Annotated in this window: 95 protein-coding genes, 3 tRNA genes, 1 other RNA gene and 2 pseudogenes; 84 read left to right on the forward strand and 17 right to left on the reverse strand. The window is 42.7% G+C overall.

Annotated elements, in window-relative coordinates; genetic code table 11:
- Positions 1 to 208 precede the first annotated feature (208 nt).
- The 5 genes from I4V44_RS07435 to I4V44_RS07450 all read left to right on the forward strand — a co-directional run bounded on the left by I4V44_RS07435 (position 209) and on the right by I4V44_RS07450 (position 3,456).
- Positions 209 to 279 (forward strand) — tRNA-Trp (locus I4V44_RS07435).
- A 249-nt stretch (positions 280 to 528) separates the two neighbouring features.
- On the forward strand, positions 529 to 1,020 hold the full coding sequence (locus tag I4V44_RS07440) for an RNA polymerase sigma factor (protein ID WP_118585873.1): 492 nt from the start codon (positions 529 to 531) through the stop codon (positions 1,018 to 1,020).
- A 5-nt stretch (positions 1,021 to 1,025) separates the two neighbouring features.
- Positions 1,026 to 2,882 carry a hypothetical protein gene (locus I4V44_RS07445; protein WP_243100764.1) on the forward strand — a complete coding sequence of 619 codons (1,857 nt, stop codon included), beginning with the start codon at positions 1,026 to 1,028 and terminating at the stop codon, positions 2,880 to 2,882.
- 95 nt (positions 2,883 to 2,977) lie between these two features.
- Entirely contained in the window at positions 2,978 to 3,112 is a 135-nt protein-coding gene (locus I4V44_RS17885; protein ID WP_330610604.1) for a hypothetical protein, read from the forward strand.
- Complete coding sequence (locus I4V44_RS07450) at positions 3,109 to 3,456, forward strand: cation:proton antiporter domain-containing protein (RefSeq protein WP_330610605.1); 348 nt, start codon at positions 3,109 to 3,111, stop codon at positions 3,454 to 3,456. The genes I4V44_RS17885 and I4V44_RS07450 overlap by 4 nt, the downstream gene beginning before the upstream one ends.
- A gap of 260 nt (positions 3,457 to 3,716) precedes the next feature.
- Here I4V44_RS07450 and I4V44_RS07455 read toward each other — a convergent pair whose 3' ends face one another.
- Positions 3,717 to 5,987: a glycoside hydrolase family 3 C-terminal domain-containing protein gene (locus I4V44_RS07455; protein WP_196002543.1), complete on the reverse strand. Its 2,271-nt coding sequence runs from the start codon at positions 5,985 to 5,987 to the stop codon at positions 3,717 to 3,719.
- A 144-nt stretch (positions 5,988 to 6,131) separates the two neighbouring features.
- Between I4V44_RS07455 and I4V44_RS07460 the strand changes: the two genes are divergently transcribed.
- The 8 genes from I4V44_RS07460 to I4V44_RS07495 all read left to right on the forward strand — a co-directional run bounded on the left by I4V44_RS07460 (position 6,132) and on the right by I4V44_RS07495 (position 12,831).
- Complete coding sequence (locus tag I4V44_RS07460) at positions 6,132 to 6,893, forward strand: helix-turn-helix domain-containing protein (RefSeq protein ID WP_196002544.1); 762 nt, start codon at positions 6,132 to 6,134, stop codon at positions 6,891 to 6,893.
- A gap of 307 nt (positions 6,894 to 7,200) precedes the next feature.
- Positions 7,201 to 7,965, forward strand: coding sequence for a threonine/serine exporter family protein (locus I4V44_RS07465; RefSeq protein ID WP_118585864.1), 765 nt, complete (start codon positions 7,201 to 7,203; stop codon positions 7,963 to 7,965).
- Positions 7,962 to 8,408, forward strand: a complete 447-nt coding sequence (locus tag I4V44_RS07470) for a threonine/serine exporter family protein (protein WP_118585861.1) — start codon at positions 7,962 to 7,964, stop codon at positions 8,406 to 8,408. Before I4V44_RS07465 ends, I4V44_RS07470 begins: the two co-directional genes overlap by 4 nt.
- A gap of 401 nt (positions 8,409 to 8,809) precedes the next feature.
- A complete protein-coding gene (locus tag I4V44_RS07475; RefSeq protein ID WP_008708211.1) occupies positions 8,810 to 9,430 on the forward strand; it encodes a GDSL-type esterase/lipase family protein in 621 nt (206 codons plus the stop codon).
- Positions 9,431 to 9,608: 178 nt separating this feature from the next.
- Positions 9,609 to 10,268, forward strand: a complete 660-nt coding sequence (locus I4V44_RS07480; RefSeq protein ID WP_118585855.1) for an amino acid ABC transporter permease — start codon at positions 9,609 to 9,611, stop codon at positions 10,266 to 10,268.
- A complete protein-coding gene (locus I4V44_RS07485) occupies positions 10,249 to 10,926 on the forward strand; it encodes an amino acid ABC transporter permease (RefSeq protein WP_008708209.1) in 678 nt (225 codons plus the stop codon). The genes I4V44_RS07480 and I4V44_RS07485 overlap by 20 nt, the downstream gene beginning before the upstream one ends.
- Positions 10,927 to 10,947: 21 nt before the next feature.
- Positions 10,948 to 11,703: an amino acid ABC transporter ATP-binding protein gene (locus I4V44_RS07490; protein WP_118585852.1), complete on the forward strand. Its 756-nt coding sequence runs from the start codon at positions 10,948 to 10,950 to the stop codon at positions 11,701 to 11,703.
- A gap of 132 nt (positions 11,704 to 11,835) precedes the next feature.
- Entirely contained in the window at positions 11,836 to 12,831 is a 996-nt protein-coding gene (locus I4V44_RS07495) for a cysteine ABC transporter substrate-binding protein (protein WP_118585849.1), read from the forward strand.
- A gap of 207 nt (positions 12,832 to 13,038) precedes the next feature.
- Here I4V44_RS07495 and I4V44_RS07500 read toward each other — a convergent pair whose 3' ends face one another.
- On the reverse strand, positions 13,039 to 13,878 hold the full coding sequence (locus I4V44_RS07500) for a polysaccharide deacetylase family protein (RefSeq protein ID WP_196002545.1): 840 nt from the start codon (positions 13,876 to 13,878) through the stop codon (positions 13,039 to 13,041).
- A 999-nt stretch (positions 13,879 to 14,877) separates the two neighbouring features.
- On the opposite strand from I4V44_RS07500, the gene eno reads away from it, so the two are divergent.
- The 17 genes from eno to I4V44_RS18185 all read left to right on the forward strand — a co-directional run bounded on the left by eno (position 14,878) and on the right by I4V44_RS18185 (position 31,435).
- Positions 14,878 to 16,215, forward strand: coding sequence for a phosphopyruvate hydratase (gene eno / locus I4V44_RS07505; protein ID WP_025580319.1), 1,338 nt, complete (start codon positions 14,878 to 14,880; stop codon positions 16,213 to 16,215).
- A gap of 87 nt (positions 16,216 to 16,302) precedes the next feature.
- Positions 16,303 to 16,539, forward strand: coding sequence for a preprotein translocase subunit SecG (gene secG / locus I4V44_RS07510; protein ID WP_008707669.1), 237 nt, complete (start codon positions 16,303 to 16,305; stop codon positions 16,537 to 16,539).
- A gap of 104 nt (positions 16,540 to 16,643) precedes the next feature.
- Entirely contained in the window at positions 16,644 to 18,926 is a 2,283-nt protein-coding gene (gene rnr / locus I4V44_RS07515) for a ribonuclease R (RefSeq protein ID WP_196002546.1), read from the forward strand.
- A 75-nt stretch (positions 18,927 to 19,001) separates the two neighbouring features.
- A complete protein-coding gene (gene smpB, locus I4V44_RS07520; RefSeq protein WP_196002547.1) occupies positions 19,002 to 19,472 on the forward strand; it encodes an SsrA-binding protein SmpB in 471 nt (156 codons plus the stop codon).
- A 462-nt stretch (positions 19,473 to 19,934) separates the two neighbouring features.
- Entirely contained in the window at positions 19,935 to 21,014 is a 1,080-nt protein-coding gene (locus tag I4V44_RS07525) for a hypothetical protein (RefSeq protein WP_196002548.1), read from the forward strand.
- A gap of 80 nt (positions 21,015 to 21,094) precedes the next feature.
- A complete protein-coding gene (gene pyrH, locus I4V44_RS07530) occupies positions 21,095 to 21,790 on the forward strand; it encodes a UMP kinase (protein ID WP_008707658.1) in 696 nt (231 codons plus the stop codon).
- Positions 21,791 to 21,859: 69 nt separating this feature from the next.
- Positions 21,860 to 22,411, forward strand: coding sequence for a ribosome recycling factor (gene frr / locus I4V44_RS07535; protein WP_008707656.1), 552 nt, complete (start codon positions 21,860 to 21,862; stop codon positions 22,409 to 22,411).
- A 114-nt stretch (positions 22,412 to 22,525) separates the two neighbouring features.
- Positions 22,526 to 23,254: an isoprenyl transferase gene (locus I4V44_RS07540; protein WP_330610608.1), complete on the forward strand. Its 729-nt coding sequence runs from the start codon at positions 22,526 to 22,528 to the stop codon at positions 23,252 to 23,254.
- Positions 23,255 to 23,257: 3 nt separating this feature from the next.
- A complete protein-coding gene (locus tag I4V44_RS07545; RefSeq protein ID WP_196002550.1) occupies positions 23,258 to 24,052 on the forward strand; it encodes a phosphatidate cytidylyltransferase in 795 nt (264 codons plus the stop codon).
- Positions 24,053 to 24,069: 17 nt separating this feature from the next.
- Positions 24,070 to 24,204: a DUF6783 domain-containing protein gene (locus tag I4V44_RS18500; RefSeq protein WP_420314075.1), complete on the forward strand. Its 135-nt coding sequence runs from the start codon at positions 24,070 to 24,072 to the stop codon at positions 24,202 to 24,204.
- A 33-nt stretch (positions 24,205 to 24,237) separates the two neighbouring features.
- The gene (gene dxr / locus I4V44_RS07550; protein ID WP_008707653.1) at positions 24,238 to 25,380 is read left to right on the forward strand and encodes a 1-deoxy-D-xylulose-5-phosphate reductoisomerase; all 1,143 of its coding nucleotides are present in this window, start codon (positions 24,238 to 24,240) and stop codon (positions 25,378 to 25,380) included.
- Position 25,381: 1 nt separating this feature from the next.
- Positions 25,382 to 26,677 carry an RIP metalloprotease RseP gene (gene rseP / locus I4V44_RS07555; RefSeq protein ID WP_196002551.1) on the forward strand — a complete coding sequence of 432 codons (1,296 nt, stop codon included), beginning with the start codon at positions 25,382 to 25,384 and terminating at the stop codon, positions 26,675 to 26,677.
- Positions 26,678 to 27,075: 398 nt separating this feature from the next.
- Complete coding sequence (locus I4V44_RS07560) at positions 27,076 to 27,807, forward strand: DUF554 domain-containing protein (RefSeq protein ID WP_025580331.1); 732 nt, start codon at positions 27,076 to 27,078, stop codon at positions 27,805 to 27,807.
- 249 nt (positions 27,808 to 28,056) lie between these two features.
- A complete protein-coding gene (locus tag I4V44_RS07565) occupies positions 28,057 to 28,749 on the forward strand; it encodes a hypothetical protein (protein ID WP_118330316.1) in 693 nt (230 codons plus the stop codon).
- 337 nt (positions 28,750 to 29,086) lie between these two features.
- Positions 29,087 to 30,793 carry an AAA family ATPase gene (locus I4V44_RS07570; protein ID WP_196002552.1) on the forward strand — a complete coding sequence of 569 codons (1,707 nt, stop codon included), beginning with the start codon at positions 29,087 to 29,089 and terminating at the stop codon, positions 30,791 to 30,793.
- Between the two features lie 303 nt (positions 30,794 to 31,096).
- Positions 31,097 to 31,273 carry a flavoprotein gene (locus tag I4V44_RS07575; RefSeq protein WP_118521251.1) on the forward strand — a complete coding sequence of 59 codons (177 nt, stop codon included), beginning with the start codon at positions 31,097 to 31,099 and terminating at the stop codon, positions 31,271 to 31,273.
- A 24-nt stretch (positions 31,274 to 31,297) separates the two neighbouring features.
- On the forward strand, positions 31,298 to 31,435 hold the full coding sequence (locus I4V44_RS18185) for an SMI1/KNR4 family protein (RefSeq protein WP_081703293.1): 138 nt from the start codon (positions 31,298 to 31,300) through the stop codon (positions 31,433 to 31,435).
- 102 nt (positions 31,436 to 31,537) lie between these two features.
- Here the strand turns inward: I4V44_RS18185 and I4V44_RS07585 are convergent, their stop codons facing one another.
- Complete coding sequence (locus I4V44_RS07585) at positions 31,538 to 32,806, reverse strand: peptidoglycan-binding protein (RefSeq protein WP_118759483.1); 1,269 nt, start codon at positions 32,804 to 32,806, stop codon at positions 31,538 to 31,540.
- A 137-nt stretch (positions 32,807 to 32,943) separates the two neighbouring features.
- A tRNA-Leu gene (locus I4V44_RS07590) sits at positions 32,944 to 33,028 on the reverse strand.
- Positions 33,029 to 33,225: 197 nt separating this feature from the next.
- On the opposite strand from I4V44_RS07590, the gene I4V44_RS07595 reads away from it, so the two are divergent.
- From I4V44_RS07595 to rnpB, 7 genes are all read left to right on the forward strand, one after another.
- Positions 33,226 to 34,233 (forward strand): deoxyguanosinetriphosphate triphosphohydrolase, encoded by a 1,008-nt coding sequence (locus I4V44_RS07595; protein WP_022380713.1) that lies wholly within the window; start codon positions 33,226 to 33,228, stop codon positions 34,231 to 34,233.
- A 22-nt stretch (positions 34,234 to 34,255) separates the two neighbouring features.
- A complete protein-coding gene (dnaG, locus tag I4V44_RS07600) occupies positions 34,256 to 36,052 on the forward strand; it encodes a DNA primase (RefSeq protein WP_026648543.1) in 1,797 nt (598 codons plus the stop codon).
- A gap of 39 nt (positions 36,053 to 36,091) precedes the next feature.
- The gene (gene rpoD, locus I4V44_RS07605) at positions 36,092 to 37,219 is read left to right on the forward strand and encodes an RNA polymerase sigma factor RpoD (RefSeq protein WP_008707631.1); all 1,128 of its coding nucleotides are present in this window, start codon (positions 36,092 to 36,094) and stop codon (positions 37,217 to 37,219) included.
- A 10-nt stretch (positions 37,220 to 37,229) separates the two neighbouring features.
- Positions 37,230 to 37,937 (forward strand): tRNA (adenine(22)-N(1))-methyltransferase, encoded by a 708-nt coding sequence (locus I4V44_RS07610; protein ID WP_008707630.1) that lies wholly within the window; start codon positions 37,230 to 37,232, stop codon positions 37,935 to 37,937.
- On the forward strand, positions 37,924 to 38,706 hold the full coding sequence (locus tag I4V44_RS07615) for a Nif3-like dinuclear metal center hexameric protein (RefSeq protein ID WP_118521232.1): 783 nt from the start codon (positions 37,924 to 37,926) through the stop codon (positions 38,704 to 38,706). The genes I4V44_RS07610 and I4V44_RS07615 overlap by 14 nt, the downstream gene beginning before the upstream one ends.
- Before the next feature lie 118 nt (positions 38,707 to 38,824).
- On the forward strand, positions 38,825 to 40,492 hold the full coding sequence (locus I4V44_RS07620) for a nucleoside kinase (protein ID WP_196002553.1): 1,668 nt from the start codon (positions 38,825 to 38,827) through the stop codon (positions 40,490 to 40,492).
- A 58-nt stretch (positions 40,493 to 40,550) separates the two neighbouring features.
- Positions 40,551 to 40,901, forward strand: an RNA gene (rnpB, locus tag I4V44_RS07625) — RNase P RNA component class A.
- Between the two features lie 51 nt (positions 40,902 to 40,952).
- Here rnpB and I4V44_RS07630 read toward each other — a convergent pair.
- From I4V44_RS07630 to I4V44_RS07640, 3 genes are all read right to left on the reverse strand, one after another.
- The gene (locus I4V44_RS07630) at positions 40,953 to 41,390 is read right to left on the reverse strand and encodes an aspartate carbamoyltransferase regulatory subunit (protein ID WP_008707627.1); all 438 of its coding nucleotides are present in this window, start codon (positions 41,388 to 41,390) and stop codon (positions 40,953 to 40,955) included.
- Positions 41,384 to 42,307 carry an aspartate carbamoyltransferase gene (gene pyrB / locus I4V44_RS07635; protein ID WP_118585825.1) on the reverse strand — a complete coding sequence of 308 codons (924 nt, stop codon included), beginning with the start codon at positions 42,305 to 42,307 and terminating at the stop codon, positions 41,384 to 41,386. The genes I4V44_RS07630 and pyrB overlap by 7 nt, the downstream gene beginning before the upstream one ends.
- A 78-nt stretch (positions 42,308 to 42,385) precedes the next feature.
- Positions 42,386 to 42,772 (reverse strand): putative ABC transporter permease, encoded by a 387-nt coding sequence (locus tag I4V44_RS07640; protein WP_008707623.1) that lies wholly within the window; start codon positions 42,770 to 42,772, stop codon positions 42,386 to 42,388.
- Positions 42,773 to 42,937: 165 nt separating this feature from the next.
- Between I4V44_RS07640 and I4V44_RS07645 the strand changes: the two genes are divergently transcribed.
- Positions 42,938 to 44,221 carry a bifunctional folylpolyglutamate synthase/dihydrofolate synthase gene (locus tag I4V44_RS07645; RefSeq protein WP_118611363.1) on the forward strand — a complete coding sequence of 428 codons (1,284 nt, stop codon included), beginning with the start codon at positions 42,938 to 42,940 and terminating at the stop codon, positions 44,219 to 44,221.
- 21 nt (positions 44,222 to 44,242) lie between these two features.
- Positions 44,243 to 45,373: a prephenate dehydratase gene (gene pheA / locus I4V44_RS07650; protein WP_008707620.1), complete on the forward strand. Its 1,131-nt coding sequence runs from the start codon at positions 44,243 to 44,245 to the stop codon at positions 45,371 to 45,373.
- A gap of 19 nt (positions 45,374 to 45,392) precedes the next feature.
- Here pheA and I4V44_RS18505 read toward each other — a convergent pair.
- Positions 45,393 to 45,461, reverse strand: a pseudogene (locus I4V44_RS18505) (DUF6783 domain-containing protein); the annotation flags it as partial.
- Between the two features lie 97 nt (positions 45,462 to 45,558).
- Between I4V44_RS18505 and I4V44_RS07655 the strand changes: the two are divergent.
- From I4V44_RS07655 to fabV, 20 genes are all read left to right on the forward strand, one after another.
- Complete coding sequence (locus tag I4V44_RS07655; protein ID WP_055058716.1) at positions 45,559 to 46,866, forward strand: ATP-binding protein; 1,308 nt, start codon at positions 45,559 to 45,561, stop codon at positions 46,864 to 46,866.
- A gap of 36 nt (positions 46,867 to 46,902) precedes the next feature.
- Positions 46,903 to 48,441 carry a Ppx/GppA phosphatase family protein gene (locus tag I4V44_RS07660; protein ID WP_196002554.1) on the forward strand — a complete coding sequence of 513 codons (1,539 nt, stop codon included), beginning with the start codon at positions 46,903 to 46,905 and terminating at the stop codon, positions 48,439 to 48,441.
- A gap of 14 nt (positions 48,442 to 48,455) precedes the next feature.
- A complete protein-coding gene (locus I4V44_RS07665; protein WP_196002555.1) occupies positions 48,456 to 50,624 on the forward strand; it encodes an RNA degradosome polyphosphate kinase in 2,169 nt (722 codons plus the stop codon).
- A 255-nt stretch (positions 50,625 to 50,879) separates the two neighbouring features.
- Positions 50,880 to 50,951: transfer RNA gene (locus tag I4V44_RS07670), tRNA-Glu, on the forward strand.
- 347 nt (positions 50,952 to 51,298) lie between these two features.
- Positions 51,299 to 53,224, forward strand: coding sequence for a DNA gyrase/topoisomerase IV subunit B (locus tag I4V44_RS07675; protein WP_044952445.1), 1,926 nt, complete (start codon positions 51,299 to 51,301; stop codon positions 53,222 to 53,224).
- A 72-nt stretch (positions 53,225 to 53,296) separates the two neighbouring features.
- Positions 53,297 to 55,543, forward strand: coding sequence for a DNA gyrase/topoisomerase IV subunit A (locus I4V44_RS07680; protein WP_119241278.1), 2,247 nt, complete (start codon positions 53,297 to 53,299; stop codon positions 55,541 to 55,543).
- A gap of 151 nt (positions 55,544 to 55,694) precedes the next feature.
- A complete protein-coding gene (rimP, locus tag I4V44_RS07685) occupies positions 55,695 to 56,159 on the forward strand; it encodes a ribosome maturation factor RimP (protein WP_008707593.1) in 465 nt (154 codons plus the stop codon).
- A 24-nt stretch (positions 56,160 to 56,183) separates the two neighbouring features.
- Positions 56,184 to 57,404 (forward strand): transcription termination factor NusA, encoded by a 1,221-nt coding sequence (gene nusA, locus I4V44_RS07690; RefSeq protein ID WP_022380143.1) that lies wholly within the window; start codon positions 56,184 to 56,186, stop codon positions 57,402 to 57,404.
- Complete coding sequence (rnpM, locus tag I4V44_RS07695) at positions 57,388 to 57,663, forward strand: RNase P modulator RnpM (protein ID WP_008707588.1); 276 nt, start codon at positions 57,388 to 57,390, stop codon at positions 57,661 to 57,663. Before nusA ends, rnpM begins: the two co-directional genes overlap by 17 nt.
- Entirely contained in the window at positions 57,614 to 57,952 is a 339-nt protein-coding gene (locus I4V44_RS07700; protein WP_008707587.1) for a L7Ae/L30e/S12e/Gadd45 family ribosomal protein, read from the forward strand. The genes rnpM and I4V44_RS07700 overlap by 50 nt, the downstream gene beginning before the upstream one ends.
- Before the next feature lie 3 nt (positions 57,953 to 57,955).
- Positions 57,956 to 60,781: a translation initiation factor IF-2 gene (gene infB / locus I4V44_RS07705; protein WP_196002556.1), complete on the forward strand. Its 2,826-nt coding sequence runs from the start codon at positions 57,956 to 57,958 to the stop codon at positions 60,779 to 60,781.
- A 168-nt stretch (positions 60,782 to 60,949) separates the two neighbouring features.
- A complete protein-coding gene (rbfA, locus tag I4V44_RS07710) occupies positions 60,950 to 61,345 on the forward strand; it encodes a 30S ribosome-binding factor RbfA (protein WP_008707585.1) in 396 nt (131 codons plus the stop codon).
- 14 nt (positions 61,346 to 61,359) lie between these two features.
- A complete protein-coding gene (locus I4V44_RS07715; RefSeq protein WP_196002557.1) occupies positions 61,360 to 62,322 on the forward strand; it encodes a DHH family phosphoesterase in 963 nt (320 codons plus the stop codon).
- A complete protein-coding gene (gene truB, locus I4V44_RS07720) occupies positions 62,319 to 63,206 on the forward strand; it encodes a tRNA pseudouridine(55) synthase TruB (protein ID WP_334297960.1) in 888 nt (295 codons plus the stop codon). Before I4V44_RS07715 ends, truB begins: the two co-directional genes overlap by 4 nt.
- Positions 63,207 to 63,214: 8 nt before the next feature.
- A complete protein-coding gene (locus I4V44_RS07725) occupies positions 63,215 to 64,111 on the forward strand; it encodes a bifunctional riboflavin kinase/FAD synthetase (RefSeq protein WP_025577184.1) in 897 nt (298 codons plus the stop codon).
- Positions 64,112 to 64,252: 141 nt separating this feature from the next.
- Positions 64,253 to 64,519, forward strand: a complete 267-nt coding sequence (gene rpsO, locus I4V44_RS07730) for a 30S ribosomal protein S15 (RefSeq protein ID WP_008707580.1) — start codon at positions 64,253 to 64,255, stop codon at positions 64,517 to 64,519.
- Between the two features lie 338 nt (positions 64,520 to 64,857).
- Complete coding sequence (locus tag I4V44_RS07735) at positions 64,858 to 66,951, forward strand: polyribonucleotide nucleotidyltransferase (RefSeq protein ID WP_196002559.1); 2,094 nt, start codon at positions 64,858 to 64,860, stop codon at positions 66,949 to 66,951.
- 6 nt (positions 66,952 to 66,957) lie between these two features.
- Positions 66,958 to 67,446 (forward strand): anaerobic ribonucleoside-triphosphate reductase activating protein, encoded by a 489-nt coding sequence (gene nrdG, locus I4V44_RS07740; protein ID WP_196002560.1) that lies wholly within the window; start codon positions 66,958 to 66,960, stop codon positions 67,444 to 67,446.
- A gap of 298 nt (positions 67,447 to 67,744) precedes the next feature.
- Positions 67,745 to 68,257 (forward strand): deoxyuridine 5'-triphosphate nucleotidohydrolase, encoded by a 513-nt coding sequence (locus I4V44_RS07745; RefSeq protein ID WP_118571652.1) that lies wholly within the window; start codon positions 67,745 to 67,747, stop codon positions 68,255 to 68,257.
- A gap of 291 nt (positions 68,258 to 68,548) precedes the next feature.
- A complete protein-coding gene (gene fabV / locus I4V44_RS07750) occupies positions 68,549 to 69,733 on the forward strand; it encodes an enoyl-ACP reductase FabV (protein WP_196002561.1) in 1,185 nt (394 codons plus the stop codon).
- A gap of 66 nt (positions 69,734 to 69,799) precedes the next feature.
- On the opposite strand, the gene I4V44_RS07755 is transcribed toward fabV, so the two are convergent.
- Positions 69,800 to 70,564 (reverse strand): DUF6062 family protein, encoded by a 765-nt coding sequence (locus I4V44_RS07755; protein ID WP_118575626.1) that lies wholly within the window; start codon positions 70,562 to 70,564, stop codon positions 69,800 to 69,802.
- A gap of 222 nt (positions 70,565 to 70,786) precedes the next feature.
- Here I4V44_RS07755 and I4V44_RS07760 point away from each other — a divergent pair, with 222 nt between their 5' ends.
- The gene (locus I4V44_RS07760) at positions 70,787 to 73,252 is read left to right on the forward strand and encodes a beta-mannosidase (protein WP_196002562.1); all 2,466 of its coding nucleotides are present in this window, start codon (positions 70,787 to 70,789) and stop codon (positions 73,250 to 73,252) included.
- A 290-nt stretch (positions 73,253 to 73,542) separates the two neighbouring features.
- Here I4V44_RS07760 and I4V44_RS07765 read toward each other — a convergent pair whose 3' ends face one another.
- Positions 73,543 to 73,920, reverse strand: coding sequence for a DUF1292 domain-containing protein (locus I4V44_RS07765; RefSeq protein ID WP_118575630.1), 378 nt, complete (start codon positions 73,918 to 73,920; stop codon positions 73,543 to 73,545).
- Between the two features lie 218 nt (positions 73,921 to 74,138).
- On the opposite strand from I4V44_RS07765, the gene I4V44_RS07770 reads away from it, so the two are divergent.
- The 3 genes from I4V44_RS07770 (at position 74,139) to I4V44_RS07780 (ending at position 77,385) form a co-directional block, all read left to right on the forward strand.
- A complete protein-coding gene (locus I4V44_RS07770; protein ID WP_055053692.1) occupies positions 74,139 to 74,894 on the forward strand; it encodes an exodeoxyribonuclease III in 756 nt (251 codons plus the stop codon).
- 63 nt (positions 74,895 to 74,957) lie between these two features.
- Positions 74,958 to 76,853: a Type II secretory pathway, pullulanase PulA and related glycosidase gene (locus tag I4V44_RS07775; RefSeq protein ID WP_243280230.1), complete on the forward strand. Its 1,896-nt coding sequence runs from the start codon at positions 74,958 to 74,960 to the stop codon at positions 76,851 to 76,853.
- Positions 76,831 to 77,385 carry a DUF5662 family protein gene (locus I4V44_RS07780; RefSeq protein WP_025577200.1) on the forward strand — a complete coding sequence of 185 codons (555 nt, stop codon included), beginning with the start codon at positions 76,831 to 76,833 and terminating at the stop codon, positions 77,383 to 77,385. The genes I4V44_RS07775 and I4V44_RS07780 overlap by 23 nt, the downstream gene beginning before the upstream one ends.
- Here I4V44_RS07780 and I4V44_RS18510 read toward each other — a convergent pair.
- Positions 77,349 to 77,465 (reverse strand): annotated as a pseudogene (locus I4V44_RS18510) (DUF6783 domain-containing protein); the annotation flags it as partial. The gene I4V44_RS07780 and the pseudogene I4V44_RS18510 sit on opposite strands and share 37 nt — an antisense overlap.
- On the opposite strand from I4V44_RS18510, the gene I4V44_RS18515 reads away from it, so the two are divergent.
- The 14 genes from I4V44_RS18515 (at position 77,424) to I4V44_RS07845 (ending at position 93,723) form a co-directional block, all read left to right on the forward strand.
- Positions 77,424 to 77,513, forward strand: coding sequence for a DUF6783 domain-containing protein (locus tag I4V44_RS18515; RefSeq protein WP_329288283.1), 90 nt, complete (start codon positions 77,424 to 77,426; stop codon positions 77,511 to 77,513). The pseudogene I4V44_RS18510 and the gene I4V44_RS18515 sit on opposite strands and share 42 nt — an antisense overlap.
- 387 nt (positions 77,514 to 77,900) lie before the next feature.
- A complete protein-coding gene (putP, locus tag I4V44_RS07785; RefSeq protein ID WP_008707564.1) occupies positions 77,901 to 79,436 on the forward strand; it encodes a sodium/proline symporter PutP in 1,536 nt (511 codons plus the stop codon).
- Between the two features lie 173 nt (positions 79,437 to 79,609).
- Positions 79,610 to 80,725 (forward strand): UDP-galactopyranose mutase, encoded by a 1,116-nt coding sequence (gene glf, locus I4V44_RS07790; protein WP_008707561.1) that lies wholly within the window; start codon positions 79,610 to 79,612, stop codon positions 80,723 to 80,725.
- Positions 80,726 to 80,808: 83 nt separating this feature from the next.
- The gene (locus I4V44_RS07795; RefSeq protein WP_055053695.1) at positions 80,809 to 81,393 is read left to right on the forward strand and encodes a DUF6553 family protein; all 585 of its coding nucleotides are present in this window, start codon (positions 80,809 to 80,811) and stop codon (positions 81,391 to 81,393) included.
- Positions 81,394 to 81,426: 33 nt separating this feature from the next.
- Positions 81,427 to 84,351, forward strand: a complete 2,925-nt coding sequence (locus I4V44_RS07800; RefSeq protein ID WP_173698378.1) for an insulinase family protein — start codon at positions 81,427 to 81,429, stop codon at positions 84,349 to 84,351.
- A 16-nt stretch (positions 84,352 to 84,367) separates the two neighbouring features.
- Entirely contained in the window at positions 84,368 to 85,276 is a 909-nt protein-coding gene (era, locus tag I4V44_RS07805) for a GTPase Era (RefSeq protein WP_008707556.1), read from the forward strand.
- Between the two features lie 28 nt (positions 85,277 to 85,304).
- Positions 85,305 to 86,057 carry a DNA repair protein RecO gene (recO, locus tag I4V44_RS07810; RefSeq protein ID WP_025577211.1) on the forward strand — a complete coding sequence of 251 codons (753 nt, stop codon included), beginning with the start codon at positions 85,305 to 85,307 and terminating at the stop codon, positions 86,055 to 86,057.
- Positions 86,058 to 86,209: 152 nt separating this feature from the next.
- The gene (locus tag I4V44_RS07815; protein ID WP_026649282.1) at positions 86,210 to 87,604 is read left to right on the forward strand and encodes a glycine--tRNA ligase; all 1,395 of its coding nucleotides are present in this window, start codon (positions 86,210 to 86,212) and stop codon (positions 87,602 to 87,604) included.
- Between the two features lie 386 nt (positions 87,605 to 87,990).
- Positions 87,991 to 89,193: an NRAMP family divalent metal transporter gene (locus I4V44_RS07820; protein WP_008707553.1), complete on the forward strand. Its 1,203-nt coding sequence runs from the start codon at positions 87,991 to 87,993 to the stop codon at positions 89,191 to 89,193.
- Between the two features lie 153 nt (positions 89,194 to 89,346).
- On the forward strand, positions 89,347 to 90,072 hold the full coding sequence (gene pxpB, locus I4V44_RS07825) for a 5-oxoprolinase subunit PxpB (RefSeq protein ID WP_020993687.1): 726 nt from the start codon (positions 89,347 to 89,349) through the stop codon (positions 90,070 to 90,072).
- A 1-nt stretch (position 90,073) separates the two neighbouring features.
- Positions 90,074 to 91,081, forward strand: coding sequence for a biotin-dependent carboxyltransferase family protein (locus tag I4V44_RS07830; protein WP_020993688.1), 1,008 nt, complete (start codon positions 90,074 to 90,076; stop codon positions 91,079 to 91,081).
- 42 nt (positions 91,082 to 91,123) lie between these two features.
- On the forward strand, positions 91,124 to 91,561 hold the full coding sequence (gene accB, locus I4V44_RS07835) for an acetyl-CoA carboxylase biotin carboxyl carrier protein (RefSeq protein WP_008707550.1): 438 nt from the start codon (positions 91,124 to 91,126) through the stop codon (positions 91,559 to 91,561).
- Between the two features lie 18 nt (positions 91,562 to 91,579).
- Positions 91,580 to 92,929 carry an acetyl-CoA carboxylase biotin carboxylase subunit gene (gene accC / locus I4V44_RS07840; protein WP_117676265.1) on the forward strand — a complete coding sequence of 450 codons (1,350 nt, stop codon included), beginning with the start codon at positions 91,580 to 91,582 and terminating at the stop codon, positions 92,927 to 92,929.
- A 23-nt stretch (positions 92,930 to 92,952) separates the two neighbouring features.
- Positions 92,953 to 93,723 (forward strand): LamB/YcsF family protein, encoded by a 771-nt coding sequence (locus I4V44_RS07845; RefSeq protein WP_118575604.1) that lies wholly within the window; start codon positions 92,953 to 92,955, stop codon positions 93,721 to 93,723.
- A gap of 106 nt (positions 93,724 to 93,829) precedes the next feature.
- On the opposite strand, the gene I4V44_RS07850 is transcribed toward I4V44_RS07845, so the two are convergent.
- Complete coding sequence (locus tag I4V44_RS07850; protein WP_008707544.1) at positions 93,830 to 94,456, reverse strand: cytidylate kinase-like family protein; 627 nt, start codon at positions 94,454 to 94,456, stop codon at positions 93,830 to 93,832.
- Between the two features lie 151 nt (positions 94,457 to 94,607).
- On the opposite strand from I4V44_RS07850, the gene I4V44_RS07855 reads away from it, so the two are divergent.
- From I4V44_RS07855 to I4V44_RS07865, 3 genes are all read left to right on the forward strand, one after another.
- Positions 94,608 to 95,609 carry a TAXI family TRAP transporter solute-binding subunit gene (locus I4V44_RS07855; RefSeq protein WP_118521215.1) on the forward strand — a complete coding sequence of 334 codons (1,002 nt, stop codon included), beginning with the start codon at positions 94,608 to 94,610 and terminating at the stop codon, positions 95,607 to 95,609.
- Between the two features lie 5 nt (positions 95,610 to 95,614).
- Positions 95,615 to 97,582, forward strand: coding sequence for a TRAP transporter permease (locus tag I4V44_RS07860; RefSeq protein WP_196002564.1), 1,968 nt, complete (start codon positions 95,615 to 95,617; stop codon positions 97,580 to 97,582).
- 68 nt (positions 97,583 to 97,650) lie between these two features.
- Positions 97,651 to 99,330 (forward strand): dicarboxylate/amino acid:cation symporter, encoded by a 1,680-nt coding sequence (locus I4V44_RS07865; RefSeq protein WP_196002565.1) that lies wholly within the window; start codon positions 97,651 to 97,653, stop codon positions 99,328 to 99,330.
- Between the two features lie 105 nt (positions 99,331 to 99,435).
- Here the strand turns inward: I4V44_RS07865 and rfbD are convergent, their stop codons facing one another.
- From rfbD to I4V44_RS07885, 4 genes are all read right to left on the reverse strand, one after another.
- On the reverse strand, positions 99,436 to 100,377 hold the full coding sequence (gene rfbD / locus I4V44_RS07870; RefSeq protein WP_196002566.1) for a dTDP-4-dehydrorhamnose reductase: 942 nt from the start codon (positions 100,375 to 100,377) through the stop codon (positions 99,436 to 99,438).
- 4 nt (positions 100,378 to 100,381) lie between these two features.
- Entirely contained in the window at positions 100,382 to 101,410 is a 1,029-nt protein-coding gene (gene rfbB / locus I4V44_RS07875) for a dTDP-glucose 4,6-dehydratase (protein ID WP_118508597.1), read from the reverse strand.
- A 176-nt stretch (positions 101,411 to 101,586) separates the two neighbouring features.
- Positions 101,587 to 102,483, reverse strand: coding sequence for a glucose-1-phosphate thymidylyltransferase RfbA (gene rfbA / locus I4V44_RS07880; protein WP_022380581.1), 897 nt, complete (start codon positions 102,481 to 102,483; stop codon positions 101,587 to 101,589).
- A gap of 219 nt (positions 102,484 to 102,702) precedes the next feature.
- Positions 102,703 to 103,884 carry a MerR family transcriptional regulator gene (locus I4V44_RS07885; RefSeq protein ID WP_008707529.1) on the reverse strand — a complete coding sequence of 394 codons (1,182 nt, stop codon included), beginning with the start codon at positions 103,882 to 103,884 and terminating at the stop codon, positions 102,703 to 102,705.
- A gap of 510 nt (positions 103,885 to 104,394) precedes the next feature.
- On the opposite strand from I4V44_RS07885, the gene I4V44_RS07890 reads away from it, so the two are divergent.
- The 4 genes from I4V44_RS07890 (at position 104,395) to I4V44_RS07905 (ending at position 108,835) form a co-directional block, all read left to right on the forward strand.
- Positions 104,395 to 105,150: a DUF3825 domain-containing protein gene (locus I4V44_RS07890; RefSeq protein ID WP_020993689.1), complete on the forward strand. Its 756-nt coding sequence runs from the start codon at positions 104,395 to 104,397 to the stop codon at positions 105,148 to 105,150.
- 147 nt (positions 105,151 to 105,297) lie between these two features.
- Positions 105,298 to 106,299 carry an acyltransferase gene (locus I4V44_RS07895; protein WP_196002567.1) on the forward strand — a complete coding sequence of 334 codons (1,002 nt, stop codon included), beginning with the start codon at positions 105,298 to 105,300 and terminating at the stop codon, positions 106,297 to 106,299.
- 307 nt (positions 106,300 to 106,606) lie between these two features.
- Positions 106,607 to 107,347, forward strand: a complete 741-nt coding sequence (locus I4V44_RS07900; protein WP_008707524.1) for a hypothetical protein — start codon at positions 106,607 to 106,609, stop codon at positions 107,345 to 107,347.
- Between the two features lie 150 nt (positions 107,348 to 107,497).
- Entirely contained in the window at positions 107,498 to 108,835 is a 1,338-nt protein-coding gene (locus tag I4V44_RS07905; RefSeq protein ID WP_196002568.1) for an MATE family efflux transporter, read from the forward strand.
- A gap of 23 nt (positions 108,836 to 108,858) precedes the next feature.
- On the opposite strand, the gene I4V44_RS07910 is transcribed toward I4V44_RS07905, so the two are convergent.
- The gene (locus I4V44_RS07910; protein WP_196002569.1) at positions 108,859 to 110,559 is read right to left on the reverse strand and encodes a hypothetical protein; all 1,701 of its coding nucleotides are present in this window, start codon (positions 110,557 to 110,559) and stop codon (positions 108,859 to 108,861) included.
- Positions 110,560 to 110,891: the final 332 nt, after the last annotated feature.

Here is a 110,891-nt window from a genome sequence, read left to right on the forward strand (position 1 = left end):
CGAGGTAGATAGGGCAGAGGTGGAAGTGCAGCAATGCATGGAGCTGACTGTTACTAATCGGGTGAGGGCTTGACCAAAAAAGCTGAGAGGCGAAGTCACGAAGTGACCACCGCGGAGTAGATCATTCACTCAGCAACGCAGGAAGTAATGAATCTCAGGGAAATGTCAGCATGTATGTAGTTTTGAGAGTATATAAAATATACTTTGTAGGGGATTGGTCAAATGGTATGATAGGGGTCTCCAAAACCTTTGGTGGGAGTTCGATTCTCTCATCCCCTGCTTCTAACGAGTCAGAAAGTCAGTGAAATCAAGGCTTTCTGGCTTTTTTGTTTTGTTAAAAATGGAAAGGAACCAGATAAGTACCTTTTTTCAACCATAAATGAGCAAATTTGAAAATTGAGAATAAAAAGACATTGACGATCCATCTTCGATTGCCTGTGTCTTTTTTTGTATAAAATAAAAAATTTTTGAAAGGAACTGCCCATATTTCAAGTCTAATAGTTATAAAAATGAAAAGGGGGTATAAAAATGGATGCTTTGGTAACAGCAGCTAAAAACGGAGATAAAGAAGCGTTTGTTCAATTGATCCGGATGAATAAGCAGAGCTTATATAAAGCAGCCTGGGTTTATCTTCGGAACGAGCAAGACATTGCAGATGCACTGCAAAATGCAATCCTGTCCTGTTATGAAAATATACAGGGGCTGAGAGAAGTGAAATATTTTAAGACTTGGCTGATTCGGATTCTGATAAACGAATGTAAAGACATTCTCCGTCAAAAGAACCGTGACACAGAACTGGAAAATTTTGAAGAAGGTATACATTGTGAAGACCTGGATCTTTGTGAATGGAAGCAATTGCTTTTATGTCTTGATGAAGAAAGTAGGAAAATTGTAGAACTCTATTATTTTGATGAATTTTCTGTAAAGGAAATAGGTGTTCTTCTTGAAATGAACAGCAATACCGTATCAACTAAACTTTCCAGGGCAAGAGCAAAATTAAAAAGGGTGATCAGGAGGTGATGGATATGAATGAAAAAGAAATCAGAAAAATTTTAAAAGAAGAAACTGAGATACCCGATAATATTGATAAAGCTATGGAAGATGTTCTGAAGGGAATTTTAGATTCTCCAGATGAGAGAATTGGTAACACGAATAATTTAGTCATAAAACCAGATGAAAGAAGAAAGAAAAGTTCAGGGAATAAGAAAAAAATAATTCGGATTCTTCTTCCGGTGGCTGCTGTATTAGGCATTAGCACCGGTGTACTTGCAACAAAACTTGGATGGCTTCATAAAGAACTGGAGCAGCAGGGTGTTACTGGACAGGAAACTGCCCAAATGATTGTTACAGAACCTGATTCAAATGCAGAAAATGTAGAAGATATGACTTCTTATCATATAACTCCTGAGGAGATGGATTGGAGACAGTCTATGCTTTCTATTACAGAAGCTTATTTTGATGGCAGTAGTTTAAGCTTTCTGGGCGAACCTTCAAACGAGGCGAGGAACTATATGATCAGTTGCAGGGACCATGCGACAGTGAATGGAGAAGATGCACTTGCATCTTTGAATAAGATAGACGGGGAAAATCTCTATTATGGGCATATTACCCTGTATGATGATGCATTGACAGAAAAAATATTAAAAGAAGATTCCAAGGTAGAGCTTTCCATGACCATTCAGGCATATCCGGATTATAACGGTAAGATTTATTACACCTGGAAAGATTATAAAGTTTACGAAAAAATTTTTAAAACTGGTTCTTTTACAGATTCAGAAGGAATGCTCTCTTATGCACTGCCTGCGGAGGATGTTTACAGAGGATATACGCCTCAGACTCTTACGTTAACCCTTCCATTAAATAATGAAGTACGGGATATCATAGAAAAATACAGGAAAGAAGGAAAGCTGCTAGCTGAAGATACTGGAGTAGAACCCACTTCGGATTCCTTGGATGAGAATACACAGGAAACAACAAGTTCAGAAAGTTCTTTAGATTCTACGGAAGTAAATGAGAAATATGATTCAGAAACAACAGTGTTACAGGTAAAGGAAAGTCATGTAACAGCTTCTTTGCCGGGAAAATCAGGAACGCTTACGATAGAGGCCGATATTATCGGAAGTACCTCCGATGTTTCGAAAGGAATCCTGGAAAAATGTAACGTATCAGAGGAAGAAATCCGCTCCTGGTTTGGTGGGAAAGATGGCTGGGAAAAATCTGTGACAGATGAAATGGTCTGGGAAAATAAAGAAAAAGGACTGCAGTTATTCGTTTCAGACGGAATGATACAGTGTGATGGATTAAGTGAAAAAGACCTGGGATCTTTAGGAAAAAGTACGGAAGATGAGGAATTAAATATTATAAATCAGCTGCTTTCCAGAGCTAATTTAACTGGAACTTCTGTAAGAAAATCAATCAGCGACATGGAAGTAGGATATGATTATTACGACACGGAAATTCTGCTGAATGGAGTATTGGTGGGTGGACTTTCCCAGCATTATTATCGGGGAAATACAGGTTTTGGCCCTGAACTTGAAGATTGCTATTTTAATATGCCGATTCCACTTCAAGTGAAAGAGGAAGAATCAGTTACTATGCTTCCTATGGAAGAAATTCTAAAATCAGTGGAACAATATGTAAAAGACGGGAAAATCGGTTTTTTTACAGAACAGAATGATACAGGGGAAACGGAATCAACCACGATTCCAGTTACAAAAATCTGTCTGGAATATTATATTGATGAAACTGCAGAGGGAATCGTTTACAGGCCTGTCTGGAGTTTCCGCTGCCCTTACCAGTGGAAAGATTCTCCGGACGAACAGGAATTATTTTACATAGATGGAGAAACTGGGGCATTGATTCGGGATGCGTTTGGCTGGTAGGTATAAAAAAGAACGGTGTTGTAATAACCGCGGATATCAAAGCATTTGCTAATATTCCGGTTTCCATTATTCTGGGAATTATTCTTGGAGCGAGTGTGGGCTATCTGCTGTATCTGTTTTTTGAGACTGCATATGCGAAGAAACATTATGTCAGAAACAGTATGAAAGTAATCATTGTTCTGGGATGTTCTTTTCTCCTGATTGCGATTGAAGGCTGGCTGCGGAAGTGATTCTTTTCGTTCTGGTGGGTGCTGCTGTGGATATCCGCTATACACTGGAAGCCGGACTTGCCGCAGTTGCTATGATTTTCGTTGCACTGATCTTCCGGTCTTTCGGCGTACTGCTCTGCACAGTGAAAACAAATCTATCTGCAAAAGAAAGGGCTTTTTGTGTTATTGCATACCTTCCGAAAGCAACGGTACAGGCAGCAATTGGCTCTGTTCCCTTTGCAGCAGGATTGCCGTGCGGAAAAATTGTACTTTCCGTAGCTGTTATGGCAATTATTATCACAGCTCCACTGGGGGCTTTTGGCATGGATCTTACTTATAAAAAAATTCTGACAAGAGAAAAATAAAGGTGCAGTTAACAGAGTGCAAGATAATATAAAATATACAAGGAATAGCTATTTGACAAATACAATAATCTTTGAGATTCACCATAATTAAAGTAAAGGATATACATATTAATAAAAAAGCTACTGCACAATCTGGAATATTTTTCCGGATGTATATGCAGTAGCTTTTACTTATATGGAGTAATATATCATGCAAAATTATTCTAAAGTAATATTCCACATGAAATAAGATAAATAGCAGAGTAAATACTTTAAGGTTATTAACATAATGCCTGCAGTTTATCAATGATCTCCTGGATTTCAGCACGTGAGAATCCGCCAAAGCTGCACAGAGAACGAAGCGGCATGGAATCAGTCATTGCTTCTACCATTTCCTCGGAGATGGCTTCTGCAGCAGATTCAGAAGCAGTTTCGCTTCCGCCGTTCATTGCAGAGAGATATTTAGATGTTAACTCTTTTGCAGTTTCTTTTGTTTTAGGATAGCGGAGCAGTTCTCCAAGTGTGGTATTCATGTGAACATGCATCGGAATCACCTGGCTGCTAGAGAGTTTGATGGTTTCAGAGAGACGGATATCTCTGGAAGATGCACCGACCAGGATCTCATATTTGCCGCTTGCTGCATACCAGTCATGTAATTCAGTATTGTACCATGCAAAGCTGCGCTTATCCAGTTTCATGGTAACTGTTTTGGTTTCACCAGAAGTAAGTTGAACTTTCTCAAAGCCTTTCAGTTCTTTTTCGGGACGGATTGCAGAGGAAGTCATATCTTTGACATAGAGCTGGACAACTTCTTTTCCTGCAACGCTGCCTGTATTTGTCACATCTACAGAAATAGAGATGGTATCTTTTTCTGTCGGAGTTGTGTTTGAAATCTGCAGATTGCTGTATGTAAATGTAGTATAGGAAAGTCCGTATCCAAATGGATAGGCAACTTCCATCTGCTTGGTATCATAATAACGATATCCTACAAACACACCTTCACGATATTCCACTTTATCGCCACCGCCGAAGTTCAGGTAGGATGGATTGTCAGCCAGTTTCACCGGGATTGTTTCAGCCAGTTTACCGCTTGGATTCACAATACCATAGAGGATATTTGCAACAGCAGCACCACCTGCCTGTCCGCCAAGGTAAGCTTCCAGAATACCTTTCACATCATTGATCCATGGCATTTCCACAGGAGAACCATTGTGAAGAACGACCACAGTATTTGGCTGAACTTCAAGGATCTCACCAATAAGACGGTTCTGGCATTCAGGCAGTCTCATATGAGAACGGTCATATCCTTCAGACTCAAAACTGTCCGGAAGTCCGGCGAAGATCACAACCTTATCAGCAGTTTTTGCGGCCTGAACTGCTTCAGCAGCCAGCTTTTCATCATATAAATCTTTATCAGCAGGAAATCCTTCTGCGTAAGTAACCTGTGCATCAGCAGGAACAGATTCCAGTGCATTGGTAATTTTAAAACAGTTAATATGAGAACTTCCGCCGCCCTGGAAACGAGGTTTTTTGGCAAAACCACCTATAAAAGCTACTTTTTCAGAGGCTTTCAGAGGCAGAATCTGGTCTGTGTTTTGCAGAAGAACCATAGATTCTTCTGCAATACGGCGTGCCTCTTCATGGTCTTTTTCCATAGTAAATTCCTGTGGTGTGCGGTGGTCGGCATATTTGTAAATAATATTCAGGATACGTTCTACAGCCTGATCCAGAACTTCTTCTTTCAGGGCTCCGTTCTTTACAGCTTCAATGATCAGAGCATCGTTTGTTCCGTTGGAACCTGGCATCTCCAGTTCCAGGCCGGATTCCAGACCTTTCACACGGTCATTGACAGCACCCCAGTCAGACATAACATATCCTTCAAATCCCCAGTCATTGCGGAGAACATCGGTAAGAAGCCATTTGTTCTCGGAAGCAAAAGTACCGTTAATCTGATTGTAGGAGCACATAAAGGTATATGGCTGAGCCTTTTTTACTGCAGTTTCAAATGCAGGAAAATAAATTTCGCGGAGTGTTCTTTCATCTGCTTCAGAAGAATTGCTCATGCGGTGATATTCCTGATTGTTAGCTGCAAAATGTTTGATGGAAGTTCCTACATGCTGGGACTGCACACCATTGATAAATGCAGCAGCAATTTCACCTGCAAGGTATGGATCTTCTGAATAGTATTCGAAGTTTCTTCCGCAGAGCGGAGAACGTTTAATATTGACAGCAGGTCCTAAAACAACAGATACGTCATTTGCCTGAGCTTCTCTGCCAATAGTCTCGCCCATGGATTCCATTAAGTTGCGGTCAAAAGAGCAGGCACTTAAAGCAGCAGGAGGGAAGCAGACAGCTTTGATACTGTCGTTCATTCCAAGATGATCGCCCTTGTCATCCTGCTTACGAAGCCCGTGAGGACCATCGCTTACCATTACCTCCGGGATTCCAAGTCTTTCCACGCTCTTCAGATGCCAGAAATCAAGACCTGAGCACATACCTGCTTTTTCTTCCAGAGTCATCTGGCTGATGATTTTTTTTAAATCACGATTCATAATAAATTCCTCCATAAGTTGAATATATGTTGAACAGATTGTTTGTGTTGCCTTTATCTGGACTATATCACCTGTAAATGATAAAATATAGTAAAATATTGCTATAAATAACAAAATATTGCTGTATATGTGAGAGGAATAAAGATGCAGGAGAAAAATAAGAAATATAACGAAAAAGAACAACAGATCGCAGAGAACCGAAGCAGGAATACTCTATTTGAGAGACGTGAGAATTTACAGAAACATGAATCTTATGCAAGTGAGCGTCGGCAGTATGATGCTATCAGGAATGGTCAGACAGACAGAATACAGTCCGTTTTTCAGATCACACCGGATGGAACTCCTGGAATCTTGTCCAGAAATGAACTGCGAAACAGTAAAAATATGTTTATCGCAGGAATTACGCTGTTTACCAGAGCTGCGATTGAAGGTGGCGTACCTGAAGAAACTGCTTATGCATTAAGCGACGGTTATATTCAGACAGTAGAAGAGTGCACCAGTAAATCTTCTATAGAAAAGTTATTACAAAAAGCAGCCCTGAGATTTGCCCAGGAAGTGCAAAAGTCCGGAATGAGACATTACAGCAGAGAAATTGAAGCGGCAGTAAAATATATTCATCTTCATCTGCATGCTTCTATCACACTGAAAGAAACTGCAGAGGCAGCAGGGATCAGTGCCAGTTATCTTTCCAGATCGTTTAAAAAAGAAACAGGAATGCTTTTTGTCGACTATATTCAGAAAGAACGGATAGAAGCTGCCTGTAATATGCTGACCTATTCAGATTATACAGCAGCACAGATCAGTGAATATCTCTGCTTTTCCACACAGAGCTATTTTATAAAAATTTTCAGAAAATACACAGGGACCACACCTGCGAAATATAAAAAATATAAAATTCAGGACTAATATTTTATGAAAGCACTAGAAAAATAGAAGTTGTATTAGCGGCAGTTAAGCTTTATACTTATAGCAATTCCATAAAATAATGCAATCAAGACAGTTCAGCAGAGTGCGAAGGACAAGGAAGATACCTGCAGGCGTGCTGACGCATGGCAAAGATATCTGACGCAGAACTTCACGCTATGATGGACTGGATTGTTTGCAGTAATTTATGGAATTGCTATAAGCTATCATCAGAATACAAAAGTGCAGAAATGAGATGCTGGCGTATATTATGCCGGACTCTTTTCTATAAAATTAAAGGAGTATTCCTATGCAGACGTCCAAAGATTTTTTACACATTTTTCTTGATATGGGTGACGCATTGTTAAACAGCGGTGCAGAGATTTTTCGGGTGGAGGATACGCTGAACCGAATGGGTTATGCCTGTGGTGCTGCGCAGATGAATGTTTTTGTGATCACATCCAGTATCGTTATTACCATGGAATTTCCGGGAGAAGGAGCGCGGACACAGACCCGACGGATCAGGGAGTGCGGAGGAAATGATTTTACCAAACTGGAGCAGTTGAATGACCTGAGCCGTCGTTTCTGTAATCATCCTGTTCCGGCAGCAGAGCTTCGGAAGGAATTTGATAAAATTAATATAAATAAAACAAAACCGCTATGGAAACTTCTTGGAAGCCTTCTGGCTGCATGCAGTTTTGCTTTTTTTTATGGTGGAAGTATTCCGGATGCTGTTGCAGCAGGGCTTGGGGCTGTTCTGATCTGGGGATTACAGCAATATCTTCGTCCGGTATGCATGAATGAAGTGACTTTTCAGTTTGTGGCGTCTTTTCTTACAGGCTGTGCAATCTGTGGATTAACCTTGCTGTACCCATTCCTTCGCATGGATAAGATTATGATCGGTGATATTATGCTTTTGATTCCGGGATTGATGTCGACAAATGCAATCCGGGATGTACTTATTGGCGATACACTCTCCGGAATCATCCGTCTGATCGCTGCTTTACTACTTGCTGCGGCACTGGCACTTGGATTTATGGGAGCAATTATTTTATTTGGGAGGTTTAGACTTTGACTGCAGCAATCATGATACAATTAATTACCGGAGCCATTGGCTCTGTGGGATTTGGAATTCTTTTTCATATAAAAAAGAAATATTTGCCTTTGGCAGCAGTTGGCGGTTTCCTTAGCTGGCTGGTATTCCTTCTGGGAAAAGAATTCTGGGGAAATGTTTTTCTTCCGACGCTGATGGCTGGCTTTGTTACAGATGTGTATGCAGAAATTCTTGCAAGAATCTGTAAAGAAACATCTACATCTTTTTTTGTTACTTCCGTAATCCCTCTGATTCCCGGAAGTACTCTTTATTATTGTATGAACAGCATTGTGGAAGGAAATACTGTTCGGGCATTGGAATATGGACGGGACACTTTTCTTTTTGCGTTTGGAATTGCGGCGGGAATGAGTATTGCGTGGTCGATTTGCTATTTTCTGAGAAGTGTGAGGAAAAAACAGAATTGACCTGGAAAGAAATTCCAGGTGAAATGACATACATCCGTTTTGTTCCGTAGATACAACCGGAAAAATGCGGTAGAACAGGTATTGAATAAATGAAAATAACAGTGTTATAATTCATAACAGAATATCGCACGAAGGAGAGCAGATATTACATCTTATATCAGGTGTAGTAGCTGCTCTTTTTGTGTTAATAAAGGGACGCTCAGAAAACAAGCACTCTTTCCAGGCGTCCCCCTTTAATACTTAATATTTAATTAACCATACACAAATATATTTTTTCAAAAGAAAATAAAAAAGGGCTTGACAAACAAAAATAAAGATTGTATAGTATTCCTATCAAATAAATATGAAAACAAGGAAAACAAAAATCCCATTAAAAATATCAGATAAGAAGGTGACAAGACATGAAACAAATCTTATGTTTCGGTGATTCCAATACATACGGTTTAATCCCGGGAACTACTAATCAGAGATACGGATGGGGTACCCGCTGGACCAGCATCCTGGATGACAAAGTAAGAACAAAAGGCTACAGAGTAATCGAAGAAGGACTCTGCGGAAGAACCACCGTATTCGATGATCCATTCCGTACAGAAAGAAGAGGAACAGAAATGCTTCCGGCAATCCTTGAGAGCCACAGACCAGTAGACACTATCGTTCTCATGCTTGGCACGAACGATTGTAAAAGCGTATACAGCGCAACCCCGGAAGTGATCGGACAGGGGATTGAACAGCTCCTTGATCAGATCAACACTGTAAACCCGGATGCCAAAATATTACTGGTATCTCCAATCTACCTTGGGGAGAGAATCTGGGAAGAGGATTTTGATCCGGAATTCGATAAGAATTCTATCGAAGTATCATGGAATCTGCCCCGGGTGTATGAGAAAATCGCCAGAAGAAGAAATATTTCTTATCTTCCGGCTTCAGAATTTGCCCGACCGGGAGAAGCTGATCAGGAGCATCTGGATGAACTGGGACATAGCAGACTTGCAGATGCAATTTATGAAAAGCTTGCAGGATGAAGCCTGAAATGTTATGATAGTTCACAGATGTGCAGATGTAACGCTTTAACTAAATCAAGTAAACTACCTGCTTTAACCGAAATAGCAGTGGATTGAAAAGTAATAAGCGGCACAGGCACACCAGAGCGTTCTTCAAATATGCTCTAAATCATAATAATAGAAGGAGAATAAAGTAACCATGGATTTTGAGTTTATCCGCGAGCAGACACCTCTTTATATTGAGGCAGCAAAGCTTACACTTCACATGGCGGTGATTGGTGTGCTGCTTGCCATTGTGGTTGGGCTTGTCTGTAGCATGATTAAGTATTTCAGGATTCCTGTACTTCGTCAGATAGTGGAATGTTACATTGAACTGTCCAGAAATACACCATTGTTGATCCAGTTGTTTTTTCTGTATTTCGGTCTTCCGAAAATAGGGATTGTCCTCAGCTCAGAACAGTGTGCGATCACAGGACTGACCTTTCTCGGAGGCAGTTATATGGCAGAAGCCTTCCGAAGCGGCCTGGACAATGTTCCACCGATTCAGATAGAATCCGCATTAAGCCTTGGAATGAGTAAGAGTCAGGTATTTACAAACATTATCCTGCCCCAGGCGGTATCCAATTCTATTCCGGCATTCTGTGCAAATGCGATCTTTCTTATTAAGGAAACCTCCGTATTCAGCGCAGTAGCACTTGCAGACCTGATGTTTGTGACAAAAGACCTGATCGGAATTTATTACAAAACAGATGAAGCCCTGTTTATGTTGGTAATCGCATATCTGATCATACTTTTACCAATCTCACTTATCTGTTCATTTGTAGAAAGGAGAGTCCGCTATGCAGAATATGGGGATTGAGGTTCTTTTTAAGGGAATCAACTCATTAAGACTCTGGCAGGGCTTGTGGGTAACAATAAGAATTGCACTGATTTCCATGGTATTTTCCATAATCCTTGGATTTCTTCTTGGGATGGTAATGAATATCCCAAATAAAATCATTAAGTTTATCTGCCGCATTTACCTTGAAATCGTAAGAATCATGCCGCAGCTGGTGCTTTTGTTCCTGGTATATTTCGGAGCGGCCAAGCATCTGGGGATGAACCTTTCCGGTGAGACAGCGGCGGTCATTGTATTTACATTCTGGGGAACTGCTGAAATGGGTGATCTGGTGCGAAGTGCGCTGATCTCCATTCCTAAACACCAGTATGACAGCGGATACGGTCTTGGATTAAACAAATGGCAGGTCTATCTTTATATTATTCTTCCACAGACTATAAGAAGACTTCTTCCATCCGCAGTGAATCTTCTTACCCGAATGATCAAGACCACATCGCTGGTAGCTCTTATCGGAGTTGTAGAGGTATTGAAAGTTGGAAAACAGATCATAGATGCATCACGTTATACAAATCCGACAGCGGCCCTCTGGGTATACGGTGCAGTATTCTTTATGTATTTTATCATATGTTTTCCCTTCTCCAGACTCTCCAGAGTACTGGAAAAGAAGTTTGCTGATTAATAGAGAAATGAGGATAAATGAATGGGACAGCCGATTTTAGAAGTAGAACATTTAAAGAAATCATATGTAAACAATGTTCCTATTCTGGATGATGTTTCCTTCTCCCTGCAAAAGGGAGAAGTGGTAGTGATCGTAGGACCTTCCGGATGTGGAAAAAGTACTTTTCTGCGATGTGTCAACAGACTGGAAGAGATTGACAGCGGCGTACTGAAGCTTAACGGTGTAAGCTATGAGAAAGAAAAAAAGAATATAAGCAAAGTCAGAGAGAAGATAGGAATGGTTTTCCAGAGCTATGATCTTTTCCCGAATATGACAATTTTAAATAATCTTCTTCTGGCACCGATGAAAGTGCAGAAGAGAAACAAAGAAGAAGTGAAAAAGGAAGCGGAGCAGCTTCTTGACCGGGTTGGTCTTCTGGATAAGAAAGATAATTATCCAAGACAGCTCTCCGGTGGTCAGAAACAGCGAGTTGCCATTGTACGTGCCATGCTGATGCATCCGGAGATCATGCTTCTGGATGAGATTACAGCAGCACTTGATCCTGAGATGGTAAGAGAAGTACTTCAGGTAGTACTGGAACTTGCAAAGACAGGAATGACCATGCTGATCGTCACTCATGAGATGGAATTTGCCCGTTCCGTAGCAGACAGAGTGATTTTTATGGATAAGGGAAATATTGTAGAAGAGAACACTCCGGAACAGTTCTTTGATGATCCGAAGACTGACAGGGCAAAACAGTTCCTGAACAGTTTCCATTATGAAACAGTGAAAAAATAGAATAGAGGAAAACAGAATATTGTATAAATCCTAAAATGGGTGATAATAACCATGAAATAGCAGGATATTACGAGAGCTGGTTATAAAAATTATAATAAAATTAAAATTTTTTAAAACATGGAGGAAAAGAACATGAAGAAAAAAATATTAGCAGTTTTATTAGCAACAGGTGTGGCAGCAACAACACTTCTTGGCGGAAGTATTCTTGTAAGTGCGGCAGATGACGGAGGAAACACTGCACAGGCCCGTACTCTGGATGAGATCAAAGAAGACGGCAAGATTAAGATCGGTGTATTCAGTGACAAGAACCCATTTGGATATGTAGACGAAAACGGTGATGTTCAGGGCTATGATGTTTACTTTGGAAAGAGACTTGCAAAAGACCTCCTCGGAAGTGAAGATGATGTAGAATTTACTTATGTAGAAGCAGCAAGCCGTGTAGAATACCTGCAGTCTGCAAAAGTTGATGTGATCCTTGCAAACTTCACAGTAACAGATGAAAGAGCAGAGAAAGTAGACTTCGCACTTCCATACATGAAAGTAGCTCTTGGTGTTGTTTCTCCTGATGATGCGCTGATCACAGATGTAAAAGATCTGGAAGGTAAGAAGCTGATCGTTGTAAAAGGAACTACAGCAGAAACATATTTCACAGAAAACTATCCGGACATTGAACTTGTAAAATTTGATGAATATCAGGAAGCATATGATGCACTTCTGGATGGAAGAGGAGATGCATTCTCCACAGATAACACAGAGGTTCTTGCATGGGCTCAGCAGAATGAAGGTTTCTCTGTAGGAATCGAATCCCTTGGTGATATCGATACAATTGCACCGGCAGTACAGAAAGGTAATACAGATCTTCTCAATGCAATCAATGACGAAATCAAATCTCTTGCAGACGAACAGTTCTTCCACAAAGACTTTGAAGAAACTCTGAAACCTGTTTATGGCGACAACATTGATCCGGAAGATCTGGTAGTTGAAGGTGGAGTTGTAGACAGTGAAGAAACAACAGAAGATGCTGACAAAGAAGATGCAGCAGACACAGATGAAGCATCTGATGATACAAAAGACGCAGAAACAACAGAAGAGCCAGAAGAAACTGAAGCAGCAGAAGACGCTGAATAATTATTTGTAAAAACGAACCGTAACTGTAAAAATGCAGGACGGTTACAAAATCACATAACGTAACATAAATTGATATTCTCATAAGTATTGATTTATAAACAAAAGGAGAGGTACTCTGAAGGATAAAGATCCTGCTGAGTGCCTCTCCTTTTTGGGTAGAGTTAACTTTTGCTTCAATTATGAAAATCTTGCATACGGGGAACGGGATCAGGAATGTTCAATCAGCTCATTTAAGGAATGGAACGAATATCCCATATCTTCCCACTTGTTCAAGAGTTCATCCAGAATCTGCGCGTTAGTAGAAGATGTGCTATGCAGCAGAACAATAGCACCGGGATGAATTCGTCTGGTCAGCTTTTCGATAGCCTCCTGCGGATCTGGCTGATTATCCTGATACCAGTCCACATAAGCAAGACTCCAGAAGAAGGTATAATATCCCATTTCTTTGGCCATAGACAGATTCAGGGTACTGTAAATTCCCTGCGGCGGCCGGTAGAATTTGGTCATTTCCTTACCGGTAATTTCTTTATAAATATCTTCTACACCAGACAGTTCTTTTTGAAAAGATTCCTGCGTGGAAATCTTTGACATATCAGGATGTGTCATCGTATGGTTTCCAACAATATGTCCTTCGGCTTCCATCCTTTTTATCAGCTCCTGATTTTCAGAAATAAAATTTCCCACCACAAAAAATGTAGCAGGTGCCTGATGTTTTTTCAGTGCATCCAAAATAGCAGGAGTATTTCCATTTTCAAAGCCTGCGTCAAAGGTGAGATAGATTTTCTTTTCTTCGGTATCTTCAGCAAAAAAGGCATTGTACTGAGCCAGTTCTTCTATCGTTGCATTTCCAACAGGACGTTTGCCTTCTTCCTGAAAACTGAGTCCCCAGTTGGAACTTTGGGCAGAAGCAGCAGTCTGTCTGGCAGTGTTGTGCGATACGATTTTTCCTATAGAGGAACCTATAAATGCACAAGCACAGAAAAGAAGAAAAATCTTGGTAAATCTGGAAGAGAAAATCCGAGTGGAAGATATGTATTTGAGATGCATAGAGAGTATTAACCTCAGAACGGAATGATATTAGTTTAATATATGAGAAAGAGGGGAACTATAGAAGCTGAATGACAAATAAAAGAGCCACAGATTTATATTTCATCGTGGCTCCTGTTAAAATTCTGTATCCAAGGGATGATACCTCACTTTCTGTAAAATAAATTATGAAATTGTATGAATTTGAATTATGAAATTAACGGTTCAACTTACTGTCCCATTGGTCTGTACCTTCCTTTTATAGTTTCATAGGGTAAATCGTTAAGTTTTCATTGGACTGTACCTTCTTCATGTAAATGAACGGTTACGTTTTATAATAGGGTAAATCGTTAACGTTTCATTGGACTGTACCTTCCTTATTTTGATTGAATGTCACTTTAAAAATAAGGTAAATCATTAAATTTCCATTGGACCGTACCTTCTTTAGAATGTTTAACTGTTACGTTCAAAATAAGATAAATCGTTAGGTTTCCATTGGACTGTACCTTCCTTGTTTGATAGGAACTACTTATAAAACTTAGTTGGATTTAAAAGCTTAAGTTCTTGGTGGTCCGTACCTGCCTTTCTTATAAGTCATGAATTTGAAACTTTGCTATTCTGGTGGTCTGTACCTCGCTTTCTTAAATTATGAAGAAAAGATTATGTTTTCGGTGGTCTCACTCCTTTACTTTTTTGTTTTTCGTAATCCCTTTTGTTTTATGAACTTAATATAACAGATAAAGAATGAAATGTCAAGAATAAAAATAGAAAATTTACAAAAATATTTAAAAGATAATATTAAAATTATTTGTATTGATAAAATATTCTGAAAATAATAATGAATATAGACAATGCATAGCCGGAAGCATATTGGGTAAAAATATGGTTGTAAAGATATACAAGTCAAATTACGTTACTGTTCACGCCGTTCTCAGTGACGTATTTTGACTTGAGGTTTAACTGTAACTGTGAAAATATGGAACAGTTACCGGTTTATTAAAATGATCAGGAGGTTCTAATATGTTACGTTATCTGCCTGTAAGAAGGGTTCATGCAAGACAGGTACTTGATTCCAGAGGAAATCCTACAGTGGAAGTAGAAGTAACAGTAGGAGAAGGTGTGATCGGGATAAATGGATATACGGGAAGGGCAATCGTCCCTTCGGGAGCTTCCACAGGAAAGTTCGAGGCAGTGGAGCTTCGTGACGGAGAAAAAGGCTGCTACACCGGACTTGGTGTCCGCAAAGCAGTGGAGAATGTAAATACAAAGCTGGCAGAAGCAATTCTTGGAGAAAATGCTCTGGATCAGTCCTATATTGATAAAAAAATCATAGAAACAGACGGCACAGACAATAAAAGTAATGTAGGGGCAAATGCGGCACTGGGAGTATCCCTGGCAGTAGCAAGGGCGGCAGCAGCAGCTCTTCGTGTTCCTTTATATCAGTATCTTGGCGGCTGCCATACCAGACAGATGCCTGTACCGATGATGAATATCTTAAATGGGGGACGTCACGCTGACAATACGGTGGATTTACAGGAATTCATGATCATGCCGACGGGAGCGGAAAATATGGAGCAGGCGATCCGAATGTGTGCGGAAGTATACCAGTTTCTCAGAATTATCCTGAAACAAAAAGGTCTGTCAACTGCAGTCGGGGATGAGGGAGGTTTTGCACCGGATCTTTCCGATTCAGAAAGCGTCCTGGAAGTGATTCTGGAAGCAGTAAAAAAGGCAGGGTATGAACCCGGAAAGGATATCAGCATTGCAATTGATGCTGCGGCAAGTGAACTGTACGATGAAGAAAGAGGCGTTTATGTTTTCCCCGGAGAAGGAAAAATGAAAGGGGAAGAAGTTCTCAGGGATTCCGGCGAGATGATAGAATATTATGAAAAACTTGCAGAGAAGTTCCCGATTGTTTCCATTGAAGATGGACTTGAGGAAGATGACTGGGAAGGCTGGAAACAGATGACAAAAAGACTGGGAGATAAAATACAGCTCGTAGGTGATGATCTGTTTGTCACGAATATCAAACGTCTTGCATGTGGTATCAAACTGGGAGCGGCAAATGCCATTCTGATAAAATTAAACCAGATAGGAACACTTTCAGAAGCATTGGATGCAGTGGAAATGGCACAGAAAGCGGGATACAGGGCAGTAATTTCTCACAGATCAGGAGAATCGGAAGATTCATTTATCGCAGATCTGGCAGTTGCCACAGGTGCCGGCCAGATTAAGACAGGTGCACCCTGCCGTTCGGACCGAAATGCCAAATATAACCAGCTTCTTCGTATCCATGAGGCCTTGGGAGAACTGGCAGTGTATGAAAATCCTTTTAAAGAAAATGAAAAAAATTGTTAAGAAACCTGACAAAAACTCTGAATTGTGGTTGAAATCCCCATCCGGCTATGTTACAATGAAACTCAGTTGATTAGGAGGTGTAACGAAGTGCAGATTATTAAGATCATTCTGAGTGTCATTTTCATAATAGATTGCATCGCTCTTACAGTAGTAGTTCTTATGCAGGAAGGTAAGCAGCAGGGACTTGGTGCTATCGCCGGAGCAGCAGAAACATACTGGGGTAAGAACAAAGGTCGTTCCATGGAGGGCGGACTTGTTAAGGCAACCACTATTATGGGAATTTTATTTTTTGTAATTTCTGTAGCATTAAATATGCTTGGTTAATCAGAAAAGAAATTTGAAACACTCTTGTTATGTGCAAGAGTGTTTTTTGTGTCATAAAGAGCTGAATCAGATAAAAGTCCTCTGCGGAGGCTGTGAGGAGTAATATGAGTAAAAAAGATATGGACAGAAGAAAAAAGTTTATCCTGGAACTGATGGGAGATCCTATTTATCAGCCAATGAGACTCCGCGAGATTTCTTCTCTTCTGAGACTTTCAAAAGAAGAGAAAAGAGAGCTGTATGATGTTCTGGACGAACTTTGCGAGGAAGGAAAGGTATCTGTAGACCGCAAGGGCAGATATGAAAAGGTCAAAGGAAAATGGAAAAAGAAAAAAGATGACCGTTATTACGATGACCGAAGAGAAGAATACGGATCAGAGTATGGCAGAAAGAAGAAAGATAAAAATAAAAAAGATAAAAATAAAAAAGAGCAGCCGGAGGGAATCCAGGCTGAGGGAACATTCATCGGACATCCCAAAGGTTTCGGCTTCGTAGAAATCGAAGGACAGGATGAGGATATCTTTATTCCTGAAAGTGATACAGGAACAGCCATGCATCAGGATAAAGTAAGGATCATCATCAGAGATGACAAAAAAGAGGGAAAACGCCAGGAAGGTGTAGTTGTGAAGGTTCTGGAACGTGGTATGCCTGAAATTGTAGGAACTTACCAGTTAAATCGGGATTTCGGTTTTGTGATCAGTGATAATCCGAAATTTTCCAAAGATATCTTCATTCCGAGAAAAGAAGCAGCAGGAATTAAAAATGGTGATAAAGTAATCGCGGTGATCACAGATTACGGCTCCGGAAATAAGAATCCTGAAGGAAAAATTAAGGAGAATCTGGGAAATATCCGAACACCGGGTACAGATATCCTGGCAATCGTCAAGAGCTTCGGAATCCCAAGTGAATTTCCTGAGAAAGTAATGAAGCAGGCTCAGCGTGTTCCGGATCATGTGCTGGATGCAGACAGAGATGGAAGACTGGATCTGAGACATCTGCAGACAGTCACTATTGACGGCGAAGATGCCAAAGACCTGGATGATGCGATTTCCCTGACAAAAGAGGGGGACATCTACCATCTGGGAGTCCATATCGCAGATGTAAGCAACTATGTACAGTACAACAGTGCTTTGGACAGGGAAGCACTGAAACGTGGAACCAGTGTTTATCTGGCAGACCGCGTTGTGCCAATGCTGCCGGAACGTCTTTCAAATGGAATCTGTTCCCTGAATCAGGGAGAAGACAGACTGGCATTGAGCTGCCTGATGGACATTAATGAAAAGGGGAAGGTAGTTTCCCACCAGATCGCAGAAACAGTGATTAACGTAAATGAGAGAATGTGCTATACTGATGTAAAGAACATTCTTGAGGACACAGACGAAGAAGCAAAGAAACGGTATGATGCACTTATCCCGATGTTCTTTATGATGAAAGAACTGTCCGGAATCTTACGAAACAGCCGCCATCACAGAGGTTCCATTGACTTTGATTTCCCGGAGAGCAAGATTATTCTCAATGCAGCAGGAAAAGCAATCGATGTTAAGCCATATGAAGCAAATGTGGCAACCAAAATCATTGAAGATTTCATGCTGATGGCAAATGAGACTGTGGCACAGGAATACTGCACAGAAGAGATTCCGTTTGTATACAGAACCCATGATAACCCGGATCCGGAGAAAGTGGAGAGTCTTCTGACATTACTTCACAATCAGGGTGTGAAGATTCAGAAAGCAAAAGAAGAAATCACGCCAAAAGAAATCCAGCAGATCATCGAAAGTATCGAAGGGCTTCCGAATGAAGCAATGATCAGTCGTCTGGTGCTGCGTTCCATGAAACAGGCGAAATATACAACAGAATGCAGCGGTCACTTTGGACTGGCAGCAAAATATTACTGCCATTTCACATCTCCGATCAGAAGATATCCTGATCTGCAGATCCACAGGATCATTAAGGATAACTTACGAGGCAGACTGATGCGTGAAGGCAGAACCGAACACTATGCTGAAATCCTTGATGAAGTTGCGAGGCAGTCCAGTGTATGCGAACGCCGCGCAGATGAGGCAGAGCGTGAATCAGACAAGCTGAAGAAAGCAGAATACATGTCCTACCATCTGGGAGAAGAGTTCGAGGGAATTATCTCAGGTGTTACCGGATGGGGGCTTTATGTGGAACTTCCGAATACTGTAGAGGGACTGGTTCATGTCAACACGCTGCGTGATGACTACTATGTTTTTGACCAGGAGAGCTATGAACTTCGCGGTGAGATGACAAAGAAAGTGTACAAGCTGGGAGATAAGGTTCGTGTCCGCGTGGCAGATGCAGATAAGATGCTCAAGACTGTAGACTTTGAGCTGGTTTCTGATATCCGGGACGATGAAGAAGAGAATTAAATAAAAATGTATGGATACACTTCTGGTATTTGATGATGAAGAAGAGAGTTAAATAAAAATGGCTTGGAGGATATTATGGCAAAGAAAAAAGGAATGAAGCTGATTGCCAATAATAAAAAGGCATTTCATGATTATTTTATAGAAGATACTTATGAAGCCGGCATTGCCCTTGCAGGAACAGAGGTAAAATCCCTGCGCATGGGTAAGTGTAGTATTAAGGAATCCTTTATACGTGTGGAAAACGGAGAGGTTTACATCTACGGAATGCATATCAGCCCTTATGAAAAAGGAAATATTTTCAACAAAGACCCGCTGAGAATCCGTAAGCTTCTGCTTCACAGATATGAGATCAATAAGATTGAAGCAAAGCTCAAAGAAAAAGGGTTAACTTTAGTACCTCTGAAAGTTTACTTCAAAGATAGCCTGGTAAAGATAGAAATCGGTATGGCCCGAGGCAAGAAACTCTACGATAAGAGACAGGATATTGCAAAGAAAGACCAGAGAAGAGAAGCAGAGCGTGACTTTAAGGTTAAGAATCTATATTGATAATGCAGTTTTGCTTTCAGAAAAAATGGAAAACTATGATATCTGTCTGAATATGTCGGTTTTATCATAGGAAGGATGTGTGGAACTTCTGATGAAGCTTGCAGAATAAAAATATGTTAAATATGATCCGAAAGAGATAAGAAAGGACTGCCAGAGTAACATGGCAGTCCTTTCTGGTGAGTATCTGCTGATTACAGTGCGTGTTTCCTTGTGTGCAATAATATGATATCAGGGTCAGATACTTTTTAATCCTGACATCATAATATGAAGTAGGAAAAATGTGATTTTTTCATAAGAATGCGTCTGCAGACAGAGACTTTAAAAATCTGAAAGTCTTAAAATTGTATGAAATCGGCAGAGGCTTAGTTGACAAGTTTTCGATACTCTGCAATAATAGGAAATTGAAAAAATGACATTGTTAAAAAGAAAAAAGATATTCCATATAGCAGGAGGGAATATATTATGAAGAAACGTTATTTAATACTGGCAGGTCTTCTGGTAATGACAGTGGCAGCTGCCGGATGTGGTAAGAAAAAGACAACAGAGACAGCACCTGTAGAGGTAACAGCTACCCCGACTCCTGAGGTAACCAAGGCAGTCGATATGGTGGATATGCAGCAGACAGCAGATGAAGACATAAAGAATGTAATGGGGGAGAAAACTTCCACAGCATCTAAGATTGTGTTTGTAAATAATACAGGGGATGACATCCAGTCACTCTATATCCGCACTCATGTGGATGAAGACAGTGAGGATTATGATGCAGACGAGGATGGAGGATGGGGAGATGATCTCATCAATGGAATGTTTACCCTGACAGATAAGGACAAGGCACTATATTATATGCAGACTGCAAATACACAGACATCAGGTACACAGACATCAGATACACAGACAACATCCAACAAGAGTACAGCTTCCTATGATATCCGTATTGCATATGCTGATGAGGACAAGAATGAATGCTTTTTCCGCGATATTCCGCTTGGAACAATTTCGCAGATTACGTTATGTATGGATGGCACAGATGATGATGCGATCCCATATGCAAAATATCTGACAGGTACATCAACAAAAGAAGTATCCACGCTTGATGCGGTAAAGGAACGTCTTGGCATTACAGATGACAGTAAGTCAGAATCAGATTCCACAGACGACAGTGATAAGAATTCTACAGATAATTCTGATTCAGCAGATAATAATAACAGCGGTGACCAGAATACAGATGACAATGGAAATGGAAATGGCAGTAATAATGGTTCTGATGATGGAAATGGTGGAAGCACAGATAATGGAAATGGTGGAAACGGCGGTGGTGGAAACACAGATCAGGATAACAATGGCGGCGATATGATTTCCACAGCAGAACAGTATATCGGTCAGTCTCTGGATGCACTGGAAGGCGCATGCGGTTCTCCACAGGGCAGCAGCTATGAGGATGATCCTGAGACAGGTAAAACAGGATTCCATTATTACAGCAATTTCACAGTTTCTACAACAGTTGATGAAAATGGTAATGAAATTGTTGCCGGAATATGGTAGAATAGAACTACGAATGTAACAGAGGAGGTATTCCGATCCTCTGTTACCTGCGATAAAATTAATTTCAGGAGACAGTTACTATGAAACGTGTATTATTAAAATTAAGCGGTGAAGCCCTTGCCGGTGAGAAGAAGACCGGATTTGACGAGGCGACTGTTATTGAAGTTGCAAAGCAGATCAGGACAATTGCTGAGGAAGGACTGGAAATCGGCATCGTGATCGGCGGAGGTAATTTCTGGAGAGGACGCACCAGTGAGACTATCGACAGGAATAAGGCTGATCAGATTGGTATGCTTGCAACAGTTATGAACTGTATTTATGTATCTGATATCTGCAGATACCTTGGATTAAAGACAGAAATCTTTACACCATTTGTATGCGGTGCATTTACAAGCCTTTACTCTAAGGATGCAGTGGAAGCAAGCTTTGCACAGGGCAAGATCGTATTTTTTGCAGGCGGTACAGGACATCCTTACTTCTCCACAGATACAGCCACTGTACTTCGCGCAGTAGAGATCGAAGCAGAAGCAATCCTTCTTGCAAAAGCTGTTGACGGAATTTATGACAGTGATCCGAAGACAAACCCGAATGCAGTAAAATATGATGAAATTTCCATTGAAGAAGTAGTTGCAAAGAAACTGGCAGCTATGGATCTGACAGCATCGATCATGTGTATGGAACAGAAGATGCCGATGCTGGTATTTGCACTGGATGAAAAAGACAGCATCATCAATGCAGTACATGGCAAATTTGTCGGAACTAAGGTTACTGTATAAGTAAGGCTTATAAGTCAGTTTACAGAGAAAGTGTAATATAAAAACTATAAAAAGAGGGAGACGAACCTAATGGATGAGAGAATTCAGAAATATGAAGAGAAGATGAAAAAGACACTGGCAAGCCTTGAGAGCGAACTGGTTACAATTCGTGCAGGACGTGCGAACCCGCATATCCTTGACAAACTCGCCGTAGATTATTACGGAGCTCCGACACCTCTTCAGCAGGTGGCAAATATCACTGTCCCGGAAGCTCGTATGATCCAGATCCAGCCATGGGAAAGCAGCCTGATCAAAGGAATTGAGAAAGCAATCCTTACCTCTGACCTTGGATTAAATCCAAGCAACGATGGTAAAGTAATCCGCCTTGTATTCCCGGAACTTACAGAGGAACGCCGTAAGGAACTGGTTAAAGATGTCAAGAAAAAAGGCGAAGCAGCCAAAGTAGCAGTCCGCAACATTCGTCGTGATGCAAATGATGCATTTAAGAAACTTGCAAAACAGGATGTATCTGAGGATGAGATCAAAGAACTTGAGGAGAAAATCCAGAAGAGCACAGATAAATATATCAAAGAAGTTGATGCGGCAGTGGATGCAAAGAGCAAAGAAATCATGACCGTATAAGGGAAACGAAAAGGAGAGCTCCATGAATGCGGGCTCTCTTTTTATCTGAATGAGATAATGGACCGGAAACTGTGGTTCATTATGATGAGACAGTAAGGTTAAAGGAATAACAGGATAAGAAAAGGAAACAAGAGTATGAATGTACCAAATCATATTGCCATTATTCTGGATGGTAATGGACGCTGGGCGAAGGCAAAGGGAATGCCCAGAAGCTACGGACATGTGCAGGGCTGTGCAAATCTGGAAACAGTCTGTGACTATATGAAGGAGCTGGGAGTCAAATATGTGACTGTATATGCTTTTTCCACAGAGAACTGGAAACGTTCCAAAGATGAGGTGGACGGTCTGATGAAACTGTTCCGAAGTTATCTGAAAAAATGTATTAAACTGGCAGATAAGAACAAAATGCGTGTCCGGGTGATCGGAGAGGTTTCGGCATTTGATCAGGATATTCAGGAAAGTATTGCACGTCTGGAACAATATTCTCAGAAATATGATGAAATCTATTTCCAAATCGCATTGAACTACGGCAGCAGAGATGAGATCATAAGAGGTATCCGCAAACTTGCTCAGGATGCTGCAGATGGAAAAGTAAAGCCGGAAGAAATTGATGAGCATGTTTTTGACAATTACCTGGATACGGCAGGAATCCCTGATCCGGATCTGATGATCCGCACAAGCGGTGAATTGAGACTTTCCAATTTTCTGTTATGGCAGATGGCTTATACAGAATTTTATTTCACAGATGTGGCATGGCCGGATTTTAATAAAGCAGAGCTGATTAAGGCTATTGAGAAATATAATCAGAGAGACAGAAGATACGGCGGAGTTAAGGAGGAGTAAAGAATGTTTAAGACAAGACTCTTAAGCGGAATCCTGCTTGTGATTATTGCGCTTGCCACTATTATCAGCGGTGATTATGTGCTGTTTTTCACACTTCTTGCGGTTTCTCTCATTGGAATGAGAGAATTGTACAGAGCAATGAAGGTGCAGGATGAGAAGATAAATCTGCTGGCAGCAGCAGGCTATTTAGGCGTAGTATTATATTATCTGGCAGTACTGCTTGATTTTGAGAGGTATGGAGTGCTGGCAATCATTTTCGGACTTGTGCTGCTCATGTTTGTATACGTGTTCACTTATCCAACCTATGAGGCAGGGCAGGTAATGCCTGCACTGTTTGGTATTGTGTATGTGGCAGTTATGTTGTCGTTTATTTATCTTACCAGAGAGCTTCCCGGTGGAAAGTTCCACGTATGGCTGATCTTTCTGTGCTCATGGGGATGTGATACCTGCGCATATTGTGTGGGAATGCTGATCGGTAAACATAAAATGGCACCTGTCCTCAGCCCTAAGAAATCTGTGGAGGGAGCTGTGGGTGGTGTGGCAGGAGCTGCACTTCTTGGTGTGATCTATGCAGCAGCCACTCAGGGACCGATGCTGGAATATGCTGTGATCTGTGCAATCGGAGCGTTGATTTCCATGGTAGGCGATCTGGCTGCATCTGCGATCAAGAGAAATCAGGGGATTAAAGATTATGGAAAATTAATTCCGGGACATGGAGGAATCCTTGACAGATTTGACAGTGTGATTTTCACAGCACCGGTTATTTATTTCCTCTCTCTTGTGATGATTGAGATCTAGAGCGTGTCTGAAAAATCATTCCCACAAATTGTGACGCACATCTTGCAGAAAGCCTTTTTCAGACGCGCTCTAACGGAGCATATATTCTTCTGATATACATGTTTACAGTATTTTCTGATATGAGAACTGTCAGGTCAGAAGTAATTTTATAAAATTGTTGTATAAGTATTGAAATGAGGTACAATATGAAAAAAGTAGCAGTCTTAGGTTCTACAGGTTCGATCGGAACACAGACACTGGATGTGGTACGTGCAAATGATGACCTGGAAGTAGTTGGGCTTGCAGCAGGCAGCAATGTAGAAATGCTGGAGAAGCAGATACGTGAATTTCATCCCAGACTTGTTGCAGTCTGGAAAGAAGAGGCAGCCAGAGATCTGGCAGTACGTGTGCAGGATCTGGATGTAAAAATCGTAAGCCAGATGGGTGGTCTTATCGAACTTGCCAGAATGGAGGAATCAGACATTCTGGTGACCGCTATCGTAGGAATGATAGGAATCAGACCAACTATGGAAGCAATCCTTGCAGGTAAGGATATTGCTCTGGCAAATAAGGAAACACTGGTAACAGCCGGACATCTGATCATGCCGCTGGCAAAGCAGTTCGGTGTGCAGATCCTGCCTGTAGACAGCGAGCACAGTGCTATTTTCCAGGCACTTCATGGAGAGAAAAGAGAGCAGATACATAAACTGCTCATCACTGCATCCGGCGGTCCTTTCCGCGGAAAGAAAACAGCAGATCTGGAGAAGGTGACTCTGGAGGATACGCTGAAGCATCCGAACTGGGTAATGGGACAGAAGATTACAGTGGATTCTGCAACTCTGGTAAATAAAGGTCTGGAAGTTATGGAAGCCAGATGGCTTTTTGATGTAGATCTGGATCATATTCAGGTTGTGGTTCAGCCGCAGAGTATTATCCACTCTATGGTGGAATTCGAGGACGGTGCAGTGATGGCACAGCTTGGAACACCGGATATGAGACTTCCGATACAGTATGCATTATGCTACCCGGACAGAAGATTTTTAAAAGGCGACAGACTGGATTTTCATATGTTGAAGCAGATCACCTTTGAGGAGCCGGACAGGAAAACTTTTAAAGGTCTTCCAATGGCGGTGGAAGCGGCAAGGGCAGGCGGCAGTATGCCAACCGTTTTTAATGCTGCAAATGAGCTGGCAGTCCGCAAATTCCTTCAGAAAAAAATCAGCTTTCTGGATATTTACGAGATTATCGGGCAGTCTATGAGCAGACATACAGCAGTAAAGGATCCGGACCTGGATCAGATTCTGGAGATTGAGAAAGAAACTTATCGTTGGATTGAAAGCAGGTGGTAGATTGAAAATTATTATTGCAATTGTCATATTCAGTGCAATCATTCTCTTTCATGAGCTGGGACATTTTCTTTTTGCAAAGCTGAATAAGATCGTGGTCACAGAATTCTCTCTGGGAATGGGACCAAGACTTTTCAGTTTTGAGAAAGGAGATACCAGATATTCACTGAAACTTCTTCCTATCGGTGGCTCCTGTGCCATGCTGGGGGAGGATACGGACATAGAGAATGAACCGGGAACTTTTAACAGTGCGTCTGTGTGGGGCAGGATTTCCGTAGTTGCCGCAGGACCGGTATTTAACTTTATCATGGCATTTGTATTGTCTGTGATCATTGTAGGTGCTGTAGGATATGAACCATCCAGAGTTCTTTCCGTAAAGGAAGGTTCTGCGGCTGAGGCTGCAGGACTGAAAGAGGGAGATATTATTACCGGTTATCAGGGATATCACATTGATCTGGGAAAAGATCTCTATGTATATTCCTATCTGAACCAGCTGAAAGAGGGAGATACCATTAACCTGACTGTTAAGCGTGACGGAAAGAAGATGGATATTTCCTATAAGTCGGATACAAATGTGAGATACCTTCTGGGCTGCAATTTCAACGGGGATGATACTTCTGCCATGACAGTAGAATCTGTAATGGATGGAATGCCGTTGCAGGAAGCAGGGATTCGGCAGGGAGATGTGATCACATCCATTAATGGAGTGAAGATTACAAATGCAGCAGATTACCAGAAATATATTCAGGAGAATCCGCTGACAGAAAAGTCTGTAAGGCTTACCTATTCCAGGGACGGACAGGAATATGATATTACGGTTACACCAAAAGAATACCGTACGGCAGAATCAGGATTTACCTACAATATGTATTCTGAAAAAGCAAAAGGGCTGAATGTAGTCAAATATGGTGCCGTAGAAGTAAAATATATGGTACGTACAACGATTCTCAGCCTGAAAGAGCTGGTCAGCGGAAAGCTTGGAATGAAAGATCTGAGTGGTCCGGTCGGAGTTGTGGATGCAATCGGAACTACGTATGAGGAAAGCAAAAGCGAAGGAACCATGATCCTGTGGATGAATATGCTTAATATGGCAGTTCTGCTCTCTGCAAACCTTGGAGTTATGAACCTCCTTCCGTTTCCGGCACTGGACGGTGGACGGCTGGTATTTCTTGTCATAGAGGCAATCCGCAGAAAACCGATTAACAGACAGGTGGAGGGCGGCATCCATTTCGCAGGGCTGATGCTGTTGATGGCGTTGATGGTATTTGTCATGTACAATGATATTGTCAAACTGATCTGAGATAAATGATAGACAGAATATTTTTATAGATAGTTAGCTCGGGCAGAGCGTGAAAAAAGTGAATAATGTAAAAATATTTGCAAAAAAGACAGATTTTTAAAAAAGAGAAATCTGTCTTTTTTGTAGAATTGTTATAGTTGACGGATGAACGTAGCCCAAATTCATTCCAGATTGCCTGCGGCAATGGAATTTTGGCTTGTATGTCTCGGGATTTTGGCATATTCATGCCAAAACACCTCGCGGGATAGTGGTGTGTGAACAGTAACGTCGGATTCTTTTATAATAAAGGTAAAGAATTTTTGACATTGCGAAAAATTATAGTTTGTTATATACTGATTTTTTGGCAGTGTTGAGAATGTGACATCTGTCTGAGTTTGTCTGGAGGAGAGAAAAAAGTTATGCCTATTGGAATAATTATCAATGCATTGTCCATAGTTATCGGCGGAATCCTGGGGACTCTTGTGGGGCACAAATTAAGTCCGAAATTCAAAGAGGATATTACTCTTGTATTCGGGGTATGCTCTATGGGAATGGGAATCAGCACCATCGGTCTGATGGAAAATATGCCGGCGGTTATTTTTTCTGTTGTGATCGGTACGGGAATCGGACTTGCGATTCATCTTGGAGAAAGGATCAATGCCGGTGCCGGTGTTATGCAGCGTGTGATCGGCAAATTTATCAAGAATTCAAATTCAGAGCTTTCTGAGGATGAGTTTATGAATACACTGGTGACGATCATCGTATTATTCTGTGCAAGCGGAACAGGAATCTATGGCTCTATCGTATCCGGAATGAGCGGGGATCATTCAGTGCTGATCTCCAAATCTATTCTGGATTTATTTACAGCAGCTATTTTTGCCTGCAGCCTGGGAATGGTAGTGTGTATGATCGCCATTCCGCAGGTGATTATTTTCCTGATCCTGTTCTTTGCAGCAACGGCGATTTTTCCGCTGACTACACCGGGCATGATCAATGACTTTAAAGCCTGTGGCGGGTTTCTGATGCTTGCAACCGGTTTTCGTATGGTGAAGCTGAAGAACTTCCCAACTGCGGACATGATACCGGCGATGGTGCTGATCATGCCTATGTCATGGTTCTGGGTGACTTACGTACTGCCGTTAGTATCATAAGTTAAGCTGGCAGATTTTCATTTCTGAGTTCAGAAACGGAGATCTGCTTCTTTTTAGGTCAATTACAATCAAAGTTATAGATGACTGTAATGGCGCTTATAAAAAACTAACCAATAGTTAATAGAAAATTTCTTCCTGATATTGTATTGTAAATATATAATAAATCTGAAAAAATATCAGGTGTATCAAAAGTATTTCCTGATATTTGCCTGAAACTATAATGGCACATCAAGAGAGGAGGAGATTTTTATGAGTATGAAAAATCGATTTGCAGGAAAATGTAGAAGCTATCTGGCATTTTTTCTTCTGGCGGCATTTGCGGCACTTTTATTTTTCCCAAGGGTAGCATCGGCTGCTGCCAAGCCAACTGCCAAACAGCTTAAAGTAACCTACAGAGGATTCGAATATGACAATGATACAGCAAAGTTATATCTGAAGCTGAGTCTGAAAAATACTTCGAGTTACACGATTACAAAAGTGAAGATGGGATATGAGATACCTATTATGGAGGATGGAACCATAACCCAGACCTTCAGTGTAACGATTAATCCCGGAAAGACAGTGAATAAGACGGTTTATATTGGAAAAATGACTCAGCAGCCATATAAAGCGCCGAAGGTAAAATGCTTATCGTTCTGGTATAAGTCAGCGACACCTAAGCTAAACCAGCTCAAAGTCAGCTACAAGGGATATGAGTACAATCCGAACACAGGAGAGCTGTATATAACTGCCCGTATGCAGAACACTTCCAGTTATACGATTACAAAGGTAACGATGTATTTTGAGATACCACTGGATGAAACTGCAACACCGACCAAAACCTACAATGTAAATATTCCGGCCGGAAAGACAAAAAATTACAGGTTCAAAATTGGAATGATGACAGATGCTCCGGATGGAAAGGTACTGGTGAAATGTAAGAAATTCTGGTATAAGAAATAACAAATGAAATTGTGATATCAGACAGGCAGCCATTGTGAGATACTCTAAACAGTACCGCAATGGCTGCTGTTTTGTTATGCTTAGGAAATTACGTTGGAATTGTTATAATTAGGTATATTTTAGCATAAATAATTCCTGTCTGAAATAAAAATTGCTGTTATTATTTCTGGCTTAGTCGGGCTCGAAGTGGCAGTAACTCCTGCTTTACGTTACAAATGTTTCATGTTATCATTATCTAAAATCAGGGAAGCTGTTTTTCGGGGAATTTTTTAACCGAATGCGGATTGCGAATATCCGTTTGACTTGCAAAATCTGGTAATGAAGGAGGATGAAAAATATGCGGAACAGAAAGAAACTGCCAATTGGAATAGATAGTTTTGAAAAAATAATCCGGCATAATTTTTACTATGTGGATAAAACAGAAATGATAACAGAACTTCTTCATAACTGGGGAGAAGTGAATCTGTTTACACGTCCTCGCCGTTTTGGAAAATCTCTGAATATGAATATGCTGCAGTCATTTCTGGAAATCGGATGTGATAAATCGCTGTTTAATGGACTGAAGGTATCCCGTGAAAAAGAACTGTGTGAAGAATATATGGGAAAGTTTCCGGTAATTTCGCTTACATTGAAGAATGTGGAGGGATTAAATTTTGAGTCAGCCCGGAAATCGCTGAAGAATACTCTGGGAATGGAGGCGTGGAGACTTAGTGCTCTGGCAGAGAGCAGCCGCCTTACAGAGGAAGAAAAAAACTCTTATAAAGCATTGACTGTCGTTGATGATCATGGCGATTTCAAAATGTCTGATGCCACAATGGAGAAGGCGCTGCTTATATTAACTGTATTACTGGAGAAACATTATGGAAAAAAAGCGGTTCTTTTGATTGATGAGTATGATGTGCCATTAGATAAAGCGTTCCAGTATGGATATTATGACGAGATGGTATCTTTGATCAGAAACATGTTTGGAAATGTTTTGAAGACAAATTCGAGCCTGTTTTTTGCAGTACTTACGGGATGCCTGAGAATTGCGAAGGAAAGCATTTTTACAGAATTAAATAATTTTAATGTTTTTTCAATTACGAGTGTGCAGTTTGATGAGTTCTTTGGATTTACAGATGATGAGGTCGCAGAAATGCTGAAATATTTTGGGCTTTCTGACTACCATGAAACAATCAGGGAATGGTATGATGGTTATCAGTTTGGAAAGAAAGCAGTGTATTGTCCCTGGGACGTGATCAGTTATTGCAGAAATTTATGTGCAGATCCTGATGCGATACCAGAAGATTTCTGGTCTAATACCAGCAGCAACAGCATTGTGAGTCGTTTTATAGATAAAGCGAATAAACAGACGAGAGATGAAATCGAAAACCTGATTTCGGGAGAAACGGTTATAAAAGAAATAAAACAGGAACTGACATATAATGAACTGGATAAATCCATTGAGAATCTTTGGAGTATACTTTTTACAACAGGGTATTTAACACAACGTGAAAGAATAGACAGCAGAAAGTTACGTCTGGCAATTCCTAACAGAGAAATTAAAGAATTGTTTGAACTTCAGATCAGGGAATGGTTTCAGGAAAAGTCATCTGAGGATGTAAAGAAACTTGATAAATTATGCATGGCTTTTCCAGATGGAGATGCAGAAACGATAGAAGATTTGTTTAACGACTATTTATGGAATACAATCAGTATTCGGGATACGGCAGTTAAGGGAAGAAAAGAAAATTTTTATCATGGAGTTTTGCTGGGGCTGCTAAGTCATATGGAGAACTGGGCTGTCTGGTCGAATATAGAATCTGGTGAAGGTTATTGTGATATTTTACTGGAAGTTCCGGAGAATCGTGTCGGAGTGGTGATCGAGATGAAATATGCTCAGGAAGACAGAATGGAGGCAGCTTGTACAGAAGCTCTGAAACAGATTGAACAACGTCAGTATGCTGCAAGGTTAAAGAGTGACGGGATGAAGAATATTGTAAATTATGGCATTGCCTGTTATCGGAAACATTGTAAAGTTAAGATTGGGAAAGAAAATTCTTAATCTAAGAAGATATCTTAATAAGAAAACAGCTCTGCTGTTCTGAAATTACAGCTCCTCTCAGTGATTATTATTTGTGATACTGAGGGGAGCTTTTTATATCATAGAAGATTATTCTGCAATGTTTCTGTGATGTAACAGTCTTTTGGACAGGATTCTTTCTTACGTATTCCTTGTTGGAATAATCCATGTGAAAAGAAGAATTGCGAAGGAAATAGGAAACGAACGGGTATAATTTGTGCAAATTGTTGGAAAATTTTTTAAACATACTTTAATATGAACGGAAAAGTCAGGAAAGGAAGAAAAATGAGAAAGAGACTTATCATCGGTATGAGTGGGGCTTCCGGAGCGCCCCTTACAATAGAATTGCTGAAACAACTGCAGCAGTATAAAGAAATAATAGAGACACATCTGATCGTGACAAAAGGTGCGGAAATGACGCTGGAACAGCTATATGCTCTTGCGGACGAGGTACATGATTGAAACAATCTCAAACCACCAGCAGAGCTGGTGGTACTGACTTCGGGAGATAATTATTATTGTGTAAATAATGAGAATGGAAAAGTATATTATTGGAGTTCAAGCGAAGATAGCTATTATTATATTGCTGAATCGATAGATGAATTTGCTTCTTTTTTTAGGTGATATCTGTTGTAAGGGTAATAAAACGGCTGCCAATCCGGTAAATATGTGAGATAACATATCAGTAGGTGAGGCAGCCATTTTACGTATATTTTTGCTACAACCCTAACGCAGCTCAGCAATCCTGCTGACTGCCACATAGATCTCCTGGATTTTATACCAGGTTGGATAATCTACGATCCCTGTCTGGTCCAGACCGAAAATGCTCTGGAAAATCCTGACGGAATTTTGGGTCTCAGGTCCGTAAATTCCATCTGCGGTAACAACAGGGACAGCAGGATAAGCTTCTGCGATTGTGTTTAACTGTTCCTGAATCTGTCTTACCTTATTTCCGGATGCACCGATATCCAGATCATATCCTGGCCAGGAGGCGGGGATGCCGGAGATTGCTTCCGCCACATTGATATACATATCATTTCCGTAAAAAGTCCGTAGGATTTCAATGGCAGAGTATCCCTGATCGCCCAGTGCCTTGCTTCCCCATTGTGTCATCCAGCCTCTGTTTCGGCATTGTACCTGTTTGCCGTCACAGTACTGGGTAAGGATTGGCTGACGTACATTTGGTCTGGAAAGATAATTCTCAAACAGTTCATCTACAATGCGGTCAATGCTGGCAAAGATATTCCTGCCATAGATCCATTTGTGATCATAGGCAGTGGAGGAAGTGATCGTAAAGTCATAACCTTTGTTCCGGTACCATTCCGTATAAACCCTGTTCAGAGTAAAAGACATGATAGCCAGAACATTTGCCCGGATGGTATCGTCGGGCCAGGTGGCATAGATTTCGCTGCTGGCTACATTTTTGATGTAATCTTTGTAGCGTACATAATAATTGCCTGCAGCGGAATCGTTGACAGGCCCGTCGTGTACCACTATATATTCAGGGACAACGACCTTGCTTAATACGATTTCGCCGTTTTCGTTTATTGGTTTTATCTCGGCTTCTTCGATTTTGGGAGGATATTCATAGAACAACGTATGCGGAGGAATTACAATTCTCTGGAAAGTTTCGCCGGATTCCATGACATTCAGTGTTGTTGGCTGTCTGGATAAAGTATCTGCTAATACCTGGCTTCCTGCGATTTCTTTGGGTTCAAAGCCTTCTGCTTCGATCTGAATGGTATATTCTGAGTAGGGCTGTTGTTCAACCGGTTCCATACTGTATTCCAGAGGTGGAGTCTTAAGTTCAATGACAGGAGTGCGTCCGGAGGAATCTGTTGCCACTTCTTCAATGGTACTGTCGGGTGCTCCTGTGTAGGAGATTCTGACGCGTGCGTTTTCTATGGGACGATTGTTCAGCCGGTCTGATACGGTAACCTGATATTGTCCTGTATCTATATTTTCCTGCTGCATCTGCATATGATAAAAAGCCATACAAGCTCCTGTAGATAATGCTTTCCTGATAAATTATGCAGGGGACTGGAAAATGGTTACCTGAGAAAAGAATTATTGTAGAAAAAAGAATAAAAAAATAAGGCACCATGACTTCTCATAGTTCCTCATTCTTTAAATGCGGAAGATGGGACTTGAACCCACACGAGCGCAATGCTCACAAGATCCTTAGTCTTGCTCGTCTGCCAGTTCCGACACTTCCGCATATCGCATTTCTCTGGGATTCTTTTGCTCTCCCTCGCGACAAGTGATACTATATCAAATGTAAAAGCTAATGTCAACACCTTTTTGAAAAAAATATAAAAAAATTTCAATTTTTTTTTGAAAAAAAGAGGAATTTGAAATTTTATGTAGAATATAATTAATAAGAGGTATTTTGTCAGCTTGTGGAGGTATCGCTTATGAATATCAGAGAAAGCATGGAACAGCGTGAACAAAAGATGCTCAGTCCTTATGCTGCTTTGAGTCTTTGTTCCAGAGGCAGAGAGCGGCAGGAGGAAGAATGCGATGTACGGACTGTCTATCAGAGAGACAGGGACAGGATCCTTCATAGTAAAGCTTTTCGCAGGATGAAGGATAAGACACAGGTTTTTGTGGCACCCCAGGGTGATCATTACAGGACCAGACTGACACATACTCTTGAGGTATCACAGATTGCCAGAACAATAGCGAAGGCACTGAGACTGAATGAAGATCTTGTAGAAGCGATCGCACTTGGACATGACCTGGGACATACTCCCTTTGGACATGCAGGTGAGAGGGCTCTTGATGCAGTGAATCCGGATGGCTTTGCCCACTATAAACAAAGCGTCAGGGTTGCACAGGTACTGGAGAAGAACGGCGAAGGGTTGAATCTCACATGGGAGGTCCGGGATGGTATCCTGAATCACAGAACCAGTGGGAATCCGTCTACTCTCGAAGGAAAGGTAGTAAGACTTTCGGACAAGATCGCCTATATTCATCATGATATGGATGATGCACAGCGGGCGGGGATTATTTCTGAGGATGATATTCCGGTCACGCTTCGGATGCTGCTCGGTTATACAACCAGAGAGCGGCTCAATACATTTGTTCATGATGTGATAGAGAACAGTCTTGAGCAGGATACCATAAAGATGTCAGCAGAGATCTACGAGGCAATGATGGATCTGCGGGCTCTCATGTTTCAGAATGTATATGAGAATCCGGCAGCCCATAAGGAAGAGGAAAAGGTAGTGAAGATGCTGACGGAGTTATATGAATATTATGTCGAATACCCGGAAGCAATGTCAAAAGAATACAGGGAGCTGATCGTGCGTGGAGAGAAGAAGGAACAGGCAGTATGTGACTATCTCTCAGGAATGACAGACCAGTATTCTATAAGGAAATTCCGGGAGATTTACATACCAAAAGCATGGGAAGTCTATTAATCATCAAGAAGGAGGACGAAGCATGCGTTATTCAGACGATATCATTGAAGAAGTCAGGATGAAGAATGATATTGTAGATGTTGTATCCCAGTATGTGAAGCTGAACAAAAGAGGAAGTACCTATTTTGGACTTTGTCCGTTTCATAATGAGAAAACTCCCTCTTTTTCGGTAACACCGGCGAAGCAGATGTATTACTGCTTCGGATGCGGAGCAGGCGGGAATGTATTTAATTTTGTGATGGAATATGAGAATTATACCTTTGGAGAGGCACTGAAGCATCTGGCAGACAGGGCAGGGGTGCAGCTTCCGAAGATTGAATATTCCGGAGAAGCAAAGAAGAAAGCAGAACGTCGGGCTGCCCTTCTGGAGATCAATAAGCTTGCAGCAGGATATTTCTATTATCAGCTGCGTCGTGAGAGTGGCAGACAGGCACATGAATATCTGACAGGCAGAGGACTCAGTGAGGAGACGATCAGGAAGTTTGGCCTGGGATATTCGGATAAGTACAGTGACGATCTGTACAAATATCTGAAGTCAAAGAATTACAGTGACGAACTGCTGCGGGATTCCGGCCTGTTCAATGTGGATGAACGCAGGGGAATGTATGACAAGTTCTGGAACAGGGTTATTTTCCCGATCATGGATGTGAATAACCGCGTGATCGGATTTGGAGGCAGAGTGATGGGTGACGGAAAGCCGAAGTACCTGAACTCGCCGGAGACTACGATCTTTGATAAAAGCCGGAATCTGTACGGGCTGAATGTTGCAAGAACCACGAGAAAAAATTATCTGATCCTGTGTGAAGGATATATGGATGTGATATCCATGCATCAGGCAGGGTTTACCAATGCGGTTGCATCGCTGGGAACGGCACTTACTTCCGGACATGCAAGTCTGCTGAAGCGTTATACTCAGGAGGTATTGCTTCTGTATGACAGTGATGATGCAGGCGTGAGGGCTGCCCTTCGTGCCATTCCTATTCTGAGGGAAGCCGGTGTTTCTTCGAGAGTGGTAAATCTTAAGCCGCATAAAGATCCGGATGAATTTATCAAGGCACTTGGAGCGGAAGAGTTTGAGAAACGTCTGGAGCAGGCTATGGACAGCTTTATGTTCCGCATACATATGGCAGAGCGGGAATTTCCAATGGAGGAACCCCAGGGACAGAACCGTTTCTTTGAGCGGTGTGCGCAGATGCTTCTGGAGCTTTCCGATGAACTGGAGAGAAATCTTTACATAGAAGCAATCGTAAAGGATTACAGAAGCAGTGGGATCAGTGTGGAGAATCTGAAAAAGAGAGTCGGAGCTCTTGCAATGAAGGGAACTCCGGCAGAGCAGAGAATTCAGCCTAAACCTGTGGGAGCAGGTCAGCAAAAGAAGAAGGAGAGTGCAGCAGAGAAAGCACAGAAGCTGATGCTTACCTGGCTGGTAACTTATCCGGGCATATTTGATACAGTGGAAAAATATATCCAGCCTTCAGATTTCGTGGTTCCTCTGTACAGGCAGGTGGCAGAGATGCTTTACCGGCAGCACAGGGATGGCGATGTGAATCCTGCAAGGCTTATGAATGCTTTCATTGACAGTGAAGAGCAGAGAGAGGTTTCATCCCTTTTTAATGCAACGATCCATCTGGAGACTCCGGAGGAACAGAACCGGGCTTTTTCGGATGCTGTGATCAGGATTAAGGATGAGAGTCTGAAAGAGAGAAACAGAACCTGGGATCCCACAGATATACAGGGACTGCAGGAACTTGTAAAAGCAAAGAAAGAACTGGAAGAGCTTGGAAGAAAGCGGCAGCAGCTGCATATTTCTTTTGAATAAGGATAAAATATAAACACTATATGGAGGTATAGAGCACATATGGAAATGAATATGGGTAAATTCAGTGAAAAACTGGTAGAACTTCTGGAGCTTGCCAAAAAGAAAAAGAATGTACTGGAATACCAGGAAATCAATGACTTCTTTAAGGACCAGCCACTGGGAGTTGAACAGATGGAGAAAGTATTTGACTTTCTGGAAGCCAGTGGAGTGGATGTGCTTAGGATTACAGACAGTAATGCAGATGATATGATCCTGGATGATGACGATGCAGACATTGATAAGCTGGATGAAGAAGAGATTGAGCTTGACAAGATCGATCTTTCTGTTCCTGAAGGTGTAAGCATCGAGGATCCAGTACGTATGTATCTGAAGGAAATTGGTAAGGTTCCGCTTCTTTCAGCAGAAGAGGAAATCGAACTTGCAAAGAGAATGGAGAATGGGGATGAGGCTGCCAAGAAACGTCTGGCAGAAGCAAACCTTCGTCTTGTTGTCAGCATTGCAAAGAGATATGTGGGACGTGGAATGCTTTTCCTTGATCTGATCCAGGAAGGTAACTTAGGTCTGATCAAAGCGGTTGAGAAATTTGATTACCGCAAGGGTTATAAATTCAGCACCTATGCTACATGGTGGATCCGTCAGGCAATCACCAGAGCAATCGCAGACCAGGCACGTACCATCCGTATTCCGGTGCATATGGTTGAGACTATTAACAAACTGATCCGCGTTTCCCGTCAGTTACTGCAGGAGCTTGGACGTGAACCTACGCCGGAAGAAATTGCAAAAGAGATGGATATGTCTGTAGAGCGTGTACGTGAGATCCTTAAGATCTCCCAGGAGCCTGTATCTCTGGAGACACCTATCGGTGAGGAAGAGGACAGCCACCTTGGAGACTTTATCCAGGATGACAATGTACCTGTACCTGCAGATGCAGCAGCATTTACTTTGCTGAAAGAGCAGCTGGTAGAGGTTCTGAGCACATTGACAGACAGAGAGCAGAAAGTATTGCGTCTGCGTTTTGGCCTGGACGATGGACGTGCCAGAACTCTGGAGGAAGTTGGTAAGGAATTTAATGTAACAAGAGAACGTATCCGTCAGATTGAGGCAAAGGCTCTCCGCAAGCTTCGTCATCCGAGCCGCAGCCGTAAACTGAAGGATTATCTGGACTAAGGAGCCTGTTATGCAGCTTTCATTACGTTTGTCTGCAATAGCAGGCCTGGTGACCAGGGGAAACAGACTTGTGGATGTGGGATGCGATCATGGATACCTGCCGGTTTCGCTTTATCTGGATGGAAAGATTCCGGGTGCGATTGCCATGGATGTAAGAAAAGGCCCGTTGTCCAGAGCGCAGGAACATATTTCTCAGTATGGACTGGACGCATACATAGAAACCCGGCTTTCAGACGGACTTGAGGCTTTGAAACCGGGAGAGGGCGACACTCTTGTGATCGCAGGAATGGGCGGCCCTCTCATGGAGAGGATTCTTACTGACGGGGCAGAGGTCAGGGAGAGCTTTCGGGAAATGATCCTGCAGCCTCAGTCAGATATCCCCCATTTTCGCAGATTTGTCAGAAAAATCGGCTGGCAGATCACAGAGGAGGAGATGGTTCTGGAGGATGGCAAGTTTTATCCTATGATGAAGGTAATTCATGGAGAAAAGATGCATATTTCAGAAGATACTCCTTATACTTTAGATGAGTGGTTTGGAGGAATGCTTCTGGAAAGAAAGCATCCTGTTCTGCGGGAGTATCTGGAAAGAGAGCTTCGCATCCGCAATGAGATTCTTGACAGATTAAAGAATGCGCCCAATGCAGAGAAGCGTGCGGGCGAGATAGAGGAGGAAAAGCAGGCAGTTATTGCTGCTTTAGAGGAATATGAAGGCATATGAACTGACCTCCTGGCTGGAGAAGAAGTACCCGTCAGATGCAGCAGAGGACTGGGATAACGTAGGACTTCTCGCAGGAGATGATACAAATGAGATCAGCCATGTGTTTCTGGCTCTGGATCTGACAGAGGAAACACTGGCTGAGGCCATAGAGGATGGGGCAGATATGATCATTACCCATCATCCCATGATCTTTTCCGGAATTAAGAAAATCAATAATCACAGCTTTACAGGAAGAAAGATCCTTACGCTGATACAGAAAGGAATTGTTTATTATGCGATGCATACCAATTATGATGTGCTGGGTATGGCGGATCTGAGTGCAGACTATACGAAGATGCATGATACCACAGTCCTTTCCATAACTGAAGAGAGAGATGGGGAAGTACAGGGCTTTGGCAGAGTTGGGAAACTTCCACGGGAAATGACACTGAGAGAGTATGCACAGCTTGTCAAAGAGTCTCTGAAGTTAAATGATGTAAAGGTTTATGGGAATCTGGACAGTATGGTAAAATGTGCTGCTGTATGTACAGGATCAGGCAAGAGCATGATCAAGGATGTCATTAAGGCCGGTGCGGATGTGTATGTGACCGGTGATATCGACCACCATACAGGAATTGATACGGTTGCGCAGGGACTGGCGCTGATCGATGCCGGACACTACGGAACAGAATATATTTTTATGGATGCAATGAAAAAAGAACTGACACAGGCATTTCCGGAACTGAAAATCTCCTGTGCAGAGGTAAAGAGCCCGTACACGATTCTGTGATACGGGTTCTTACCATATAATAATGAAATTATAAATGAAAATTGGCTGATCTGCCTGTTGGCGGCGGAGCTGATAACTGTATTTACTTGTCGGTATAGCAGAAATGGAGGCAGGATTTATGGGACAGAAAATGTATAACGTTACGATACAGGGAATAACAAAACAATATCCTGAGAAGATTCCTTATAGTGAGATTGTAAAGGAATACGAAGGAAGTACGGATGCACCTGTAATGCTGGTGATCGTAAATGGCAGGCTGAGAGAACTGCATAAGTATCTCAAAGCAGACTGTGAGATTGAATTTGTGACATCCAAAGATCCGATCGGACACAAAACTTATTGCAGAAGTGCAAGTCTGATTCTTCTGAAAGCAATTTATGATGTGGCAGGGCAGGAAAATATAGACAGTGTAGTGATCCATTATTCTGTAGGCAGCGGCTATTATTTTACAATGAAAGGACCTATGGCGCTGGATCAGGAATTTATTGATAAGGTAAAGGCGCAGATGCACAGGATCGTGGACGAGAATCTTCCCATTGTAAAGCGAAGCGTAAGCACCAGTGAGGCAGTTGCACTTTTTCATAAGCATCATATGTATGACAAAGAGAAGCTGTTTAATTACCGCAGAAGCTCTGCGGTGAATCTTTACAGTATTGGAAGTTTTGAGGATTATTTCTACGGTTTTATGGCGAACCATACGGGATATATTAAGACGTTTGATCTGTTTTTGTATGAGGGTGGTTTCGTATTGCAGCTTCCGACTCAGAATGAACCGGACCGGATACCTGAATTTAAACCGAGAGAGAAGATTTTTCGTGTGCAGAAGGAATCTCAGGAATGGGGAGATAAACTGGATATTGCGACAGTCGGTGATCTGAATGAAAAGGTTACCAGAGGCGGTATCCAGGATATTTTGCTGATCCAGGAGGCTATGCAGGAGGCAAAGATTTCGGAAATCGCATCTGAGATTGCTGCAGCCGGAAACAAGAAGTTTGTTATGATCGCAGGTCCGTCTTCTTCCGGAAAGACTACGTTTTCACACAGGCTGTCCATTCAGCTGGCTGCCCATGGAATGAAACCGCATCCGATCGCAGTGGATAATTATTTCATTGACAGGCATCTGACTCCTGTAGATGAGTTTGGGGAAAAGAATTTTGAGTGTCTGGAAGCGATTGATGTGGAGCAGTTTAATAAAGATATGCTTGAGCTTTTGGAAGGAAAAAGGGTAGAGATGCCGGTTTTCAATTTCAAAACAGGAACCAGAGAATATAAAGGTGATTTTCTGCAGCTGGATAAAGACGATATTCTGGTGATCGAGGGAATTCATGGATTGAATGACAGGCTCAGCTATGCGCTGCCAAAGGAGAGCAAATTTAAGATTTATCTCAGCGCTCTGACTCAGCTGAATATTGATGAACATAACAGGATTCCTACTACGGATGGCCGTCTGATCCGCAGAATTGTAAGAGATGCCCGCACCAGAGGGACTTCTGCGAAAGAGACAATTGCAAGATGGCCTTCTGTACGCAGAGGTGAAGAACAGAATATCTTTCCATTCCAGGAGGATGCAGATGTAATGTTTAATTCTGCGCTGATCTATGAACTGGCATGCCTGAAAGTATATGCGGAACCGCTTTTATTTGGGATTGCCAAGGACGAACCGGAGTATACAGAGGCGAAGAGGCTGTTGAAGTTCTTTGAATATTTTGTTCCGGTGCCAAGCGAGGCAGTGCCGAATAATTCGATTTTAAGAGAATTTATCGGTGGAAGCTGCTTTAATGTGTAAAATAGTAGGATGAAATTTCTTTACAAGTGCAAAAAAACGTGCTAGAATAGCACTTGCGCAACCAGGCCAGGTAATCGCGGCTGAACAGACGAAAGGGTTCAGACGAGGAAAGTCCGGGCTTCGCAGGGCAGGATGCCGGATAACGTCCGGTGGAGGTGACTCCCAGACCAGTGCAACAGAAATAAACCGCCTCATTTGCTGAGGTAAGGGTGGAAAGGCAGTGTAAGAGACTACCGCCGTCCTGGTAACAGGCCGGGCACATGTAAACTCCATTCGAAGCAAGACCGAATAGAAAGCGATACGGCTGCCCGTCGTGCTTTCAGGTGGGTCGCTTGAGCCTTATGGCAACGTAAGGCCTAGACAGATGATTACCCAATGACATAACCCGGCTTATCGGTCTGATTGCGTACAAAAAAACAGAACGGATTTCTTCCGTTCTGTTTTTTTGATATGTGTTTTATTATTTATTGCGTTTACCTGTGTATTTCTCTTCGCAGTATTTACATCTGTAAACTTCTTTCTCTTTATCTGCAAGAACAAAAATCTGGTCGAGTCCCTGTTCAATGGAAGTGATGCAGCGTGGATTCTTGCATTTGATCACGTTGACAACCTGATTCGGAAGTTTCAGTTCTTTTTTGGCAACGATCTTCTCGTCCTTGATTACGTTTACAGTAATGTTATGATCGATAAAGCCGAGAATGTCAAGATCAAGATTCTCAACCGGGCATTCAACCTTGATGATATCTTTCTTACCCATTTTGTTGCTGCGTGCGTTTTTGATGATGGCAACGGTGCAGTCAAGTTTATCAAGCTTCAGATCATGATAGATAGTCATGGCCTTGCCTGCTTTGATATGGTCTAATACATAACCTTCGCGAAGTGCTCCAACATTTAACATGGTAATTTTACCTCCAGTAATGTGAGAATCAGGGCCATACGTACATATACACCGTACTGTGCCTGTTTGAAATAAGCTGCTCTCGGGTCTGCATCCACCTCTGTTGAGATTTCATTTACACGTGGAAGCGGATGGAGAATGTACATGTCTTCTTTTGCAAGTTCCATTTTCTGTTTGTCCAGAATGTAGAAATCCTTCATGCGGACATAGTCTTCTTCGTTGAAGAAACGTTCTTTCTGTACACGTGTCATGTAGAGGATATCAAGATCAGGTAAAGCATCTTCCAGTCTCTCTACTTCCTGGAATTCGATATTGTTCTTTTTCAGAACATCCTCGCGGATATAGCTTGGGATGCGAAGCTCTTCCGGTGAGATCAGAATGAATTTTACATTTGTGTAACGTACAAGTGCTTCGATCAGGGAGTGAACTGTACGTCCGAATTTCAGGTCGCCGCACAGACCAATGGTCAGATTGTCCAGACGTCCTTTCAGGGAACGGATGGTAAGTAAGTCGGTTAATGTCTGGGTAGGATGTTGATGACCACCGTCGCCGGCGTTGATAACAGGAATAGAAGAAGCCATAGAAGCTACTAACGGAGCACCTTCTTTCGGGTGGCGCATAGCACAGATGTCAGCGTAACAGGATACAACGCGGATTGTATCGGCAACACTTTCACCCTTTGAAGCGGAACTGGAATCAGCTGATGAAAAACCAAGAACTTTACCGCCAAGGTTCATCATAGCAGCTTCAAAGCTGAGACGGGTACGGGTGCTTGGCTCATAGAATAAAGTTGCCAGTCTTTTATCATCGCAGACATGTGCGTATTTATCAGGGTGTTTCTCAATATCGCTGGCCAAGTCAAGAAGAGTATTTAACTCATCAACAGACAGATCCAGCGGACTCATTAAGTGTCTCATTTCATACCTCCATATTTTACTGGTTCAGGAATTTTTATTTAATCCTTCATAACATCATATAATAATCAGGTGCTTTTTTCAAGAGAGTTTTCCAAGTATTTTCTCAAAAAAAAGTCCGGCTCCGAACCAGAGGGGAGCGTAGTCCGGTCTTATCAGTCCCCGGTAATTCAGAGGAGTGTTGCTGTAGTCCCAGGGACACATATGAAAACAGCGCAAAAGAGCACCGCTGATAAATTCCACGAAGAAAAATCCGACAGTATAAATGCAGCCGCGGACAAAAAGCGGGACAGCAGAAAGTTTACCGGAGAGCGGGCGGATGATGGCACCGCATCCGTAAATGGGAAACATTAAAAGGGAAGTTTTTCCTGTCATGGTAAGTTCTCCTGAAAGGATGGAATGCAGTCCGGTCCAGAGGATTTCCATGCACCAGCCCGTCAGACCGCAGAGAATGAAAGCTTTTTTCATAGGTAACGCTCCTGTATAAATTTCTATGATTCTAGTATTGCCTGCCTTGAAAAAAACATACACGTAGGATATAATGAGAACACGTTATTACACTATAGCAATGAGGTGCCTTATGCGCAAAAGGAACGTGTGGAGGGGATCTCATGGAAATAAGAGGAGTTTATTATGAATTATCAGGAAAGCCGGGAGTACATAGACAAAATCACCCGGGAAATTCCCAGTGTCCTGGGACTGGAGCATATGCGTGAGCTGATGAAACGTCTTGGAAATCCACAGGATGATCTGAAATATGTGCATGTAGCCGGTACCAATGGCAAGGGTTCTGTCATTGCTTTTTTGTATTCTGCTTTATCAGGTGCGAGATATCGCATTGGAAGATATGTTTCGCCTACCCTGTATTCTTACAGAGGCAGGATGGAAGTTTCGGGAAGCAGGATCAGCAGAGAGGACTTTGCTGCTTATATTACACAGGTGTCTGATGTTATTGCTGCTATGACAAAGGATGGTTATCCCCATCCCACTGCATTTGAAATAGAGACTGCGGTGGCATTTCTGTTCTTTAAAAAAGAGAATTGTGATCTCGTTTTGCTGGAAGTGGGAATGGGCGGAAATCTGGACGCCACAAATATTATTAAGAATACGCTGCTGGCAGTGCTGGTATCAATCAGTATGGATCATATGTCTTTTCTTGGAAATACTTTGGCACAGATCGCAGAGAAGAAAGCCGGGATCATCAAAGACGGCTGCAGAGTGGTGACTGCCAGACAGAAGCCGGAAGCAATGCAGGTGATCGAGAGAATCAGCAGAGAACATGGTGCAAAATGTACCATAGCAGATGCTTCTGAGGCAGAGGTGCTAAAGGAAAGCTGCCTTGGACAGACAATCCGGTACAGGGGTGAAGCGTATGAGATTCCGCTGGCAGGTGTTTATCAGAAGGAAAATGCAGTAGTTGCGCTGAATGCTTTAAAAGTATTGGATGAGCTGGGCTTTCCCACTGCTGCGGAGCAGAAAAAAGAAGGGCTTCGCACAGTAAACTGGAACGGACGGTTTACAGTTATCTGTAAAAAACCGCTGTTTGTGGTAGACGGGGCTCATAATCCTGCTGCTGCGGATATGATGGCAGCTTCAATAGAGCATTATTTTAAGGGAAAACGGATCATCTATATTATGGGAGTGTTTGCAGATAAGGATTACAGAAGTGTGATTCAGAAAACTGCGCACTTTGCAGACCGGATACTTACGATCCAGACTCCGGATAATATAAGGGCGCTGCCTGCCGGAGAGCTGGCGAAGACTGTCAGTGAATACAATCCCAATGTACAGGCAATGGATACGATTAAAGATGCAGTGGAGGAGGCTTTTTCACTTGCCGGGGAACAGGATGTGATCATTGCCTTTGGTTCTCTTTCCTTTATCGGAGAGATGACTGATATTGTAGAGAATTTGTGAAAGTAAAAAGGTACAACATAAATGATAGATTTACAGGAATGCAGAAATGAAATAGATAAGATCGACAGCGATATCATACGTCTTTTTGAACAGAGAATGAAGGTGTGTGAGGATGTTGCAGAATATAAGATACGTACAGGAAAGAAGGTTCTGGATCCGGAAAGAGAGAGACAGAAGCTGGAGGTCCTGAGAGGTAAGGCGCATGGAGAATTTAATCAGCTTGGTGCGCAGGAGCTTTTTCAGCAGATCATGGCGATCAGCCGTAAGAGACAGTATCAGCTTCTCACAGAGCATGGAATCGAGGACGATGAGAAACTGGAAATGGTAGATGCACTTCCGCTGAAAGATGTAAGAGTTGTCTTTCAGGGTGTGGAAGGTGCATACAGCTATGCTGCAATGAGGGAATATTTCCAGGACGATATTGAGAGTTTTCATGTAAAAACCTGGCGCGATGCAATGGAAGCAGTTGTGGAGGGAAGAGCAGACTATGCGGTACTTCCCATTGAGAATACAACTGCCGGTATTGTTGCTGATATTTATGATCTTCTTACAGAGTATGAGCTTAGCATTGTAGGAGAACAGATCATCCGTCCGGAGCATGTACTTCTGGGACTGCCGGATGCTGAACTGGAGGATATCAGACAGGTATGTTCTCATCCTCAGGCACTTTCCCAGTGTGGAAAATATCTGGAATCTCATCCGGACTGGAAGAAGAAAGAGATGGAAAATACTGCCGGTTCTGCCAAGAAGATAAAAGAAGACAATGACAAGACGCAGGCAGCTATTGCCAGCAGACAGGCAGGAGAGCTTTACGGACTGAAGATACTGGCTGAGAATATCTGCTATAACGGACAGAATGCCACACGTTTTGTGATCGTGAGTAAGAAACCGATCTATGTGAAGGATGCACATAAGATCAGTATTTTCTTTGAACTGCATCATGAGAGCGGAACTCTTTACAATATGTTGTCTCACATTATTTATAATGGACTGAATATGACGAAGATTGAATCCCGCCCGATTACAGGGAAGAACTGGCAGTACCGTTTTTTTGTTGATTTCGAGGGAAATTTAAAGGACAGTGCAGTGAAGAATGCCCTGAGAGGAATTGAGGCAGAAGCTGACAGAATGAGAATTTTGGGAAATTATTAAAAATCATTTCCATAATGCCAGAGCGTGTTTGAAAAATCATTTCCACAATCTGCACGTCCCACTTTGCGGTATATTTTGCGTAAAGCATTTTTCAAACACACTCTGGTACATCGTTTTCGAAATAATTATACCACTCACAGCAGAACAATAAGATAAAACAACAAGGTAAGAAGGAAGTAATAAAAATGGCTAGATTAAATGAATGCATCTTATACCGTGACTTTGAACATGGAGAAATCCTTGATAAAATGGCAGAACTGATGAATGCCTGGGAACAGAAAGCACCTGATCTGAAAGAAAAGGAAGGGCTGTTCTTTGAGTGTGCCAACGGACTGGTGGAAACTGCCGGCGCTTATGGCTTTTCCGGAAATTTATGGCACTGTTATCTGACATTTCTTCTGGTAAATAATGAAAATGCATTCAGTACAGCCTGTGAGATCAGAGGGGCTGTCAACGGAAGTATTAATGAACTGGCACTGAATGATTTCGGTGTGTTTAAAGAACTGTATGATTTTGACCTGACTGTACTGGATGAGGCATTTGGAATTTCCTGCTGTAAGGTTCTCGGTGATTATACCAACACCGGAAGTAACAGTAAGATGTTTAATTCCCGTATCAGAGACCGTATCTGTGATCTGAGTAAAACGCTGGCGGCAGCGGAGTCCACAGAGGAATTCATGAAGGATATGGTACAGTTCTATAAAGATTTTGGCGTGGGTAAGCTGGGATTACATAAGGCTTTTCGTGTAGGCCATGATGAGAATGACAATGTGGAGATCCAGCCGATCACAAGGATTGCTCATGTGAAACTGGAGGATCTGGTCGGATATGAAATCCCGAAGCAGAAGCTGATCGAGAATACAGAAGCGTTCGTAAGAGGCAGAAAAGCAAACAACTGTCTGCTTTTTGGCGATGCAGGTACAGGTAAATCTTCAAGTATCAAGGGAATCCTGAACCGTTATTATGATGAGGGACTTCGTATTATCGAGGTGTATAAGCATCAGTTTCAGGATCTGAATGACGTGATCGCGCAGATTAAGAACAGGAACTATAAATTCATTATCTATATGGATGACCTGTCATTTGAGGAATTTGAAATCGAATATAAATATCTGAAAGCAGTGATCGAGGGCGGCCTGGAGAAGAAGCCGGACAATATCCTGATCTATGCAACAAGTAACAGAAGACATCTGGTAAGAGAGAAATCCAGTGACAAGCTGGAGATCATGGATGATGACGATCTGCATTCCTCTGATACAGTGCAGGAGAAGCTTTCACTGGTTTATCGTTTTGGTGTCCGTATTTATTATGGTGCACCGAGCAAAAAGGAATTCCAGACAATTGTGAAAGCTCTCGCAGAGAGAAACGGAATTACCATGCCGGAGGACGAGCTGCTTCTGGAAGCAAATAAGTGGGAGCTTTCCCATGGAGGACTTACAGGACGAACTGCACAGCAGTTTATCGACCATCTGCTGGGTGTGGAGAAGGAATAAAAAAGCAAATAGATGAATGGTAAAGGGGGAACGCATATGGCAGTCATGACATTTGCAGCCATTGATATCGGATCTTATGAAGTCAGTATGAAGATCTTTGAGATGTCAAAAAGAATTGGTTTTCGTGAACTGAATGATGTCAGATACAGTCTGGAAATCGGAAAGGGTGTCTATTCTGACGGAAAGATCGATTCAGAAATGCTGAATGTTTTATGTGAGGTGCTGAATGACTTTAAGAGGCTGATGCGGGATTTTGGGGTGGAAGAGTATCGTGCCTGCGGCACCAGTGCATTCAGAGAACTTGTGAATCCGCTGCTGATCATTGAACAGATCTATCAGCGTACAGGAATGAAAATTGAAATATTAAGCAGTGCAGAACAGCATTTCCTTGGGTACAAATCAATTGCTGCTATAGAAAAGGGATTCAAAAAGATGATCCAGAAAGGCACCGCAATCCTGGATGTGGGCGGCGGAAGCCTTCAGGTTTCCCTCTTTGACAAGGATGCTCTGGTCACTACCCAGGGACTTAAAATGGGAAGTTTAAGAATCCGCCAGCGTCTGCAGGAACTGGAGAAAACAACCATTCATTATGACAAGCTGGTTGAGGAATTTATCCGAAATGACCTGATGAGCTTTCAGAGTCTGTATCTGAAGGATAAGGATATCAGGAATGTGATCCTGATGGGAGATTTTATTACAGATATGATCTTCCAGGAGGAAATGGAAGACAGGATCATTACAAGGGAAGAATTTATGAAACGCTATGAGGATACAGTTGGAAAATCTGTTGACCTGCTGGCACAGGAGATGGAGATTGATCCGGAATATGCATCCCTTGTTGTGCCGACCATGGTAGTGTGCAGAAATTTTATTGATATTTTCAATGCAGAGTCTCTCTGGGCACCAGGTGTTTCCCTGCTGGATGGAATTGCCTATGATTTTGCAGAGAAGAAAAAATTTCTCAAAAGTGTCCACAATTTTGAGAATGACATTCTGGTTACATCAAAGAACATTGCAAAACGCTATTCCAGCAGTAAGAGTCATATCCAAGGAACTATGAATCTTTGCCTGAATATTTTTGACAGTATGAAGAAAGTTCATGGTATGGGAGCAAGAGAACGTCTGTTATTGCAGATCGCGGCACTGCTTCATGACTGTGGCAAATATATCAGTATGGAAAAGGTTTCCGAGTGTTCCTATCAGATCATTATGTCTACAGATATCATTGGGCTGTCCTTTCTGGAACGCCAGATGATCGCATGTGCGGTCAGATTCAATAATTCTGCGTTTGTTTATTATGATGAACTTTACAGTATGGGAATCGCTATTGACAGAGAGAGCTATATCAAGGTGGCAAAGATGACTGCAATCCTTCGCCTGGCAAATGCCATGGACAGAAGTCATTATCAGAAAGTAAAAGGAATCAAAGCAGTGCTCAAAGACAGAGAACTGCAGATGATCGTGGATTCTGCACAGGACATTTCCCTGGAACTGGGACTGCTGAAAGATAAAGAGGCATTTTTTGAAGAAGTATTTGGCATTCGTCTGGTTCTCAGACGCAAGGGCAGAGCGTAAAGGAGGATGAACTTATGGACTTTGAAAAATTTGAAAAGAAAGAATATTTCGTGAATCGCGAGCTGAGCTGGCTCAAATTTGATGAGCGTGTTCTGAGTGAAGCAAGAGATAAAAATCTTCCTTTGTTTGACAGACTGAAGTTCTTAAGCATTACCGCATCCAATCTGGATGAATTCTTTATGGTGCGTGTGGCGTCTCTTAAGGATCAGGTACATGCAGGATATCATAAAACAGACATTGCAGGAATGACAGCCAAGGAACAGTTAAAAGAAATCAGTGTCCGTACCCATGAACTGGTTCATGTACAGTATAATACCCTGAACCGTTCTCTGATCCCTGCGCTTGAGAAAGCAGGAATGCACCTGGTGGCAGCCCATGAGAATCTTACAGAAGCACAGAGTGCATTTGTAGACAGATACTTTGAGGATAATGTATATCCGGTACTTACACCGATGGCGATGGATTCTTCCAGACCGTTTCCGCTGATCAGAAACAAGACATTAAATATCGGTGCCCTGATCTCCAAGAAGGAGAAGAGTGATAAACTCAACAAAAAGGATAAAGCAGGAGAACTTCTGTTTGCTACAGTGCAGGTTCCGTCTGTGCTTCCAAGGGTGGTGCAGATTCCGTCAAAGAAGGATGGAGATACCACAGTGATCCTGCTGGAAGAGATTATTGAAAGAAATATTGACAAACTTTTCCTGAGTTATGATGTGATATGTGCCCATCCTTACCGTATTATGCGTAATGCGGATCTTACCATCGATGAAGATGAGGCAGAGGATCTGCTGGTGGAGATCCAGCGCCAGTTAAAGAAACGTCAGTGGGGTGAGGTTATCCGTCTGGAAGTAGAGGATAAGATGGATGAACGCCTGCTGAAGATTCTGAAGACGGAATTTGATATCAAAGAGGCAGATATTTTTGAGATAAACGGACCTCTGGATCTTACCATGCTTATGAAAGTATATGGTGCGGATGGCTTTGATGCTTACAAGACACCGAGATATCAGCCGGCACCTGTACCGGAATTTCAGAATGAGAAGGATATTTTCCAGGTGATACGTGAGGGCGATGTATTCCTGCATCATCCTTATATGAGTTTCGATCCTGTTGTAAATTTCGTGCGTCAGTCAGCGAAAGATCCGGATGTTCTGGCTATTAAACAGACTCTGTATCGCGTCAGCGGCAATTCACCGATCATTGCTGCCCTTGCGCAGGCAGCAGAAAACGGCAAACAGGTTTCCGTACTGGTAGAGCTGAAAGCACGTTTTGATGAAGAAAATAATATTGTATGGGCGAAGAAGTTGGAGAAGGCAGGATGTCATGTAATCTATGGGCTGGTAGGCCTTAAGACACACAGCAAGATCACACTGGTTGTACGCAGAGAAGAGACAGGAATCCGCCGTTATGTGCATCTGGCGACCGGAAACTACAATGATTCCACTGCAAAACTCTATACAGACTGCGGTATCTTTACCTGCGATGAACGTTTCGGTGAAGATGCAACAGCAGTATTTAACATGCTCTCCGGATATTCTGAACCGAAAAGCTGGAATAAGCTGATCGTAGCACCAATCTGGATGAAGGACAGGTTCTTAAGCCTGATTGAACGTGAGGCAGAGAATGCGAAGAAAGGACTTCCGGCGTTAATCCGCGCAAAGATGAATTCTCTCTGTGATCCGAAGATTATTGCTGGATTGTATTATGCATCTTCCTGCGGAGTTCAGGTGGAGCTTCTGGTAAGAGGTATCTGCTGTCTGAAAGTAGGAGTGCCGGGAATCAGTGAAAATATTCATGTCCGTTCTATTGTAGGGGAATTTCTGGAGCATAGTCGTATTTTCTATTTTGAAAACGGCGGAAACCCGGAAATCTATATGGGAAGTGCGGACTGGATGCCGCGTAACCTTGACCGCAGGGTAGAGATTGTTTTCCCTGTGGAAGATGAGAAGATTAAGAAAGAGCTGGAGCATGTACTTGATCTGGAGTTTAAGGATAATGTAAAAGCTCATATCCTGCAGCCGGATGGAACTTATGTGAAGCCGGATAAACGAGGCAAAGCCCAGATTAATTCTCAGATGGAATTTTGTATGGAGGCAACTGAGAAAGCAGCACTTCATAAACACGAAGAAAAGAAATCCCGTGTATTCATTCCGGCAGAGCCTGCGGAGGATATAGAGGAATAAGAAACAGTCAGAAACAGAAATAAATAACTGGGAAATGTCATGGAAAGCGGTGGAGCTGCCATGGCATTTCTTCTCTGGAACAAAAAATAAAAACCTTTTTTGTGGCAAAAACCGCGTAAATACAGGGCTTTTTGAACGAAAAATTCGAGAAAAATAAAAAAATTGAAATTTTTTTAAAAAAGTACTTGCATTTTAGAAAAAGATGGTGTATATTAAACGAGTCGACAGCGAAGAGCGAACGACAGATAAACAAATGGCCAGTTGGTCAAGGGGTTAAGACGTCGCCCTCTCACGGCGAAAACACGGGTTCGATTCCCGTACTGGCTGCTAACAAAATAGTGAGAAAATAACCAGAGCTTAGGCTCTGGTTATTTTTTGTGTTCAGAAAATTTATAACTGTGTGGAAAGAAAAAGTTGACAGCTGAAAAAACCAATGATAAGATAAATGCACTCAAATTATAACAGAACAGGCTTACAGTCAGAAAAGGATCAGAATTTCGGTTCTGATTATTTTTTTGTATTTTATTCTATTGATAAGGAATGTTTAGGATTGAAAAAAAATAAAATTTCAGTTATAATACGAACAAACGTTTGCGAAATAAAAGTTATTTCCTGATTTGCAGTAAGCAATCTGGTTGATGTTGATATATAGAAAGAAAGGAAATGTAACAGACATGGCAAAGAAAAACACCTATGATGCAGGGAGCATCTCTGTCCTGGAAGGTCTGGAGGCGGTTCGTAAGCGTCCGGGAATGTACATCGGAAGTGTTTCACGAAAAGGATTAAATCATCTCATTTATGAGATCGTAGATAACGCAGTAGATGAACATCTGGCAGGATACTGCAGTCTGATCCATGTGATTCTGGAGAAGGATGGTTCCTGTACGGTTACGGATAATGGAAGAGGAATCCCGGTAGATATGCATGAGAAAGGAGTGTCGGCAGAGAGACTTGTATTTACAACTCTTCATGCAGGCGGTAAATTTGATAATTCTGCCTATAAGACCAGCGGAGGACTTCATGGAGTAGGCTCTTCGGTTGTGAATGCCCTGTCTACATATCTAGACATTAAGATCAGTCGTGACGGATATGTGCATCATGATCACTATGAACGGGGAATCCCGACCATTGAACTTGAGGAAGGGTTGCTGCCGAAGCTGGGTAAGACCAGACAGACCGGAACCAGTATCAATTTCCTGCCGGATCCGGAGATTTTTGAAAAGACCAGATTCTCAGCAACAGAAGTAAAGAGCAGACTTCATGAGACTGCATATCTGAATCCGGAACTGACTATTCGCTTTGAGGATAAAAGAGGTGCAGAGGTCGAGGATATTACCTATCATGAGCCGGACGGTATCATTGGATTTATCAAAGATCTGAACCACAGCGCGGAAGTCCTGCATGATCCGGTTTACCTGAAAGGGGAAGCAGACGGCATTCAGGTAGAGGTGGCATTTCAGTTTACCAATGAATTTCGTGAGAATGTACTGGGCTTCTGTAATAACATTTACAATGCAGAGGGCGGTACTCATCTGACCGGATTTAAGACTACATTTACTACAGTCATGAATACTTATGCGAGAGAGATTGGTGTTCTTAAAGACAAGGATCCGAACTTCACAGGTGCAGATATCCGTAACGGAATGACAGCAGTTGTTTCCATCAAGCATCCGGAACCTCGTTTCGAGGGACAGACCAAGACAAAGCTGGATAATCAGGATGCATCACGCGCAACCGGAAAGGTTGTAGGAGAGCAGATGGTACTCTATTTTGACAGAAATCTGGAGACTCTTAAGACCATCCTTTCCTGCGCAGAGAAAGCAGCAAAGATTCGTAAAACAGAGGAGAGGGCGAAGACGAATCTTCTGACAAAGCAGAAATATTCCTTTGACTCTAACGGAAAGCTGGCAAACTGCGAGAAGAAGGATCCTTCCCAGTGCGAGATCTTTATCGTAGAGGGAGATTCTGCGGGAGGTTCCGCAAAGACTGCCCGCAACCGTAATTATCAGGCAATCCTTCCTATCAGAGGTAAGATTCTGAATGTGGAGAAGGCTACTATTGATAAGGTGCTTGCCAATGCGGAGATTAAGACCATGATCAATGCATTCGGATGTGGATTCTCCGAAGGATACGGAAATGACTTTGATATTACGAAGCTTCGTTACGACAAGATTGTGATCATGGCTGATGCCGATGTGGATGGGGCGCATATTTCCACACTGCTCCTTACTTTATTCTATCGTTTCATGCCGGATCTGATTACTGAGGGACATGTGTATATTGCCATGCCGCCATTATATAAAGTCATGCCTAAGAAGGGGCAGGAGGAATACCTGTACGATGATAAGGCACTGGAGAGATACAGACGTGCCCATAAGCCGGGAAGCTTTACTCTTCAGAGATATAAAGGTCTGGGCGAGATGGATGCGGAGCAGCTCTGGGAGACGACTCTGAATCCGGAAACTAGAATGATGAAGCGGGTGGAGATTGAAGATGCGAGACTTGCATCAAGCGTGACAGAGATTCTGATGGGAAGCGATGTCCCGCCGAGAAAGAAATTTATCTATGAGCATGCACAGGATGCAGAGCTGGACATCTGATTTCGCCGGAGTGTTATGTGGAAATTAAGACAGATACATGGATATGTGTCTGAGATGGAGGAAAGAAATTAAATGGAAACAAAACAGGAGAATGTGATTCCTACCGACTATGCGGAGGTCATGCAGAAATCCTATATAGATTATGCCATGAGTGTTATTATCTCCAGAGCCCTGCCGGATGTGCGTGACGGATTGAAGCCTGTACAGAGAAGAACTCTGTATGATATGTATGAACTGGGTATCCGTTATGACAGACCATACAGAAAATGTGCCCGTATCGTAGGTGACACCATGGGTAAATATCACCCCCATGGTGACAGTTCGATCTACGAAGCACTTGTGGTAATGGCTCAGGATTTTAAGAAAGGCAAAACACTGGTTGACGGACATGGAAACTTCGGTTCCATCGAGGGCGACGGTGCAGCGGCCATGCGATATACAGAAGCCAGACTGGAGAAACTGACACAGGATGTCTTCCTCGAAGATCTGGATAAGAATGTAGTAGATTTTATGCCGAACTTTGACGAGACAGAGAAGGAACCGGTGGTACTTCCTGTCAGAATCCCGAATCTGCTGGTAAACGGAGCAGACGGTATTGCGGTCGGTATGGCAACCAGTATTCCACCGCACAATCTGGGTGAAGTGGTAGATGCTGTAAAAGCATATATGAAGAATAACGACATCAGTGTCAAAGGGCTGATGCGCTATCTCAAGGGACCGGATTTCCCGACAGGTGGTCTGGTAGTAAATAAAGATGACCTGCTCAGGATTTACGAGACAGGAACAGGGAAGCTCCGTGTCAGAGGTAAAGTGGAGACAGTGAAGCTCAAAGGCGGCAGACAGCAGCTTGTGATCACAGAGATTCCTTACACAATGATCGGGGCAAATATCGGAAAATTCCTGAATGATATTGCGTCTCTTGTGGAAAACAAGAAGACAACAGATATCGTGGATATTTCCAACCAGTCTTCCAAAGAGGGAATCCGTATTGTTCTTGACCTGAAGCGTGACGCAGATGTAGAGAATCTTACAAATATGCTCTATAAGAAGACAAAGCTGGAAGATACTTTTGGCGTGAATATGCTGGCAGTTGCGGATGGCAGACCGGAGACTCTGAGTCTGAAGCAGGTGATCGAGCATCACGTAGATTTCGTATTCGATGTCACGACCAGAAAGTACACCACACTTCTGAATAAAGAGCAGGAGAAGAAAGAAATCCAGGAAGGTCTGATCAAGGCATGTGATGTGATCGACCTGATCATCGAGATCCTGCGAGGAAGCAAGAACAGAGAACAGGTAAAGAAATGCCTGGTTGACGGTGTGACAGAAGAAATCAGGTTCAAGAGCAAATCAAGCGAGAAAGCTGCGCAGAAGCTGCATTTCTCAGAGAAACAGGCAGCTGCGATCCTGGATATGCGTCTGTACAAACTGATCGGTCTGGAGATCGAGGCACTTCAGGCAGACTATGCAGAAACAATGAAGAACATTGCCATTTATGAAGATATCCTGAATAATTATGATTCCATGGCAGAAGTGATCATGAAAGAACTGGATCAGATCAAGAAAGAATACGGTACGAAACGCCGCACAGTGATCGAGAATGCAGAAGAAGTTGTCTATGAAGAAAAGAAGATGGAAGAAATGGAAGTCACATTCCTCATGGACCGCTTCGGATATATGCGGACCATTGATAAGTCTGCATATGAGAGAAATAAAGAAGCTGCCAATGCAGAGAACAAATATGTGTTTAACTGTATGAATACAGATAAGATCTGTATCTTTACAGATAATGGAAAGATGCACAGTATCAAGGTGGCAGATATTCCGCTGGTTCGTTTCAGGGATAAGGGGACACCGGCAGATAATCTGAGCAATTATGACAGTGCACAGGAACGTATGCTCTATGTAGCACCACTGGCATCTGTAAAAGAAAATACACTTCTGTTTGTCACTGCTGCATCCATGTGCAAGCTGGTGAGTGGTGCAGAGTTTGATGTGGCGAAGAGAACGATCGTGTCTACGAAACTTGCTGAAGAGGATTCTCTGATTTTTGTGGGTTCTGCGGATGAAATGGAACAGGTGGTATTCCAGAGTGAAGGCGGATATTTCTTAAGATTTCAGAAACAGGATATTTCTGCTATGAAGAAAACATCTATCGGGGTGCGTGGAATGAAACTGGCAGAAGGAGATAAGCTGGATCATGCATATCTTCTGGAAAGCCGTCAGGAATATACCATTACTTACCATGATAAACCCTATGTTCTCAACAGGATAAAACTGTCCAAACGGGACAGTAAAGGAATAAAACCACGTATATAAAACCAACAAATCCGCTAAAATCAAGGTTTTTGCAGGAAAAGCCTTGCAATTGCCGGAAATTGGTGTTACAATACATCTAAATTAGAACTTGTTGACAAAGGAGTGGGCGTGAGCCCACTCTTATTTGTTGCATGGAAAGGCAGGTGGGAAAATGAGCAGACGGGAAGAGTATGAAAAGCGCGCAGAGGAACTTCTGGCACCGATCGTAGAACTTAACGGCTTTGAACTGGTTGATGTAGAATATGTGAAGGAAGCAGGTAACTGGTATCTGAGAGGATACATTGACAAACCAGGCGGAATTACAGTAAATGACTGCGAGACAGTCAGCAGAGCATTCAGTGACAAACTGGATGAGAATGATTTTATCGAAGACAGTTATATCATGGAGATCAGTTCGCCGGGACTGGACAGACCGCTGAAGAAAGACAAAGACTTTGAGAGAAACATGGGAAAACTGGTGGAAATCCGTACCTACCGGCCAATCGAGAAGCAAAAAGAGTTCTGCGGGATTTTGACCGCATATGATAGTAACAGTGTGACAATCGATGAGGATGGAACCGAGCGTGTTTTTGATAAGAAAGACACAGCCCTGATACGCCTCGCAATAGAGTTTTAGTTAATTCGGGAGGATAAGAAAAAAATGAGCAGAGAGTTAAAGGAGGCACTGGATATCCTTGAAAAGGAGAAGAGTATCAGCAAAGATACTCTGCTTGAGGCAATTGAGCAGTCTCTGATCCAGGCCTGCAAAAACCATTTTGGAAAAGCTGACAATGTACATGTAACTATTAATCCGGAAACCTGCGATTTTTCAGTGTATGCAGACAGAAGTATCGTAGAATACGTAGAGGATCCTGCAATGGAGATTTCTCTGGCAGATGCTTTGAAGATCACATCAAGAGCTGAGATCGGAGGCATGATACAGGTTCCGATCCAGTCTAAGGAATTCGGACGTATTGCGACACAGAATGCAAAGAACGTTATCCTGCAGAAAATCCGTGAGGAAGAACGTAAAGTGCTGTATGATGAATACTATGGAAAAGAAAAAGAAGTAGTAACCGGTATTGTACAGCGTGTGATGGGCAAGAATGTAAGCATCAATCTTGGTAAGGCAGATGCAGTATTAAGTGAGAATGAACAGGTGAAAGGGGAAACCTTCCAGCCGACAGAGAGAATAAAGGTGTATATTCTTGAAGTCAAGGATACCCCGAAGGGACCTCGTATTCTGGTATCCAGAACTCATCCGGGACTTGTGAAACGTCTCTTTGAGTCAGAAGTTGCAGAAGTAAAAGACGGAACTGTTGAGATCAAGAGCATCGCACGTGAGGCCGGTTCCCGTACAAAGATCGCTGTATGGAGCAACGATCCGGATGTAGATGCAGTTGGTGCATGCGTAGGTATGAACGGCGCACGTGTCAATGCAGTAGTTGAGGAACTTCGCGGTGAGAAAATCGATATCATCAACTGGGATGAGAATCCTGCGATCCTGATCGAGAATGCATTGAGCCCTGCAAAGGTTATCGCAGTTATGGCAGATCCTGATGAGAAGACAGCTCTGGTAGTTGTTCCTGATTATCAGCTGTCCCTTGCAATCGGTAAAGAAGGTCAGAATGCACGTCTTGCTGCAAGACTTACAGGATTTAAGATTGACATCAAGAGTGAGACTCAGGCAAAAGAAGCCGGTGATTTCTATGATTATGATGATGACGAGACTGCAGAAGATGCAGCTGAGGCATCAGCAGAGGAAACTTCAGCAGAAGATTCCCTGACAGAAGAAACCGAAGCAGAAGAAGTTTCAGAGGAAGTTCCTGTAGAAGAAGAGCCACAGGCTCAGGAAGCAGGAGAGAATGAAGACGAAGAATAAGATTCCCATGCGCCAGTGTACCGGCTGCAGGGAAATGAAAAGCAAGAAAGAGATGCTCAGAGTTCTTAAGACTACAGAAGATGAGATCGTGCTTGATACTACTGGTAAGAAAAACGGCAGAGGCGCATATCTGTGTCTTTCCAGAGAATGTCTGGATAAAGCGATTAAAAATCATGGACTTGAGCGTTCACTGAAAACTGCGGTTCCGGATGAGGTATACGAACGACTTAAGAAGGAGCTGGAAGATATTGAAAAATAACAGAGTACTGTCGCTGATAGGGCTGGCTACCAAAGCAGGCAAGACCGTAAGCGGAGAATTTTCCACAGAGAAATCTGTAAAGACCGGAAAAGGACTGCTTGTGATCGTTGCTGAGGATGCCTCCGAGAATACAAAGAAGAAATTCAGGAATATGTGCAGTTTTTATGAAGTTCCGATTTTCTTCTTCTCAGATAAAGAGAGCTTAGGCAGAGCAATGGGAAAGGAGTACCGCGCCTGTCTGGCTGTCCAGGATGAGAACTTTGCGAAAGCAATCATGAAGGAGGTATAGCGATTGTCAAAATTAAGAGTACATGAGCTGGCCAGAGAGCTTGGACGACAGAACAGAGAAGTGATCGAGTTTCTGAAATCAAAAGGCGTTGATGTAAGAAGCCATATGAGTATGGTGGATGAGCCTGCGGTTTCGGAAGTAAAGAATAGATTCAGAAAAGACAATAATAACAGGGGAAAGGAGCATATTGCGAAATTGGAGACTCCCAAGACAGAAGAAAAGGTTGTAACAGCAAAATCGGAAGGAGATAAAACTGAAACACCTAAAAAGAAAAAAAATATTATCCGTGTTTTTCATGCACAGAATGCAAGTGACGGAGGAAAAACAAGAAAGAAATCTGTGAAAGCTGAAGGCGAGAGAACAGGTTCACCAAGAAATGCAGAAGGAAGAAATTCCGACAGTTCAAGAACAGACGGTGACAGACCAAGAAGAAATAATAATGACCGCCCAGGTACAGGCAACAGAAGACCGGACGGACAGAACCGTCAGGGAAGACCTCAGGGTGAAGGAAGATCCCAGGGAGATAACCGCCAGGGAGGACGTTTTGGCCAGGGAAGAAACCAGGGCGAAGGAAACCGTCAGGGAAGACCTCAGGGCGAGGGAAGATCCCAGGGAGGACGTTTCGGACAGGGAAGATCCCAGGGCGATGGTCAGGGCCGTCCGGGCGGAAGATTCCAGGGCGATGGAAATCGTCAGGGAGGACGTTTCGGACAGGGAAGACCACAGGGAGATGGAAACCGTCAGGGAGGAAGACCGCAGGGCAATGGCCAGGGTCGTCCGGACGGAAACAGAAGTGAAGGACGTGACGGACGCTTCGGCGGCAGTCAGGGACGTCAGGGACAGCGCCAGAATACAAGAAAGAATGACGATATGGCATTTGCACCGGAACTGACAAAGACTTCCAAAGACAGCAAGAGAGAAAGAGACAGAGAGAACAAAAACAAGAAAAAAGATTTTGATAAGACACAGAGTGGCGGACGCAGACCAAATCAGGGTGGATTCAATAAGAATTCCAGAATCCCGAAAGCTCTGCAGAAACCGGCTCCGCAGCCAAAACAGGAAGAGAAGAAACCTGAGGTTAAGGAAATCACACTTCCGGAGAAGATGACGATCCGCGAACTGGCAGAAGCTATGAAAATGCAGCCGTCAGTAATTGTGAAGAAGCTCTTTATGCAGGGTATGATGGTTACCGTAAACCATGAGATCGATTTTGAGAAAGCTCAGGAGATTGCTCTGGAATATGATATCATCGCAGAACCGGAAGAGAAGGTAGACGTTATCGAAGAACTCCTCAAAGAGGATGAAGAAGACGAAAAAGATATGGTTTCAAGACCACCTGTAGTCTGTGTTATGGGGCACGTTGACCATGGTAAAACATCTCTTCTGGATGCAATCCGTAAGACAAATGTAACACGTGGAGAAGCCGGCGGTATCACACAGCACATCGGTGCTTCTGTAGTAGAGGTTGGCGGACAGAAGATTACATTCCTGGATACACCTGGACATGAAGCTTTCACAGCTATGCGTATGCGTGGTGCAAACTCCACAGATATTGCAGTTCTGGTTGTAGCAGCTGATGATGGTGTGATGCCTCAGACAGTAGAGGCTATCAGCCATGCGAAGGCGGCAGGCGTTGAGATCATAGTTGCAATCAACAAGATTGATAAGCCAAGTGCTAATATTGAGCGTGTAAAACAGGAACTTTCTGAATATGAACTGATTCCGGAAGACTGGGGCGGAAGTACGATTTTTGTTCCTGTATCCGCACATACAGGAGAGGGAATCGATACTCTTCTTGAGATGATCCTTCTTACAGCCGAGGTATGTGAATTAAAGGCAAATCCGAACCGTTCCGCAAGAGGTCTTGTAATCGAGGCTCAGCTTGATAAAGGTAAAGGTCCGGTTGCCACGATCCTTGTCCAGAAAGGTACTCTTCATGTGGGAGACTTTATTGCAGCAGGAGCATGCAATGGTAAGGTTCGTGCCATGATGGATGATAAGGGACGCAGGATTAAAGAAGCAGGTCCTTCTACTCCTGTAGAAATCCTGGGACTTGGTGATGTGCCGAATGCAGGTGAAATTCTTCTTGCATTTGACAGTGATAAGGAAGCTAAGAACTTTGCAGGTGCATTTGTATCTGAGAACAAGAACCGTCTTCTTGAGGAGACTAAGGGCAAATTATCTCTGGATAATCTCTTTGATCAGATTCAGGCAAGCGATCTGAAGGAACTTCCGCTCATTGTCAAAGCAGATGTACAGGGATCTGTGGAAGCTGTAAAACAGAGTCTGACCAAACTTTCCAACGAAGAAGTGGTTGTAAAGGTGATCCATGGCGGTGTTGGTGCGATCAATGAGTCTGACGTAAGTCTTGCGGCTACATCAAATGCGATCATTATCGGCTTTAATGTCCGCCCGGATGCAACCGCAAAACAGCTTGCTGAGCAGGAAGGTGTAGATCTTCGTCTGTACAGAGTTATTTATCAGGCAATCGAAGATGTAGAAGCTGCCATGAAGGGTATGCTTGATCCTATATTTGAGGAGAAAGTTATCGGTCATGCGGAAGTGCGTCAGCTGTTCAAGGCATCCGGTATTGGTACGATTGCAGGAAGCTATATTCTGGATGGTATCTTCCAGAGAAACTGCAAGGTTCGTATTTCCAGAGAAGGCGAACAGATATTTGAAGGTGAGCTTGCATCCCTGAAGAGATTCAAAGACGATGTTAAGGAAGTTAAGGCAGGATACGAATGTGGCCTTGTATTTGACGGATTTAACGATGTGAAAGAGGAAGATAAAGTAGAAGCTTATATCATGGTAGAAGTACCGAGATAGTAATGGTTTATAAAGGTAGGGTGCGCGATTCATAGTGTCAGGTACAGTGTGGTGCGCACCTTGACTTGATTGTGGTAATTCAGAAAATAATGTGATCAGGATAGTCGATGATCCGGATTGCTCACAGTATTTGACAGAATTGCCGGATATATAGGAGTAAAACTTAAAATGAGAAAAAACAGTATTAAGAATACCCGGATCAATGGGGAAGTCCAGAAGGAACTCAGCACCATTATCCGCAACGAGATCAAGGATCCGCGTATTCATCCGATGACTTCTGTCATGGCTGTAGAAGTGGCTCCTGATCTGAAAACCTGCAGAGCATATATCAGTGTGCTGGGTGAAAAAGAAGCAAAGGAAGCGACGATCAAAGGTCTGAACAGTGCAGAAGGCTACATCAGACGCCAGCTGGCGCGTAATTTAAACCTGAGAAATACACCGGAGATCCGTTTTATCCTGGACGAATCTATTGAGTATGGTGTAAATATGTCAAAGCTTATTGATGATGTTACCAAGAAAGACAGCAACTCCCACAGACAGGATGAGGAGCAGGATGAGAATTAAAAGAGGATGAGAACATGGAAAATATTGCGGAAATACTGGAAGGTGTGAAAACAATGGGAATCGGCGGACATATCCGTCCGGATGGTGACTGCGTTGGTTCCTGTATGGCGTTATATTTATATGTAAAAACCTATTATCCGGAAATTCAGGCAGATGTGTACCTGGATAATCCCAAACCTGTTTTCGGACATATTGACTGTATGGATGAGATTAAAACAGAGCTGGACGGTGACAAAGAGTATGACCTTTTTGTTACCTGTGATGTAAGTGCAAGAGACAGACTTGCCATTGCAGGTCCATACTTTGACACTGCAAAAAGAACAGCATGTATTGATCATCATATCAGTAACTCCGGATTTGCACAGGTGAATCATATCAGGAGAGAGGTAAGCTCTGCCTGTGAAGTTCTCTATGGGCTTTTTGATCCTGAAAAAGTGGTCCGTACCATTGCAGTGCCGATCTATACGGGAATGGTTCATGACACAGGGGTATTTCAGTACTCTTCAACTTCACCGGAGACCATGCGTATTGCCGGGGAACTGATGAAGACAGGATTCAATTTCAGTAAGATCATTGACGAATCTTTCTATCAGAAAACTTATGTGCAGAATCAGGTAATGGGGCGTGTTCTTGCAGAAAGTATCCTGCTTCTGGATGGAAAATGTATTATCGGATATCTTAAAAAAAGAGACATGGAGTTCTATGGTGTGGATGGCAAGGATCTGGACGGTATCGTCAGTCAGCTTCGTCTTACAGCGGGAGTGGAAGTTGCCATGTTTATCTATGAAGTGGAAACTCAGTCTTTCAAAGTTTCCCTGCGTTCCAACGGAAATGTGGATGTAAGCAAGATTGCAGTATATTTTGGCGGCGGCGGTCATATGAGAGCAGCAGGATGTGATCTTCAGGGTTCTGTGTATGATGTGATCAACAATGTGACAGAACAGATCTGCAAACAGTTTCAGGAGCAGGAAGTCTGATGGATGGAGTAATTGTAATCCGTAAGGAAAAAGGATTCACTTCCCATGATGTGGTGGCAAAGCTTCGGGGAATCCTTCATATGAAGAAAATCGGACATACCGGAACTCTTGATCCGGATGCAGAAGGAGTGCTCCCGGTGGCTCTGGGAAAAGCAACCCGTCTGGTGGATATGATCACAGATAAAGAGAAAACTTATGAGGCAGTGATGCGTCTGGGTGTTGTTACGGATACCCAGGATATGAGCGGAACTGTTCTCTCACAGACTACAGAGCTTTCCGTTACAGAAGAAGAGCTTTGCACAGTGGTCAGTTCTTTTGTGGGAGACTATATGCAGGTGCCGCCAATGTATTCAGCACTGAAGGTCAATGGAAAGAAACTCTATGAACTTGCCAGAGAGGGCAAGACTGTGGAGCGTAAATCAAGACCTGTACATTTTTATGAGATAGAAATTCTGGATATCAGTTTTCCGCTGGTGCGTTTTCGTGTGACCTGCAGCAAGGGAACCTATATCCGTACTCTGTGCCATGATATAGGGGAAAAGCTGGGCTGTGGAGCTGCCATGGAAAGTCTTTTGCGGACAAAGGTGGGCAGATTTACACTGGATGATGCCATTACCCTGGCGCAGACAGAAGAGGCGGTGCAGGAAGGAACCATAGAGAGTAAAATCCTCGGTATTGAGGAGATTCTTGCAGAGTATCCAAGGGTATGCTGTACAAAAGAAGGGGACAGACTTCTGGCTAATGGAAATCCTCTTGTACAGGCACTGGTCGATGCACAGGAGAAAAACGGATGGATCCGTATGTGCAGCAGTGAAGGCAGTTTTGCCGGAGTTTACCAGTGGGACGAGAAAAGAAACAGGTATTTCCCTGTAAAAATGTTTTAGGAGACATGATGGAATATTTAAGGATTGAGAATGATTTTCCCAGAATTTCACACAGTGCGGTAACACTTGGGAAGTTTGACGGCATACACCGCGGACATCAGAAACTGGTTGAGAAAATTATTGAGCAGAAACAGGAAGGTGCACAGGCGGTTGTACTTGCGCTTGGAACTGCCTCAAGAACAATCCTCACAAAGGAAGAGAGATGTCGTATATTGGAAGAAATGGGAGTGGATATACTGTTGGAATGTCCGCTCACAGAGAAAATACGGCACATGAAAGCAGAGAATTTTATAAAAGAAATACTGATAGGAGATCTGCAGGTTTCCTATGTGGCAGTTGGAGAGGATTTCCGTTTTGGCTATGAGCGGAAAGGAACTCCTGCCATGCTCAAAGAGTTCGGAAAGAAATATGGATTTCATACGGAAGTCCTGCCAAAAGAAATGGACGGACGCCGTAAGATTAGTAGTACCTTTGTCAGGGAAGAACTGAACAGAGGGAATATGGAAAAATTCCGTTTCCTTATGGGAACAGATTTCTCAGTAGAAGGAATCGTTGAACATGGACGTGGAATGGGACATAAATATCTGCTTCCGACCACCAACCTGATCCCTCCGGTAGAGAAACTGATGCCTCCAAACGGGGTTTATATCACAGTATCCCATTTCAGAGACAGAAGTTATCAGGGAATTACCAATGTAGGTCATAAGCCTACTGTTGGCGGCGAGAAGTTTATTGGTGTGGAAACATATCTGTTTGACTGCAATGAAGATCTGTATGGGGAATACTGCAAGGTGGATTTCAAAAAATTCCTCAGACCTGAACAGAAGTTTTCTTCGCTGGAGGCACTGAAGGCACAGCTGGAGAGGGATGCTGTGAAGGGACAGGAATATTTTGAAACTTTGTAAAAAAGAGGTTTACACGCCAGAATCAATGTGCTATACTAACCAAGGTGAATTTAGCCCATGTTCAGGGACCGGATGCTCCGACCATCTCTTAATGTGTGGCGGTCAATCAATAATAATTATAGAATACAGGAGGAAATCACAATGATTTCAAAAGAAAAGAAAGCAGCGATCATGAAAGAATATGCAAGAACTGAAGGCGATACAGGATCACCGGAAGTACAGGTAGCAGTTCTTACAGCAAGAATTCAGGAACTTACAGAGCATTTACAGAGCAACCATAAAGATCATCACTCCAGACGTGGTCTTCTGAAAATGGTAGGTCAGAGACGTGGACTGTTAGCTTACCTGAAGAAAACAGACATCGAAAGATACCGTGCACTGATTGAAAAATTAGGCTTAAGAAAATAATAGCCTTTTAGTATGCGGAAGGGGGCGGATTTCCATCCGCCTCCCTTTTTATGCAAGTGGAATTGTTGTTTTAATGTGTATGCAATGCGTATTCAGAAACTATGAAACGCAGCAGGAGTTATTTCCGAGACTACTGAAAAGATTATTTTGCAAAATAACTGAAAAAGTAGTTTTTTCAGTTGTTTCGGACTCCTGTTTTAATGTGACATTGTAATACCATGTAAATTTGAAAATTGCCGTCTGATACAGGAATATCTGTCCTGATTGGGGGAAGGCAAAAATTCACAGAAAGATTTGAAAAAATAATAACCAGAATATGAAAAAAGGAGAATGAACATATGTACAAAAGTTATTCCATGGAATTAGCCGGAAGAACCTTGACAGTAGATATCAACCGCGTTGCAAAACAGGCAAACGGTGCAGCATTAATGCATTATGGTGATACTACAGTATTATCTACAGCAACAGCATCTAAAGAGCCAAGAGAAGGAATCGATTTCTTCCCGTTAAGTGTTGAATATGAAGAGAAAATGTATGCAGTAGGCAAAATCCCGGGAGGATTTAACAAGAGAGAGGGAAAAGCAAGCGAGCATGCAATCCTTACTTCCCGCGTGATCGACAGACCGATGCGTCCTCTGTTCCCAAAGGATTACAGAAATGATGTAACACTGGTAAACATGGTTATGTCTGTTGATCCGGAATGTAATCCGGAGATTCCGGCTATGCTGGGTTCTGCTATTGCAACCTGCATTTCCGATATCCCCTTTGACGGTCCATGTGCAACCACACAGGTTGGTCTGATCAATGGTGAATATATCATCAACCCTACCATGGCACAGAAAGATGTATCTGACCTTCAGCTTACAGTAGCTTCCACAAGAGAGAAAGTAATCATGATCGAAGCCGGCGCAAAAGAAGTTCCGGAAGACAAGATGATCGAAGCTATCTATAAAGCTCATGAAGTAAACCAGGAGATCATCAAATTTATCGATAAGATCGTAGAAGAATGCGGAAAACCGAAACACAGCTACGAATCATGTGCAGTTCCGGAAGAACTCTTCGCAGCGATCAAAGAAATCGTACCTCCGGCAGAAATGGAAGTTGCCGTATTCTCTGACGATAAACAGACAAGAGAAGAAAATATCCGTCAGGTAACAGAGAAACTGAAAGAAGCTTTTGCTGACAAGGAAGAGTGGCTTGCAGTTCTGGGTGAGGCTGTATATCAGTACCAGAAGAAGACTGTCCGCAAGATGATCTTAAAAGACCACAAACGTCCTGATGGTCGTGCCATTACTCAGATCCGTCCTCTGGCAGCAGAGACAGATATTATCCCGAGAGTACATGGTTCTGCTATGTTCACACGTGGACAGACACAGATCTGTACCATCACAACTCTGGCTCCTCTTGCAGAAGCACAGAAGCTTGACGGACTTGACGAATTTGAAACTTCAAAGAGATATATGCATCACTACAATTTCCCGTCCTACTCTGTAGGTGAGACAAAACCATCCAGAGGACCGGGACGTCGTGAGATCGGACATGGTGCACTTGCTGAGAGAGCATTAGTTCCTGTACTTCCAAGCGAAGAGGAATTCCCATATGCGATCCGTACTGTATCTGAGACATTTGAATCCAATGGTTCTACTTCTCAGGCAAGTATCTGTGCATCCACAATGTCTCTGATGGCAGCCGGTGTACCGATCAAAAAACCGGTAGCAGGTATTTCCTGTGGTCTGGTAACAGGCGATACAGATGATGATTACATTGTTCTCACAGATATCCAGGGACTTGAAGACTTCTTCGGAGATATGGACTTCAAGGTAGCCGGAACTCATGACGGTATCACAGCAATCCAGATGGATATCAAAATCCATGGACTGACAAGACCGATCGTAGAAGAAGCAATCAGACGTACAAAAGAAGCAAGAGAATATATCCTGACAGAAGTTATGGAGAAATGTATTGCAGCTCCACGTACATCTGTAGGCGAATATGCTCCGAAGATCATTCAGATCCAGATCGATCCTCAGAAGATCGGTGATGTTGTAGGTCAGAGAGGAAAGACTATCAATACGATCATCGAGCGTACAGGTGTTAAGATCGATATCACAGACGAAGGTGCGGTATCTATCTGTGGAGTTGATCAGAAGAGCATGGATGAGGCAGCTAACATGGTTAAGATCATTGCAACTGATTTTGAAGCAGGACAGATCTTTACAGGTAAAGTTGTCAGCATCAAAGAGTTTGGTGCATTCGTTGAATTTGCACCGGGTAAAGAGGGAATGGTACACATTTCCAAGATCTGTAAAGAAAGAATCAATCGTGTTGAGGATGTTCTCACACTTGGTGATAAAGTTAAGGTTATCTGCCTTGGCAAAGACAAGATGGGAAGAATCAGCTTCAGCATGAAGGACGTACCGGAAGAAGCGTAAAAAATTATGAGATATCACAATATTACCAAGGACGATATGCTTAATGGCGACGGACTTCGTGTAGTGCTCTGGGTGGCAGGATGCAATCACTGCTGTCCGGAGTGCCAGAATCCTGTCACCTGGGATCCAAACGGCGGACTGCCTTTCGGCGAGGCAGAACGCAAGGAGATTTTTGCGGAACTGGATAAGGATTATGTGAGCGGAATTACCTTTTCAGGTGGAGATCCACTGCACCCGGCAAATATCACTGAGGTAACAGCCTTTGTGAAGGAGATCAGAAAGAGATATCCTGGTAAAACAATCTGGCTTTATACAGGTTTCCTCTGGGAGGAGATCTGCAAAGAAGAGATTGTGCGTTATCTGGATGTCTGCGTAGACGGTGAATTTGAGGTGGACAAGAAAGAACTTTCCCTTAAATGGAAAGGTTCCAGCAATCAGAGAGTGATCGATGTTCCCAAAACTCTTCATGAAGGAAAAGTCGTATTGCATAAATAAGAAATATACAGGCAGTTCAAGTATACGTCAGGTGTACCTGAACTGCTTTTTTACTGAATCAGTCAGTGATGATCACAAATATTGTTACTGTTCACTCCGTTTACAGTAACGTAGCCAAAATTCATTCCAGATTGCCTGCGGCAATGGAATTTTGGCTCGTATGTCTCGGGATTTTGGCATATTCATGCCAAAACACCTCGCGGGATAGTGGTGTGTGAACAGTAACCAAATATTCAGCTATGAGTGTACTGCGAAGCAGGTGTGTTAGCTTTGCATGACCAGACAGGAGGAAAAACAGATGAAACGAATCGCAAAATTTCACAAAGTAAGTAAAGAACGCTTTACAGCAGACTGGATGGATACGTTTGCACAGTCTCAGGAAGAAGCAGAGAAAGTATACGAAGCCATCCGTCTGCCAAAGCGGGCAACAGCAGGCAGCGCAGGCTATGATTTCTTTGCACCTGCTGAATTTACTCTGAAACCGGGTGAGACAGTGAAGATTCCTACAGGCATCCGGGTAGAAATGCAGCCGGAATGGGTGCTGAAATGTTATCCGAGAAGCGGACTTGGGTTCAAATACCGTCTTCAGCTCAACAACACCGTTGGTATTATTGACAGTGATTATTTCTATTCAGATAACGAAGGGCATATTTTCTCAAAGATCACAAATGATTCCAATGAAAACAAAACTCTGACAATCCCGGCAGATACAGGATTCATGCAGGGAATCTTTGTAGAGTATGGAATCACAGTAGATGATGATGCTACAGAAATCCGTAACGGAGGATTTGGAAGTACTACTGCGAAATAGTGAGAAAAAGAAATGTAATGTTCTGGCGGAGCATATTTCACAAAGTTTATAGATGAAATCAGAGCCAGAATGTAAAAAAAGTAGAACATAGGGATGAATCTGAGATTTTTACTTTACGTTCTGCTTTTTCTTTGTTATAATATTTTGAGATTCAAAATATTTGCAATACATACAATTCAAGCGTATATACTGCGGAACAGTTATTCGATTATGAACAAGTAACGAAGCGGATGATTTTATCCGCTTGACTAAAAAATATCAGGCAAAGAAATAAATTCAGGGAGAAAAGTTATGATCATCGAGCCAAAAGTAAGAGAATATATCTGCACAACCGCACATCCGCAGGGATGTGCAGAGAGTGTGCGCAATCAGGCAGATTACGCCTGTAAACAGGGAATGGTAAACGGAACAAAAAAAGCACTGATCATCGGATGTTCTACAGGCTACGGCCTCGCATCACGAATCTGCGCACTGGAAAACTGTGGTGCGGACACCCTTGGGATTATGTTTGAACGTCAGGCAAATGGCAGAAGAACAGCGACACCGGGATGGTACAACACTGCGGAATTTCATCGCCTGGCAGCAGAAAAAGGTGCCTATGCCAAGACTGTCAACGGAGATGCTTTTTCAAAAGAAATAAAAGATAAAGCAATTGAGCTGATCAAAAAAGATCTGGGAAAGGTGGATCTGGTAGTTTACAGTCTGGCAGCGCCAAGACGTACAGATTCTGAAGGAAAAATCTGGTCCTCCTGCCTGAAGACTACAGGTGAGGCTTTCACAGAAAAGAGTCTTGATCTGCGAAACAATGAGATTACAGAGAAAACAGTAGAACCGGCTACTGAAGAAGAGGTTTTAAACACAGTCAAAGTTATGGGCGGCGAAGACTGGGCAGACTGGATTGATGCGCTGAAAGCAGCAGATGTACTGACTGAGAATGCAGTAACCGTAGCATATTCCTATATCGGACCGGAACTTACTTATCCAATTTACTATCACGGAACCATCGGAACTGCCAAACAGCATTTACAGAAAACAATGTCTGAGATCAACCAGGCACACCCGGATGTCTGTGCGGTAATATCAGTAAATAAAGGTCTTGTAACTCAGGCAAGTGCAGCAATTCCGGTTGTGCCGCTGTATTTTGCAATCCTCTATAAAGTAATGAAGAAAGCCGGAAATCATGAAAACTGCATTCAGCAGATTGCCAGACTATTTACACAGAAACTCTACACACCAACAGGCTTCCAGACAGATGAGAATGGTTTCATTCGTATGGATGATTACGAACTGACGCCGGAGATTCAGGAAGAAGTAAAAAAATGCTGGAAAGCTGTTACTACAGACACTGTAAAGGAATATTGCGATATTGATGGTTACTGGGAAGATTTCTATCATATGTTTGGATTCCGATATGAAGATATCGACTATACTCAGGATGTGGATGCTGATATAGAAATTGATGGAGTTGTAATGTAATAAAAAATTCTCTCTTAACAAATGATCATGAAGTATATTGGTTCATAAATGTTAAGAGAGAATTTTTTATTTTGCCTTATGCACCGGATCTGCCGGGTATCCGCTGCGAAGTTTCTGCATTCCACGCTGGAGCGCATCTTTGGAGTTTTTCCAGTCAGCATCCTTATTTCTGTAATCAAACTTATCTGACAGCCATACCAGATCTTCTTCCATACGCTGGAAGTTTTCATCCATCAGCCTGAACATGGCAGGATAAAACTCAGCCTTTTCTTTATCATTCAGATATTTATCTGCACCGTTGCACAGAATCCCGAAGTGATGCAGACAGAAGCCTTTACTGCACAGAATTTTATTTTTAAATTCATTATCCTGCCGATACAGCCAGAAAAAAGTTTCCACATACCGTTTAAATGTATCCTCAATATTCTGACAGATAAAACAGCTGCAATCCTTAAAAGCAGTCCATGCAGCAATCGGATTCTTATCTGCGCTGGAATCTGAACGGCGGAAACGCGCGAGGACCGAGGATTTTCCGGGTGAAAAAGAATCAAACTGCTTTCTCATCTCTTCCCGAAGTTTATGATAATGAGTCTGAAGAATCAATGCATTCCCAAGAGTATTCCCATAATCAAACATTTTCTTCATATGTACCCTGCAAAATCCCGCCTTATCCGTCTGATCCCGGATGTCACTTTCCATATAAGAAGAACTGTTACCCAGTACAAAATCCAGCGAGTTCTGCTCCAGTTCCCGCTCAATAAAACAGAAAGGACACTCGTCACTGGCATTTACCGCATCATTAAGTGGAATGGTATATAACTTTTCTTTCATTTCTATATACTCCATACATCATAGTTTCTGTTCCCTTTATTGTGCATAGAATTTCCGGGAATGTCAAGCAAAAGATTTCCTGTTACTGTAAACGGGTTACTGTGAACGGAGTGAACAGTAATGATTTCTTTTGCAGAGTTGATTTAGAAAAGGGCAGTATGATATTATATATATAATTGAATGCAAACATATGTAAAAAATAATCAAAGAGGGATAAGACAAATGATAAAATTACAGCTTCATGAAAACTGGCAGTTGTGCAATATCAGACAACTGGACTGGATTCCGGCACAGATTCCGGGGGATATTTATGCGGCACTTCTTAAGACCGGAAAGATGCCGGATCCGTTCTTTGGGGATAATGAATATCAGGCGAAAGCACTGATGGAGGAGGATTATGAATACAGAACGGTATTTAATTATGAAGAAGCGCAGTTTAAAGATTGTCAGGAAGTGATCCTGAGATTTGACGGGATTGATACGATTGCGGACATCTATCTGAATGGATGTTGTCTTGGAAAAGTTGATAACATGCACAGAATCTGGGAATTCCCGGTAGGAGAGCTGCTTGAAAACGGCAAAAATACCTTACGCGTTATCATTCGCTCTCCGTTGAAGTTCATGGCAGAGGCATTTAAGAAATATAAAAACAGGGGAAATGAAGACACAATTGAGGGTTTTATGCATCTGCGCAAAGCTCACTATATGTGCGGCTGGGACTGGGGTGCATGTCTGCCGGATGGAGGTATCTTCCGTCCTGTAACACTTCTGGGAATTGAAACTGCCAGACTGGACAGCGTGTATATCCGTCAGGTACATAAGGATGGCAAAGTCCTGCTGGTTCCGGAAGTAGATGTGGAGACTGTTGATGAGGAAGAGAGCGAAGCAGATGGGTATGAAGGTGCACAGGCACTGGAATATCAGGTGACTGTAACTGCACCGAATGGAACAAAAACCATATGGGATGACTGTCCGGATGAAATGGAGATTGAAAATCCGCAGCTCTGGTGGCCAAATGGACTGGGAGAACAGCCGTTATATCAGGTGCAGGTAGACCTGAAAGCCGGAGATAAGATTGTAGACACCTGGTGCAGAAAAATCGGTCTCCGTGCGCTGACCATGCATAGAGAGAAAGACCAGTGGGGCGAGAGCTTTGCTCATGAAGTAAACGGTTATCAGGTCTTTGCCATGGGTGCTGACTATATCCCTGAGGACAATCTTCTGCAGAGAACATCCAGAGAACGTACCAGAGAATTACTTCTTCAGTGCAAGAGAGCGAACTTTAATACAGTACGTGTCTGGGGCGGCGGCTATTATCCTGAGGACTGGTTCTTTGATCTCTGTGATGAACTGGGGCTGATGGTATGGCAGGACTTTATGTTTGCATGCTCTGTCTATGAATTGACACCGGAGTTTGAGGCAAATATCCGTCAGGAATTTATTGATAATATCAAACGCCTCCGTCATCATGCATCCCTTGCCCTGTGGTGCGGAAACAATGAGATGGAAATGTTTGTAAAGCAGGGCACCTGGGTGACAAAGCCGACAGAAATGAGAGATTATCTGTTTATGTATGAGCGCATTATTCCGGAAGTTCTCAGCGAATACGACCCGGATACCTTCTACTGGCCTGCAAGCCCGTCATCAGGCGGTTCCTTTGATGAACCCAATGATCCGAACCGTGGAGATGTGCATTATTGGGAAGTATGGCATGGCAATAAGCCATTTTCAGAATATCGTAAATATTTCTTCAGATATGCATCTGAGTTTGGTTTTCAGTCATTCCCGTCTGTAAAAACGCTTGAAACAGTAACAGATGATCCGAAAGAATTGAATCCATTTTCTTATGTGATGGAGAAACATCAGAGAAATTACGGAGGAAATGGAAAAATTGCCAAATACATGCAGGCAGCATACCGTTATCCTGAGAACTTCAGCGATTTTGTTTATGCATCTCAGCTTCTCCAGGCAGATGGAATCCGATATGGAGTCGAGCATTACCGCAGAAACCGGGGACGTTGTATGGGTGCAATCTACTGGCAGTTAAATGACTGTTGGCCGGTTATTTCCTGGTCATCCATTGATTATTACGGACGCTGGAAAGCGCTTCATTATTATGCGAAGAGATTCTTTGCGCCTGTAATGCTTTCCTGTGAAGAACAGAGCTGGATGACAGTGGAAGCGGATATGAACCGTCAGCATTTTGAATTTGAAAAATCCATCCGTCTGAATGTGACCAATGAAACGCTGGATGCTCACAGGGTTCTGGTGAAATGGGCAGTGCGAAAGAAAGATGCCACAATTCTGAGGGAGGAAGAACAGTGGCTGGAAGTACCGGCATTGTCTGCTGTATGGATGGATAAGGTCGAACTTCCCCAGATTGACTGTTTTAATGAATATGTAAGTTATGAGGCATGGGAAAATGATCAGATTATTTCTCAGGGAACTGTGATTTTTTCCTATCCGAAATACTTTCACTATCTGAATCCCGGACTGGTTGTGCGCGTAGACGGAGATGAGATAGTTGTTAAGGCAGAAGCATATGCAAAGAGTGTGGAAATCCGGAATGAGAATGATGATCTGATTCTTGAAGATAATTATTTTGACATGAATGCAGGAGAATACAGAGTGAAGATACTCGATGGAAAGCCGGATGGACTGAAAGTGCGCAGTGTTTATGATATATAACCTTTATTCATAGTAGTATTTATGGCAGTTTGCGACGAAATTCTGTATAGTAATCCTCTTATATTTACTGCAAACAATCCAGTCCATCATAGCGTGAAGTCCTGTGTCAGATATCTTTGCCGTGCGTCAGCACGCCTGCAGGTATATTCCTTGTCCTTCGCACTCTGCTGAACTGTCTTGATTGCATTATTTTATGGAATTGCTATAAGATAAAAAATAAGAACCATCACACATTTTATGAAATGATGATGGTTCTTATTTTAGTCTTACATATGAAATTCTTTAACAGATCAGTCAATCTTATCCATAGAATCTTTTGCATTCTGGAGAACTGTGTCAAAAGCAACTGCAGCTTTTGCATATTCTTCGTCGCTTTCGATGTTGGAAAGCATCGGATCACCGCTCTCAGTACGGGCAAATGCGTAGAGGTAAACCTCGCCGTTTTCATTCTGACCGTTCTCATCAAGTGGGAGAAGTGCGATATATTCCTTCGCATCTACCGGGAAAACGGTGAGGATCGCACATTCTACCTCTGTATCGTCTTCCATGGTAAGGGTGATTGTCTTGTGGTTTTCAACAGGATCGCATCCGCCGGCTGAACTGCATCCACCACCGCAGGAAGCGCAGTCACTCGGGTTACATCCGCCAGCTGTAAATTCGTCACTCATTTTATATTCCTCATTCTTTCTTATTTATCAGGGACTATGTTTATCTGATGTCAGTTCATTGTAGCAGAAACCGGAAAAAAATGCAATGAGCAGAAACCGGAGAAAAAGAGGTTTTTTACAGTCATGAAACGTGCTATAATAGACCAGAAGCGTTCAGGGGAGAATCGTTAGCAAATGCTGAACAGGGCTAATAAGAAAACAAAGGGGATCAGTTGATTATGAAATTAATCTCATGGAATGTAAATGGTATACGTGCATGCATTGGCAAAGGGTTTGAAGAGAGCTTTGCAGCACTTGATGCGGATATTTTCTGCCTGCAGGAAACGAAATGCCAGCAGGGGCAGGTGAAGCTGGAACTTCCGGGATATTATCAGTACTGGAATTATGCCAACAGACGGGGATATTCCGGAACTGCTGTTTTTACAAAGAAAGAGCCACTGTCTGTGGCGTATGGAATTGGAATTGAGGAACATGACAAAGAAGGGCGTGTGATCACCCTGGAATATGAAAAATTTTATCTGGTGACTGTATATACACCAAATTCCCAGAGTGAACTGCGCAGACTGGAATACCGTATGCACTGGGAAGAGGATTTTCTGGCATACTTGTTGAAATTGCAGGAAAGTAAGCCTGTGATCTGCTGCGGGGATTTCAATGTGGCACATCAGGAGATCGACCTGAAGAATCCTAAGACCAACCGGAAAAATGCCGGATTTACAGATGAAGAGAGAGCATGCTTTGGTAAGGTGCTGGAGAGTGGATTTATCGATACATTCCGTTATTTTTATCCGGATGTAGAGGGCAGATATTCCTGGTGGTCTTACAGATTTAAAGCAAGAGAGAAGAATGCAGGGTGGAGAATTGACTATTTTATCACGTCTCCACAGTTGAAGGATAAGCTTGAAGGCGCAGAAATCCATTCTGAAATTATGGGTTCCGATCATTGTCCGGTAGAACTTCAGATTACATTATAGCGTTGTATAGTGTTTCTGAAAAGTATAATGAGCAACAAGAAAAAATATGAAGGAGAGAAAGAGATGGCTGAGAGCAGAAAGATGAAAACAGAAAAGGGGCTGGCTCTTGTGCCTGGTGCAAATCCGTTGGCAGATGGCTGTAATTTTGCAGTTGAGGTACCGGAAGACAGCAGAGCATCTCTGATTCTCTACAAAAAGAGATCAGCAAAACCTTATGTGGAGATTCCTTTTACAGAAGAAAACAGAACCGGAAATGTATATGCAATGTATATTCCGGATTTTAATCTGAAAGAGTACGAGTACAATTTTCTGATAAATGGAAAGGTGTATACTGATCCCTGTGCGTACAGGATTCTGGGACGGGAACGCTTTGGTGCAGAGGTGGGTACGAATCCGCACAAAGTCAGGGGAGGATTTCTTAAAAAAGAAGTTTTTGACTGGGAGAACGACAAAAATCCGGCTATTCCATATCACGAAATGATCCTTTATAAACTGCATGTGCGCGGATATACAAAAGCGAATCGGACGATAACCGGTACAAAGGGAACTTTTCAGGCACTGGAGGAAATGATCCCGTACTGGAAAGAACTTGGTATCAATACAATTGAACTGATGCCTGCATATGAATTTATGGAAAGCGGTACCTGTAAGAATTCTGAATCTGAGAAAATGGTATCTGAGAAGCATACACAGGGACGTGTTAATTTCTGGGGATATATGTATGGCTATTATTTTGCACCCAAGAGATCTTACTGTGCAACAGATGATTCGGAGAAAGAGTTTAAAACATTCATTAAAAAACTGCATCAGGCTGGAATTGCCTGTATCATGGAAATGTATTTTCCACGAGAATGTAATCCTGTGACAGCACTCAGGGCATTGCAGTTTTGGAAACTTTACTATCATGTAGACGGATTTCATGTATTGGGTGAGGGAGTTTCTGCCAAATTACTGATGCATGACGGGGTTTTAAGTGATACCCGGCTGATGTTTCACGATTTTGATGAGAGCCAGATCCGGAAAAAGAAGAAACCGGAAGACAAATGTATTGCACAGTATAATCCGGGATTTTTGCAGGATATGCGCCGTTTTCTGAAAAGTGACGAGGATATGGTCTCAGCGGCTGCTTACCATATCAGAAGGAATCCAAATATCTATGCAGTCATTAATTATATGGCCTGTCAGGATGGCTTTACCATGAATGATATGGTGACCTATAATTACAGACATAATGAAGCAAATCAGGAGAATAATCACGATGGCAGCAGTTATAATTATTCCTGGAACTGTGGCGTGGAAGGGCCAAGCAGAAGGCTGCAGATCAGACAGATGAGAGAACGTCAGATCAGAAATGCTTTTCTTATGGTGCTGCTCAGTCAGGGTGTTCCTATGATCTATGGCGGGGATGAGTTTGGAAATTCACAGAACGGAAATAATAATGCCTATTGTCAGGATAATCAGGTTGGATGGATTGACTGGAAAGCACTGAAGAAAAATGAATCCCTGTTTCAGTTTGTAAAGAATGCCATTGCTTTCCGGAAAGAACATCCGATTCTTCATGTTCCGGGAGAAATGTACGGAGTGGATTATCAGACCAGGGGACTGCCGGATGTTTCCCTTCATGGAGAACGCGCATGGTATATGAATTCTGAGAACACATCCAGACTGCTTGGAATTATGTATTGTGGCGCCTATGCGCACCGGGCAGACGGCAGCGAGGATGCTTCCATATACGTTGCATATAACTTTCACTGGGAAGATCGTATTTTTGCGCTTCCTAATCTGGCAGGATACAGAAAATGGAAGAAAGTGATTGATACCAGTGCTGTGAAAGAGAATGGTTTCCTGGAGCAGGAACAGGAAACTTATAGTAAAAAGCTGAAGGTCACACCGCGTACGATCGTGGTGCTGATGGCTGTAGAGGAGGAGAAGAAGGATGCATCCGTGGCTGCACTTTAAAACAATAACCAGACATAAGCTGTTGGTTATGCATTACTGTTTCCGGGCTGGTATGTATAAACAGGGACTGCTTCATGACCTGTCCAAATATGCACCTGTGGAATTTCTGGTTGGATGTAAATACTATCAGGGAGACAGAAGTCCCAACAATGCAGAAAGAGAAGATACAGGAATATCAAAATCCTGGCTTCATCATAAAGGGCGCAACAAACATCATTTTGAGTACTGGGTAGATTATGCACCGGGAGATGAGCATATCATCAATGGTGTGCCCATGCCCCGTAAATATATTGCGGAAATGGTGATGGACAGGATCAGTGCTTCCAGAAATTATCTGGGGGATAAGTATGATCAGCATCAGCCGCTGGACTATTATCTGAAAGGTAAGGAAAAGCTGTGGTTTATCCATCCGAAGACAAAGAGAGATCTGGAGGGACTGCTGCGGATACTTAATGATCATGGGGAAGAGGTACTGATTTCCTATATTAAGAATGTTTATCTGAAAAAAGATAAAGCCCTGGAGCGTGTCTGAAAAATCATTCTCGCAATCTGCACGCCCCACTTTGCGGTATATTTTGTCCGAATTCGGTTGTCGTAGCCCACTACGACGCCCTCATCCGAACAAAATCTCCCACAAATTGTGACGCACATCTTGCGTAAAGCATTTTTCAGACACGCTCTGGCAGGCAGAAAACATACAGCAAAAAGAGAATGTAAACAGGCTGGCAGACAGAAACAGATAAATTTCTGATTGACAGAGTACCTGTTTGGGTGTAAAAATATAAAACAGTTACTGTGAAGGTCTTTGCCGGACGGTAACAGTAATAATTCCATAAAATGGCGGAAAAATGTCGAAAAACAAGAAATACACTTGCGTGATGCTAAGGTAATGTGGTAAAGTAGCCGGGTACAGAAGTGGTACCCGGTTACTTTTTGCAGTATATAAAATGACTGTATTCTGTTTTTGGATAAATATGTGAAGGAAACAGAACATACTTTGACAAATCCAGAGTGTATGAAAAAAAGAAGAAAAAAGGAGGAGTAAATTTGAGTGGTACAACAATGGTCATATTGTCCGCATTTGTTGCCTATCTGTTACTTATGATAGTCATTGGTGTGGTTTATATGAAAAAAACAAGCAGCTCGGAAGATTATTTTCTGGGCGGACGTGGACTGAATGCATGGGTAGCTGCTCTTTCAGCACAGGCATCAGATATGAGCGGATGGCTCTTAATGGGACTTCCGGGAGCAATTTATTCACTGGGAACAGGACAGATCTGGATTGCTGTAGGTCTGTTCATCGGAACTGTATTAAACTGGGTGTGTATTTCACACAGACTTCGTAAATATACGATCGCAGCAAACAATTCCCTTACAATCCCGGCATTTCTTGAGAACAGATTTCAGGATAAGAAGAGAATCCTGTTATTGCTTTCATCCATCGTGATCGTAATCTTTTTCCTGGTTTATACAGCTTCTGCACTGGCAGCAGGCGGTAAACTTTTTAACACAGTATTTGGAATTGATTATCATATAGCTCTGGCAATTGGTGCAGCAGTCATTCTCTGCTATACATTTATGGGGGGATTTATGGCTGTATGCGTAACTGACTTTGTACAGGGAACACTGATGCTGATCGGTCTTCTGATCGTTCCGCTGGTTGCATATCTGACACTGAGCGGAAGTCTGAGTGATCTTCTGACACAGAGCGGAGCACCGGGTGGAGCAGCAGCTTTCCTGAATCCTTTTGAGAACGGAGAGCGCCCATATACATTTGTTGAAATCTTTTCCCAGCTTGCATGGGGACTTGGATACTGCGGTATGCCTCATATCCTTACCCGCTTCATGGCTGTAAAGAGTGAGAAAGAATTAAAAAAATCCAGTGCGATCGCAATCGTGTGGGATATCCTTTCTCTGACAGCAGCGTGCTTTATCGGTATTATAGGTCGTGCATATCTGCTTCCGACTGTACTTGGTGAAAATGGTGCATCTTCCTCAGAGAGTGTATTTATCGAGATGATCAATAAACTGTTTTCCAGTCATCTGGGACTTCCGTTTATCGGAGGAATCTTCCTCTGCGGTATTCTTGCGGCAATTATGTCCACAGCGGATTCACAGCTTCTGGTAACAGCGTCCGCAGCATCTGAGGATTTATATCATCAGTTCATTAAGAAGGATGCAGACTCAAAGGAAATCCTTGCAGTTGCAAGACTTACGGTTATCGTGGTGTCTGTTCTGGCATTTGTGATTGCGTGGAATCCGAACAGCAGTATCATGGGACTGGTATCCAATGCATGGGCCGGTCTTGGTGCAGCATTTGGTCCGACTGTGGTAATGTCACTGTTCTGGAGAAGAACAAACCTTGCAGGTGCAGTTGCAGGTATTGTTTCCGGTGGTCTGACAGTTATCGTCTGGGATTATATACCGTTTGCAGCAGGACAGACTCTTGGTTCTTATACAGGACTTTATTCTCTGGCTGTAGGTTTTGCTGTCAGCCTTGTGATGATCATTATCTTCAGTCTGGCTACGAAAGCACCATCCAAAGAAATCACAGATGTGTTTGATAAAGTGACAGGAAAATAATAGAATAGAAAGACTATCCATTTTCGGATGAATTTGTTATAATGGCAGTAGCGCAAAAAAAGCGTTACTGCTTTTTTAACCTGATAAACTGCGGAGCAGTTATTCGGTGTAGAGCTGCGTAGCGAAGCGGACGATTTTATCCGCTTGATTATTACAAGAAGAAGGTGTCGCACATGAAGAAATATGATTATCTGATAGTAGGAGCCGGCCTTTTTGGTGCAGTATTTGCACATGAGGCCACAAGACGGGGGAAAACATGCCTTGTGATCGATAAGAGAGGTCATATCGGCGGTAATATTTACACAGAAGAAGTAGAGGGGATCCAGGTACACAGATACGGTGCACATATTTTCCATACTTCCAGAAAACAGGTGTGGGATTATATCAATCAGTTTGCAGAATTTAATCATTTTGTAAATTCACCGATCGCAGTCTATAAGGATGAGTTATATAATCTGCCGTTTAATATGAATACCTTCCATCAGCTCTGGGGAGTACGTACTCCTGCAGAGGCAAAAGCGAAGATACAGGAACAGATCGCAAGAATGCACATTACCCATCCGAAGAACCTGGAGGAACAGGCGCTTGCACTGGTTGGACAGGACGTATATGAGAAACTGGTAGAGGGATATACAAGGAAGCAGTGGGGCAGGGAGTGTAAAGATCTGCCGGCATTTATCATAAAAAGACTGCCTTTGCGTTATACTTATGATAATAACTATTTCAAAGATCCTTATCAGGGAATCCCCAAAGGTGGATATACACGTATTGTGAAGAAACTTCTGGAGGGTGTACAGGTATGTCTGAATACAGATTTCTTTGCAAACAGAGAAGAACTGACTGCACAGGCAGACAAAGTACTCTTTACAGGTATGATCGATGAATTTTATGACTATTGTTACGGAGAACTGGAATACAGATCACTGAAATTTGAGACAGAAGTGCTGGATATGGGAAATTATCAGGGCAATGCGGTTGTCAATTATACAGATTATGAAGTTCCGTATACAAGGATCATCGAGCATAAACATTTTGAATTTGGTACACAGCCAAAGACTGTGATCACCAGAGAATATCCGGCAGCATGGGAGAAAGGCAAAGAGCCGTACTATCCGGTCAATGACCCGAAGAACAGTGAACTGTTTGACAAATATGAACGTCGCGCACTGGAAGAGAAGAATGTGATCTTTGGCGGAAGACTTGGCATGTATCGCTACATGGATATGGATCAGGTTATTGAAGAGGCACTGTCTCTGGCAGAAACAGAGCTTACCTATGAAGAGCCATGAAAGTAGAGTTTTGGATTGTAAGAGAAAGGTAACTGTAAAGGCAGCAGACAGTTGCAGATAAAGTAACCGGAAAGGACAAATATATGACAGACACACCAACAATTGCTCTTTATTACAGAGAGCATGATCCGATGAAAAGAAAGATGTTTCTTGACCAGTCTATTGCGGCAGGTGAAGATGAGGAGGCAAATGCTGTCCGTAAGGAACTGTGGGAACTGCGTTACGGAGAACCTTCAGAGGCAGGCTCCGGTACACGTGCTGATGGATATCTGGCACTTTGGATGGCAATGGAATATAACAAGGATACAGCGGGAAAGCTGTTTGGTTTAAAGAGGGCCAGAAAAGAAATCGGGAAAAATCTTACCAGGCTGAAATTCAGAGAAATGCAGGAGAAAAGTGAGCTTCACAGAGAACTGCTTTACAGAGAATGCTGCCATATGGTCAAAACCTATATGGAACTCTGCGAGAAGGATAAGGCCTATAACACGATCTTGTGCGGGATTGTCCATATCAGTGAGAAAAGTGCAAAGAGTAAGATTCAGAACGATATTTATACCACTGCCATTGCATTTCCGGAGGAAATCAACATGCAGGAAGAACTGGAAATGATAACAAGGGCAGCAAGAGAAGTTTATGAGGCACATTTCCCGGGAGAAGGCGGATTATAAAGAAAAGCCAAAAAAAAATTACTGGAGGCATACATGAACAAAGAAAATTTGACGGCTTATGAAGTTGTGACAGAAGAAAATCTGACAGATATCCATTCTACAGGCTGGCTTCTGCGCCATAAGAAAACAGGTGCAAGAGTTATGCTGATCGAGAATGATGATGAGAATAAAGTATTTAATATTGCATTCCGCACACCGCCTAAGGACAGCACAGGTGTGGCACATATCCTGGAGCACAGTGTACTCTGCGGTTCAAGGGAATTTCCATTAAAGGATCCTTTCGTAGAACTGGTAAAGGGTTCTCTGAATACGTTCCTGAATGCCATGACTTATCCGGATAAAACCTGCTATCCTGTAGCCAGCTGCAATGATAAGGATTTTCAGAATCTGATGCATGTTTATCTGGATGCGGTATTTTATCCGAATATCTATAAAAGAGAAGAGATTTTCCGTCAGGAAGGCTGGAACTATCATCTGGAACAGAAGGAAGGACCGCTGAAATATAACGGTGTTGTATATAATGAGATGAAAGGTGCTTTCTCCTCACCGGATGAAGTTCTGGAACGGGAGATTATGAATCACCTTTTCCCTGATACCACTTATGGATGTGAATCAGGCGGTGATCCGAAAAATATTCCGGATCTTACCTATGAGAATTTCCTGAATTTCCACAGAACTTATTACCATCCATCCAACAGCTATATTTATCTGTATGGAAATATGGATATGGAAGAGAAACTGGCATTCCTGGATGAGCATTATCTGTCGCATTTTGATTATCTGGATGTGGATTCTGTTATTCAGGAACAGAAAGAATTCGGAGCATGCCGGGATGTGACTCTTGAGTATCCGGTTGCTGAGAATGAGGGAGAAGAGGACAATACCTATCTTTCTTATAACATGGTTGTTGGAAATGCTGCGGACAGTCAGATGGCGATGGCATTTGAGGTATTGGATTACGCACTGTTAAGCGCACCGGGAGCACCGTTAAAGCAGGCACTTCTGGATGTAAAAGCAGGCAAGGATGTCTATGGATCTTATGATGATGGTATTCTCCAGCCATATTTTACAGTAATTGCAAAAGGTTCCAATCCGGACAGAAAAGAAGAATTCGTATCTGTGATCAGACAGGTACTGGGAGATATTGTTAAGAATGGAATTGATAAGAAAGCTGTAGAGGCTGGAATCAATTACTTTGAATTCCGTTATCGTGAAGCTGATTTTTCCTCTTATCCAAAAGGACTGATGTACAGTCTGGATATTCTGGGAGACTGGCTGTATGAAAAAGGAAATCCCTTTGCACAGGTACAGCAGCTTACAGTTTTTGAAAACCTGAAAAAGGCAGTAAACGAAGGATATTTTGAAGAACTGATCCGTAAATATCTTCTTGAAAATCCCCATGGATGCATCATGACTCTTATACCGAAGAAAGGTCTGGCAGCCCAGCGTGAAAAAGAACTGGAGGAGAAGCTGGAAGCATACAGAAGCAGTCTTTCTGAAGAACAGCTGGATGCAATGGTTGAGAAGACGAAAGCACTGGAAGCATATCAGGAAGCCGGCGAAGATCCAAAAGCACTGGAGTGCATTCCGATGTTAAAGAGAAGCGATATTAAGAAGGAAGCTGCAAAGATCGTAAATGAAGAATTAACTGTAGACAACAGTCTGTTCCTTTACCATGATGTATGCACAAATGGCATCGGTTATGTAGATCTGATGTTTAAGACTGACAGTATCGCACCTGAGCAGATTCCTTATCTGGGACTTTTGAAATCCGTACTTGGATATGTGGATACAGAGCATTACACATACGGAGAACTGTTTAATGAGATCAATGCCAATACAGGCGGTATCAACTGTGGGGTAGAGGTTTTTGACAGAGCTGATTCTACAGAAGAGTTTCAGGCTATGTTCTCTGTAAGAGGTAAGGCACTCTATACAAAAATGGATTTCCTTTTCAAAATGATCGGGGAGATCCTGAACAGCTCGAAACTGGAAGATACCAAGCGTCTCTATGAGATTGTTGCATCTGTGAAGTCCAGGGCACAGGTAAACCTGACAGGTGCCGGACATTCCACTGCTGTACTCAGAGCAGCGGCATATTCTTCTCCGATGGCTGCATTCCAGGATGAGATGGCGGGAATCGGATATTATCAGTTTATCGAGAAACTGGAAAAAGATTTTGAACAGCGAAAAGAGGAAACTGTAGAAGAGCTTTGTAAACTGATGAAAAAAATTCTCCGTCCGGAGAACTTTATGATCAGTTATACAGGTGAGAGAGAGTCCCTGGAGACAGTTCAGAAACTGGCGGGAACTGTAAAGGCAGGACTTGGCACAGAACCAGTGGAAAAATCGAAAGAGAAGCTGACTTGCACAAAGAAAAATGAGGGATTTAAGACTTCCGGACAGGTCCAGTATGTGGCTCAGACCGGTAATTTTAAGAAAAAAGGCCTGGAATATACAGGTGCACTGGAAATTCTGAAGGTTATCTTAAGTTATGATTATCTGTGGATGAATCTGCGCGTAAAGGGCGGTGCATATGGATGCATGAGCGGATTTAAGAGGAATGGTGAGAGCTATCTGGTATCTTACCGCGATCCTCATCTGAAACGTACACTGGATGTATATAAGGGGATTCCGGATTATATCCGTAATTTCCAGGCAGATGAGCGGGAGATGACAAAATATATCATTGGTACCATCAGCGGAAAGGATGTGCCAAGGACACCTCAGATGAAAGGTTCTGTTTCCAAGACAGCATATTTCTGCGGTGTGACAGAGGAGATGCTCCAGAAAGAACGTGATCAGATCCTGAATGCGTCTGCAGAGGATATTCATGCACTGGCCGAGATCATAGAGGCAGTTCTGGCAGCAGATCAGATCTGTGTAGTGGGAAGCGAGAGCAAGGTGGCTGAGGCTTCTGATGTACTGATGGAAGTGAAACCACTGATCAATTGTTAAAAAAGGAAAGAACAGAATGAACGAAAATTTTAAATCTGGATTTGTAGCGATTATCGGACGTCCAAACGTAGGTAAATCTACTCTGATGAATCATCTCATCGGACAGAAGATCGCTATCACATCCAAGAAACCACAGACAACCAGAAACCGTATCCAGACCGTTTATACCTGTGACGAAGGTCAGATCGTATTTCTCGATACTCCCGGTATCCACAAGGCAAAGAATAAGCTGGGAGAATATATGGTCCAGGTGGCAGAGCGAACTTTAAAAGAGGTAGATGCCATTATGTGGCTGGTAGAGCCAAGTACCTTTATCGGGGCAGGAGAGCGTCATATTGCAGAACAGCTTCAGGGAATCGGAGTGCCGGTAATCCTGATCATCAACAAAATTGATACTGTATCAAAGGAAGAAATCCTTCCTGCCATTGACACTTACCGAAAAGTATGCGATTTCGCAGAGATTATCCCATGCTCTGCACTGCGTGGACAGAATACTCAGGATATTATCGGTTGTATCCTGAAATATCTGCCTTACGGTCCTATGTTTTATGACGAGGATACAGTTACTGATCAGCCTCAGCGTCAGATCGTGGCTGAGATCATCCGCGAGAAAGCACTTCATGCACTGGATGCGGAAATTCCTCATGGAATCGCAGTTGCCATTGACCGGATGAAAACGCGTCCGGGAAAAAATCCAATCGTGGATATTGATGCGACAATTATCTGTGAAAGAGAATCTCACAAAGGAATTATCATCGGCAAACAGGGTGCGATGTTAAAGAAAATCGGAAGTAATGCAAGATATGAGATTGAGCGTATGCTGGAATCAAAAGTGAATCTGAAGCTTTGGGTAAAAGTAAAGAAAGACTGGAGAGACAGTGATTTCCTTATCAAGAACTTTGGTTACGATAAGAAGGAAATCTAAATAAAAAGACAGTCAGGAAACAGAGAGAATGAGTGATTTGATAACTGTGCAGGGAGTAGTGCTCTCTGCCATGCCTGTGGGAGAATATGACAAGCGGATCGTCCTTCTCACCAGAGAAAGAGGCAAGATTTCCGCGTTTGCAAAAGGAGCCCGCCGCCCAAACAGCCAGTTTCTGGCGGCTGCCAATCCTTTTGTGTTTGGAACCTTTGCCCTTTATGAGGGGCGTTCCAGTTATAATCTGAATCAGGTATCCATCAGTCATCATTTTGTGGAACTGGCAGGTGAACAGCCTGGAATCTACTATGGATATTATTTTCTGGAACTGGCAGATTATTTCGGACAGGAGGGGATTGACGAGAAAGAATCTATGAACCTTCTGTATGTGACAGTGAAGGCACTTCTGAACCCGAATATTGATGACAGGCTGGTGAGGTGTATTTTTGAACTTCGTATGATGGCTGCACAGGGATTGTGTCCTTCACTGTTTCATTGTGTGTGCTGCGAAAGACAGCCTGTGGAGGGAGAAGAGCTTTTCTTTTCTCAGCAGAATCATGGTATTCTGGATAAAGCCTGTCTGGGACATGTAAATGATGCAAAGAGAATCTCAGCACCTGCATTATATGCCATGCAGTACATAGTAACTGCTTCTCTTGGGAAGCTTTATACATTTACTGTTACAGAAGAAGTACTCCATGAACTGGAACGTCATATCCATACCTATATTGCTGCGAACACTGAAAAACGGTTCAAAAGTCTGGAAATTCTGGAAATAATGAGCTGAGATACCTTGAAAAAGAAATCAGATACAGTTATAATAACGTTAATTGTAGCTGTTTATTACGTTAATCAAATAGCGGAATGGATTGTGAACCAAATTGCCTGACGGATATGAACAGTTACACGCATTTTATAAAAAGAACGAGGAGAATAGTCATGGAAAAAACAATGGACAAAATCATTGCGCTGGCAAAGGCAAGAGGATTTGTTTACCCGGGTTCCGAAATCTATGGTGGTCTTGCAAACACATGGGATTACGGTAATCTTGGTGTAGAATTAAAGAATAACGTAAAACGTGCATGGTGGCAGAAATTTATTCAGGAATCCCCATACAATGTAGGTGTTGACTGTGCAATTCTGATGAACCCGCAGACATGGGTTGCATCCGGACATCTGGGAAGCTTCTCTGACCCTCTGATGGACTGTAAGGAATGTCATGAACGTTTCCGCGCAGATAAGATCATCGAAGACTTCAGCCAGGAGAATGGCATTGAACTTGAGAGCTCTGTAGACGGATGGTCTCAGGAAGAGATGATGAACTTCATCAAAGATCACAATGTACCATGCCCTACATGTGGCAAACATAACTTTACAGATATCCGTCAGTTCAACCTGATGTTCAAGACATTCCAGGGTGTTACAGAGGATGCCAAGAATACAGTATACTTAAGACCTGAAACAGCACAGGGTATTTTTGTAAACTTCAAGAATGTTCAGAGAACATCACGTAAGAAAATCCCATTTGGTATCGGTCAGATCGGTAAATCTTTCCGTAACGAGATCACACCGGGTAACTTCACATTCCGTACACGTGAGTTTGAGCAGATGGAGCTTGAATTCTTCTGTGAGCCGGATACAGACCTTGAGTGGTTTGCATACTGGAAGAATTTCTGCCTGAACTGGTTATATTCTCTTGGATTAAAAGATGAAGAAGTTCGTTACCGTGATCATGACGCAGAAGAATTAAGCTTCTACAGCAAGGCTACCACAGACGTAGAGTTCCTGTTCCCGTTTGGATGGGGCGAGCTGTGGGGAATCGCTGACAGAACAGATTATGACCTGACTCAGCATCAGAATGTATCCGGACAGGATCTGACATATTTTGATGATGAGAAGAAGCAGAAATATATCCCATATGTAATCGAGCCGTCACTGGGTGCTGACCGTGTGGTACTTGCATTCCTGTGCAGCGCATATGATGAGGAAGTTCTGGATGCAGAGAAGAATGACGTTCGTACTGTCCTTCATTTCCATCCGGCACTTGCACCTGTTAAGATCGGTGTGCTTCCTCTTTCCAAGAAGCTTAATGAGGGTGCAGAGAAGATCTATCAGCAGTTAAGCAAGAAATATAACTGTGAATATGATGATCGTGGAAACATTGGTAAACGTTACAGAAGACAGGATGAGATCGGTACTCCGTTCTGTGTAACTTATGACTTTGAGTCCGAAAACGACGGAGCAGTTACAATCCGCGACCGTGATACTATGGAGCAGGTTCGTGTGAAGATTGATGAACTGGATGCATATTTTGCGGATAAATTTACATTTTAACTGAAAAAACAGCAAAGGAGCTGTATCGGATGGGAATCCGGGTACTCCTTTGCTGTTTTTTATTACAAAATACAGATTATAAAAATTCGTTACTGTTCACTCCGTTCTCAGCAACACGCTTCGCGATGCAGGAAATATGAACCTCCTTGTGCAATGCCCAAGGAGTATCGTTTGCTTCGCAAACTTAATTTATGCTAATCGCATAAATTCGCGCAGTATGTCTCGGGTTTTCTGTGACCTTCGCTCACAAAAAACACCTCGCGGGATATTACCAGTGAACAGTAACAAAAATTCGACATCAAAAGTTATCAAAATAATTTTTGCTTGTGTAAATATTCATTTTTTAGTATAATGTGCGATAATAACATGAAAAGGAGGCAATAAAAATGAGCGAAAAGAAAAAGAGTGGCGGAGCCTTACTTGGCGCAGCGTTTCTGATGGCCACATCTGCAATCGGACCAGGATTCCTGACACAGACAGCAACCTTTACCGGACAGTATCAGGAAAGTTTTGGATTTGTTATCCTGGTTTCCGTAATCCTTGCAGCCATTGCACAGCTGAATATCTGGCGTGTGCTTTGTGTGACCGGACTTCGTGGTCAGGATGTTTCCAATAAGGTACTTCCGGGACTGGGATATCTGGTATCGATACTGATCGTATTCGGTGGTCTGGTATTTAATATCGGAAACGTAGGTGGCGGAGCACTTGGTTTTAACACATTGCTTGGAATACCTACCAAAGTTGGTTACATACTGGCAGGTCTTTTGGCAATCCTGGTATTTGTGCTGAAAAATGCCAAAAGTGCCATGGATACTATTACCAAGGTACTGGGTGCCATTATGATTATCGTAATCTTTGTTGTGATCATTGTGGTAAAACCACCGGTAGGAAGTGCATTGAAGAATACATTTGTACCGGAAGCCGGTGCCACAAATCTGATTCCTGCAATCCTTACACTTTTGGGAGGTACTGTTGGAGGATATATCACTTTCTCCGGCGCACATCGTCTGATTGATGCAGGAATTACAGGCGAGAAGAACCTGAAAGAGATCAACAAGAGTTCTGTTATGGGTATGATCATTGCTACGATTGTTCGTATTTTCCTGTTTCTGGCTGTTCTGGGCGTTGTTGTCAAGGGCGTAACACTGGATGCTGCAAATCCTGCAGCAGACGCCTTCAAGCAGGGGGCTGGTGAAATCGGATACCGTTTTGCAGGTCTGGTTCTTCTGTGCGCAGCAATCACATCCATTATCGGTGCAGCTTATACTTCAGTTTCCTTCCTGAAGACTTTCAGCAAGTCTATCGAGGAAAATGAAAATAAAGTGATCATCGGATTTATCATTATTTCTACAGCCATTATGTTTATCCTTGGAAATCCGGCAGTACTTCTTGTACTTGCAGGTGCTGTGAATGGTCTGATCCTTCCGATCACCCTGGCAATCTGTCTGATCGCTGCACATAAGAAATCTATTATGGGAGAGAATTATCATCATCCGGTAGTACTTACCATTCTTGGAGTGATCGTGGTAATTCTTACAGCATACCTCGGTGTGACTACATTTGTATCTAAGATCGGTACATTGTTATAATTGAGGAAAATGTATCCGGTTTTCAGACTGGAGAGTATGTCAAAAAGGTGTGATCGTCCAGGTTACACCTTTTTGGTTCATTAACAGCCATGTGATGCAGAAAGAAGCAGATAAAAAGACATGGCGAAAAGATTAAGAAAAGAGGAGCAGATTATGCCGGACATTAGAATTTTAACAGAAGGTGATTCTTCTGTTCTGGTTGAATTTGGCAAAGAGATCAGTCCGGAGATCAACCGGAAGATCACTGCCACTGTACAGCTTATGAAAGAACAGCATATAGAGGGAGTTGTAGATATGATCCCTGCGTTCTGTTCTTTGCTGGTTAATTATGACCCGCGTGTGATTTCCTACGATGACCTGAAAAAAAGACTGGAAATTCTGTTAAAGATGGAAGTTACAGCAGGTGAAGGATGCAGAAAAGTTTATGAGATCCCTGTATGCTATGGAGGAGAATATGGTCCGGATATTGAGAATATTGCAGAACATGCCGGACTTTCCGTAGAGGAAGTAATAAAGATTCATTCTTCCAGAGATTACCTGATCTATATGCTTGGTTTTCTTCCGGGCTTTTGTTATCTGGGCGGGCTGGATGAAAGGATCCATACACCCCGTCTTGCAAATCCCAGAATCAAGATCAATGCAGGAAGTGTGGGAATCGGTGGTTCCCAGACAGGGATTTATCCTCTGGATTCTCCGGGAGGATGGCAGCTGATGGGAATGACACCTGTAAAAACCTATGATCCGGACCGTGAAATCCCGATTCTGGTAGAGGCAGGAGATTATATCCGTTTTGTACCGATCGATGAAGATGAGTACAAACGGATCAGAGAATTAGTAGAACGTGGCGAATACCAGTGCACCGTTCATGAGGAGGCATAAAATGGGAATTCGTATATTAAAAGGCGGAATGATGACAACGGTTCAGGATCTGGGGCGTTATGGATATCAGAGTCAGGGATTCAGTGTGGCAGGAGTCATGGATGTCCGTTCATTCAAAATAGCCAATCTTCTTCTGGATAATCCGGAGAATGAGGCAGTATTGGAGATAACGCTGATAGGCCCAACCCTTGAATTTACATCAGCTACTATCATTGCAATCACAGGCGGAGATTTCCAGCCAACCATTAATGGAGAGCCGGCTCCCATGTATACAGCCCTGTATATGAATAAGGGAGATGTATTGAAATTTGGAAGCGCCAGAACGGGAAGCAGAGGTTATATTGCTTTTTCCAGTTATCTGGATATTCCGGTAGTGATGGGAAGCCGATGCACCAATTTAAAGAGTGGTCTGGGCGGATTTAAGGGAAGAAAACTGGAAGCGGACGATTATATCGGATTTCGTATTAAGAGACGTTATCTGCCGTTTTTCCTTTCCCGAAAGCTTGATATGGATGAGTTTGATCAGACAGAAGCAACACTGCGGGTAGTAATGGGACCGCAGGATGGTATGTTCAGCAAACAGGGCATCAAGACTTTCCTGGGCAGTGAGTATACAGTGACAAATGAATTTGACCGTATGGGCTGCAGGCTGGAGGGACCGTTTATTGCTCCTAAGAAGACTTCGGATATTATTTCCGACGGAATCGCATTTGGGGCTATACAGGTACCTTCCCATGGTAAACCTATCATTCTGCTGGCTGACCGTCAGACAACGGGCGGTTATGGGAAAATTGCCACAGTGGCATCTGTGGATATTCCCAAGCTGGTACAGAGAAAAACAGATGATAAGATACATTTCAAGGCAATTACCGTACAGGAGGCTCAGGCTCTTTATGTTGAGGAAATGAAAGAACTTGACGGACTGAGAAAGATCATTCATCAGCCATGTAAAGAGGTTCTGGATTGCCGTCTGGTGGCAAAGAGACTGCGCAAGCTGTTTGAAGAATAACCGTAAAAAATAATATAAAATAGACAGAAAGGATAATGTTTGATGGATTTAGAGAAGATTGAAGGACTGGTAAAGATTATTGAGGATTCATCCCTTAATGAATTCACATATAAGGACAAGGATGTAAAGATTACAATGAGCAAGCTGGATCATCCTCCTGTAGTTGCAGCGGGAGTTCCTGTGGCTGCATCTGCACCTGTGAATACAATTGTGGAAAAAGCAGAGGAAGAAGAGGAGGAAAGTCTGTTTATCACTTCTCCTATCGTAGGAACCTTCTATTCTGCATCTGCTCCGGATGTACCTGCTTTTGTAAAGGTGGGAGATCAGGTAAAAGCAGGACAGACAGTGTGTATTCTGGAAGCTATGAAGCTTATGAATGAGATCCAGAGTGACTATGACTGTGAGATTGAAGCAGTTCTGGTAAGTAATGAACAGAAAGTAGAATATGGACAGCCTCTGTTCCGTGTTAAGAGACTGTAGGATAAGGAGGCTTTCATATTGTTTAATAAAATTTTGATCGCCAACCGTGGGGAAATTGCAGTCCGGATCATACGTGCCTGCAGGAATCTGGGAATCCGAAGTGTGGCTGTTTATTCAAAAGAAGATGCTAAGAGCCTTCATGTACAGCTGGCAGACCAGCGTATCTGTATCGGAGAAGGTCCTGCCAGAAACAGCTACCTGAACATGGACCGGATCATTGCTGCAGCAGAAAATATGGGAGCAGATGCTATCCATCCTGGTTTTGGCTTTCTTTCAGAAAACAGTGAGTTTGTACGTAAATGTAAAGAAAACGGAATTACTTTTATCGGACCGGATGCAGATGTTATTGATAAGATGGGAAATAAATCCCATGCCCGTAAAACCATGATGGATGCCGGTGTACCGGTTGTACCCGGAACAAAAGAACCTGTATACGATGCAGAAACAGGTAAAAAGCTGGCTGAAGAGATCGGATATCCGGTTATGATTAAGGCTTCCTCAGGAGGCGGCGGTAAGGGTATGCGTGTAGCTGCCAATGAGGATGAATTTGAGTTTCAGTTTAATATGGCACAGAGAGAATCAGCCAATGCTTTCGGGGATGATACCATGTACATTGAACGTTTTGTAGAAAATCCCCGCCATGTGGAAATCCAGATTATGGCAGACAGTCATGGAAATGTGGTGGCACTGGGAGAGCGTGACTGTTCGGTACAGAGAAATCATCAGAAGCTGATTGAGGAATCCCCGTCCCCTGCCATTGATGAAGAAACCCGCAGGAAAATGAATGAATATGCAGTTCTTGCTGCGAAAACAGTAGGTTATACCAATGCAGGAACTATTGAATTTATCGTAGATCCAAAAGGCAACTTCTATTTCATGGAAATGAACACCAGAATCCAGGTGGAGCATGGAGTAACAGAGATGGTTACAGGCACAGATCTGATCATTGAGCAGATTCGTGTGGCTATGGGAGAGGAGTTAAGCTTTAAACAGGAAGATATTCGGATTAAAGGACATGCTATTGAATGCCGTATCAACGCAGAGATTCCTGAGAAAAATTTCATGCCAAGTCCCGGAGTAGTACAGCATATGCATCTTCCGGCAGGCAACGGAGTCCGGGTGGATACTGCCCTTTATACAGGCTATAAGATTCCGTCAGAGTATGATTCCATGATTGCGAAGGTAATCGTTCATGCACCTGACAGAGAGGCTGCCCTGCAGAAAATGCGCTCTGCGCTGGATGAGATGGTGGTCATGGGTGTGGAGACAAACCTTGATTTCCAGTATCAGATTATGAAGAATCAGGTATTCTGTGAGGGAAAAGCAGATACCGGATTTATTGAGAATGTACTGAAAATTAAGGGATGATAAATAAAAAAGAGGTAAGATAAATGTATACAGTAGATTTAAACAGTGATCTGGGAGAAAGTTTTGGAAACTATAAAATCGGTAATGATGATAAGATCATTCCGCTGATCTCCTCTGCAAATGTAGCCTGCGGTTATCATGCTTCAGATCCGGTAGTTATGGGAAATACGCTGGCAATGGCAAAGGAAGCGGGAATTCGTATAGGAGCACATCCGGGTTTTCCTGATCTGATGGGCTTCGGAAGAAGAAATCTGAGTGTTTCCCCTGCAGAGGCAAAAGCATATGTGCTTTATCAGCTGGGTGCACTGGATGCATTCTGCAGAGTAACCGGTGTAAAAATGCAGCATGTAAAGCCTCATGGAGCCTTATATAATATGGCTGCAGAGGACTATGCCCTTTCTACTGCGATCTGTGAGGCAATCAAAGAATTTGACAGCAGTTTGATCGTACTTGCTCTTTCCGGCGGACAGCTGGCAAAGGCTGCTCAGGATATGGGCCTGCGTACAGCTATGGAGGTTTTTGCAGACCGCGCCTATGAAGAAGATGGTACTCTGGTAAACAGACGTAAGGAAGGTGCTGTGATCACTGATGAAAATGAGGCTATTGTCAGGGTGATCCGTATGGTCAAAGAGAAAAAGATTACTGCAATTACAGGAAAAGATATTGATATTCAGGCAGATTCTGTCTGCGTTCATGGAGACGGAGCCAAGGCTCTGGCGTTTGTGGAAAAAATCAGAGAGGCTTTTGCAAAAGAAGGAATCCAGATCCGTTCTCTGGATGAGTTTGTAAAATAAAAGAAATTTAGAAACAACTATTAAAAGGACTGAAGTAAAGAGGCTGTGGCACAGATTTTCTGATTGCCACAGCCTTGTTGCTGTTTTACAGCTTGCAGCGGTCCTTCTACTGATGCTTCAGATTCAACCCCTGCTGTTTTGCAAGTGAAGTGATAATCTCAATACAGTTATCGTATCCAAGGGTTCCGGTATCCAGACACAGGTCATAATCGTGATAAGTGCCAAGCTCATGTTTTGTATAGGTTTTGAAATAGGTTTCACGCAGGTTGTCCATTTTGGTGAGATATTTCCTGGGATCTTCCTTTCCGTTTAAGCCTAATTTCTGAATATGTTCTGTGCGGAGATTCACATCTGCATGAAGGAAAATATCCAGACTGGGAATACCGGCATTTCGCAGGATAAGATTGGAACAGCGGCCGATGATAATACAGTCCTGTTCTGCTGCGAACTGAAGGATCAGCTCTTTCTGAGCCTGGTAAATAGCATCATGGGAACTGAAATAACCTGCAGAGTTATTCAGAATGTTGTCCAGAAGTCTGGCGCTGCGGCTCAGATTTTCACCCTCACGATCAATATCCTCCTGGGAATATCCGCTTCTGGCAGCAGCCTGTTTTGCAAAATCCCGATCGTAATATGGGATACCAAGCCTTTCTGAAACTACTCTTGCAATACTGTGTCCCCCGGCACCAAACTCCCTGCTGATTGTGATGACAGGGTATTTTCTTTCGGACATAATAGATACCTCCATTGGGTTATTATTTATTTTGTTATCCATGTTTTTTCTTTATTGTAACGTTTTTTGTAAGATTATTCAATAAAGATTATCATTTTTTGAAAAAATATGTTATAATTCAAAATATTATGTACCTGAAGGAGATGGATTTATGAGAAACAAAGAGCTTTTCAGAGGCAGGAGAAAAGCTGGCAGGATTGTTGGCCTTGTTTTGACTCTTGCACTTGCAGTCAGCCTTCTGAGTGGTTGCGGACAAAGTAAAGAACGTCTGACGTTCGGTACCGGCGGTACGGCGGGAACGTATTATTCCTACGGTGGTGTGCTGGCCCAGTATATTACCAATAATACAAATGTAAAGGTTACAGCGGTTTCTACAGGTGGTTCCAAAGCGAACCTGCAGTCAGTACAGGACGGAGATTTTCAGCTTGGATTTGTCCAGTCAGATGTAATGGCCTATGCATGGGACGGCGTAAGAGCATTTGAACAGGACGGTGCAACCCATGATTTCAGGACTCTGGGCGGCCTGTATGCAGAGACTGTCCAGCTGTTTACCATGGATCCTGACATTAAGACAGTGGAAGATCTGAAGGGCAAGAGTGTATCTATCGGTGCGGCAAATTCCGGCGTATATTTCAATGCTCTGGATGTATTAAATGCAGGCGGCATTACCCTGGATGATATCCATCCCCAGTATCTGTCTTTTGAGGACAGCAAGGAATCTTTGAAGGATGGAAAAATTGATGCTGCGTTTATTGTTGCAGGTGCACCTACGACAGCTATCACAGAGCTTGCAACTACCAATGGTGTCTATATGATCAATATTGACGGTGCGATCAGGGATTCAATCCTGAGTGACTGTCCATATTATACATCCTACCAGATTCCGGCAGGAACCTATCCGGGACAGGATGAACCGGTAGAGACAATCACCGTTAAGGCAACAATTGTTGTATCTGAGAATCTGGACGATGATACAGTGTACGATATGACGGCTGCTATTTTTGACCATGCAGATGAGATTGCATCCGAGAATGCAAAGGGAGAGGAGCTTTCCCTGGAGAATGCCACTACAGGTATGACGATACCGTTCCATGAAGGTGCTGCACGTTACTATGCAGAGCATGGAATTACAGTTGACACGAAAGGGGAATAACCGGTATGAAAGAATATAACAGTAAAAAAGTAAATACATCTCCGGTGGGACAGTCAGAGTCTGAGGGAGCTGATGTAGATGCGGTTATGAAAAAATATGACCGTGAGTCTAATATCCGTATATGGACAGGAAAATATAAGATTGCTATCCGCGGAATTCTCATCGCCTTCTCACTGTGGTGTATCTATGTAACACTTTTTGCAACCTTCCTGGAAGAAATTCGACTGACTTCTTTCCTGGGACTGATCGTTCTGATCGGGTTTCTGACTTATCCGGCAAAGAAGGGTGACATCAGAGAGAATTATATGCCGATAAGCGATATTATTTTTATGCTGCTTGGCACAGGAGCATTTCTGTATTTCACTTTTAGTGCGAATAAAATTATTAATCAGGGTACCAGATTTGAATCATATCAGATCATTATCGGTATTATTGGTATTCTGGCACTTGTTGAGCTTACCAGACGCTGTGTTGGTCTGCCAATTCTGATTGTAGCCGGCTTTTTCCTGATCTATGCGCTGGCTGTAGGACTTACAAACCCGGCGTTTTTTGGCAGGGTGAAATTCCTGGTACGTAATCTTTTTTATACAAAAGAAGGTATTTTTTCCACACCAGTAAATGTATGCTCTAAGTATATTGTAGTGTTTATTATTTTTGGTGCGTTCCTGGAGAGAACAGGAATCTCTAATTTCTTTATCCAGCTTGCAAACTGCGTGGCTGGAAAATATGCAGGTGGTCCTGCGAAGGTAGCAGTTATCAGTTCTGCTCTTTGCGGAATGGTTTCTGGTTCCTCTGTAGGTAATACAGTTACCACAGGTTCTGTTACTATCCCTATGATGAAAGAAACCGGATACAAGTCGGAGTTTGCAGGTGCAGTAGAAGCGGCTTCTTCTACAGGTGGACAGATTATGCCGCCGATTATGGGAGCTGCCGCATTCCTTATGGCTGATTTTATAGGAGTACCCTATTCACAGATTATCGTCAGGGCAATCCTGCCGGCATTGCTGTATTTTACTGGAATCTTTATCGCAGTTCATCTGGAAGCTAAGAAACTGGGGCTTTCCGGTATTCCGAAAGAAGAACTTCCTGTATTTAAGATTCTGATCCGTAAGATTTATTTGTTATTACCGTTGATCATGCTGGTTATCTGGGTATCAGGAAACTATATGACAATGCAGAAAGCCGCAAGTTATGCAATCGTTCTTTCTATTATAGTAAGTCTGTTTGATAAAGAGAACAGAATCAGTGTTACAAAATGTCTTGATGCCTTGGAAGCAGGTGGAAGAGGTGTTATTTCTGTAGCTGTAGCCTGTGGTGTTGCAGGTATTATTTCCGGTTCCATTACTATGACAGGCCTTGCAAATGACCTGATTAACGGAATTATCAGTGTTGCAAACGGAAAACTGATCATTGCGCTTCTTTTGACAATGCTTTGCTGTATTGTTCTTGGTATGGGTGTTCCGACTACTGCAAACTACTGTATCATGGCAGCAACCTGCGCACCGATTCTGGTACGTATGGGAGTGCCGATTATGGCAGCCCACTTCTTTGTATTTTACTTCGGTATTGTAGCAGATATTACACCTCCGGTAGCACTTGCTGCTTATGCAGGTTCTGCCATTGCAAAATCGAACCCAATGAAGACTGCGTTTACAGCTTCGAAACTGGCGATTGCAGTATTTATTGTACCTTATGTATTCTGCTTTAATCCGTCCATGCTTCTGATCGATACCACTGCTGTCAGTGTAGTTCAGATCTTTATTACTTCACTGATCGGTGTATTTGGTCTGTCAGCGTCACTGGAAGGATATCTGTTTACGAAGATGCCTGCAATTGTCCGCGTTATGCTGGCTGTAGGAGGACTGATGCTTATCAATCCAACGCTTTTGACGGATATTTTGGGACTGCTTCTGATCGTTGCCGGATGTGCATGGCAGAAAATGCAGCAGAATAAAACGAAGGTAGTGGCCTGACAGATAAAGTTCTGATTATTTGTTCTACAGTGGGCTGGAAGGAGAGTTTCGTAAGATTGGGGGAAAATATGCATAAAAAAATATCAATTGAACAGTCAAAAATATCAGACGGCATTAATTTTGTTGAGAATGGTCTTGCAGAATTAAAAATTGCAAAAAAGCAAAGAATGAAGACCATGCTTGTGGTAGAGGAAGCGCTGGTCAAACTGACTGAACACGCAGAGAGTCAAGATGATCAGATTGGTATCAGTTTAAATAAAAATCTGAACAGGATTTATGTCAATATGACTCTCAGGGGACAGGAATTTCAACTGATACAGGGATATACAGTTGAGGAGGTACTGAACCGGGAGAATGATGATCAGCAGTCTTCGCAGGAAGAAGAGGGAATGATCAGAGATATCCTTCTGAGATCTAATAAAGACCAGCTGCGCTATAAGAATAAGAATCATACAAATATGGTGGAGATCATGGTACAGAAAAATCCACATGCAATGGCAATACAGACAATGTTTGCCCTGGCAGCAGCCATTGTGGTGGGAATGCTTATGAAGACCTTTGTACCTGATACAGTTAATACTGCATTAAATGATAATATCTTTTCATCTATCAGTACCATGTTTCTGAATGCATTAAAAATGATCGTAGGTCCTGTGGTATTCTTTTCCATTGTCAGCAGTATTTCTCAGTTTGGAGATCTGAAGGAGGTTGGCAGGATCGGTGGTAAGATTATGGGATTTTATATGCTTACGACTGTACTGGCTATTCTTTCCTCAACTGGTATTTTTTATGTTTTTCAGCCCGGAGATCCGAGGCTTGCATCAAAGTTGACTGCAGATATGTCAGCAATTGCATCTTCGGATGTCAGTATCTCTATTAAGGATACTATTGTTAATATTATTCCTTCGAATTTTGTGAAACCTTTTCTGGAATCCAATATGCTGCAGCTGATTTTTCTTGCAATCCTGATCGGGATCGCACTTGGAAAGATCGGAGATTATTCCAAAATATTGAAGGATATATTTGAAGCCTGTAATTCACTTTTCCTGAAGATTACGGTTATTCTGGTTCAGTTTATACCGATTGCAACATTTGCATCTGTTTTAACAGTTATATTAAAGACAGGACCGGATGTATTACTGTCAATGCTGGCAATGTTGGGAACTTTTACAGTTGGTATTATTGTAATGCTGGTAATTTACTGTCTGCTGATCCTTTTGATCGGACATCTGACTCCTGTACCGTTTATAAAGAAATACAGCCCTACTATGTTGCAGGTGTTTGGACTGGCATCCAGTAATGCTGCGATCATAGTAAATATGGATGCCTGTGAACATAAGCTTGGCATTCCAAAGAAAATCTATTCTCTGTCAATTCCTTTAGGTGCAACAGTGAATATGGATGGAACCTGTATATATCTTGTAATATTCGGCATGACACTGGCAAGGATCTTTGGGGTGGAGATCAGTGGAGGAATGCTGTTGTCCATGTTTTTCTCTGTTCTGGTCCTGTCGGTGGGAGCGCCGGGAGTGCCGGGAGCAGGGCTTGTGTGTCTGTCAGTATTGCTGACTCAGATGCAGGTGCCTTTGGCTGGAATTGGTCTGGTCATGGGAATGGATTCGCTTCTGGGTATGATGCGTGCCATGAGCAATAGTCTTGGTGATGTGGCAGCATCCCTGATCGTTGCAAAATCAGAGAAAATACTGGATATGGAAAAATATATGGAGCGCAGCAGAGAAGAAGAATAGCAGAAGAAAACAGAAAAAGAGTATAAAAAAATACAGCTGACAATCGGTATAATATATGCCGGCTGCCAGCTGATTTTTTATGTTATAGGAAATTACTCCGTCTTGTTAGAAATCCAGTTCCTTGAGATAACGTCCCAGTGCATCCTGCCAGGTGGGGAGTGGTGTGAAACCATTGGCTGTCAGTTTGCTCTTATCCAGGCGGCTGTTAAACGGTCTGGCTGCTTTGGAAGCGCCATACTCTGCAGTTGTGACGGAGTTGACTGTCATGTTTTCCGGGAGATATTCCGGGTGTCCCATGGCAGCGGCCTGACGGAAGATTTCTTTTGTGAAATCATACCAGCTGATATATCCGCCCTCATTGGTTGCATGATAATAACCGTATTTTTCAGTTTCGATCATATCTACCAGAAGTCTTGCCAGGTCATAGGTATAAGTAGGTGTACCGATCTGGTCATTGACTACGGAGAGAGTATCATGAGTTTTTCCGAGGTTGATCATGGTTTTGATAAAGTTCTTGCCGTTTTTGCCGAATACCCATGCAATACGGACGATAAAGAACTTATCAACTGTGCTGGATACGGCAAGTTCACCGTCCAGCTTTGTCTGTCCATAGACATTTAATGGTTTATAGTCCTTGCAGTCAGGCTCCCATGGAGTGATTCCCTGACCATCGAATACATAATCAGTGGACAGATACAGCATCTTGATGTCAAGCTCTTTGCACACATCAGCAATATTCTGAGTTCCGGTTACATTTACCAGACGGACCTTCGGCTGATTCTCTTCATCTTCGGCAGCATCTACAGCTGTCCATGCAGCACAGTGGATCACAGCGTCAACATTTGCTTCTTTGATGACTTTTTCTACAGAAGTCTTGTCAGTGATATCCATCTGCACATAAGGCATTGTGGTAACTGCAGTGCCGTCTGCGATTCCGCTGTAGGAAGGAGCAATGTCGCTTCCCACACCTTCATAGCCGCGTCTCGCAAGTTCGTTCATAACATCATGTCCAAGCTGACCGCCTACACCTGTTACAAAAACTCTCATAATTTTATGCCTCCCCGCGGTGTGCGTACATTTTTTCATAATAGTTCTGATATTCTCCGGAGATGATCGTTTCCCACCATTCTTTGTTATCCAGATACCATTTGATAGTCTTCTTGATACCGTCTGCAAATTTTGTTTCCGGTAACCAGCCAAGTTCGTTGTGGATCTTGGTCGGATCAATGGCATAGCGCATATCATGACCTTTACGGTCTGCCACATATGTGATCAGACTTTCCGGTTTGCCAAGCTCTTTACAGATGATCTTAACGATATCAATGTTTGTCATTTCGTTGTGACCACCTACATTATAAACTTCGCCTACACGTCCTTTGTGGATGATCAGGTCGATCGCGCGGCAGTGATCCTCTACATACAGCCAGTCACGTACATTTTCACCTTTTCCGTAAACAGGAAGTGGTTTGTCATTTAATGCGTTGGCGATCATTAACGGAATCAGTTTTTCCGGGAAATGATATGGTCCGTAATTGTTGGAGCAGCGGCTGATGGTTACAGGCAGTCCGTAGGTTCTGTGGTAAGCCAGCACCAGAAGGTCTGCAGAAGCCTTGGAAGAGCTGTAAGGACTGCTTGTATGGATTGGAGTTTCCTCTGTGAAGAACAGGTCAGGTCTGTCTAATGGAAGATCTCCGTAAACTTCATCAGTAGATACCTGATGATAACGTTTGATACCGTATTTGCGGCATGCATCCATGAGAACAGCAGTACCGATAATATTTGTGGTAAGGAAAACTTCCGGGTTTTCGATGGAGCGGTCAACGTGACTCTCTGCAGCGAAGTTTACAACCATATCAGGGTGTTCTTCCTCAAAAAGTTTGTAAACTGCCTCGCGGTCGGTGATGCTTTCTTTTACGAAACGGAAATTTGGGTTGTCCATGACAGGTGCAAGAGTGGAAAGGTTTCCTGCATAGGTCAGACAGTCCAGACAGATGATGCGGTAATCCGGGTATTTTTTTAACATGTGAAAAATAAAGTTGCTTCCGATAAATCCGGCACCGCCGGTTACGATAATGTTCATAGTGATTCTCCTTAAAAAATATATAATATGAATATCTGTAAGATTCTGTTATAGAGTCAGGCAGATAAAATTATCCGCCTTGCTGCATGGCGGGTGATATATCAAATAACTGTTTGAAAATTTGATATATCACTCACTTGACTGCGAATTCGCTTGTACAGGTCTAAAAGCTTCGGTTAGTGCAATACATCCAGATATTTACCGTCCAGAACGTCTTTTAAGTACTGACCATACTGATTTTTCTTCAGTATTTCATAAACCTTCAGCACATCTTCCTTTGTAATCCAGCCATTGAGATATGCAATCTCTTCCAGGCAGCCGATTTTGCGGTGCTGGTGGCTTTCCATTGTTTTTACAAAGTTGGTGGCTTCCACAAGGCTCTCGTGTGTACCTGTATCCAGCCATGTGAAGCCCTGTCCGAGAAGCTCTACGTTTAATTCGCCCTTTTCCAGATAGATGCGGTTCAGGTCTGTGATCTCAAGTTCGCCTCTGGCACTTGGTTTCAGATTTTTTGCATACTCTACGACGCGATTGTCATAGAAGTATAAACCTGTGACACAGTAGTTGCTCTTCGGGTGCTCCGGTTTCTCTTCAATTGAGATAGCCTTGCCTTCATGGTCAAATTCTACAATACCGAATCTCTCCGGATCATCTACATAGTATCCGAAAACAGTTGCACCCTCGCCGGATTCTGCGTTCTTTACAGCAGCTTTCAGTCTTTTCTTCAGTCCATGTCCTGCGAAGATATTATCGCCGAGAACCATGGCAACAGTATCATCACCGATAAATTCTTCGCCGATGATAAATGCCTGAGCAAGTCCGTCCGGACTTGGCTGTACTGCATAGGTGAGATGGACACCGAACTGATGTCCGTCACCAAGAAGTTCCTCAAAACGAGGAGTATCCTGCGGAGTAGAGATGATCAGGATATCGCGGATCCCTGCATTCATCAGTACAGACATGGGATAGTAGATCATGGGTTTATCATAGATTGGCAGAAGCTGTTTGGATGTTACCATTGTAAGCGGATAAAGGCGTGTGCCGGAACCGCCTGCTAAAATAATACCTTTCATGTGTATTCTCCTTTGTTATTTGGCAGTATGCGGTCGGAGCGATATTCTGTCAGTTATCTGTGTAAATGATAAGCAAAATATCAGGCGACTGCGGTACTAATCAACGGGTTTCTGGATTGTCAGTCTGAGTTACGATATCATCCTGACTCTGGTGATTGTATTATAAAAGGTGACCTTAGGTCATCTTCAAGTACTTTTTACAAAAAAGTTAAATTTTGGTTATTTTTCACAAAGAAAAATGCCGGCATCCTTGGTAATAAAGAACCCATCCTTTGTCTTTCGCGATACAAATCCCCGGAAATCTTTGTATTTGTCCAGAAGATACTGATTCTGATTTCCATGGCAGGAGAGGATATAGGAAATCAGCGGTTCTGCATCGGGGACAAGAAGAGAGTCCTTATAGCTTTCCCAGAAAATACGGGAAAAATACGGTGCCAGGATATCTGCTCCGTTTTCTCTGCCAAAACGCTCATAGAGTTTGTCTGCGGAGAGAACGATCCGGTCGTCAAAATCCCGGACCAGTCTGCTGACTTCCTGCATGTGTTTTTTTCCATAGGTACTGCAGATCAGTTTTCCGCCTGGAGTGAGCACACGTTGAATTTCGCTGCATACAGCAGAGATATCTTCACAGTAAAAAAGCACATGGTTTGCAATGACCAGATCAAAGCTTCTGTCTTCATGAGGAATTCTTGCACAGTCAAATGCCTCGAAGGAAAAACGGCTGTCTTTGCGTCCGATAGCACGTCTGGCATCACGAAGCATTCCGGATGAAAGGTCAGAAAGAGTAACGGAAACTTTACCGGGGAGGCTGGAAATATTTTGTGTCCACAGAACACCGTCGCCGCATCCAAGTTCAAGGATACGCATCCCCGGATGAATCTGGCACTGCTCATAAACCCATGGAAACCATCCCTGTTTATTCTGGGAATAAAGGCTGTGCAGATTAATGCGTGAGGAAATGTTGGAGGCGTTCTGGTATTGATTTTTCATGCTTTTCTCCATGCCTGTCAGGTGGATCAGGTCAAGCATCTGATTCCAGTCTATGGCATGATGGGAGCGGATCGCATCTGTGGTATCCTGGATTGCCTTTTCCACCAGCTGCATTTGTTCGATACGGTCACGTACCAGCTTTAGCTGGATGTTCAGGGAATTTTCCATAAAATGATAGTCTGAGTCGTCAATGGTCATTTCCCGTATGTCATCCAGGGAGAAACCCAGATATTTCAGAAGCAGGATCTGGGAAAGTCTTGCAAAATCCTCATCTGTATAAAAACGTGCGCCGGATTCTGTTACATAGGAGGGTTTGAGGATATTCTGTTTGTCATAATAGCGGATAGTGCGGAGTGTTACATGTGCCATCCGTGCAAATTCTCCGGAAGAGTAGTAGCCGTCTTTTTTCATTGTAAAACCTTCTTTAAGAAAAATAGTCTTGCCCGCAAATGCGGATAGAAACAGTTGTTCAGCCTGCATTTGCGTATTGCTGATATGTGTAGAGTATAACACAGCTGACCGGCAGGCTACAAGCATCAGGTATTACCGGATGGATAATATACTGTCTGAATGTACCACTATCCCGCGAGGTGTTTTGGCATCAATATGCCAAAATCCCGAGACATACAAGCCAAAATTCCATTGCTGCAGGCAATCTGGAATGAATTTTGGCTAAGTTACTGTGAACGGAGTGAACAGTAACTTTTGAATTGTAAGTCAGATGGTGATTTTTGACATTTTTTGGAGGATGCTAATCCTTGTCTTTTGACAGAAATTATGGTATGTTAAATAATAACAATCAAAACTGATTTTCATACAAATCATAATCTGGCAGTTCTGCCATATTTTTTCCAAAATACAATAAATATTAAGAGAGAACAGTAATGACAATATGAAAGGTGCAGGGACAGGAGGAGCCTGATGATTAATTTATTTGATTTTACTTATTGCGGAGACTATAATCGGCAGATTCAGAATCTGGCAAGGATGGTGCCGGAGAAGTGGAGCTTTTCGGATACAGATGATAACGGAATTCTGAAAGGATACCTGGAACATACATTTAAACGCCTTTATGAAGAACAGAAGGTGTGGGAGAAAAAGAATTATGCCATATTTAATACAGGACTCTTTAATTACTATTATCAGCCGATTTATGCGTATTTTATTCCCAATCTGGTCCCGGACAGGCAGCCCTGGTTTCTGGATGGCTTTTATACAGAATACTATTTGTTAAAAGAAGGAATCACCTGTCTGCCGGAAAAGGCATGCTATGTGGAAAATCCGTCAGATCTTGTGTTTGATACAAAACTTCCGGTAATTCCACAGTACGAGCATATTTTCGGGGATGAGGAAAATGCTGCCCGTCTTCCAAAGGAAGTACGTGACAGCAGCATGAAAATGCAGCTGTTTGACGGCGCGCTGAAACAGACAAAAAGAATGCTTGAGGCAGATTACAGGACGGCAATTCCACAGTATTATAATCACTCAATCCAGCTGCTGCTCCCAATCTGTCTCCGTCATCCGGGAAAACCCGACCTTGCACTGGCGTGTATGAAAACTTCGGACGGAAGCAAATATCTGGGGCGTACCTGCCTGACTCTCAGAATGGCCTATCATAATGCCAGGCTCCTTGCAAGGGTGGACCGAAGCTGGCTGATGACTTCTGTATCTGCCTGAGGTTTGACATGTGTGGTTCGCTTTGATATATTATAGCAGCGAAGCGGATGATTTTATCTGTCTGACTGAAATGATGTCAGGTCAGACATTTACGGATTGTTCGGCTGCTATAGATGAAACAACAGAAAAAGGTGGGTGAGAAATCAAATGCGAAATAAAAGTCTGGATGCTGTAAAGGCCATTGCTGCGTGCCTGGTGGTATGCATCCATGTAAGCTTTCCGGGACAGGCCGGGCAGCTTGTAAAAGTACTGGCAAGATGTGCGGTGCCGTTTTTCTTTATGGTATCCGGGTATTTCTGTTATTATCAAAATTGCAATGCCTCAAAAAGAATATTGTCTAAAATCCTGCATATCATGAAGCTTTTTGCAGTTTCAGTTGTGTTTTATTTTATCTGGGAATGTTTTATGAAAGCCTGGAATGGGGAGAGAGTATGGACATGGATAAAAGGGCTTGTGAGTACAGAGCATCTGAAGGAATTTTTCGTGTACAACAGTACTTCTCCGGTAAGAGCACATTTATGGTTTCTTCCTGCATTAATTTACTGTTATCTGCTTGCTCTCCTGATTGAAAAATGGAGAATGCGTAAGGCTGCATATTGTATGGCACCTGTATTGCTGGCAATACTTTTATGGAGAGCGGAGTTTTGTGTCCTTTTTGACAGATTTTATCACACTATGGAATACAGAAACTTTCTGTTTACAGGAATGAGCTTTTTCCTTACAGGTCAGATGATCCGTGAATATCAGGATAAGATAGTATGCAAACGTCAGGAGCAATGGATGCAATGGGGATTGAAAGCAGGGATGAGTTTCGGTGTGGCACTCAGCATGATGGAGTATGCTTTCCGGGGGGCTGGAGAAATTTACATAGGAAATTGTGTTGCAGTGATCTGTCTGTTTCTGTGGCTTATTTTATATGGAAGGGAAATAAATTTTCCCTCTGTACTGGTGGAAACCGGAAGAAGATATGCTTTCCTGATCTATCTTCTTCATCCGGCGATGTCAGACCTTTTGAAAAAATGTTCAGAAGGTCTGGGAGTCAGCAACTGTCAGATTTATTTTTGGCTGCGTCCGGTTTTGGTATATATGCTGACAGTGGTGACAGTTTCTGGCATATCTGCGGTCTCTGCGTATGCAAGTGAGCAGTAAGTTACTGTTCACTGGTAATATCCCGCGAAGTGTTTTTTGTGAGCGAAGGTCACAGAAAACCCGAGATATACTGCGCGAATTTATACGATTAGCATAAATTAAGTTTGCGAAGCAAACGATACTTCTTGGGCATTGCACAAGGAGGTTCATATTTCCTGCATCGCGGGAATTATAACTGTTCACATAATGGAAAATGTGATATAGTAATCAGTAAATCTTATGAACGTAACCGTCCGGTGTTTCGCAGAATGGAGGATTGCTGAACAGTTACCGAAAATCATTATGCAGAAAATACAAAGGAGAGAGAATGGCAGATAAAAATCAGGACAAGAACCAGAGTAAGAACAGAGCAGAACAGGCAGAAGAGCACGATGAAAGCGTGCTGAATCCGGAGATTAAGAATGAATCGGATTTGTCAAAGAAGGAAAGACGTCTGATTGAGAAAGAAAAATTAAAGGGAATGGGGCCAAAGAAAAAGCTGGAATATATCTGGATGTATTATAAACCGGCTATTTTCGGAGTGATCGCAGTGATTGCTCTTATATTCGGAATAAAGGATTACTATGAACAGTCCAAAATAAAAACAGTTCTGTCCATGACAGTGGTAAATTCAATGGCAAATGATACGGAAACTCCTGAGCAGAAAATCAAAGAAACACTTGGGTACAAAGATGATCCCTATAGTAAAGTAGAGATAGGCGTGAATCTTACTACGGACTCTGAAATGGCAGAATTTGATTATAATGCACAGATGGCTTATGTGGCACAGATCCAGGCAGGTTCCATTGATATTATGGTTATGCCGGAGAAGCTTTATCAGACTTTGAAGAAGAATGAGCCATTTGCAGATTTGAAGGAATTGATGGGTGAGGAAGCTTTTGAGAAGTTTGGAATGCAGACAGATACTACGCACATTTCCATTACTGACAGTGAGCTTGAACAGGAATTAGGTGTAATCTACGATCCTGTATGCATTGCAGTGCCGTATTCAGCACCGAATCAGGAGAACGCAGTAAAATGGATAAAAAGTCTTGACAGCAGGAAATAAATTATGATATGTTTATCACACCAAAACTGGTGTGGATTTTTCAGTCTTGTGACAAACATGAACTCTTTTCGCCGCACGATTATCATACAGCAATGTAGAGATAATTGTGTGGCGTTTTTTGTTGCAATGAAACAGAGAAAGGAAAAAAGAATGAACAATACTTTTATGAAGAAAAAACCGATTCTGCCGCTTCTGACATCTATGGCAATGCCTATGGTACTGTCTATGCTGGTGAATTCACTGTACAACATCGTAGACAGCTTTTTTGTGGCAAAGATCAGTGAGCAGGCGATGACAGCTCTGTCTCTGGTATTTCCTGTACAGAACTTTATTAATGCAGTTGCCATTGGTTTCGGTGTGGGAATCAATGCACAGATTTCTTTTCAGCTGGGAGCAAAAAATATTAAAAATGCGAATATAGCAGCTACCCATGGTATGCTCTTTAATATTATCCATGGAATTATTTTTACAGTAATCTGTATTCCGTTTATGCCTGTATTTCTCGGTATGTTTACAAAAGAGCAGGAAGTGATCTCGCCTGGTGTGCAGTATTCAACTATTGCATTTGCATTTTCCACAGTGATCATGATCAGCCTGTCCTTCGAAAAGATTTTTCAGGCTGTGGGCAGAATGAAACTGACAATGATCAGCCTGATGATCGGTTGTATTTCCAATATTATCCTGGATCCGCTACTGATTTTCGGAGTGGGGATTTTTCCGGAAATGGGGATCAGAGGTGCAGCACTGGCAACTGGTCTTGGCCAGGTATTTACAGTTATTGTATATCTGATCGCATATAAGAAGTGTAGTATTCCGGTGGAGATCAGCAGGAAATATCTGGAACTTAACAGGAACCTGGATGGGAAGCTGTATATGGTAGGGATTCCCGCAATCCTGAATATTGCCCTGCCGTCAGTTCTGATCTCTTTCCTGAATCAGATATTATCGGCTTTTTCCGGAAGCTATGTAGTGGTTCTGGGAATCTATTATAAGCTTCAGACTTTTTTATATCTGCCTGCAAGCGGCATTGTCCAGGGAATGCGCCCGTTGATAGGATATAATTACGGAGCAGGGGAAATACAGAGGGTAAAGAAACTTTTTGGGATTTCTGTGCTTCTGAATGGTATGATCATGCTGGCAGGAACAATTATCTGCTTTACAGCATCAGAGACATTGATGGGAATGTTTACTGAGAACCCGGAAACTGTAAGACTTGGCACTGCAGCATTACAGATTATCAGTATCGGGTTTATCCCATCTGCCATCTCTGTTACAGCTTCCGGTGCATTAGAAGGACTGAGCAAAGGTGCTCAGTCCCTGGTGATTTCGTTATTAAGATATATTATAGTGATCATTCCGGCAGCATACCTGCTGTGCCATTTTGCCGGGGCAGATGCTGTGTGGAATGCGTTCTGGATCTGTGAATTTATAACAGCAGTAGTAGTAGGTATCGGGATAAAGTATTACTGGAACCGTCTGCTGCAGTAGACGATAGTGATAAAGCTGCTAAGTCAGGCTGCGCCTGCTTCATCAGACTCAGCATCAGACTCTGCTTCTGAGGCATTTTCATCAGTAACATCTTCGGCATCGGAATTGCTTCCGCCGCTGAGAACATAAGTGATGACTTCGTCCGGAACGCCTGCATTGGACAGATTATCCATAAGTGTAGTGAGGTCGAGTGTAGCTGCGTAGGCACTCATATCATCTTCATTGGTTACGTCATAAACATCTCCCAGAGCCGTAAGGTCCGGAATTTCAACAGATTCGCCTGCACCGGAAGTAACAGTGAAGCTTCCGAGAGTGCTTCCTGCACTTTCAACGGACAGTGCAACAGAACCAGAATCTTTTGCTGAATTTAAATCTAATACAAGTGCAAAGTTCTCGAGCATGGAAAGAGAAGAATCTGTATCTTCTGAAGAATCAGCAGGGAAGGTGATAGTATAGTTACCGTTTAAGTAACCTTCTTTTGCAGATTCGGTGTCGTAGTCCTTTACTTCGATAACAGCTGCGGCTGTATCATCCTGAGAAATTTTATAGGTTCCGTTTAATTTACCGCCATCAATCTGACCGGATCCGGACAGGGAGAGTGTGCCGGAATCATCTGTTTCAATGGAGAGAAGATAGCCAAAGTCTGAGCCGTCCCTGGTCATCTGCCAGTTCAGAACAGGAGTTATTTTATCACCTTCCTGAAACTCAATTTTACGTCCTGCAATTCTGCCGGTCTCATCAACCCAGATTCTGGTGTTGAGATGAGAATCATCGGAATCACCGGTATCTGCATCTTTCAGAAAATCAAGACCGTCTTCTACAGCTTTGGTAAAGCTTTCATGCAGGTCCTCATTACTTGAGAGTTTCTCTGTCCAGGTATCGAGGATGTTCTCAATATCACTGTCTGATTTTGCTTCTTCCAGGATTGCAGTTGCAGTTTTTACAGCGTCTTCGGCTGAAATCTGGCCTTCATATACTGTACAGTCCTGACTGATATCACCTGCTGTCAGAGTTTCCTGACTGCTTTCGCCTTCTGTTACATTGTCAAAAAGCATAGATCCGTATTTATCCAGAAGTGTTTCTACTACAGAAGCTTCTGGAGCTGCTGCTGACAGATCAGACATCATGGAAACAGTCAGGCTGAGACTGTCAGAATAAGCGGAAGCGAAATTGTCTGTCGGAATATCTGCATCTGAATCATCAGGGGTTAATTCTTCAAGATCATTTTCAATATTGGCAGCCTGTTGATCTGCGGCTTCTTCCAGATTGGTCTTGAAATATTTATCAGAGAGTTCAGGGATGCGCATATAAATATCCTGGCTGTCCGGATCAAGATAATATTCCAGAGTACAGATTTTATTATCATTAAGAAGGACTTTCATCAGAATACCTTCTTTTCCTTCTGTAAAAGAGATATCATTGGAAAGTGTGACATTGTCCAGCCAGGAGACATCAAATGGTGCGACAAACCCCAGCAGTGAGCGTCCGGAATCTTCAAATTTCAGAATCATGTCACTCTGCATTCCTGACATCAGAGACTGGCTTTCTTCTATAGATGTAGCGTAAGAAGATGCCATTTCTGTGACCTTTTTTGCCCATGCATCTTTTTCAATGGAAGCGTAGCTGTCTGCTGCAAATGCTGTAGATGGAATTGCAGCAGTACCAAGAAGTGCTGCAGTACAGATAGCGGTTGTTTTTCTTAACCATTTTTTCCTTGTTTTCATAAAGGGCCTCCTTCCGTTCTGTTATGAATCTTATGTAGTGGAATTACATTTCAGGACATTCATTTTCAGATATGTCGTTTGACTGAAATAATAATCTATAGCAGTCCTTGTAAATGATTTTTCAAATACGCTCTATATTAAGATGCATTATTTTAGAGGATTGCTATATATCAATTTTACCAGATAAAGATAGAAAAAGCTATGTTTTTTCGACAATATGGAAAAAGATGTTGATTTTAGGTTACTGTTCACACACCACTATCCCGCGAGGTGTTTTGGCATGAATATGCCAAAATCCCGAGACATACAAGCCAAAATTCCATTGCCGCAGG

It is taken from the genome of Blautia sp. 1001283B150304_161114_C9, from assembly GCF_015668165.1.
Classification (GTDB): Bacteria; Bacillota; Clostridia; order Lachnospirales; family Lachnospiraceae; genus Blautia_A; species Blautia_A wexlerae.

Excerpts from the sequence above, each read along its gene's own strand:
- I4V44_RS07440 (WP_118585873.1), top strand. The coding sequence starts at position 529 with ATGGATGCTTTGGTAACAGCAGCTAAAAACGGAGATAAAGAAGCGTTT.
- I4V44_RS07445 (WP_243100764.1), top strand. The coding sequence starts at position 1,026 with ATGAATGAAAAAGAAATCAGAAAAATTTTAAAAGAAGAAACTGAGATA.
- I4V44_RS07455 (WP_196002543.1), bottom strand. The coding sequence starts at position 5,987 with ATGAATCGTGATTTAAAAAAAATCATCAGCCAGATGACTCTGGAAGAA.
- I4V44_RS07460 (WP_196002544.1), top strand. The coding sequence starts at position 6,132 with ATGCAGGAGAAAAATAAGAAATATAACGAAAAAGAACAACAGATCGCA.
- I4V44_RS07465 (WP_118585864.1), top strand. The coding sequence starts at position 7,201 with ATGCAGACGTCCAAAGATTTTTTACACATTTTTCTTGATATGGGTGAC.
- I4V44_RS07475 (WP_008708211.1), top strand. The coding sequence starts at position 8,810 with ATGAAACAAATCTTATGTTTCGGTGATTCCAATACATACGGTTTAATC.
- I4V44_RS07480 (WP_118585855.1), top strand. The coding sequence starts at position 9,609 with ATGGATTTTGAGTTTATCCGCGAGCAGACACCTCTTTATATTGAGGCA.
- I4V44_RS07485 (WP_008708209.1), top strand. The coding sequence starts at position 10,249 with ATGCAGAATATGGGGATTGAGGTTCTTTTTAAGGGAATCAACTCATTA.
- I4V44_RS07490 (WP_118585852.1), top strand. The coding sequence starts at position 10,948 with ATGGGACAGCCGATTTTAGAAGTAGAACATTTAAAGAAATCATATGTA.
- I4V44_RS07495 (WP_118585849.1), top strand. The coding sequence starts at position 11,836 with ATGAAGAAAAAAATATTAGCAGTTTTATTAGCAACAGGTGTGGCAGCA.
- I4V44_RS07500 (WP_196002545.1), bottom strand. The coding sequence starts at position 13,878 with ATGCATCTCAAATACATATCTTCCACTCGGATTTTCTCTTCCAGATTT.
- eno (WP_025580319.1), top strand. The coding sequence starts at position 14,878 with ATGTTACGTTATCTGCCTGTAAGAAGGGTTCATGCAAGACAGGTACTT.
- rnr (WP_196002546.1), top strand. The coding sequence starts at position 16,644 with ATGAGTAAAAAAGATATGGACAGAAGAAAAAAGTTTATCCTGGAACTG.
- smpB (WP_196002547.1), top strand. The coding sequence starts at position 19,002 with ATGGCAAAGAAAAAAGGAATGAAGCTGATTGCCAATAATAAAAAGGCA.
- I4V44_RS07525 (WP_196002548.1), top strand. The coding sequence starts at position 19,935 with ATGAAGAAACGTTATTTAATACTGGCAGGTCTTCTGGTAATGACAGTG.
- pyrH (WP_008707658.1), top strand. The coding sequence starts at position 21,095 with ATGAAACGTGTATTATTAAAATTAAGCGGTGAAGCCCTTGCCGGTGAG.
- frr (WP_008707656.1), top strand. The coding sequence starts at position 21,860 with ATGGATGAGAGAATTCAGAAATATGAAGAGAAGATGAAAAAGACACTG.
- I4V44_RS07545 (WP_196002550.1), top strand. The coding sequence starts at position 23,258 with ATGTTTAAGACAAGACTCTTAAGCGGAATCCTGCTTGTGATTATTGCG.
- dxr (WP_008707653.1), top strand. The coding sequence starts at position 24,238 with ATGAAAAAAGTAGCAGTCTTAGGTTCTACAGGTTCGATCGGAACACAG.
- I4V44_RS07560 (WP_025580331.1), top strand. The coding sequence starts at position 27,076 with ATGCCTATTGGAATAATTATCAATGCATTGTCCATAGTTATCGGCGGA.
- I4V44_RS07565 (WP_118330316.1), top strand. The coding sequence starts at position 28,057 with ATGAGTATGAAAAATCGATTTGCAGGAAAATGTAGAAGCTATCTGGCA.
- I4V44_RS07570 (WP_196002552.1), top strand. The coding sequence starts at position 29,087 with ATGCGGAACAGAAAGAAACTGCCAATTGGAATAGATAGTTTTGAAAAA.
- I4V44_RS07575 (WP_118521251.1), top strand. The coding sequence starts at position 31,097 with ATGAGAAAGAGACTTATCATCGGTATGAGTGGGGCTTCCGGAGCGCCC.
- I4V44_RS07585 (WP_118759483.1), bottom strand. The coding sequence starts at position 32,806 with ATGGCTTTTTATCATATGCAGATGCAGCAGGAAAATATAGATACAGGA.
- I4V44_RS07595 (WP_022380713.1), top strand. The coding sequence starts at position 33,226 with ATGAATATCAGAGAAAGCATGGAACAGCGTGAACAAAAGATGCTCAGT.
- dnaG (WP_026648543.1), top strand. The coding sequence starts at position 34,256 with ATGCGTTATTCAGACGATATCATTGAAGAAGTCAGGATGAAGAATGAT.
- rpoD (WP_008707631.1), top strand. The coding sequence starts at position 36,092 with ATGGAAATGAATATGGGTAAATTCAGTGAAAAACTGGTAGAACTTCTG.
- I4V44_RS07610 (WP_008707630.1), top strand. The coding sequence starts at position 37,230 with ATGCAGCTTTCATTACGTTTGTCTGCAATAGCAGGCCTGGTGACCAGG.
- I4V44_RS07615 (WP_118521232.1), top strand. The coding sequence starts at position 37,924 with ATGAAGGCATATGAACTGACCTCCTGGCTGGAGAAGAAGTACCCGTCA.
- I4V44_RS07620 (WP_196002553.1), top strand. The coding sequence starts at position 38,825 with ATGGGACAGAAAATGTATAACGTTACGATACAGGGAATAACAAAACAA.
- I4V44_RS07630 (WP_008707627.1), bottom strand. The coding sequence starts at position 41,390 with ATGTTAAATGTTGGAGCACTTCGCGAAGGTTATGTATTAGACCATATC.
- pyrB (WP_118585825.1), bottom strand. The coding sequence starts at position 42,307 with ATGAGACACTTAATGAGTCCGCTGGATCTGTCTGTTGATGAGTTAAAT.
- I4V44_RS07640 (WP_008707623.1), bottom strand. The coding sequence starts at position 42,772 with ATGAAAAAAGCTTTCATTCTCTGCGGTCTGACGGGCTGGTGCATGGAA.
- I4V44_RS07645 (WP_118611363.1), top strand. The coding sequence starts at position 42,938 with ATGAATTATCAGGAAAGCCGGGAGTACATAGACAAAATCACCCGGGAA.
- pheA (WP_008707620.1), top strand. The coding sequence starts at position 44,243 with ATGATAGATTTACAGGAATGCAGAAATGAAATAGATAAGATCGACAGC.
- I4V44_RS07655 (WP_055058716.1), top strand. The coding sequence starts at position 45,559 with ATGGCTAGATTAAATGAATGCATCTTATACCGTGACTTTGAACATGGA.
- I4V44_RS07660 (WP_196002554.1), top strand. The coding sequence starts at position 46,903 with ATGGCAGTCATGACATTTGCAGCCATTGATATCGGATCTTATGAAGTC.
- I4V44_RS07665 (WP_196002555.1), top strand. The coding sequence starts at position 48,456 with ATGGACTTTGAAAAATTTGAAAAGAAAGAATATTTCGTGAATCGCGAG.
- I4V44_RS07675 (WP_044952445.1), top strand. The coding sequence starts at position 51,299 with ATGGCAAAGAAAAACACCTATGATGCAGGGAGCATCTCTGTCCTGGAA.
- I4V44_RS07680 (WP_119241278.1), top strand. The coding sequence starts at position 53,297 with ATGGAAACAAAACAGGAGAATGTGATTCCTACCGACTATGCGGAGGTC.
- rimP (WP_008707593.1), top strand. The coding sequence starts at position 55,695 with ATGAGCAGACGGGAAGAGTATGAAAAGCGCGCAGAGGAACTTCTGGCA.
- nusA (WP_022380143.1), top strand. The coding sequence starts at position 56,184 with ATGAGCAGAGAGTTAAAGGAGGCACTGGATATCCTTGAAAAGGAGAAG.
- rnpM (WP_008707588.1), top strand. The coding sequence starts at position 57,388 with ATGAAGACGAAGAATAAGATTCCCATGCGCCAGTGTACCGGCTGCAGG.
- I4V44_RS07700 (WP_008707587.1), top strand. The coding sequence starts at position 57,614 with ATGAGGTATACGAACGACTTAAGAAGGAGCTGGAAGATATTGAAAAAT.
- rbfA (WP_008707585.1), top strand. The coding sequence starts at position 60,950 with ATGAGAAAAAACAGTATTAAGAATACCCGGATCAATGGGGAAGTCCAG.
- I4V44_RS07715 (WP_196002557.1), top strand. The coding sequence starts at position 61,360 with ATGGAAAATATTGCGGAAATACTGGAAGGTGTGAAAACAATGGGAATC.
- I4V44_RS07725 (WP_025577184.1), top strand. The coding sequence starts at position 63,215 with ATGGAATATTTAAGGATTGAGAATGATTTTCCCAGAATTTCACACAGT.
- rpsO (WP_008707580.1), top strand. The coding sequence starts at position 64,253 with ATGATTTCAAAAGAAAAGAAAGCAGCGATCATGAAAGAATATGCAAGA.
- I4V44_RS07735 (WP_196002559.1), top strand. The coding sequence starts at position 64,858 with ATGTACAAAAGTTATTCCATGGAATTAGCCGGAAGAACCTTGACAGTA.
- nrdG (WP_196002560.1), top strand. The coding sequence starts at position 66,958 with ATGAGATATCACAATATTACCAAGGACGATATGCTTAATGGCGACGGA.
- I4V44_RS07745 (WP_118571652.1), top strand. The coding sequence starts at position 67,745 with ATGAAACGAATCGCAAAATTTCACAAAGTAAGTAAAGAACGCTTTACA.
- fabV (WP_196002561.1), top strand. The coding sequence starts at position 68,549 with ATGATCATCGAGCCAAAAGTAAGAGAATATATCTGCACAACCGCACAT.
- I4V44_RS07755 (WP_118575626.1), bottom strand. The coding sequence starts at position 70,564 with ATGAAAGAAAAGTTATATACCATTCCACTTAATGATGCGGTAAATGCC.
- I4V44_RS07760 (WP_196002562.1), top strand. The coding sequence starts at position 70,787 with ATGATAAAATTACAGCTTCATGAAAACTGGCAGTTGTGCAATATCAGA.
- I4V44_RS07765 (WP_118575630.1), bottom strand. The coding sequence starts at position 73,920 with ATGAGTGACGAATTTACAGCTGGCGGATGTAACCCGAGTGACTGCGCT.
- I4V44_RS07770 (WP_055053692.1), top strand. The coding sequence starts at position 74,139 with ATGAAATTAATCTCATGGAATGTAAATGGTATACGTGCATGCATTGGC.
- I4V44_RS07775 (WP_243280230.1), top strand. The coding sequence starts at position 74,958 with ATGGCTGAGAGCAGAAAGATGAAAACAGAAAAGGGGCTGGCTCTTGTG.
- I4V44_RS07780 (WP_025577200.1), top strand. The coding sequence starts at position 76,831 with ATGCATCCGTGGCTGCACTTTAAAACAATAACCAGACATAAGCTGTTG.
- glf (WP_008707561.1), top strand. The coding sequence starts at position 79,610 with ATGAAGAAATATGATTATCTGATAGTAGGAGCCGGCCTTTTTGGTGCA.
- I4V44_RS07795 (WP_055053695.1), top strand. The coding sequence starts at position 80,809 with ATGACAGACACACCAACAATTGCTCTTTATTACAGAGAGCATGATCCG.
- I4V44_RS07800 (WP_173698378.1), top strand. The coding sequence starts at position 81,427 with ATGAACAAAGAAAATTTGACGGCTTATGAAGTTGTGACAGAAGAAAAT.
- era (WP_008707556.1), top strand. The coding sequence starts at position 84,368 with ATGAACGAAAATTTTAAATCTGGATTTGTAGCGATTATCGGACGTCCA.
- recO (WP_025577211.1), top strand. The coding sequence starts at position 85,305 with ATGAGTGATTTGATAACTGTGCAGGGAGTAGTGCTCTCTGCCATGCCT.
- I4V44_RS07815 (WP_026649282.1), top strand. The coding sequence starts at position 86,210 with ATGGAAAAAACAATGGACAAAATCATTGCGCTGGCAAAGGCAAGAGGA.
- I4V44_RS07820 (WP_008707553.1), top strand. The coding sequence starts at position 87,991 with ATGAGCGAAAAGAAAAAGAGTGGCGGAGCCTTACTTGGCGCAGCGTTT.
- pxpB (WP_020993687.1), top strand. The coding sequence starts at position 89,347 with ATGCCGGACATTAGAATTTTAACAGAAGGTGATTCTTCTGTTCTGGTT.
- I4V44_RS07830 (WP_020993688.1), top strand. The coding sequence starts at position 90,074 with ATGGGAATTCGTATATTAAAAGGCGGAATGATGACAACGGTTCAGGAT.
- accB (WP_008707550.1), top strand. The coding sequence starts at position 91,124 with ATGGATTTAGAGAAGATTGAAGGACTGGTAAAGATTATTGAGGATTCA.
- I4V44_RS07845 (WP_118575604.1), top strand. The coding sequence starts at position 92,953 with ATGTATACAGTAGATTTAAACAGTGATCTGGGAGAAAGTTTTGGAAAC.
- I4V44_RS07850 (WP_008707544.1), bottom strand. The coding sequence starts at position 94,456 with ATGTCCGAAAGAAAATACCCTGTCATCACAATCAGCAGGGAGTTTGGT.
- I4V44_RS07855 (WP_118521215.1), top strand. The coding sequence starts at position 94,608 with ATGAGAAACAAAGAGCTTTTCAGAGGCAGGAGAAAAGCTGGCAGGATT.
- I4V44_RS07860 (WP_196002564.1), top strand. The coding sequence starts at position 95,615 with ATGAAAGAATATAACAGTAAAAAAGTAAATACATCTCCGGTGGGACAG.
- I4V44_RS07865 (WP_196002565.1), top strand. The coding sequence starts at position 97,651 with ATGCATAAAAAAATATCAATTGAACAGTCAAAAATATCAGACGGCATT.
- rfbD (WP_196002566.1), bottom strand. The coding sequence starts at position 100,377 with ATGAGAGTTTTTGTAACAGGTGTAGGCGGTCAGCTTGGACATGATGTT.
- rfbB (WP_118508597.1), bottom strand. The coding sequence starts at position 101,410 with ATGAACATTATCGTAACCGGCGGTGCCGGATTTATCGGAAGCAACTTT.
- rfbA (WP_022380581.1), bottom strand. The coding sequence starts at position 102,483 with ATGAAAGGTATTATTTTAGCAGGCGGTTCCGGCACACGCCTTTATCCG.
- I4V44_RS07885 (WP_008707529.1), bottom strand. The coding sequence starts at position 103,884 with ATGAAAAAAGACGGCTACTACTCTTCCGGAGAATTTGCACGGATGGCA.
- I4V44_RS07890 (WP_020993689.1), top strand. The coding sequence starts at position 104,395 with ATGATTAATTTATTTGATTTTACTTATTGCGGAGACTATAATCGGCAG.
- I4V44_RS07895 (WP_196002567.1), top strand. The coding sequence starts at position 105,298 with ATGCGAAATAAAAGTCTGGATGCTGTAAAGGCCATTGCTGCGTGCCTG.
- I4V44_RS07900 (WP_008707524.1), top strand. The coding sequence starts at position 106,607 with ATGGCAGATAAAAATCAGGACAAGAACCAGAGTAAGAACAGAGCAGAA.
- I4V44_RS07905 (WP_196002568.1), top strand. The coding sequence starts at position 107,498 with ATGAACAATACTTTTATGAAGAAAAAACCGATTCTGCCGCTTCTGACA.
- I4V44_RS07910 (WP_196002569.1), bottom strand. The coding sequence starts at position 110,559 with ATGAAAACAAGGAAAAAATGGTTAAGAAAAACAACCGCTATCTGTACT.